This is a genomic window from Methanoregula boonei 6A8 (genome assembly GCF_000017625.1).
Classification (GTDB): domain Archaea; phylum Halobacteriota; class Methanomicrobia; order Methanomicrobiales; family Methanospirillaceae; genus Methanoregula; species Methanoregula boonei.
The window spans coordinates 167,942-277,562 of record NC_009712.1 but is presented as its reverse complement, the minus strand read 5'-3'; the positions used below and the strand labels follow the sequence as shown (position 1 = coordinate 277,562).

At 56.7% G+C, this 109,621-nt stretch carries 124 protein-coding genes and 2 tRNA genes (2 of these 126 cut by a window edge); 84 read left to right on the top strand and 42 right to left on the bottom strand.

Translation table 11 applies throughout. The features are described from left to right. A protein-coding gene (locus MBOO_RS01465) for a DUF5667 domain-containing protein (protein ID WP_011991300.1) crosses the window boundary here: on the bottom strand, positions 1-409 show its 5' end (the start). The gene continues 575 nt to the left of window position 1, outside the view; 409 of the gene's 984 nt are visible here — the first part of the coding sequence; it begins with the start codon at positions 407-409; its stop codon lies off the left edge, out of view. Positions 410-800: 391 nt separating this feature from the next. On the opposite strand from MBOO_RS01465, the gene MBOO_RS01460 reads away from it, so the two are divergent. The 9 genes from MBOO_RS01460 to MBOO_RS01425 all read left to right on the top strand — a co-directional run bounded on the left by MBOO_RS01460 (position 801) and on the right by MBOO_RS01425 (position 10,444). Next, positions 801-1,868 carry a GumC domain-containing protein gene (locus tag MBOO_RS01460; protein WP_011991299.1) on the top strand — a complete coding sequence of 356 codons (1,068 nt, stop codon included), beginning with the start codon at positions 801-803 and terminating at the stop codon, positions 1,866-1,868. A gap of 19 nt (positions 1,869-1,887) precedes the next feature. Next, complete coding sequence (locus tag MBOO_RS01455) at positions 1,888-2,202, top strand: hypothetical protein (protein WP_011991298.1); 315 nt, start codon at positions 1,888-1,890, stop codon at positions 2,200-2,202. Between the two features lie 577 nt (positions 2,203-2,779). Next, positions 2,780-4,678: an AlbA family DNA-binding domain-containing protein gene (locus tag MBOO_RS01450; RefSeq protein ID WP_011991297.1), complete on the top strand. Its 1,899-nt coding sequence runs from the start codon at positions 2,780-2,782 to the stop codon at positions 4,676-4,678. A gap of 159 nt (positions 4,679-4,837) precedes the next feature. Next, a complete protein-coding gene (locus MBOO_RS13720; RefSeq protein WP_157677554.1) occupies positions 4,838-5,074 on the top strand; it encodes a hypothetical protein in 237 nt (78 codons plus the stop codon). A gap of 187 nt (positions 5,075-5,261) precedes the next feature. Next, positions 5,262-5,771 (top strand): hypothetical protein, encoded by a 510-nt coding sequence (locus MBOO_RS01440; RefSeq protein ID WP_011991296.1) that lies wholly within the window; start codon positions 5,262-5,264, stop codon positions 5,769-5,771. 192 nt (positions 5,772-5,963) lie between these two features. Further along, positions 5,964-6,467 (top strand): hypothetical protein, encoded by a 504-nt coding sequence (locus tag MBOO_RS01435; RefSeq protein WP_011991295.1) that lies wholly within the window; start codon positions 5,964-5,966, stop codon positions 6,465-6,467. Positions 6,468-6,478: 11 nt separating this feature from the next. Then, positions 6,479-6,610 (top strand): hypothetical protein, encoded by a 132-nt coding sequence (locus tag MBOO_RS14185; RefSeq protein ID WP_269677925.1) that lies wholly within the window; start codon positions 6,479-6,481, stop codon positions 6,608-6,610. 229 nt (positions 6,611-6,839) lie between these two features. Further along, positions 6,840-9,488, top strand: a complete 2,649-nt coding sequence (locus MBOO_RS01430) for a PGF-pre-PGF domain-containing protein (protein WP_011991294.1) — start codon at positions 6,840-6,842, stop codon at positions 9,486-9,488. A gap of 77 nt (positions 9,489-9,565) precedes the next feature. Next, positions 9,566-10,444 carry a DNA-methyltransferase gene (locus tag MBOO_RS01425; protein ID WP_011991293.1) on the top strand — a complete coding sequence of 293 codons (879 nt, stop codon included), beginning with the start codon at positions 9,566-9,568 and terminating at the stop codon, positions 10,442-10,444. A gap of 27 nt (positions 10,445-10,471) precedes the next feature. Here the strand turns inward: MBOO_RS01425 and MBOO_RS01420 are convergent, their stop codons facing one another. Genes MBOO_RS01420 through MBOO_RS01410 form a run of 3 tightly spaced genes read right to left on the bottom strand, consistent with a single transcriptional unit; the run spans position 10,472 to position 13,027 of the window. Beyond that, the gene (locus MBOO_RS01420) at positions 10,472-11,578 is read right to left on the bottom strand and encodes a hypothetical protein (protein WP_011991292.1); all 1,107 of its coding nucleotides are present in this window, start codon (positions 11,576-11,578) and stop codon (positions 10,472-10,474) included. A gap of 7 nt (positions 11,579-11,585) precedes the next feature. After that, on the bottom strand, positions 11,586-12,362 hold the full coding sequence (locus MBOO_RS01415) for a TIGR01458 family HAD-type hydrolase (protein WP_011991291.1): 777 nt from the start codon (positions 12,360-12,362) through the stop codon (positions 11,586-11,588). An 8-nt stretch (positions 12,363-12,370) separates the two neighbouring features. Continuing rightward, positions 12,371-13,027, bottom strand: a complete 657-nt coding sequence (locus MBOO_RS01410; RefSeq protein WP_011991290.1) for a type 1 glutamine amidotransferase — start codon at positions 13,025-13,027, stop codon at positions 12,371-12,373. A 100-nt stretch (positions 13,028-13,127) separates the two neighbouring features. Between MBOO_RS01410 and MBOO_RS01405 the strand changes: the two genes are divergently transcribed. Together MBOO_RS01405 and MBOO_RS01400 are read left to right on the top strand one after the other, a co-directional pair. Continuing rightward, positions 13,128-14,213, top strand: a complete 1,086-nt coding sequence (locus MBOO_RS01405; RefSeq protein WP_011991289.1) for a ribonuclease H-like domain-containing protein — start codon at positions 13,128-13,130, stop codon at positions 14,211-14,213. Beyond that, a complete protein-coding gene (locus MBOO_RS01400; protein WP_011991288.1) occupies positions 14,200-16,521 on the top strand; it encodes a DEAD/DEAH box helicase in 2,322 nt (773 codons plus the stop codon). Before MBOO_RS01405 ends, MBOO_RS01400 begins: the two co-directional genes overlap by 14 nt. Before the next feature lie 10 nt (positions 16,522-16,531). Here the strand turns inward: MBOO_RS01400 and MBOO_RS01395 are convergent, their stop codons facing one another. Next, on the bottom strand, positions 16,532-16,765 hold the full coding sequence (locus MBOO_RS01395; RefSeq protein WP_011991287.1) for a helix-turn-helix transcriptional regulator: 234 nt from the start codon (positions 16,763-16,765) through the stop codon (positions 16,532-16,534). Positions 16,766-16,788: 23 nt separating this feature from the next. After that, a complete protein-coding gene (locus tag MBOO_RS01390) occupies positions 16,789-17,175 on the bottom strand; it encodes a hypothetical protein (protein WP_011991286.1) in 387 nt (128 codons plus the stop codon). Positions 17,176-17,329: 154 nt separating this feature from the next. Here MBOO_RS01390 and MBOO_RS01385 point away from each other — a divergent pair, with 154 nt between their 5' ends. Both MBOO_RS01385 and MBOO_RS01380 read left to right on the top strand, forming a co-directional pair. Beyond that, positions 17,330-18,295 carry a phosphoribulokinase gene (locus tag MBOO_RS01385; RefSeq protein WP_011991285.1) on the top strand — a complete coding sequence of 322 codons (966 nt, stop codon included), beginning with the start codon at positions 17,330-17,332 and terminating at the stop codon, positions 18,293-18,295. A gap of 116 nt (positions 18,296-18,411) precedes the next feature. Next, on the top strand, positions 18,412-19,830 hold the full coding sequence (locus MBOO_RS01380; protein WP_011991284.1) for a sensor histidine kinase: 1,419 nt from the start codon (positions 18,412-18,414) through the stop codon (positions 19,828-19,830). A 40-nt stretch (positions 19,831-19,870) separates the two neighbouring features. Here the strand turns inward: MBOO_RS01380 and sepS are convergent, their stop codons facing one another. The 8 genes from sepS to MBOO_RS01340 all read right to left on the bottom strand — a co-directional run bounded on the left by sepS (position 19,871) and on the right by MBOO_RS01340 (position 27,917). Beyond that, complete coding sequence (gene sepS / locus MBOO_RS01375; RefSeq protein WP_011991283.1) at positions 19,871-21,523, bottom strand: O-phosphoserine--tRNA ligase; 1,653 nt, start codon at positions 21,521-21,523, stop codon at positions 19,871-19,873. Next, positions 21,520-22,431 carry a 4-demethylwyosine synthase TYW1 gene (twy1, locus tag MBOO_RS01370; RefSeq protein ID WP_011991282.1) on the bottom strand — a complete coding sequence of 304 codons (912 nt, stop codon included), beginning with the start codon at positions 22,429-22,431 and terminating at the stop codon, positions 21,520-21,522. Before twy1 ends, sepS begins: the two co-directional genes overlap by 4 nt. Then, a complete protein-coding gene (gene argS, locus MBOO_RS01365) occupies positions 22,412-24,088 on the bottom strand; it encodes an arginine--tRNA ligase (protein ID WP_011991281.1) in 1,677 nt (558 codons plus the stop codon). Before argS ends, twy1 begins: the two co-directional genes overlap by 20 nt. Continuing rightward, positions 24,088-25,359: a peptide chain release factor aRF-1 gene (gene prf1, locus MBOO_RS01360; RefSeq protein WP_011991280.1), complete on the bottom strand. Its 1,272-nt coding sequence runs from the start codon at positions 25,357-25,359 to the stop codon at positions 24,088-24,090. The genes argS and prf1 overlap by 1 nt, the downstream gene beginning before the upstream one ends. A 39-nt stretch (positions 25,360-25,398) precedes the next feature. Then, positions 25,399-26,295 (bottom strand): alpha/beta hydrolase, encoded by an 897-nt coding sequence (locus tag MBOO_RS01355; RefSeq protein ID WP_011991279.1) that lies wholly within the window; start codon positions 26,293-26,295, stop codon positions 25,399-25,401. Positions 26,296-26,298: 3 nt separating this feature from the next. Next, positions 26,299-26,796 carry an NUDIX hydrolase gene (locus MBOO_RS01350; RefSeq protein WP_011991278.1) on the bottom strand — a complete coding sequence of 166 codons (498 nt, stop codon included), beginning with the start codon at positions 26,794-26,796 and terminating at the stop codon, positions 26,299-26,301. 97 nt (positions 26,797-26,893) lie between these two features. After that, positions 26,894-27,502, bottom strand: coding sequence for a 7-carboxy-7-deazaguanine synthase QueE (locus MBOO_RS01345; protein ID WP_011991277.1), 609 nt, complete (start codon positions 27,500-27,502; stop codon positions 26,894-26,896). 1 nt (position 27,503) lies between these two features. Beyond that, positions 27,504-27,917, bottom strand: coding sequence for a 6-carboxytetrahydropterin synthase (locus MBOO_RS01340; RefSeq protein WP_011991276.1), 414 nt, complete (start codon positions 27,915-27,917; stop codon positions 27,504-27,506). Positions 27,918-28,071: 154 nt separating this feature from the next. On the opposite strand from MBOO_RS01340, the gene MBOO_RS01335 reads away from it, so the two are divergent. From MBOO_RS01335 to MBOO_RS13315, 28 genes are all read left to right on the top strand, one after another. Beyond that, complete coding sequence (locus tag MBOO_RS01335) at positions 28,072-28,500, top strand: 30S ribosomal protein S12 (RefSeq protein WP_011991275.1); 429 nt, start codon at positions 28,072-28,074, stop codon at positions 28,498-28,500. Between the two features lie 5 nt (positions 28,501-28,505). Further along, complete coding sequence (locus tag MBOO_RS01330; protein WP_011991274.1) at positions 28,506-29,120, top strand: 30S ribosomal protein S7; 615 nt, start codon at positions 28,506-28,508, stop codon at positions 29,118-29,120. 24 nt (positions 29,121-29,144) lie between these two features. Continuing rightward, positions 29,145-31,340 (top strand): elongation factor EF-2, encoded by a 2,196-nt coding sequence (locus tag MBOO_RS01325; RefSeq protein WP_011991273.1) that lies wholly within the window; start codon positions 29,145-29,147, stop codon positions 31,338-31,340. A gap of 202 nt (positions 31,341-31,542) precedes the next feature. Continuing rightward, complete coding sequence (locus MBOO_RS01320) at positions 31,543-32,334, top strand: ion transporter (protein WP_011991272.1); 792 nt, start codon at positions 31,543-31,545, stop codon at positions 32,332-32,334. A gap of 51 nt (positions 32,335-32,385) precedes the next feature. Beyond that, positions 32,386-33,789 carry a M20/M25/M40 family metallo-hydrolase gene (locus MBOO_RS01315; protein WP_011991271.1) on the top strand — a complete coding sequence of 468 codons (1,404 nt, stop codon included), beginning with the start codon at positions 32,386-32,388 and terminating at the stop codon, positions 33,787-33,789. A 438-nt stretch (positions 33,790-34,227) separates the two neighbouring features. After that, a complete protein-coding gene (locus MBOO_RS01310) occupies positions 34,228-34,959 on the top strand; it encodes an ABC transporter ATP-binding protein (protein WP_048068521.1) in 732 nt (243 codons plus the stop codon). Next, on the top strand, positions 34,944-36,059 hold the full coding sequence (locus MBOO_RS01305) for a SufD family Fe-S cluster assembly protein (protein ID WP_011991269.1): 1,116 nt from the start codon (positions 34,944-34,946) through the stop codon (positions 36,057-36,059). Before MBOO_RS01310 ends, MBOO_RS01305 begins: the two co-directional genes overlap by 16 nt. Positions 36,060-36,073: 14 nt before the next feature. Continuing rightward, the gene (locus MBOO_RS01300; RefSeq protein ID WP_011991268.1) at positions 36,074-36,727 is read left to right on the top strand and encodes a protein-L-isoaspartate(D-aspartate) O-methyltransferase; all 654 of its coding nucleotides are present in this window, start codon (positions 36,074-36,076) and stop codon (positions 36,725-36,727) included. A 3-nt stretch (positions 36,728-36,730) separates the two neighbouring features. Beyond that, on the top strand, positions 36,731-37,342 hold the full coding sequence (locus MBOO_RS01295; protein WP_011991267.1) for a cyclase family protein: 612 nt from the start codon (positions 36,731-36,733) through the stop codon (positions 37,340-37,342). Then, positions 37,342-37,989, top strand: coding sequence for a hypothetical protein (locus MBOO_RS01290; RefSeq protein WP_011991266.1), 648 nt, complete (start codon positions 37,342-37,344; stop codon positions 37,987-37,989). The genes MBOO_RS01295 and MBOO_RS01290 overlap by 1 nt, the downstream gene beginning before the upstream one ends. A 33-nt stretch (positions 37,990-38,022) precedes the next feature. Beyond that, the gene (locus tag MBOO_RS01285) at positions 38,023-39,273 is read left to right on the top strand and encodes a phosphopentomutase/phosphoglucosamine mutase (RefSeq protein WP_011991265.1); all 1,251 of its coding nucleotides are present in this window, start codon (positions 38,023-38,025) and stop codon (positions 39,271-39,273) included. Positions 39,274-39,297: 24 nt separating this feature from the next. After that, positions 39,298-40,497, top strand: a complete 1,200-nt coding sequence (gene glmU / locus MBOO_RS01280) for a bifunctional sugar-1-phosphate nucleotidylyltransferase/acetyltransferase (protein ID WP_011991264.1) — start codon at positions 39,298-39,300, stop codon at positions 40,495-40,497. An 8-nt stretch (positions 40,498-40,505) separates the two neighbouring features. Continuing rightward, positions 40,506-41,660, top strand: a complete 1,155-nt coding sequence (gene glmU, locus MBOO_RS01275; protein ID WP_011991263.1) for a bifunctional sugar-1-phosphate nucleotidylyltransferase/acetyltransferase — start codon at positions 40,506-40,508, stop codon at positions 41,658-41,660. Position 41,661: 1 nt separating this feature from the next. Then, entirely contained in the window at positions 41,662-43,404 is a 1,743-nt protein-coding gene (glmS, locus tag MBOO_RS01270) for a glutamine--fructose-6-phosphate transaminase (isomerizing) (protein ID WP_011991262.1), read from the top strand. Next, entirely contained in the window at positions 43,401-44,009 is a 609-nt protein-coding gene (locus MBOO_RS01265; RefSeq protein WP_011991261.1) for an acyltransferase, read from the top strand. Before glmS ends, MBOO_RS01265 begins: the two co-directional genes overlap by 4 nt. A gap of 48 nt (positions 44,010-44,057) precedes the next feature. Then, complete coding sequence (locus MBOO_RS01260; protein WP_011991260.1) at positions 44,058-45,194, top strand: glycosyltransferase; 1,137 nt, start codon at positions 44,058-44,060, stop codon at positions 45,192-45,194. 57 nt (positions 45,195-45,251) lie between these two features. After that, positions 45,252-47,843, top strand: coding sequence for an oligosaccharyl transferase, archaeosortase A system-associated (locus MBOO_RS01255; RefSeq protein WP_011991259.1), 2,592 nt, complete (start codon positions 45,252-45,254; stop codon positions 47,841-47,843). Positions 47,844-47,920: 77 nt separating this feature from the next. Then, positions 47,921-48,214 (top strand): DUF2098 domain-containing protein, encoded by a 294-nt coding sequence (locus MBOO_RS01250; protein WP_048068190.1) that lies wholly within the window; start codon positions 47,921-47,923, stop codon positions 48,212-48,214. 119 nt (positions 48,215-48,333) lie between these two features. Continuing rightward, positions 48,334-49,569, top strand: coding sequence for a translation initiation factor IF-2 subunit gamma (locus tag MBOO_RS01245; RefSeq protein ID WP_048068189.1), 1,236 nt, complete (start codon positions 48,334-48,336; stop codon positions 49,567-49,569). Further along, on the top strand, positions 49,482-49,946 hold the full coding sequence (locus MBOO_RS01240; protein WP_332306253.1) for a PIN domain-containing protein: 465 nt from the start codon (positions 49,482-49,484) through the stop codon (positions 49,944-49,946). Before MBOO_RS01245 ends, MBOO_RS01240 begins: the two co-directional genes overlap by 88 nt. A 14-nt stretch (positions 49,947-49,960) precedes the next feature. After that, complete coding sequence (locus tag MBOO_RS01235; RefSeq protein WP_011991255.1) at positions 49,961-50,602, top strand: DNA-directed RNA polymerase; 642 nt, start codon at positions 49,961-49,963, stop codon at positions 50,600-50,602. Then, the gene (gene spt4 / locus MBOO_RS01230; protein ID WP_011991254.1) at positions 50,586-50,792 is read left to right on the top strand and encodes a transcription elongation factor subunit Spt4; all 207 of its coding nucleotides are present in this window, start codon (positions 50,586-50,588) and stop codon (positions 50,790-50,792) included. Before MBOO_RS01235 ends, spt4 begins: the two co-directional genes overlap by 17 nt. A 1-nt stretch (position 50,793) precedes the next feature. After that, positions 50,794-51,300 (top strand): GTP-dependent dephospho-CoA kinase family protein, encoded by a 507-nt coding sequence (locus MBOO_RS01225; protein WP_011991253.1) that lies wholly within the window; start codon positions 50,794-50,796, stop codon positions 51,298-51,300. Between the two features lie 89 nt (positions 51,301-51,389). Then, positions 51,390-51,689, top strand: a complete 300-nt coding sequence (locus tag MBOO_RS01220) for a 30S ribosomal protein S24e (RefSeq protein WP_011991252.1) — start codon at positions 51,390-51,392, stop codon at positions 51,687-51,689. A 2-nt stretch (positions 51,690-51,691) separates the two neighbouring features. Continuing rightward, positions 51,692-51,877, top strand: a complete 186-nt coding sequence (locus MBOO_RS01215; protein WP_011991251.1) for a 30S ribosomal protein S27ae — start codon at positions 51,692-51,694, stop codon at positions 51,875-51,877. 6 nt (positions 51,878-51,883) lie between these two features. Next, positions 51,884-53,467 carry a bifunctional N(6)-L-threonylcarbamoyladenine synthase/serine/threonine protein kinase gene (locus MBOO_RS01210; protein WP_011991250.1) on the top strand — a complete coding sequence of 528 codons (1,584 nt, stop codon included), beginning with the start codon at positions 51,884-51,886 and terminating at the stop codon, positions 53,465-53,467. Next, positions 53,464-54,042 (top strand): RdgB/HAM1 family non-canonical purine NTP pyrophosphatase, encoded by a 579-nt coding sequence (gene rdgB, locus MBOO_RS01205; RefSeq protein ID WP_011991249.1) that lies wholly within the window; start codon positions 53,464-53,466, stop codon positions 54,040-54,042. The genes MBOO_RS01210 and rdgB overlap by 4 nt, the downstream gene beginning before the upstream one ends. A 48-nt stretch (positions 54,043-54,090) precedes the next feature. Continuing rightward, positions 54,091-54,237: a 50S ribosomal protein L40e gene (locus tag MBOO_RS13315; RefSeq protein WP_011991248.1), complete on the top strand. Its 147-nt coding sequence runs from the start codon at positions 54,091-54,093 to the stop codon at positions 54,235-54,237. A gap of 63 nt (positions 54,238-54,300) precedes the next feature. On the opposite strand, the gene MBOO_RS01200 is transcribed toward MBOO_RS13315, so the two are convergent. Next, on the bottom strand, positions 54,301-54,951 hold the full coding sequence (locus MBOO_RS01200; protein ID WP_011991247.1) for a putative phosphothreonine lyase domain-containing protein: 651 nt from the start codon (positions 54,949-54,951) through the stop codon (positions 54,301-54,303). A gap of 195 nt (positions 54,952-55,146) precedes the next feature. Here MBOO_RS01200 and htpX point away from each other — a divergent pair, with 195 nt between their 5' ends. From htpX to MBOO_RS01185, 3 genes are all read left to right on the top strand, one after another. After that, on the top strand, positions 55,147-56,037 hold the full coding sequence (gene htpX, locus MBOO_RS01195; protein ID WP_011991246.1) for a zinc metalloprotease HtpX: 891 nt from the start codon (positions 55,147-55,149) through the stop codon (positions 56,035-56,037). Positions 56,038-56,163: 126 nt separating this feature from the next. After that, positions 56,164-56,234 (top strand) — tRNA-Gly (locus MBOO_RS01190). 3 nt (positions 56,235-56,237) lie between these two features. Continuing rightward, positions 56,238-56,311: transfer RNA gene (locus tag MBOO_RS01185), tRNA-Val, on the top strand. 449 nt (positions 56,312-56,760) lie between these two features. On the opposite strand, the gene MBOO_RS01180 is transcribed toward MBOO_RS01185, so the two are convergent. Then, positions 56,761-56,976, bottom strand: a complete 216-nt coding sequence (locus MBOO_RS01180; RefSeq protein WP_011991245.1) for a hypothetical protein — start codon at positions 56,974-56,976, stop codon at positions 56,761-56,763. A 303-nt stretch (positions 56,977-57,279) separates the two neighbouring features. Continuing rightward, on the bottom strand, positions 57,280-57,903 hold the full coding sequence (locus MBOO_RS01175; RefSeq protein ID WP_011991244.1) for a hypothetical protein: 624 nt from the start codon (positions 57,901-57,903) through the stop codon (positions 57,280-57,282). Positions 57,904-58,027: 124 nt separating this feature from the next. On the opposite strand from MBOO_RS01175, the gene MBOO_RS01170 reads away from it, so the two are divergent. The 3 genes from MBOO_RS01170 (at position 58,028) to MBOO_RS01165 (ending at position 59,765) form a co-directional block, all read left to right on the top strand. Further along, complete coding sequence (locus MBOO_RS01170) at positions 58,028-59,170, top strand: TIGR04084 family radical SAM/SPASM domain-containing protein (RefSeq protein ID WP_011991243.1); 1,143 nt, start codon at positions 58,028-58,030, stop codon at positions 59,168-59,170. Between the two features lie 103 nt (positions 59,171-59,273). Then, positions 59,274-59,441: a CxxC-x17-CxxC domain-containing protein gene (locus tag MBOO_RS13310; protein ID WP_198324438.1), complete on the top strand. Its 168-nt coding sequence runs from the start codon at positions 59,274-59,276 to the stop codon at positions 59,439-59,441. Positions 59,442-59,531: 90 nt separating this feature from the next. Then, positions 59,532-59,765 (top strand): hypothetical protein, encoded by a 234-nt coding sequence (locus MBOO_RS01165; protein WP_157677553.1) that lies wholly within the window; start codon positions 59,532-59,534, stop codon positions 59,763-59,765. Between the two features lie 60 nt (positions 59,766-59,825). Here the strand turns inward: MBOO_RS01165 and MBOO_RS01160 are convergent, their stop codons facing one another. Then, entirely contained in the window at positions 59,826-60,419 is a 594-nt protein-coding gene (locus MBOO_RS01160; RefSeq protein WP_011991240.1) for a hypothetical protein, read from the bottom strand. Between the two features lie 113 nt (positions 60,420-60,532). On the opposite strand from MBOO_RS01160, the gene MBOO_RS01155 reads away from it, so the two are divergent. The 12 genes from MBOO_RS01155 to MBOO_RS01095 all read left to right on the top strand — a co-directional run bounded on the left by MBOO_RS01155 (position 60,533) and on the right by MBOO_RS01095 (position 70,411). Then, positions 60,533-60,904: a hypothetical protein gene (locus MBOO_RS01155; RefSeq protein ID WP_011991239.1), complete on the top strand. Its 372-nt coding sequence runs from the start codon at positions 60,533-60,535 to the stop codon at positions 60,902-60,904. Between the two features lie 193 nt (positions 60,905-61,097). Continuing rightward, a complete protein-coding gene (gene trpE / locus MBOO_RS01150; protein WP_011991238.1) occupies positions 61,098-62,645 on the top strand; it encodes an anthranilate synthase component I in 1,548 nt (515 codons plus the stop codon). Next, positions 62,642-63,235: an anthranilate synthase component II gene (locus MBOO_RS01145; protein ID WP_011991237.1), complete on the top strand. Its 594-nt coding sequence runs from the start codon at positions 62,642-62,644 to the stop codon at positions 63,233-63,235. The genes trpE and MBOO_RS01145 overlap by 4 nt, the downstream gene beginning before the upstream one ends. Further along, a complete protein-coding gene (gene trpD, locus MBOO_RS01140; protein WP_011991236.1) occupies positions 63,232-64,251 on the top strand; it encodes an anthranilate phosphoribosyltransferase in 1,020 nt (339 codons plus the stop codon). The genes MBOO_RS01145 and trpD overlap by 4 nt, the downstream gene beginning before the upstream one ends. After that, the gene (locus MBOO_RS01135; RefSeq protein WP_011991235.1) at positions 64,248-65,003 is read left to right on the top strand and encodes an indole-3-glycerol phosphate synthase TrpC; all 756 of its coding nucleotides are present in this window, start codon (positions 64,248-64,250) and stop codon (positions 65,001-65,003) included. Before trpD ends, MBOO_RS01135 begins: the two co-directional genes overlap by 4 nt. Further along, entirely contained in the window at positions 64,994-65,581 is a 588-nt protein-coding gene (locus MBOO_RS01130) for a phosphoribosylanthranilate isomerase (RefSeq protein ID WP_011991234.1), read from the top strand. The genes MBOO_RS01135 and MBOO_RS01130 overlap by 10 nt, the downstream gene beginning before the upstream one ends. Next, the gene (trpB, locus tag MBOO_RS01125) at positions 65,571-66,737 is read left to right on the top strand and encodes a tryptophan synthase subunit beta (RefSeq protein WP_011991233.1); all 1,167 of its coding nucleotides are present in this window, start codon (positions 65,571-65,573) and stop codon (positions 66,735-66,737) included. The genes MBOO_RS01130 and trpB overlap by 11 nt, the downstream gene beginning before the upstream one ends. Continuing rightward, entirely contained in the window at positions 66,734-67,531 is a 798-nt protein-coding gene (gene trpA, locus MBOO_RS01120) for a tryptophan synthase subunit alpha (protein ID WP_011991232.1), read from the top strand. Before trpB ends, trpA begins: the two co-directional genes overlap by 4 nt. Positions 67,532-67,612: 81 nt before the next feature. Continuing rightward, complete coding sequence (locus MBOO_RS13640) at positions 67,613-68,170, top strand: putative hemolysin (protein WP_052291880.1); 558 nt, start codon at positions 67,613-67,615, stop codon at positions 68,168-68,170. A gap of 101 nt (positions 68,171-68,271) precedes the next feature. Continuing rightward, the gene (locus tag MBOO_RS01105; RefSeq protein ID WP_011991230.1) at positions 68,272-69,615 is read left to right on the top strand and encodes a cobyrinate a,c-diamide synthase; all 1,344 of its coding nucleotides are present in this window, start codon (positions 68,272-68,274) and stop codon (positions 69,613-69,615) included. A 7-nt stretch (positions 69,616-69,622) separates the two neighbouring features. Further along, entirely contained in the window at positions 69,623-69,895 is a 273-nt protein-coding gene (locus MBOO_RS01100; protein ID WP_048068188.1) for a hypothetical protein, read from the top strand. A gap of 84 nt (positions 69,896-69,979) precedes the next feature. Continuing rightward, a complete protein-coding gene (locus MBOO_RS01095) occupies positions 69,980-70,411 on the top strand; it encodes an arsenate reductase ArsC (protein WP_011991228.1) in 432 nt (143 codons plus the stop codon). 12 nt (positions 70,412-70,423) lie between these two features. On the opposite strand, the gene truA is transcribed toward MBOO_RS01095, so the two are convergent. Then, complete coding sequence (gene truA, locus MBOO_RS01090; RefSeq protein ID WP_011991227.1) at positions 70,424-71,254, bottom strand: tRNA pseudouridine(38-40) synthase TruA; 831 nt, start codon at positions 71,252-71,254, stop codon at positions 70,424-70,426. After that, the gene (locus tag MBOO_RS01085) at positions 71,209-71,886 is read right to left on the bottom strand and encodes a CehA/McbA family metallohydrolase (protein ID WP_011991226.1); all 678 of its coding nucleotides are present in this window, start codon (positions 71,884-71,886) and stop codon (positions 71,209-71,211) included. The genes truA and MBOO_RS01085 overlap by 46 nt, the downstream gene beginning before the upstream one ends. Positions 71,887-71,928: 42 nt before the next feature. Between MBOO_RS01085 and MBOO_RS01080 the strand changes: the two genes are divergently transcribed. The 6 genes from MBOO_RS01080 (at position 71,929) to MBOO_RS01055 (ending at position 77,886) form a co-directional block, all read left to right on the top strand. After that, entirely contained in the window at positions 71,929-73,341 is a 1,413-nt protein-coding gene (locus tag MBOO_RS01080) for a dihydropteroate synthase-like protein (protein ID WP_011991225.1), read from the top strand. Positions 73,342-74,514: 1,173 nt separating this feature from the next. Next, complete coding sequence (locus tag MBOO_RS01075) at positions 74,515-74,796, top strand: peptidylprolyl isomerase (protein ID WP_011991223.1); 282 nt, start codon at positions 74,515-74,517, stop codon at positions 74,794-74,796. 25 nt (positions 74,797-74,821) lie between these two features. Then, the gene (budA, locus tag MBOO_RS01070) at positions 74,822-75,637 is read left to right on the top strand and encodes an acetolactate decarboxylase (RefSeq protein ID WP_011991222.1); all 816 of its coding nucleotides are present in this window, start codon (positions 74,822-74,824) and stop codon (positions 75,635-75,637) included. A gap of 522 nt (positions 75,638-76,159) precedes the next feature. Then, entirely contained in the window at positions 76,160-76,924 is a 765-nt protein-coding gene (locus tag MBOO_RS01065) for a hypothetical protein (protein ID WP_011991221.1), read from the top strand. A gap of 147 nt (positions 76,925-77,071) precedes the next feature. Continuing rightward, on the top strand, positions 77,072-77,443 hold the full coding sequence (locus tag MBOO_RS01060; protein ID WP_011991220.1) for a Mov34/MPN/PAD-1 family protein: 372 nt from the start codon (positions 77,072-77,074) through the stop codon (positions 77,441-77,443). Continuing rightward, positions 77,440-77,886 (top strand): adenylyltransferase/cytidyltransferase family protein, encoded by a 447-nt coding sequence (locus tag MBOO_RS01055; protein WP_011991219.1) that lies wholly within the window; start codon positions 77,440-77,442, stop codon positions 77,884-77,886. The genes MBOO_RS01060 and MBOO_RS01055 overlap by 4 nt, the downstream gene beginning before the upstream one ends. Before the next feature lie 103 nt (positions 77,887-77,989). Here MBOO_RS01055 and MBOO_RS13715 read toward each other — a convergent pair whose 3' ends face one another. The 3 genes from MBOO_RS13715 to MBOO_RS01045 form a co-directional block, all read right to left on the bottom strand. Next, on the bottom strand, positions 77,990-78,130 hold the full coding sequence (locus MBOO_RS13715) for a DUF5714 domain-containing protein (RefSeq protein WP_157677552.1): 141 nt from the start codon (positions 78,128-78,130) through the stop codon (positions 77,990-77,992). Between the two features lie 73 nt (positions 78,131-78,203). Beyond that, a complete protein-coding gene (locus MBOO_RS01050; RefSeq protein WP_011991218.1) occupies positions 78,204-79,364 on the bottom strand; it encodes a cation:proton antiporter in 1,161 nt (386 codons plus the stop codon). After that, positions 79,364-79,849: a cation:proton antiporter regulatory subunit gene (locus MBOO_RS01045; RefSeq protein ID WP_048068187.1), complete on the bottom strand. Its 486-nt coding sequence runs from the start codon at positions 79,847-79,849 to the stop codon at positions 79,364-79,366. Before MBOO_RS01045 ends, MBOO_RS01050 begins: the two co-directional genes overlap by 1 nt. Positions 79,850-80,326: 477 nt before the next feature. Between MBOO_RS01045 and MBOO_RS01040 the strand changes: the two genes are divergently transcribed. From MBOO_RS01040 to MBOO_RS01025, 4 genes are read left to right on the top strand one after another with little or no spacing between them, the layout of a single operon-like run. Continuing rightward, complete coding sequence (locus MBOO_RS01040; RefSeq protein ID WP_048068514.1) at positions 80,327-81,205, top strand: thiamine pyrophosphate-dependent enzyme; 879 nt, start codon at positions 80,327-80,329, stop codon at positions 81,203-81,205. Further along, positions 81,202-82,314 carry a transketolase C-terminal domain-containing protein gene (locus MBOO_RS01035; protein ID WP_011991215.1) on the top strand — a complete coding sequence of 371 codons (1,113 nt, stop codon included), beginning with the start codon at positions 81,202-81,204 and terminating at the stop codon, positions 82,312-82,314. Before MBOO_RS01040 ends, MBOO_RS01035 begins: the two co-directional genes overlap by 4 nt. Then, entirely contained in the window at positions 82,307-82,834 is a 528-nt protein-coding gene (locus tag MBOO_RS01030) for a 2-oxoacid:acceptor oxidoreductase family protein (RefSeq protein ID WP_011991214.1), read from the top strand. Before MBOO_RS01035 ends, MBOO_RS01030 begins: the two co-directional genes overlap by 8 nt. Beyond that, positions 82,831-83,091: a 4Fe-4S binding protein gene (locus MBOO_RS01025; RefSeq protein WP_011991213.1), complete on the top strand. Its 261-nt coding sequence runs from the start codon at positions 82,831-82,833 to the stop codon at positions 83,089-83,091. The genes MBOO_RS01030 and MBOO_RS01025 overlap by 4 nt, the downstream gene beginning before the upstream one ends. Before the next feature lie 94 nt (positions 83,092-83,185). Here the strand turns inward: MBOO_RS01025 and MBOO_RS01020 are convergent, their stop codons facing one another. Further along, positions 83,186-83,608 (bottom strand): hypothetical protein, encoded by a 423-nt coding sequence (locus MBOO_RS01020; protein WP_232385614.1) that lies wholly within the window; start codon positions 83,606-83,608, stop codon positions 83,186-83,188. 175 nt (positions 83,609-83,783) lie between these two features. Here MBOO_RS01020 and MBOO_RS12875 point away from each other — a divergent pair, with 175 nt between their 5' ends. Next, positions 83,784-84,365, top strand: a complete 582-nt coding sequence (locus MBOO_RS12875; protein ID WP_157677551.1) for a cupredoxin domain-containing protein — start codon at positions 83,784-83,786, stop codon at positions 84,363-84,365. A 306-nt stretch (positions 84,366-84,671) separates the two neighbouring features. On the opposite strand, the gene thsA is transcribed toward MBOO_RS12875, so the two are convergent. Further along, complete coding sequence (gene thsA / locus MBOO_RS01010; RefSeq protein WP_011991210.1) at positions 84,672-86,330, bottom strand: thermosome subunit alpha; 1,659 nt, start codon at positions 86,328-86,330, stop codon at positions 84,672-84,674. Between the two features lie 174 nt (positions 86,331-86,504). Between thsA and MBOO_RS13710 the strand changes: the two genes are divergently transcribed. From MBOO_RS13710 to MBOO_RS01000, 4 genes are all read left to right on the top strand, one after another. Further along, positions 86,505-86,762, top strand: coding sequence for a hypothetical protein (locus MBOO_RS13710; protein ID WP_157677550.1), 258 nt, complete (start codon positions 86,505-86,507; stop codon positions 86,760-86,762). Between the two features lie 15 nt (positions 86,763-86,777). After that, positions 86,778-86,954 carry a hypothetical protein gene (locus MBOO_RS13705; RefSeq protein WP_157677549.1) on the top strand — a complete coding sequence of 59 codons (177 nt, stop codon included), beginning with the start codon at positions 86,778-86,780 and terminating at the stop codon, positions 86,952-86,954. An 85-nt stretch (positions 86,955-87,039) separates the two neighbouring features. Further along, positions 87,040-87,588, top strand: a complete 549-nt coding sequence (locus MBOO_RS01005) for a YqhA family protein (RefSeq protein WP_011991208.1) — start codon at positions 87,040-87,042, stop codon at positions 87,586-87,588. A gap of 33 nt (positions 87,589-87,621) precedes the next feature. Next, positions 87,622-89,373, top strand: a complete 1,752-nt coding sequence (locus tag MBOO_RS01000; RefSeq protein ID WP_011991207.1) for a DUF2070 family protein — start codon at positions 87,622-87,624, stop codon at positions 89,371-89,373. A 55-nt stretch (positions 89,374-89,428) separates the two neighbouring features. Here MBOO_RS01000 and MBOO_RS00995 read toward each other — a convergent pair whose 3' ends face one another. After that, positions 89,429-90,382 (bottom strand): transcriptional regulator, encoded by a 954-nt coding sequence (locus MBOO_RS00995; protein WP_011991206.1) that lies wholly within the window; start codon positions 90,380-90,382, stop codon positions 89,429-89,431. Positions 90,383-90,425: 43 nt separating this feature from the next. Between MBOO_RS00995 and MBOO_RS00990 the strand changes: the two genes are divergently transcribed. Next, positions 90,426-91,649, top strand: a complete 1,224-nt coding sequence (locus MBOO_RS00990; protein WP_011991205.1) for a tRNA(Ile)(2)-agmatinylcytidine synthase — start codon at positions 90,426-90,428, stop codon at positions 91,647-91,649. 265 nt (positions 91,650-91,914) lie between these two features. Here MBOO_RS00990 and MBOO_RS00985 read toward each other — a convergent pair whose 3' ends face one another. After that, positions 91,915-93,969: an Eco57I restriction-modification methylase domain-containing protein gene (locus MBOO_RS00985; protein WP_011991204.1), complete on the bottom strand. Its 2,055-nt coding sequence runs from the start codon at positions 93,967-93,969 to the stop codon at positions 91,915-91,917. Between the two features lie 134 nt (positions 93,970-94,103). Between MBOO_RS00985 and MBOO_RS00980 the strand changes: the two genes are divergently transcribed. Beyond that, on the top strand, positions 94,104-94,655 hold the full coding sequence (locus tag MBOO_RS00980) for a hypothetical protein (protein ID WP_011991203.1): 552 nt from the start codon (positions 94,104-94,106) through the stop codon (positions 94,653-94,655). Positions 94,656-94,667: 12 nt separating this feature from the next. On the opposite strand, the gene MBOO_RS00975 is transcribed toward MBOO_RS00980, so the two are convergent. From MBOO_RS00975 to MBOO_RS00945, 7 genes are all read right to left on the bottom strand, one after another. Beyond that, on the bottom strand, positions 94,668-95,330 hold the full coding sequence (locus MBOO_RS00975) for a VTT domain-containing protein (protein WP_011991202.1): 663 nt from the start codon (positions 95,328-95,330) through the stop codon (positions 94,668-94,670). Between the two features lie 85 nt (positions 95,331-95,415). Further along, positions 95,416-95,721 (bottom strand): hypothetical protein, encoded by a 306-nt coding sequence (locus MBOO_RS00970; RefSeq protein WP_048068185.1) that lies wholly within the window; start codon positions 95,719-95,721, stop codon positions 95,416-95,418. Next, positions 95,672-96,028 carry a hypothetical protein gene (locus MBOO_RS00965; RefSeq protein ID WP_011991200.1) on the bottom strand — a complete coding sequence of 119 codons (357 nt, stop codon included), beginning with the start codon at positions 96,026-96,028 and terminating at the stop codon, positions 95,672-95,674. Before MBOO_RS00965 ends, MBOO_RS00970 begins: the two co-directional genes overlap by 50 nt. A gap of 1 nt (position 96,029) precedes the next feature. Continuing rightward, entirely contained in the window at positions 96,030-96,251 is a 222-nt protein-coding gene (locus MBOO_RS00960) for a hypothetical protein (RefSeq protein WP_011991199.1), read from the bottom strand. After that, a complete protein-coding gene (locus MBOO_RS00955) occupies positions 96,248-96,562 on the bottom strand; it encodes a hypothetical protein (protein ID WP_011991198.1) in 315 nt (104 codons plus the stop codon). Before MBOO_RS00955 ends, MBOO_RS00960 begins: the two co-directional genes overlap by 4 nt. Positions 96,563-96,564: 2 nt before the next feature. Continuing rightward, positions 96,565-96,972 (bottom strand): hypothetical protein, encoded by a 408-nt coding sequence (locus MBOO_RS00950; protein WP_011991197.1) that lies wholly within the window; start codon positions 96,970-96,972, stop codon positions 96,565-96,567. 58 nt (positions 96,973-97,030) lie between these two features. After that, complete coding sequence (locus MBOO_RS00945; RefSeq protein WP_011991196.1) at positions 97,031-97,540, bottom strand: hypothetical protein; 510 nt, start codon at positions 97,538-97,540, stop codon at positions 97,031-97,033. 124 nt (positions 97,541-97,664) lie between these two features. Between MBOO_RS00945 and MBOO_RS00940 the strand changes: the two genes are divergently transcribed. From MBOO_RS00940 to MBOO_RS00925, 4 genes are all read left to right on the top strand, one after another. After that, a complete protein-coding gene (locus MBOO_RS00940) occupies positions 97,665-98,603 on the top strand; it encodes a deoxyhypusine synthase (RefSeq protein ID WP_011991195.1) in 939 nt (312 codons plus the stop codon). Then, complete coding sequence (pyrF, locus tag MBOO_RS00935; RefSeq protein ID WP_011991194.1) at positions 98,596-99,243, top strand: orotidine-5'-phosphate decarboxylase; 648 nt, start codon at positions 98,596-98,598, stop codon at positions 99,241-99,243. The genes MBOO_RS00940 and pyrF overlap by 8 nt, the downstream gene beginning before the upstream one ends. Before the next feature lie 115 nt (positions 99,244-99,358). Further along, entirely contained in the window at positions 99,359-99,721 is a 363-nt protein-coding gene (gene nrdD / locus MBOO_RS00930; protein WP_011991193.1) for an anaerobic ribonucleoside-triphosphate reductase, read from the top strand. Continuing rightward, the gene (locus MBOO_RS00925) at positions 99,718-100,608 is read left to right on the top strand and encodes an adenosylcobinamide amidohydrolase (RefSeq protein WP_011991192.1); all 891 of its coding nucleotides are present in this window, start codon (positions 99,718-99,720) and stop codon (positions 100,606-100,608) included. Before nrdD ends, MBOO_RS00925 begins: the two co-directional genes overlap by 4 nt. Here the strand turns inward: MBOO_RS00925 and MBOO_RS00920 are convergent. Then, positions 100,598-100,792 (bottom strand): DUF1858 domain-containing protein, encoded by a 195-nt coding sequence (locus MBOO_RS00920; RefSeq protein WP_011991191.1) that lies wholly within the window; start codon positions 100,790-100,792, stop codon positions 100,598-100,600. The two genes, MBOO_RS00925 and MBOO_RS00920, sit on opposite strands and share 11 nt — an antisense overlap. A 149-nt stretch (positions 100,793-100,941) precedes the next feature. Here MBOO_RS00920 and MBOO_RS00915 point away from each other — a divergent pair, with 149 nt between their 5' ends. The 4 genes from MBOO_RS00915 to MBOO_RS00900 all read left to right on the top strand — a co-directional run bounded on the left by MBOO_RS00915 (position 100,942) and on the right by MBOO_RS00900 (position 105,099). Next, positions 100,942-102,192 carry a nucleotide-binding protein gene (locus MBOO_RS00915; protein ID WP_011991190.1) on the top strand — a complete coding sequence of 417 codons (1,251 nt, stop codon included), beginning with the start codon at positions 100,942-100,944 and terminating at the stop codon, positions 102,190-102,192. Beyond that, positions 102,189-102,791 (top strand): RPA family protein, encoded by a 603-nt coding sequence (locus MBOO_RS00910; RefSeq protein WP_011991189.1) that lies wholly within the window; start codon positions 102,189-102,191, stop codon positions 102,789-102,791. Before MBOO_RS00915 ends, MBOO_RS00910 begins: the two co-directional genes overlap by 4 nt. 9 nt (positions 102,792-102,800) lie before the next feature. Further along, a complete protein-coding gene (locus MBOO_RS00905) occupies positions 102,801-103,703 on the top strand; it encodes a hypothetical protein (RefSeq protein ID WP_011991188.1) in 903 nt (300 codons plus the stop codon). 556 nt (positions 103,704-104,259) lie between these two features. Continuing rightward, on the top strand, positions 104,260-105,099 hold the full coding sequence (locus MBOO_RS00900; protein WP_011991187.1) for a class I SAM-dependent methyltransferase: 840 nt from the start codon (positions 104,260-104,262) through the stop codon (positions 105,097-105,099). 58 nt (positions 105,100-105,157) lie between these two features. Here the strand turns inward: MBOO_RS00900 and MBOO_RS00895 are convergent, their stop codons facing one another. The 7 genes from MBOO_RS00895 to MBOO_RS00865 all read right to left on the bottom strand — a co-directional run. Continuing rightward, complete coding sequence (locus tag MBOO_RS00895; protein ID WP_011991186.1) at positions 105,158-105,670, bottom strand: DUF2116 family Zn-ribbon domain-containing protein; 513 nt, start codon at positions 105,668-105,670, stop codon at positions 105,158-105,160. A gap of 178 nt (positions 105,671-105,848) precedes the next feature. Then, a complete protein-coding gene (locus MBOO_RS00890) occupies positions 105,849-106,559 on the bottom strand; it encodes a sugar phosphate isomerase/epimerase family protein (RefSeq protein WP_011991185.1) in 711 nt (236 codons plus the stop codon). 66 nt (positions 106,560-106,625) lie between these two features. Beyond that, on the bottom strand, positions 106,626-106,883 hold the full coding sequence (locus MBOO_RS00885) for a 4Fe-4S binding protein (protein ID WP_011991184.1): 258 nt from the start codon (positions 106,881-106,883) through the stop codon (positions 106,626-106,628). Then, on the bottom strand, positions 106,880-107,407 hold the full coding sequence (locus MBOO_RS00880) for a 2-oxoacid:acceptor oxidoreductase family protein (RefSeq protein ID WP_011991183.1): 528 nt from the start codon (positions 107,405-107,407) through the stop codon (positions 106,880-106,882). Before MBOO_RS00880 ends, MBOO_RS00885 begins: the two co-directional genes overlap by 4 nt. Then, positions 107,400-108,512 carry a transketolase C-terminal domain-containing protein gene (locus tag MBOO_RS00875; protein WP_011991182.1) on the bottom strand — a complete coding sequence of 371 codons (1,113 nt, stop codon included), beginning with the start codon at positions 108,510-108,512 and terminating at the stop codon, positions 107,400-107,402. Before MBOO_RS00875 ends, MBOO_RS00880 begins: the two co-directional genes overlap by 8 nt. Further along, positions 108,509-109,396 carry a thiamine pyrophosphate-dependent enzyme gene (locus MBOO_RS00870; protein WP_011991181.1) on the bottom strand — a complete coding sequence of 296 codons (888 nt, stop codon included), beginning with the start codon at positions 109,394-109,396 and terminating at the stop codon, positions 108,509-108,511. Before MBOO_RS00870 ends, MBOO_RS00875 begins: the two co-directional genes overlap by 4 nt. 139 nt (positions 109,397-109,535) lie before the next feature. Continuing rightward, on the bottom strand, positions 109,536-109,621 hold the 3' portion of the coding sequence (locus MBOO_RS00865; protein ID WP_011991180.1) for a phenylacetate--CoA ligase family protein. It continues 1,216 nt past the right edge of the window; 86 of the gene's 1,302 nt are visible here — the last part of the coding sequence; its start codon lies beyond the right edge, outside the window; the stop codon is at positions 109,536-109,538.

The following is a 109,621-nucleotide window of genomic DNA, read 5'->3' as shown; positions in this document are numbered from 1 at the left end:
CCAAATCCGTCCCGTTAAACGCGTACTGGGAGTCGGTAGTATTGTACCACGATATTGTCCTCTGGGTCCGGTTCAGGTCAAGCCTGTACTGGTCCATTGCCCGGTTGGCAGCATCGCTCTGGTTTGCCGCAAGGGCGGCTTCCAGTTCGGCAATACGGATATTATCATACTGGATCTCCTTTTCCAGTTTTTCGGTCTGGTTAAAGGTAAAGGACTCATCAAGGTTCTCAAATGCGGTCTGGAGACCGTAGAGCGAACTGTTCGGTCCGATGGACCGGGCATAAGACTGATTGTAACCCGAGGACGGCATTCCCCATACTGTACTATTGTTGTCCGCCATGGCAGGTCCGATGGCGCAGCATAGCCCCAGTGCAAGAAGCACAAGGAGCACGACAGTTCTTGGTTTCATCGCATTTCCTCCAAATCCGGCTTGAGCCGTCTGATCAGTCTGTTTTTTCGCAGCTTACATAAGTGTCGTCACAGTCCCGTCCAAGTCCGGTTGTCCCTGCCTACAGGCTATGACAAGAGACCGTTCCGGATTGTCCAAAAGAAAAGAAAGGGCACAATCTGGCCTGTAAAAAATCCGGGCATTTTTTGAGCCAGGACCGGATTGCAGGTAATACCGGAGGGGCTTGAGCGCGGGAAAACAGGGAAAATTGTGGGCACACTACCCGGAGGGGCCGCACGTGATGTGGACACCTATACCCGCGGATCATCCCGGAAAAGTAAAGTAAATTTGACAAGTTTTAAATTGATGCCTGCCAAGCATATTTTCCAAAATTTTCCTGAGGTGATCACAGTTGGTCAAGCATGCCAAGATAATTCTCTGCCTGCTCGTGCTGGCAGTTCTGATGGTTCCCGCCGTAAGTGCATGGAGTCCCGGCCAGCCCTGGACAGACAATTCCGAGCACATCGCCGCAATGCAGGCGTACACGGCCTATGCCGGTGAACTCTTTAAGGCAAAGATGGATGGGGCGATACAGTATATCGGAACGCTCAACCAGTCAACCAGTACGTTGCAGAATGACGAACAGCAGTTTCTAGCAACCGTTTCTTCGGTCCAGTCCATGAGCTCCAATGATACTATAACGCAGGCCTGGGGGACCATGACCCAGCAGGTCACGCAGTTCCGGACGGATCTCAAAACTGCCATTTCCGCGGGCAACGGATCAGGGTCGGCCCTGCAGGCTGCCGTCAATAGTTCGGTGACTGCAGATCAGGCAAACATCCAGAATCTGGATACCACCTACTGGACCGACCGGGAAAAATCCCGTCTGGATGAGTTCAGTTACAATGACGGCCGCAGGACAGACCTCCTGACGAACCTGACGGCAAAGGGGATCGATGTCTCATCGGCCCAGGCTATCGAGTCACAGATACAGGCCCTCCAGCCGCAGCTCAAGGCTGCACTTGATGCAAAAGATGAGGCTCAGATCCGCCAGGTAAACAGCCAGATTGATTCCCTGTGCCAGCAACTTTCCCAGGCCGTGGTCAATCTGTCCTGGCAGGCACGGGAGTCAGCCCGGCTCGCGCAATTTACCAACACAACAACCCGGATGCAGGACAGGTTGACCAATCTTACCGCACGGGGACTGGATGTTTCTGATGCCCAGACCATTCTCTCCCAGATAACAGCGCTCCAGTCCCAGCTCCAGACTGCACTGCAGAACCACGACCAGTCAACGCTCAGCAGCGTGAATTCGCAGCTGGAATCACTTGATCAGCAATATGCCCAGGCTCTCCAGCAGATTACTGCGCAGGCACGGTCACAGCTGGCAAACCAGACTGCACAGAACCGGGAGAACCGGACCGCAGGAGAGCGCAGGACAAACCAGAGCGTCGGGGGTTTTGCCCCGAAATTCGGGTGACAAAAGAGGTGAATGAGTGATGAAGAAAACAATCACGGTATCGGGAATTTTAGCCCTGTGCCTGGTCCTGTTCCTGATCGGTGCCGGATGCACGTCACAGAGCCAAGGCACGGGTGCAGGACAGGCAGGCGGGCAGCAGACCGTCACCACGCCCCAGACCACAGCGCAGAGTACCCCCGTAGTCACGGCAACCGCGGCAGCGACCGCCCCGGCAGTCTCCGACCAGGGACTGGTATCTGACGATGGCAGCGATGCCGTGGCGCAGGCAGAGGCGCTCAATTCGACCCAGGCTTCCGCCCCGGACACCGCCGACTTTGGCGATATTATGCCATGACGGGATCTCCCGTATTATTTTCTCTTTTTTTTCGGGTTTTGAGAATACTGGGGAATCACACTTTTGCGGTTTTGAGTCCAGAGGGACACCCCACCTATCCACCAGGGGCGCGATCACCCTGACCGATTTTGAAATAGATCGATCCGATCATTTTTTTTGCGGAGCGGCAAACTGGGGGAGGGGGGCTACCTCCGATCCTGCTGTACGATCGGTCACCCCGACCAATTCCGGAATTGATCGGTCCGGCCAATTTCAGAAACGATCGGACCGATCACCCCGCTTCGCCTAAACCTCCAGTGGAAGCACATGTGGAGATACTGGAAGAAAAGAGGTCACCCCGACCGATTTTGAAATCGATCGGTCCGACCAATTTTTTTGCGGAGCGCCAAGTGGGGGGAGGGAGGCGATCGATTTTTTTGGAGGGGGGGGTGGGCCGCCCTTCTTTTGGAACGGGGGAGATGAAGATCACTCATACCAATTGAGGAGCGGGGTCTTGAAATCGTAAATCTTCGGAAAAGAAGAGAGGGTCAAGATCTTATAAAAAGATTTTTTTGTTCTCTAAACTTTTAGTAATCTAATGGATATTGACGATATTCTCGCAGCCTTCCAAATATTCGATCATGTTTCAGATATTGACAAATTTCAAAGTTGGATAAGAACTTATCACAAAATCGAGGATTTTGAGCCTCTATTTTTAGGTTATCGCTATTTTTTGGAAATTTGCGGAATTAGAATAGTCGATGAGATATCTGAAGATTTTTCTCTTAATTTAGAAATGGACGATTATTTCTCGTTCGCTTGTAATGCCGATTTGCCTTTAGATGAAATCCCAAACTCCTGTGAAAAAGTTATTGTTATAAAAAATATATGGCGATATTTTGAACCAATTAAAAATGCCAAGGATTGGGCGGAATTAAAAACGATCATCCATCAAACCGAGGAAATCTCAAAAATTTTTAGAGAGATTTTTAAAAACGCAAATGTGACTGAAAATTTTCCCGAAAAAGAGATCTCGCGTTTTGCCGCACTACATTATACACACATATTTTTTAATGATACATCACGGTTGAAACCCGCTGGAGCTGTTGTTGGATTAATTAAATTAGATATTGATTCCATAGGATCTGACTTTTTTAAAGGATATGCATATACATTAGAATATCTTTGGTATCAATTACTTGAAAAAAATGAATTTCAGCATAGTTTAGCAAAAAATATTCACAATCCTGCAACGGGATTAAGTTCTGAAGATCTTCAAAGAATAACTGAAATTTATTCACACAACGATTATGAAGACCCTGCATTTCAGGAAAATGCTGTTATGTGGGCCACATTGGATCAATTATTCCAACCGCTTTTTGAAAAATGCCTAGCTCCAAAATTTAGAGAATATCATACCTCTTCAAGATCACATTTTATCGTTAGAGATAATATTAGTAAGTCTTTAATTTTTCCTTTATTAGATCGAACCTATATCAATGAGCCTTATTATTTTTCTGATAATTCCAACGATGAAGCACGATTTAAAAAAATTGATTATCATTTTAAATGGTTGCCCGTGACATACATTGACTCTGGCAAGGTGCATGATGCTTTTGGAACATACGCTTTTATTCCATTTTTATTAGGATTAACTTCGAGTGAAAATGTATCATCTAATAATAAAATTGAAATCCTGCGAATAAAGCATCCTGAGGACGGAGTTTCAGGTTATTTCTATAGTTATGGGATCTTGAATAAATCACAATATTTTGATGAGCAAGGGATGGGTTGGATTATTTTCCTCACATGTGGAACAGATTTTTCAGGGCATGGTGGATCTATGCACACCAGTGCAGAAAAGTGTATTCGAGAAATCCAGAAAAGAGGAATTCTTGATGCAAAAGAAATCACGATTGATGAGAACGCTTTCAGGAGGTATTTAAAAGAACGAACTGAAACCTCGGTTTCTGATAGTACTACTCCTGTAGAGACATTAATTGAATTTGGGGAATCACAATTGGTTGAATTTAAATCATCTCTTTTGTGGAGTTATGAAAAAAATCAGATTAGCAATTCTACAGAATATGAAGTAGTAAGGACAATAGCTGCTTTTTTAAATTCATCAGGTGGAACCCTGTTAATTGGTGTAGATAAAAATAAAAATATCGTGGGATTAGATAAAGACTATGCCCAATTGAAACAAGCGCGCCGTGTTCAAAACAGAGATGGTTTTGAAATTCGTTTAAACGAGGTTCTGAATAAATTTTTTGGGCGGGGGATCAGATTAGATATTGATGTGATTTTTGAAAGATTAAGTGAGAAAGAGATTTGTCGTGTAATTGTAAAACCCACAATTGAACCCATATTCTTAGTTAATTCAAATAATTCTAATCATAGTGAATTTATTGTCAGATCCGGGAATCAATCTCAATTATTGATGGGTAAAGAAATCACTAGTTATATCACAAAACACTGGAACTATAAAAAACGATAATTACTCATTATCATCTCCTCCCGCGCTCCCCCATTCAGCTAACCTCCGGGTTACACCCATCCGGCCCCATTTAAGCCCCCGATTCCCCCAATAACTACCAAATTTTCCGAATCTACCGCAGCCCATATAACATCCCTTATCATTTTTAGAATAATCAGTATGAGCCTGGATTTCTGCACCAAGGTAACGAGGAAGCTCGCGAAGATCGGGTATCCAAAGAAGGTCGCCCGCCGTTTCGCGAAGACCTGCTTTGTCCTCATGACCCTGACCTGCGGCCTCTTCGGGCTCTTTGAGATGGAAAAAGCACCAGCTTACCTGATTGCCGGAGCCGGGGTACGTTCTGCGGGTACCCGGGCCGGGATCTTTTCGCCCGCAATCTCTTTTCTGCGTCGTTGACCGCCGGTCCGGTTGTCATGGGTTTGTGATCGCTTTGCAGCATATGCCATAGCGATCGTACGTGGTTCTCTCTACCGGGCCGGCGTTTGTTTCGCGTACGGGCAGGTCCGATTGCGCCTGCCTTCCTGCCGCACATAAGAATACCCGGGCCCCGGGTCACGGGCCGTTGCAAAAAAAGAGGAGTATCATGATCGAAACAACAACCGCACAGGACGTGATTGCCCCGGGTGCAATGGCATCCGGTGCCTCGTACAGCAACCGGATTAACCCCTGCGAAGCAGTCGCAGGTGAGACAACGGTAATCCTGCACACTGCCCCGGGAGGGAATGAGGCAGGTACCGCTCAGCGGTATAGCAGGAACAGCGCCCATGTCCATGAAGCACTGCGGATCCTTGCTGCAAACGGGCACGTCCCGGTCCGGCTCGCCGAATCACCCCTGCCGGTCAACATCATTGCCTTCAAAAAAGATGACCCGCTGCTCGTGCTTGTTATCGGCGCGAGAAAGCCGGTCCCGAGCGCGGCCCGGCTCCACGCCGATTACAAAGAGGCCGTGGAATATCTCTGCCTGATGGCCGGCCGGCTCCGCTGCCGGATTATGATCTGGGTACATTCGCCATCCTGCGGCTGGAGATATTACCGGGTCTTCCCCGGCGGTCTTGCATACGACCACAAATTCCCGTCCTTGCTGGAGGACTAACCCTTCTTTTCTTTTATCGTTCGATTGCAGCGTCCGTTCAACTCTGCTCCACACCGGATTGCCCAAATACCGGATTCCGTCATATTCCCGCCCCGGATTCCTCCGCTTTTTCAGGACTTTATCCCTACAAATACTATGATTGTATGTCAAAGGGCGCCCTGCGACAGAACAAAAACAAAGGAAGTGAGAAAAATGGCAGACTTCGCACCAAAGAGTGCAGTAAAGAGTGCGGTCCGCACGCTTGCGGCACCGTTCGAGGACGTGGACACGCTCAACGCAGTGGTCCAGTCCGTCATCCTGAACAACCCGTTCGGGTGTGTATCGTATATGAGCACGGGCGCCAACCACCCGCCCGTAGAGAAGTCCCGGGAGAACTACACGGCCCGGTTCGTGTACCAGGACAATGAGGCAAAAATCGTCGGTCGTACCGCGGAGAATTACGCCACGGTGGCCGGCTACAAGGCCGGTGTTGCCGCAGTCCTTGCAAACACGGCAAACATCGCGGCCCACGGCGGAGTCCCCGCACACGAAATCGAGAGCGACACGTTCTCCGTGACCCTCAAGTGCCACGCGGCAAACGGGGAAATTTTCCTCCTGACGTTTGCCCGGCAGCAGGTTTCGCTCTCGTCCTACGAGGACGACTCCATCCAGACCGTGGTCGAGACCTGGGCGGACGGCGTTCCATCCCTTGCCTAAAGATGGCCCGCATGGACAACGAGATTATCCTTGTCGGGGCCTTCCTCGGCACCGGTCTCCTGGCCTACGTGGTAATCCCCGGTCTCCTTGTCATGTGGGACCGGGTACTCGACCACATGGAGCACAGTGAAGAAAAGAAATAAGAACACGGGCCTGAGCGGGGGAGGATCCCCCGCCATGACCGGTTTCCTGATCTTCCCTGTCAGGGTTTAAACCTGTATTTTTATAAAGAATACAATTAACAATATTTATTTGGTCTTCTCCTCAATGATAAAATACGGACTTCCGAGATCCACGCCTCTGAACGTTGAGCCGGGAATCCTGTCAGGCCGGCAATCGCCCTGATCCCTGAATTCCCAATGAGGCTGCTCCATGAACAAACCCACACTCCTGCCAGCACGTACCGTATTCACCCTTCTTCTCCTGTCCCTCCTGATCGGGATCGGTGCTGCCGCGTCAGCTCCCTCGGTTACCGACATTACCCCGGATACAAGAGAAAATACGACCCGTACTTTTACCGCAAACATCTCCGGTTCGGGTTTTGCGGCCGGGGCGCAGGTACTTCTGGTGCCAGTGGGCGCCCGCCCCATCCATGCAGGCAGCATCACCGACGGGGGAGGCACGGCCCCGTTCCTGAACGGCCCCCTGGCGGTTTTTCTTTCTGGCTCCCATGCATACGTGGCCAGCCAGGGGAGTAATGCGCTCGAAATTATCGATGTCGCGGATCCGGCCCATCCGGTCCACAAAGGCAGCCTCCTCAACGGGACCGGGGGTGCTCTCCTGAAGGCTCCCACCGGTGTAGCCGTATCAGGGAACTATGCGTATGTAACAAGTTCCGGGAACAACGCCCTGGAAATCGTCGATATCTCAAACCCGGCACACCCGGTTCATGCAGGGAGCATCACCAACGGAACCGGCGGGGCGCTCCTTTACAACCCCCAGTCAGTCGCTGTTTCCGGCAGGTATGCATATGTGGCAGGCTCCGGGAGTAATTCCCTGGAGATCGTGGAAATATCCGATCCTGCCGCCCCGGTTCATGCAGGCACCATGAAAGATGATATCCTCTTCAAAAATCCGACCGGCGTATTTGTCTCAGGTAATTATGCATATGTAACCAGTTCCGGAAACAACACCCTTGAGATCATAGATGTCTCAAACCCGGCCAATCCCGTTCACAAGGGCACCATCAATGATGGAAAGGGAAAATCTCCATTCCTGAAAAACCCCAAAAATGTGTTCGTCATCAGGAATTTCGCCTACGTTGCAAGCTTCGGGGACAACACCCTTGAGATCGTGGATGTCGCAAACCCCGCAAACCCGATCCATAAGGGAGCCCTGGTAAGTGGTACGGGTGAGGCCATGCTGGGTGCTCCCACGGGCGTGTATGTGTCCGACCATTACGCGTATGTGGCAAGTTACGGGAGCAACGCGCTTGAAATTGTAGATGTTTCGAATCCCGCCGTCCCGATTCATCTCGGTACTATTTCGAACATGCCCGGAGGTGCGCTGCTGGATGTCCCCTCCGGTGTGTCCGTGTCCGGCCCGTACGCGTATGTGACCGGTAAGACCGGCAATTCGCTGGAGATCGTTGATATCGGGAGTGTGATCTCGATTCCGGCAGGCAGCGTTACGTGGCGCTCTGCGACAATGATTGCCAGCACATTCAACCTGACTGGTGCCGCAGCCGGGAAATATAATGTCGTTGTCGCTAACCCCGGGAGTCCTCCGGGAACACTGGCGGGAGGTTTTACCGTCACTGCTCCGCAGCCGTGCCCTACGGTCACCGGCATCACCCCCTCCAGCGGTACCAATGCGACCCTTATCCAGATTACGGATCTCACGGGGAGCAACTTCAACACAACCATTGCCCCTACAGTGAAACTGAATCGTACCGGATTTACCGACATCCTGGCCACCAATGTAACGGCCCTCCGGTCAACGCAACTTACCTGTACGTTCGATCTGACCGGCCGGGAAGCCGGCAGCTGGAACGTTGTGGTGACTAACCCCGACGAGCGGGGAGGTCTTCTCCAGAACGGATTCTCGGTAATATACCAGGTACCAACAACCCCCCCAACCACAGTACCGACAACTCTTCCAACGGAAGTACCTACAACTTTCCCGACCGATGTGCCAACCCTCACCCGGACTACGGTTCCGACAAACACTCAACCGGTTCCTCCACCGGAACCAACACCCCTGCCAGCGATAACAGGTTCTGGGGGCAGCGTGTCGGAGAGCGGAATATCCGGTCGGGGCATATCATCTGTAGCCACATCTCCCGGCGCACCCGCGGGAGGGATTATGTCATTTGCCCTCGATAATGCGGGAAGCAGGGGATTTGCGGAGTACCCCTATACTGTCACTGCGGCTACCCTCGTCCCGTCCCAGCCTCTTGGCCCTACCGATCTCATCGTCGCATATGGCATGACAGTACGGCCCCCGGGTAACGATCACGTCACCGCGGGAATCGTTTCCCTTGAGCCGGTTGCCACAAATCCATCTGCCATCAGCTCCGGGACTATCACCTTTGCCGTGGCAGATACCTGGCTCCGGGCAAACCGTCTCACACCGGCCCATGTCACTCTCATGCGCCTGGAGGAGGACATCTGGTCTGAACTGCCAACCACATACCTGAACCGTTCCGGGGATGCCCATTACTTTACGGCAACCACCCCGGGCTTCTCGTATCTTGCTGTTTCCACGCGGAGCTCCATGGGAGGGGTGAATTCCATAGGGACCATGGATACAGCCGCACTTTCCCCTGCCGTAAGTATGCCTGTGGTGTCTGTGGCCCCCGCCCCGCCAGTCGCTCCGGATACCCCTGCATCCGTAGACAGAACTCCTGAGGTACCCCGGACCCCCCCTGTTCCGGCAAATAACGGCGTCCCGCAGGCATCCGGTACCGGGACGGCTGCCGCAGTTATCGGCACTGCTGGTGCCGCACCTGCGTGCGGGCTGTATCTCCGGCGCTGGTGGATCCGGCGGCAGAACCCGAAACTGTTCCGGAAGTACGATTGAAACAGATCGCTGTTCCGATAAGAAGATGCGTTCTTTACCTTCCCCGCTCCACCAGTACTCCACAGGCAGGGTGATCCTTGAAGCAGGAAAAAGTAAAGGACAAGGCCGGGAAGGCAAAGGTCCGTAAAGGTTCAAAGGATGCCAAGGCACCCCTCCCTTCCCGGGAAAACCCGGAGATCGAACCTTTTGTCAACCGGATCTTCTGCGGGGATGCGCTTTCTGTCCTTTCCGGGATGCCCTCTGAAAGCGTGGATCTTGTCATCACCTCGCCACCCTACAATTTCGGCCACGCATATGCCCAGGATCCCCATGATGACACCCGGGAGTGGAACGATTATTTTGCCACGCTCAATGCAGTCTGGACAGAATGTGTCCGGGTGCTTCGGCCCGGAGGCAGGATGGCAGTCAATGTCCAGCCGCTCTTCTCGGACTATGTCCCCACCCACCATATCATCTCAAACCAGCTCCTGGGGCTGGGCCTTCTCTGGAAAGCGGAATTCCTCTGGGAGAAGAACAACTACAACGCCAAGTACACCGCATGGGGGAGCTGGAAATCCCCCTCCATGCCCTACATCAAGTACACCTGGGAGTTTGTCGAGATCTTTGACAAGGGGACCCACAAGAAGACCGGACGGCGCGAGGATATTGATATTACCTCCGATGAATTCAAGGAATGGGTGATCGGCCGCTGGAAGATCCCGCCCGAGCACCGGATGAAAGAGTTCGACCACCCGGCAATGTTTCCCGAGGAACTGCCCCGACGGGTCATGAAACTTTTCTCGTACAAAAACGATATCGTGATCGACCCCTTCAACGGGGCCGGGACAACCACGCTTGCTGCCGCAAAATGCGGCCGCCGGTTTATCGGGATTGATGTCTCGCACCAGTACTGCGACACAGCGGTACGGCGCCTCCGGGAAGCAACGGATCAGCGCCTTCCCGAACCTGAACCGTGAATTTTTGCGGTCCGTCCGGGTCCGGCACTACGGCATATTTGCCTTCACCCAGGAGTAGGTGCCTTTCCGGTCGTACACGTGGGTGATTACGTAATTGTAGACCTCGGCATAGGCATTGCCCTGTGCCACTTCCCTCTGGTAGGTGGAGAGTTCTGCGTTATAGGCCGATACCTGCGCGTTTTGGGATGAGACCAGCGCATTGTATCCCCCGATATTTCCCGAGCTCCGCAGTGATTCCATCCGGGATTCGAGTTGGGAGATCTGGTTCTGTTTTGCCGTAAGATCGGAAGCGATCGGTGCCAGCTGTGCGTTTATGGCAGTCACTTTCTGTTCGGAGAGGGTTTCCTCATTGTAAATGTAGGCAGTCTCCGCACCACGGGTATACAGCGTGGTCCCGTTTCCAACCGGGATAACCATCGGCTCGGATGTGAGCCGGATACCTCCCTCCAGCTCATCAGGAGGGACGCCCACGTAGGAGAGGTTGGTCGATTCGAGATAGGCATAGCCGGTGTCCTTGTACAGCGAATCGGTGGAGCCGACCCCGACTGCCATATGCGCTTCAGGTGTAAAGAGCAGGAGCGATACCTTGTACCCCTCGCGGGAGAGGAGACCGGCAAGAAGCACGCTCTTGTCACCACAGTTTCCATTCCCTTCAACTACAGTTTCAACCGGGTACTTTGTTGGTGTCTCCGGGTTGTTCTCGTACGTGAGGGACTGGGTGTAGGTGGCCATCAGTTCAAGATACTCGTCGCTGGTGAGCCCCTTCTCGTCCCGGATTTTGCGGAACTGCGCAATGAGATTGGTGAACATTTGATCCTGGGTGGGATCGTTGATCAGTTCCTGGTAACTATCCGTTACCCAGACGTTCTCAGTCACGTTACCATAAACAGAGACCGTTTTATCTGTCGATTTTGCCGCATCGTAGACTGCTGCATCGACAGGAACCGTAATGGTGATCTGGTTATTTTCAAAAGGGAAGGTATGGGTGGTCGTTATTGGCGGGGAATCATCGGTGCCAACAACAATATGGGAAACAACCACCTGCGGGCGGGTTGCATAAAAGTACCCCGCAGCCATGGCAATAACCATCAGCGTGGCAACAACAACAATAAGGAATCGATCGGTGCGGGTCATGATAGTGTTACAGGAGCGTTCCGATATCGCGGATAGAGTTTATAATTGCCACTGGAATTATAGTACTTTTTTCGCATACATCCTTTCTGAACTTACCTGTCCTGACAAGGACACCCCGTATACCGGCAGCCTGTGCCCCGCCGATATCGGTGAAGATATCGTCGCCGATCATGGCGACCTCTCCGGCCGCAAGCCCCATGTCCCGGAGTGCAAGGCCGAAAAATTCCTTTGATGGCTTCCCGACCACGGTTGCAGTCGTGCCAGAGGCCATTTCAAGGGCCGCAACTACCGGCCCGGCCGAGAGCGAAAGCCCGTCCCGGTCCATCCAGTACCGGTCTTTTTCGAGTGCGATAAGTCCCGCCCCCTCCATCAGGCAGCGGAAGGCGTGGTTGAGATTTGCATAGGTTACATTATCCCCCGCATCGCCGACCACCACATAGTCCATGTGCCCCGAACCGTCATCTGTGCAGGCGCCGGAAAAGTCCCGGTCAACATCGCCGGTCACAAGCAGGAAGGCCTTGTCTTTTCCTGCCGCCTCCATGTACCGGACCGCGGCAAGGGGTGGAGTGAAGATCGAGTGTTCCGGAATATCAAAACCCATTTTTTCCAGCCGGGCCGCGATCGTTGCCCGACATTTCCGGGTAGAGTTGGAGAGGCACCGGAAGGGGTAGCCGTTTTCTGTCAGGAATTCAATTGCCTCAACAGCTCCGGGGACCGGGGTGTCCCCGGTATAGAGCACGCCGTCGAGATCGATTAAAAAACCCCTGATCTTCCGGTCCGGCATAACTCCCCTCACCATTTCCAGCCGGCAAGGAACACGCTGACGATCGCGTCGCACAGGATCCTGTTCTCGATAAGTTTTTCTTCGGAGTCTTTCAGGATCAGATCCCGCTCGTCCGCGCCAAGATCCTTTGCCCAGAAGGTAATGATCTCCTTTGTTACCTCCGTGTGAAACTGGACACCGAGCGCGTTATTGAGCATGAACGCCTGGTTCTTCACCGCAGTCCCGGTTGCAAGGAGGCGGGCTCCTTCCGGGAGATCGAATGTCTCCTTATGCCAGTGGAACACGTTGAACTGTCCTGGGAAGAAGCGATGGCCGGGGGAGTTACAGCCGGTGAGCGTCCGCCAGCCGAGTTCCTTCTCTCCGGCATACACGGTTTTCCCGCAGGCCGCTGCAATCATCTGGGCGCCAAGGCAGATCCCAAACACCGTGGAACCGCGGGCCACGGCCTTTTTTACGAGCGATTTTTCATCGACAAGGAATGGGAATTCCCGCTCATCGTTCACGCTCATCTGGCCGCCAAGGACGATAAGCCGTTCCGGCGGGTCGGCCGGAACGGGATCGCTTTCGTACAGCCTGATGACCGTGAAAGGCTCGTTTTTCGCATTCAGGGTATCTTCGATAGTACCCGCGGGTTCGTGTTCCCCGTGCCGGAGGATCGTGATCATTGCCGGAATGGTGTACCGGGCATGCTGATGAGGTTTCTTATCACTTTCACTCCCCGCGGCGGGAGTTTAAACAGGAGATTTTGGGATCAGGTACATACGGATGGCCGGCATGCAGGCTGAAAGCAGGATAGGGGAGATCTGGCAGCAGAGGATGGCTGCATTGCGGGAGTACAGCGTGGTCCGCGACGGGAACGTCTTTGGAGCGGGACTTGCCGGTTCCTGCCTGTTCTCTTCCGAATACGACCGGGCCCGGGCCCTTTTGGGGAGACTGGTATCACAGTACGACAATGTCTCGTTTGAATCCCTGTTTCCCGGTAGCGAGATCGAAACAGAAAACGGGACCTGCCTTGCCCTCGAACACCGCGAGGCATTTGCTGCCCCTCCCCTTGACGGGGAGCGTCTTAGTGCGGAGATGCTTGCCGACCTCACGCTGGTCCGGGGGATCGGGGAGCGCTCTGCAGCCCGGCTCAGGGCCCGGGGCTGGAAAACGATAGCCGACCTCGCAAACCACCCCCGGTTCCGGTACGCGGCACGTGAGGTGCTCGAACGCCTTAGCCGTGCCGATCCCCGTGAGATCATGGACCTTGCCGGCAACCGGCATGCAAAGTCCCACCCGTTCGTGCTCGGGGCGGCCGGTGCGTTTTCACCTCAAGATTTCGTATTCCTCGATATCGAGACGCTCGGCCTCTTCTCCCGGCCCATCATCCTCTTTGGGGTCGGGACCGTTGAAGAAAGGAACTTCGTTGTCCGCCAGTACCTGCTCCGCGACATCGGCGAGGAGGCAGCCGCACTCACGGCACTGGCAGGCCATTTTGCCAGACAGAAAAAAGCGCTTGTCACCTTCAACGGCAAAGCGTTCGACCTCCCGTACGTGCAGGACCGGCTTGCATACTATGGCATCCCCCCGGTTTCCCGGGTCCCGCACTTCGATGTCCTGCACTTTGCCCGGCGCCGGTGGAAGGGGCAGTATCCCTCCTGCCGTCTCGGGGAACTCGAATCCGCAATTCTCGGTGTCGGGCGGGAAAACGATGTGCCGGGCCAGATGGTCCCCGAGTTCTACGAGACTTACCTGCGGACAAATAACTGCGGCCCGCTCGTCCCCATCGTCCACCACAACCGGCAGGACGTGATATCAACGGCGCACCTCTTCTTTTACCTGCTGGGGGAGACCTGTGGCCGTTGCTGATGTGGTGCACTTCATCAGCACCAATCCCGTGTACCGCAGCCGGGTCGCCTGCCACAACGTTACGGACCCGGAACCGGCAGCGTACGGGAAGCTCGACCGGCCTCTTCCCGATGCGCTTGATGCATACCTGGCCCATGCCGGTATCCGGCTCTTCACCCACCAGTGCGAGGCAGTCAACCTCCTCCGCGAACACAGGAACGTGATCATCACAACCCCGACGGCGAGTGGGAAGACCCTTGCATTCAACCTCCCGGTCTTTGAGCGTATGTCAGCAGACCCGGATGCCCGGGCGCTCTACCTCTACCCCACAAAAGCGCTTGCAAACGACCAGCTCGCAACGCTCCTTGCAATGGAAAAGTTCACCGGTATCCCGGTAAAATCCGCGATCTACGATGGGGATACCCCGCAGTCGAAAAGGTCCGCGATCCGGGAGCACGCCCGGATCGTGATCTCGAACCCGTACGAACTCCACCAGGTCCTCTCCTGGCACAGTAAATGGAGCCCGTTTTTCTCAAACCTCCAGTACGTTGTGCTGGACGAAGCCCACCGGTACCGGGGGATCTTCGGCTCGCAAATCGCGCTTCTCGTTCGAAGACTCCGCCGGCTTGCCCGGTATTATGGCACCGATCCACAGTTCGTGCTTTCGAGTGCAACGCTCGCAAACCCGGAGGAATTTGCAAAAAGACTTGCTGGCCTGCCCTTCGTGCAGGTGGAAAGCGATGGTTCCCCGCGGGGCAGACGACACTTTGTCCTCTATAACCCATTTTTCGATGGCGTTGGCGAGCGCTCCGCCCATCAGGAATCAAAGGATCTTCTCGTTTCCTGTGTCAAAGGCGACCTCCAGGCGCTCTGCTTTGCCGGTTCCCGAAAGATCGCGGAGCTCGTTGCGCTCTGGGCAAAAGAGGACCTCCGGCGCAATTCCCCCCGGCTCGCAGAAAGTGTCCTTGCCTACCGGGCCGGCTACCTCCCCGAAGAGCGCCGCTGGATCGAGAGCCGGCTCAAAGGCCGGGAGATCAGGGGAGTTGTCTCGACAAACGCGCTCGAACTCGGGATTGATATCGGGTCGCTCGATGCGGTGATTATCGACGGTTACCCGGGCACGATGATGTCCACCCGGCAGCAGGCCGGCCGGGCGGGGAGAAAGGCCGGTGAGTCGCTTGCGGTGCTCGTTGCGCAGGCAAACCCGCTCGACCAGTACTTCATGCACCACCCGGAAGAGTTTTTCTCCCGGCCCCACGAGCATGCGATCATCGATACGCAAAACCCGTACATCGTCTCCGGTCACCTCCTGTGCGCAGCAGCGGAACTTCCCCTCCATGAAGAAAAGGACCGGGAATTTTTCGGTGACCGGTTCTCCCCGGTGCTTTCAGATCTTGCCGGGAGCGGGCTTCTCTCCCGCACCTCCCGGGGCTTTGTGTATGCCGGGAGAGGCCGGGCCGCGGAGGCGGTCACACTTGACGGGATGGCCGCGGAGAGCTTCCGGATCCTCTGCGAGGGCCGGGTGCTTGAAACCATGGACCGGGCGCAGGCATACCGCGAGGCGCACAAGGGGGCGATCATGCTCCACCAGGGCATCACGTACGTGGTAAATGAGATGGACCTTGAGAACCACACTGTCCGGGTGAGTGAAACGGATGTCGATTACTATACGCAGCCGCTCAAGGACACAAGCCTGAAGGTTCTCGAAACGCTTGAAACCCGGGAGATACACGGTGTCACCTGTGCATTCGGCAACGTGGAAGTGACCGAGCGGTACACCGCGTACAAGATTAAGAAGGGCGATACGGTCCTTGGCGTCGAACCGCTCGATCTACCGCCGATCACGTTCCGGACCAAAGCCTTCTGGCTGGTTGTCCCCGAGACTCTTGCCACACCGGTCTGTGCCAGCGGCCTCGACCTTGCGGGCGGGCTGCACGGGGCCGAGCATGCACTCATCGCGCTCATGCCCTTCTTTGTTCTCTGCGACCGCTGGGATATCGGCGGCCTCTCGTGTCCTGTATTTGGGGAGAGCGGCGAGCCGATGATCTTTATCTACGATGGGTACGAGGGCGGCATCGGCCTTGCAGAGAAGGCATACACGCTGCTTCCGGAGCTTTTCACCCGCACGCACGAGATGGTGCGCGACTGTACGTGCAAGAAAGGCTGCCCGTCCTGCATCTACTCCCCCAAGTGCGGGAACGATAATATCCCGCTCGACAAGGAGGCAACGGTCATGATCCTTGCCGGGCTTGCAGCGGCCGGGGCCGGAAATATTACCATGCCCGGACAGGCCGGCATCATCCCGGGCGCCGGGCCGGTGGCACAATAAGAAAAAAAGATTAGTCCACAAGCACGACCCTGCTCTCGGGCCCGGGCTCATCGTCGTCGAAGATAAAGAGCTCGTCGATGGTCGTATGCAGGGTTTTTGCCACATCGTGCGCAAGTTTGAGCGACGGGTTGTACTTCCCCTGTTCGAGAAAGACGATCGTTTCGCGCCGCACGCCCACCTTTTTGGCGAGTTCATCCTGAGTGAGGGAGTACCGGGCCCGGCATTCCTTTATTTTCGTCTGCATGAATGCAATCCTGCCATTCAGTCTCACTCTACATCCCCTTTGCGGAAAAGGTAGGCCTGGAAGACAACCGCCGGGATTACCAGCAGGAGCACGGACAGCTCCAGTGCCTCCGTCCCTCCAAGGTGTCCGATTCCGGCGTACTCTCCCCAGAAGAGCAGGGTTATCCCCACAGCACCGGTCATCCATGCATACGAAAGCCCGTACGCCCCGATCTTTTTTGAGCGCTCGTCCGATTCCGGGTCATCGCCATAGCGGTTGTGCCGGATAAGGCCGGTAGTAAGAAATGCGGCACCGGCTGCAAGGAGGATCACCGGGAGGACGATGTTCCCTGATGAGGACAGGCCGGCAACTGCCCCGGTCAGAATAAACAGGAGCCCGATAACAATCCGGTAAATGTTTCTCGGTTTCATGAGATTTACCCCACTTTTTGTTACATTATTCTAACATATGATGAATGATAAAGTTATCTTTTTCTAACATACGCTGACACGTCAACCATTATAATCAGGGGCCGGCAACTCCTGTACGCTTATCTGGGATAACGTTTCAGGTACCGGGTACACCATGCCCCGTACTCCCCCGTTCAAGGAGATCATCGCCCGCTCTCCACTTGTCTTTGTCATCGGCGTTGCAGGTGACAGCGGATCGGGAAAAACCACATTCACCAACGCCATCCGCGAGATCTTCGGCCCTGACCTTGTTGCCACCATCACGCTGGATGACTATCACACGTATGACCGGGAGGAGCGCCACCACCTCGATATTACCCCGCTCCATCCCGATGCAAATAATCTCTCAGGGCTTGAAGCAGACGTGGCACACCTTAAACAAGGCTACGCGATTGAAAAACCGGTATACAATCATGCAACAGGCACATTCGATCCACCCATCCCGTTTCCTTCAAAAAAGATCCTGATCCTTGAAGGCCTCCACACCCTCTTTACGCCGGCTCTCCGGGATCTTGTGGATTTCTCCGTCTTTGTCGATCCGGACCGGGAGGTCAAGTATGCATGGAAACGGCAGCGCGATACCGGGCAGCGGGGGTATTCCCCGGACGAGGTCAACGGGGAGATTGCCCGGCGCGAAGCAGATTATGCGACATATATCGAACCTCAGCGCTGCAATGCCGATGCAATTATTCGGATCGGGTACTCGAAGTACGGGAAGGATCTCGGGCCTGCAAAAAATGTATACTCCATCTCCCTGCTCCAGAACCCGATGGACCAGGCAGTCCGCAATACATCCCTCTCTATCGATCTCACCTCCCTGCTTGCCTTCCATGAAAGTGAGTTCTCTATTGAATTTTCAACGCAGAGGATCGAATGTTCTTTTTTGCGCTCACTCACCTTTGACGGGGAGATGAATTACGATACGGTCCGTAATCTGGAACTCTCAATCGAGCACCAGACCGGAATCCACCCTATAGAGATGTTTGCCGGGCGAAAGGTTGTGACCCCGACCAATATTGTCCAGCTGCTCCTCTCGTGGCGGATCATCAACCGGCGGATTTTCCTGCAGGACCACAGATAATTTTTTGTTTTTGTAAAATATTCTGCCATTGTGCGGCAAATGGAATTTTTTTTGGGAAAAAATTCGCCAAACCCAACATGTAAGTGATAGTACCACCATCTTATTGCAGCAAAAGTATGATTTCCGTTCTGTACGTTGAGCCGGATGCCCGTATGCAGGAAGAGGTCCGCGGGTTCCTTGAGTCTGACCCCGGGATCCGGGTAGTGACGCTCGGATCTGCGTACGAAGCCCTGGATCTTATCCGGGAACGCCGGTTCGATGTCATTGTGTCCGAGTCCTGCCTGCCGGTGACGGATGGGCAGGCTTTCCTTGAGGTCTTACGGTTGGGGCGTAAGGAATCAACCCCCTTTATTATTTTTGCAAAAAAATCCAGCCATAATGACGCCATCCGGGCGCTCAACACCGGTGCAACCTATTACCTTCTCAAAGGGACGGATCCGGAAAAAGTGTTTCCGGTACTCAGGCATTATGTCACGCAGGCCGTAAATCAGCACCGGATCAAGGAGGAACTTGAAAAAAGCGAGAAGCGGTATCGGAGCGTTGTGGAGGACCAGTCTGAATTTATTGTCCGGTTCCGGCCTGACGGCAGACTGGTCTTTGCAAACGGGGCTTATTGCCGTTACGTCTCCCTGAATGAGAAAGAATTAATCTTTGGGAAAACGGTCGATCTGCCGCCATTCGGCCAGAAGGACCTCTTTTTACAGGACCTCCGCGCACTTTCCCCGGATGCCCCGACCAGTACCCTGGAACTGCCGTGGATCCTTCCCGATGGCAGGGTGGCATGGCAGAACTGGGAAAACCGGGCGATCTTTGATGCCGAAGGAAAGATCATCGAATACCAGTCCGTAGGAAGGGACATCACAGAGCGGAAGACTGCGGAATTTGCACTCCGTGAAGCCCTCAGGAACCTTGGGATAATGAACTCGATCACCCGCCATGACATCCTCAACCAGCTCACCGGGATGTTCGGGTACCTGGAGTCCTGCCTCAATGCCAGTACAGATCCCCGGGTCCGCGAATCCCTGGGTAAGGCGATCTCGACCGCAGAGACTATGAAGACCCAGATCCTCTTTACCCGGGACTACCAGGAGATCGGGAACGCTGCGCCCCGTTGGCAGAATGCGGAGGAGATCTTCTCCCGGGCTGCAGGCAGCCTCGCCCTTTCCCGTATGACGCTCGAAATTCACCTCGATAATCTCTGGGTCTATGCGGATCCCTTAATAGAGAAGGTCTTTTTCAACCTCCTGGAAAACTCCTTGCGTCATGGGGAAAGGGTCTCCGTTATCCGGGTATTCTCACGTGAGGATGACCACGGCCTTATGGTTGTGTACGAGGATAACGGCATAGGTGTCCCGGCCGGTGCAAAAGAGAAGATCTTCCGGCGAGAGTACTTCCAGAATACCGGTCTTGGCCTGTACCTGAGCCGGGAGATCCTGGCGATTACCAAGATGGAGATCCAGGAGACCGGCATCCCGGGTGAGGGTGCCCGGTTTGAGATCTTTGTCCCGAAAGGATCATACGGGACTCGGGTCTAGGAAATACCGTCCGATTCCCCTTATTGGTACCGGGGGAAAATTATTCCGCGATCTCTGATCGGACTGCCAGAAAGACCGGGCCGCGGACATCGACTTTCTTTTTGGTATCCGTGATCGTCCTCATCGCGTACTCTTCGATCTTAAGGTTAATATCACCGGGATGCTTTGCCATCTTGACCTGGACCTGGGTGCCGGTACCGCACCGGGCCGCATGTTCAATGTTTGCCGCAGCCAGAGCGGAGACCGCACTCAGGTAGGAGATTCCGGTCGGGATACCTTTTATGCGCACGTCCTTCCATTTCTCGTTGTCAGGGACGCCAAGGATATTTCCCTCGTGGACAAAGATCTCGTTTGCACATGCAGGACCGCAGAGTTTTGCATTGGCTTCGGTCTCCTCAATGATCACGTTCACGTTCCTGCCATAGAGGGTACCTTCCCATACGGTAAAGGAGCAGGGGCCTTGTTCCGTGGCATGTGCCGCGGCCACCCGGGCAATTGCGAGCGCAAGTGCTTTCCCCTCGACGGTAACAGGCTCCTCCCTGAGGTGCACGGCGCATGCGATCTCCCGGTCCCCCGCAAGGCGCGGGAAGAACTGGGGATACGAGAGCTGCCGGACATCGTTTGCATTGTACGCGATCATCGCGAGCCGCTCGACCCCAAGGCCGAGGTTCATGACCGGGACACCGATCCCGTACTCCCCCAGGGCCGACGGAGAGTACATGCCAAAGGTTGCTACCTCGACCCAGCCGTGCACCGGATGTTTTGCGTACACTTCAGTCTGAGAATCCGGCATATAGTACTTGGAGCGTTTGTCATCGGGCTGGAACCGGAAGTCCTCGTACCCGAATGCAGAGAGGAGCGCTTCGCTTACCGCTTTGCCATCTTCGATGGTGACATCTTCTCTTGCCACAACACAGGACGCGGAGTGGTAAGTCATGAGCCGGGTCGGACCTTCTGCCTGTTCGCGCCGGAAGCAGCGGTCTACCGAGAAGAGTTTTATGGGGAGTGGCGTGCGCTCCCAGAGGGAGCCAAGGGTCATGAACCAGCCGCTGGTCATGTGGCTGCGCAGCGTGCTGCGCGAGGACTCGGGCACGAGCGACCTGAATTCTGGGAAGACTGAATCGAGGATATGTACGACAATTCCGTCATCGACCCCAAGGACTTTTGCCAGCTCATGGGTGAGTTCGTCCCCGTCGATCTCTGATTTTTTGTACGCATGGAGGGTTTCGCGGAGTTGCTCTTCGGTTTCCCTGCTCATCGGACGGAACGGTTCTTTATTCCCGCTATCGCCTGCCGGGATCTCATGTCCATGGACAAGCGGGCTCCGGTGACTCTGGAGGATATCGTTGATCTCGTCCAGCTGTTTTCTGGAGATCCCGACGTTCGGGCGCGGGAGTCCGCCAATGTAGAAGACCCGGTCCAGCACCGCCATTGCCTCGGGACCGAACTGTCGGTAGATGTCGCTCTCCTCCACAATCACCGGGTTCTCACATTCGTCAAATCCCATTGAGAGGTAGATCTCGCGCAGCCGGTTGATGGTTGCAAAGATCGGGTGCGGCTGTGCACGCGTGTACCGGAGGCGGGGATATTTTTTGTCTTCCCCCGGCGGCGTAATTACCGACGGGCCATCGTGCCATGCGCCTTCGAAATTCGTATGGGATTTCTCTTTCCAGTCCTGTGGGTTGAATCTCATTGTTCCTCGCGCTCCATGCAGACGACCCTGCTTAAGGGGTTTTCATCCCGGATGGTATAATCGCACGATGCGGAGACCCTCTCTGCAAAGTCCCGCACCTGTGCATGTTCCGGCATGTTATTCCGTTGCAAACGGTTTCTACTGTATCCCAGATACATGTATCCTTTTACCTCGACATAGGTGGCCCCTGAGTCCTGTATGATCCGGGCATATCCTTCCGGGTCCGTATCGTTGACGCCGGCAACAAGCGTTATCCGTACCGCAGATCTTTTTGCCCGGAGCTTGCCAAGGCTCTCCCGGATCCGATCCCAGAACGCTTCGGCATTACCCATGGGCCGGCAGGCCCTCTCGTAGGTTTCACAGTCCGGCGCATCGAGCGAAATATACTGTTGAAACGGCCGGCACCGAGCAATCATATCCGGGTTTGTGCCGTTGCTGACCACAAACGTCGTGTACCCGTTCGCGTTGAAGAGGTCGACCAGTTCCGGGAGCCGGCTGTAGAGCGTGGGCTCGCCCGAAAGGGAGATCGCAACATGCCGGGGTTTGAGCGCCTCCTGCCAGCGCTCATCCGTCACGGTGTTGCCGAGTACAGAATTGTAGCCGGCGAGAGCCTTTTTCTGGAGCTTGGGCACTCCTGCGAGGATCGTTTCCGGAGGGCACTCTTCCTCCTCTTCCACTTCGTGCTCAAACGAACGCCAGCAGAAGAGGCAGCGCTGGTTGCAGCGGAGGGTGGGCGTCATCTGGACGCAGCGGTGGCTGTCAATTCCGTAGAACTGGTGCTTGTAGCACATATCCCCGCCGGTAAGCGCCCGCTTGCACCAGAGGCAGGGCTTGAGTGCAGCGGACGACTTTGGTGAAAAAAAAAGATACCCTTGCCGTATCCGGGCGTCACATGGTGTGGATGGCATCGATCCCAAGCGTCTCAAGGGACTCTTGTAGGGTGTTCTGCACGGCTTTTACGAGAGTAAGGCGACGGTCCCTCACTTCGCCCTCACTTTTTAAGACCGGCTCGTAGTGGTAGAATGTGTTGAAGGTGTCTGCCAGTTCGTGGGCATAGGTGGCAAGCAGGTGCGGGCGGAGCTCGGTAACCACTTTCTCGATCACGCTCGGGAACTTTGCGATCTTCTTTGCGAGGATGATCTCCTGTTCGGTCGCGAGATCATAGCATTCCTCAAAAGCACCGGCTTTTTCAAGGATGCTGCACGCACGGGCGTGGGCGTACTGGATATAGGGCCCGCTCTGGCGCTCGAAGTCCAGCGCCTGCTTCCAGTCAAAGACCGTGCTCTTCTCGGGCGAGATCTTCACGATATCGTACCGGATACCGGCCCGGGCAACGGAGTCTGCGATATTCCTGCGGGTAGCCTCATCCAGCTCCGGCCTCCGTGTGGTGACCTCGTCAAAGGCACGTTTGGTCACTTCATCGATCAATTCATCGGCCGAGACGAACTTCCCGGCCCGGGTGCTCATCGAGCCTTCAGGAAGCGAGACAAATTCGAAGTGCACGATCTCCGGGGCCTTCTCGCCGAGCAGCTGCATAGTGCACTGGAGTTGCGCCCCGATCAGCTTGTGGTCGGCGCCCAGCACATCGATCGCACGGTCGAAGTTTTGGTTCTTCCACGTATGGAAGGCAAGGTCGCGGGCCGCGTACACCGAGGTACCATCGCTCCGCCGCATCACGTACTTGTTGGTAAATCCGAATTCTGCAAGGTCAAGAGCAAGGAGCGTACCTTCATGGGTTGCCTGCGGGAGATTTTCGATCTTTGCGATGACAGCCTTTGTGTCGCCGTTTTTCACAAAGTCACTCTCCCAGACGAAGCGGTCGTGCTTCACGTTGAGATTTTTTAAGGTAACCGCAAAACCGTCAAGACAGCGGGAGACCTCGCGCCGGAATTTCTTCACGGTCTCAGGATCGCCGCTCTCGACAAGTTCCATAAGCTTGTCGACCTGCTTTGTGATCCCGGGATCCTTTTCGATCTCCCGGTTGGCCGCAATGTAGACCCGCGCAATGTGGGCATCCTCTTTCTCGCTCTCGTGCTGCCCATGTTCGAGGTGGTCAAAGCCCCACGTGACAATTGCTATCTGCCGGCCCATGTCGTTGACATAATATTCAACTTCGAGCGGGTAGCCGGCCTTCCTGAACGCCCGGGCAAGCGAATCACCGATGATCGAGTTCCGGATGTGGCCCACATGGAGCGGACCGTTGGGGTTTGCGCTTGTATGTTCAAGTACTATCCGGGGAGATTCCTTTGCCGGGAAGGAGCCGTACCCCGGCTGCACTGCAGCCTTCAGTGCCGCAGTCACGTAGGCGCTCCCGAAGACGAAATTGATATACGGGCCTTTTGCCTCGACCGTCACGCCAAGGTCAGAGAGTTCCCGGTTGTTTTTGAGCGCCGCGACAACGTCCTGCGCGATCTTCACCGGTGCCTGTTTTTTTGTCTTTGCAAGAGCGAACGCGACGGTCGTTGCAAGGTCTGCATGTTCGCCACCGTCAACAAGCGGGATCTCCGCGAGTCCCGTGCATTCGGAAAGTGCCCTCTTTATTGCCGCTGTCGTGTCCACAACCATCAGTATCCCGTCCTGTACCGGAGAAGAGCAGCTATCCCGCCGAATGCCGAGTAGAGGATCGAACCCTCTTCGAAATCGTCCGAGATCAGCTCCACTTTTGCGCTGGAGAGGTCAGCGAGTTTGGCAAGTTCGTCAATAATATCGATCTCCTCTTCAAGCACGAGAGGTGCCGTACACTTCGGGCAGGATCCGAGTTCGATGTCCCGGATGGTCTTTCCCAGCGGCATGTTCACGGTCCGCTCTTCGGTATGGTCGCAGTTCTGGCATTTTATCTTAAGCCGGGACTTTCGCAGGTTTGAGGAGAGGAGGAGTCTGTCCACCGCACCGACCTCGAGATTCTTCCGGATGCTCTCCTCACCGTACGCAGCAAGGCCGTTATCCTTGACCAGTTCTTTTAAGAACCGGTCCATGAATGCCTTCTCCTTGACAACTGCCATTCCCGAGAGGACGTCCTTTGCCGCATCGACAAGTTCGGGCAGGCCGTCCTCGTTTGTATAGGCAACGTCAAAGAGGCCGAGGATCCGTTTCTGTACCTCGTGGTGGAGGAAGTTTCCCGCCTCGAACTCTTCCTTTGTCGGGCTCGGGCCACCTATAAGAAGCCCCTTGAACCGGGTAAAGTAGTCCTTTTCGGCCAGAAAGATCGCACTCGATCGTTCCCCAACTTTGGTGTAGAACTCGTTAATCGCGATCTCACGGAGCCGGCCGAAACGGGCTGCAGACTGGCCGCCTTTGCGCATCTTGCCGGGAACCGTGGAGGTCGAGCCACCAATCGGCTCGATCCGGTTGCCGCGCAAAAATCCCCAGTATGCTTCGCGCCGGTCGAGCACGAGAAGGCCGTACACGAACTTTTCCTCAAGCATCTGCTTGAGGGGCTCGAGCTCGAAGTTCGAGCTGCAGCGGTACATGTAGAGATTGAGCGGTTCGGGAGGTTCGATAACCGTGCACTGGAGATCGGTACGGTCCCCGTAGAGTTTGACCGTGCCGCAGAAGACCGCCATGCCTTTCTCGGGAGGGCGCTTGTAGTACTTGAGCCGGGAGAGGATCGAGGAGATAGCGCTCTGGACGTTCGTTCTCGTCTGCTTGCTCTTGATGTTTGCGCACTGGCCAAACTCATCCTTGAGCTGGCCTGTCACATCATAGATCTGTTTATCCGGGGGGATGTAGAGTGTGATAAGCTCCGTCCCGTCCCCTTCCTGAGCCTCCAGTTTTTCGAGCGTCTTTTTGAACTCGTAGCGCCTGCGCGCCTCGTCCATCTCTACGGGTTCTGTCATGAGCGGATTTCAGCCTCTGAAAGTAAAGCTAATACATATTCACGCTTGCGTGCCATAAATTTGCGCCAAGAGGGCCATAAGCCGGTTGTCTACATCCGGGTTGATCCCATGGTCCCCGTTAAATTCGGTGAAGTTCTTGGGCTTGTTTGCGGTTGCGTACAGAGCCTGCCCATCTGCGAACGGGATAATCGGGTCGGTTGCATTGTGGTACATCCAGACCGGGCGCGGCGAGATTGTGGGGAGGTACGTACTGGGCTCCAGCGATTCGGCAAACCGGAGGATATCTCCCGACCCTCCCTGTGAGAGTACCTGATCCTTCAATCCCCAGTCTGCGGTGGAAATACCGATATACCCGGCAAAGTTCTTATCAACCCCTGCTGCTACCGCTGCATACCGGCCGCCGTTACTGCCCCCCATTGCATAGACCGGGACATTGAACCGGGATGAGAGCAGGGCCTGGGCCGATGAGATGTCGCAGATGGTCTGGTAGTACTCGGGCCATTCCTTGTTCTCAAAGAGCGCGTAATCCGTGTTGGGGTTGAAGGGGTACCCGGTTGTTTCCCCGCCACGGCCGCGGTAATCGAGGAACATGAAGGCATAACCGTCCGCTGCGTACTGGACCATCCGCCCTGCGTGACCGGAAATCTTCTCCCCTGCTCCCGGTAGATACAGCAGAACTGCCTTGGGATCTTCGGGGTAGCTCAGGTAGGTGGTCACATCGCCGGTCTGAGTGTGGAGAATGATCTTTGATTCGGTGTAGGTCTCGTTTGAAAAAAGGACGGTCTCGTTGGTGGTGACCGGTGCGCAGGTGACTGAGAGGACGCCATTGTTATCCACAGTGTATGTGGGTTGAGGGGTTGTTGAGCTCATGCACCCGGCACAGGCTGCAAGCACGACAAGGCAGGCAAGGCCCGCTGCGATCAGGAGTGTGCGCACGGGCTATCCCTCCCCGCACTGGTGGAGCAGGCAGATCGTCTTTGCATCGCAGATGGTGCCATCGGTAACCATCGCGTCTGTGTTATCCCTGGTGACATCCATAACTTCAATCACTTCGTCCGCGTCTTTCTGGAATTCATCAGACGGGGTAAGATCCCGGGCCTCAAAGAGCCAGATCTTTTCATCTGTGAATCCGGGCGTGGTGTAAATGAAACCGCGGGGAATGAGATTTCCTGCTGCCACTCCCGCCTCCTCGATAAGCTCGCGCCGGGCGGTCTCTATCGGGTCCTCGCCATCCTCCATTGTCCCGGCGGGCGCCTCCCAAATATACTGCCCGACCGCATACCGGTACTGGCGCAAGAGCAGGTACCCGGTCTCTGTCACCGGCAGGATCGCAACTGCACCCTTCGGGTGCACGATCACCGCGTCCTTTTCCACACCGTTTGGTAACTGAATTTTCTTCTTCTCTATCCAGAGTTTTCCGCCCCGAAAGATCTCCATTAGTCCACCCCATACGGGATTGGATCTGGTATACCGGGCGCAGCAAACGCCTCGCACCGGAAGTGGCACGATCCGCAGGTGCCGCAGGCCGCCATCATCATTTCACTCCGAGGATCTTGTGGAGCTGGAGCTGGAACCGGACCGGCAGGTTGTTGTCCAGGATGAACCGGACAATTGTGTCGCAGTCAGTACCGTAGACCGGTGAGAGGAAGCACTCCCCCGCGATCGCATGGCGTGCGAGGACTTCCTGTGCATACCGGCAGTCAGCGAGATCCCCCACCACGAATTTTACGCTGTCGGTCGGGCGGATCCTGGCAAGCAGGGAAAGGTCGCTTCTCTCACCGGATGATGGGCATTTCACATCCATGCAGACCGCGGCGAACGGCTGAACGGGAGAAAAATCGATCGTGCCGTTTGTCTCGATGTCGATCGTAATCCCGCGCTTGTGGAGCGAGGCAAGAAGGGGGAGGAGTACATCAGTCTGGAGGAGAGGCTCACCGCCCGTAATGCAGACCGAGCGCGGGTTTTCCTTCCAGATTTCTTCGAGGATCTTGTCGCAGGAAGTCTCGGTCCCCCCGGACCGCGCATACTGCGTGTCACACCAGCGGCAGGCAAGGTTGCAGCCGGCGAGCCGGATAAAGATGCAGGGCGTCCCCTGCCGCACGCCTTCTCCCTGGAGACTTTTAAAAATCTCGGCAATCTTCATGTTATGAAATCTCGGCACAGGATGTCGGGGATTCCCATACCCGGATCTTTGTTACTTTCGCGCGGAGCCCCATATCGCGGCAGGCGCTATCGAGATCGTCCCGGATAATGGACGCGATCAGTTCGCTTGTCGGATCGCCGGGTGTCGTAATGACCGGGTGGAACTCTGCAATCCGGGGGACCATCGGATCGTCCTTATTGAGAATGATCTGGTGGTCGTACTTCTCCACTATCTTCTTTATGACGCTGTAATCGATCACGATCTGTGTTGCCGGATCCGGTTCACCTTCCATCCAGACCTCGATCTTCCACCGGTGCCCGTGGAGGTTCGCGCACTTCCCGTTATAATGGAGAAGACGGTGGCTGGTGTCGATCTGCACCTCTTTATAGATCCCGACTTTCATTGGGGTGATCATTGGCCGGGCAGGGATATAATATTATTACAGGTGAGGGATAATAGTGTTAGACAGGCAGGTGGATGCCACAATTTATAAATCGGTTCCCCGCTCTAGTATATATCTCAGCGTGGGTTATCGATAACCACAAAAAAAACTGAAATGAGGCTCTTTAATGGGACAGGGTAAATTTGCAGCCAGAAAACTGGTTCGGGACTCAAAAAAATTCCGGTGGAGTGACAAGAATTACGCCCGCCGTGAACTCAACCTCGATGTTAAGTCGGATCCGCTGGAAGGCGCTCCGCAGGCGAGGGGTATCGTGCTCGAGAAAGTCGGTGTCGAGGCCAAACAGCCCAACTCCGCGATCCGGAAATGCGTGCGCGTCCAGCTGATTAAGAACGGCCGGCAGGTCACCGCATTTGCGGTCGGTGACGGTGCTATTAACTTTATCGACGAGCACGACGAAGTCGAGATCGAAGGCATTGGCGGCCGTCTGGGTCGGTCCATGGGAGATATCCCGGGTGTCCGGTACGTCGTGACCAGTGTCAACAACGTCTGCCTCCACGAGATGGTCATCGGCAGGAAGGAGAAACCGCGCAGGTGATCATGATGGCAGAAGCAGAAGTAAAGGCCCAGCCTGAAGGCGATGCAGCCCCCCAGAGCAAGGCATTGCTCTTTAACAAGTGGGATGTATCCGAGGTCAAGGTGACCGATCCGAGCCTCGTCCGGTATGTAAATCTCACCCCCCAGATCATCCCCCACTCCTGCGGCAAGTTCTCACGGCAGGAGTTCAATAAGGCCAATATGATGATTGTCGAACGGCTGATCAACCGCCTGATGCAGACCGAGAATAATACCGGCAAGAAACAGCTGGCAATAGGGATCGTGCGGGATGCATTCGAGCTCATCAACAAGAAGACCAAGAGGAACCCCATCGAGGTGCTTGTCGAGGCAATCGGCAACACCGGTCCCCGGGAAGAGACCGTCCGTCTGAAGTACGGCGGTATCAACGTCCCAAAATCGGTCGATACCGCACCCCTGCGGCGTGTTGATTCGGCTATCGGCTTCATTGCAGAGGCAGTCTGGAAATCCTCGCGCAAGAGCAAGAAGCCGGCAAGCGCGATCCTTGCCGATGAACTCATCGCCGCCTCAAAGGGCGACGCAAAGTGTTACTCGGTCGGGAAAAAGGAAGAAAAGGAGCGGATCGCAAAATCCGCCCGGTAAATTATCTTTTTTGAGGTTGTTTTCATGTCACGCGGCAAAAAAACGGTAGAGCGCGTAGTCGAGCTCATGAAGGACCCCAAGCACATCAGAAATATCGGGATCGTGGCACACATCGACCACGGCAAAACCACCCTGTCCGATAACCTGCTTGCGGGCGCCGGTATTATCTCTGAGGAACTTGCGGGTAAACAGCTCTTTATGGATTCGGATGCAGAAGAGCAGGCCCGGGGTATTACTATCGATGCAAGTAACGTATCGATGGTCCACGAGGTCGAGGGCCAGGATTATCTCATCAACATGATTGATACGCCGGGCCACGTTGACTTCGGTGGCGATGTTACGCGTGCAATGCGTGCAGTCGACGGCGCAGTTGTCCTTGTCGATGCGGTCGAAGGCACGATGCCCCAGACCGAGACCGTGCTCCGGCAGGCATTAAAGGAGCAGGTCCGCCCGGTCCTCTTCATAAATAAGGTCGACCGGCTGGTTAACGAGCTCAAGGTCGATGAGACCGAGATGCAGATCCGGCTTGGGAAAGTGATTGACAAGGTCAACAAGCTCATCAAGGGCATGAACGAAGACCTGTACAACAACGGCTGGAAACTCGATGCCTCGAAAGGAACGGTCGCCTTTGGGTCCGCGCTTTATAACTGGGCAGTCTCTGTGCCCTACATGAAAAAGGGCGGAGTCTCCTTTAAAGATGTCTTCGAGAAGTGCCGGGCCGGCGATATGAAGTACCTCGCCAAGAACAGCCCTCTCTACGAGGTCGTGCTTGACATGGTCGTGCACCACCTGCCAAACCCGCTCGAGGCCCAGCCCCGGCGTGTGAACGTCATCTGGCATGGAGACCACTCCACCAAGGAAGGCAAGGCCATGCTCGCCTGCGACCCGAACGGGCCGGCAACGATGATGGTTACCGATATCTCCTTTGACCCGCATGCGGGCGAAGTGGCAACCGGCCGTCTCTTCTCCGGTACGCTCCGGCGCGGTGACGGGCTCTATGTGATGGGTTCCGCAAAAAAGGAGAACCGTCTCCAGCAGGTCGGTATCTTCATGGGCCCGAAGCGTGTCGAAGTCGAGGAGATTGTCGCAGGAAACATTGCGGCAGTCACGGGCCTGAAAGACGCGATTGTCGGTTCGACCGTCACCTCCCTCATGGAGATGTCGCCGTTTGAGTCGCTCAAGCACTACAGTGAACCGGTCATGACCGTTGCCGTCGAGGCAAAGAACATGAAGGATCTGCCAAAGCTCGTTGAAGTGCTCAGGCAGGTTGCAAAAGAAGATCCGACGCTCGGTATTGCCATCAACGAAGAGACCGGCGAGCACCTGATCTCCGGTATGGGCGAACTGCACCTTGAGATCGTTACCGGCCGTATCAAGCGCGACAAGGGTGTCGAGATCGTCACCTCCGAACCGATCGTGGTGTACCGTGAAACCGTTACCGGTAAGGTAGAAGATGTCGAAGGCAAGTCCCCGAACCGGCACAACCGGTTCTACTTCACCCTCGAGCCCCTGCCCGAAGAGATCGTGAACCTGATTAAAGCCGGCGAAATCACGATGAACCAGCAGGCCATCGAACGCCGTGACGTGCTCTTAAAGGCAGGTATGGACAAGGACGAGGCCAAAAACGTCAAGCATATCAAGGGCACGAACATGCTCATCGATATGACCAAGGGTATCCAGTACCTCAACGAAACGATGGAACTCATCATCGAAGGTATCAATGAGGCCCTTGCCGGTGGCCCGCTCGCTGACGAGCCGGTCCAGAACCTCAAGATGACCTTGACCGATGTCAAGCTCCACGAGGATGCCATCCACCGTGGCCCGGCGCAGGTCATCCCCGCAGTCCGTGGCGCAATCAAGGGCGGCATGCTGATCGCCGGCGACTCGCTCCTCGAGCCGGTCCAGAAGATCCAGATCTCGGTCCCGATGGACCAGATGGGTGCTGCTACCTCCCAGATTCAGGGACGGCGCGGTCAGGTCTTTGATATGCAGAGTGAAGGCGACACGATCACGGTAGTCGGGAAAGCCCCGGTTGCCGAGCTCTTCGGGTTTGCAGGTGACATCCGGTCCGCCACCGAAGGCCGTGCCATGTGGAACACCGAGTTTGCCGGCTTTGAACTCGTGCCAAACAACCTCGTTAAAGACGTAGTTGTGGCAATCCGCAAGAGAAAAGGCCTCAAGGAACAGATGCCGACTCCGTCGGACTACCTGTCCGTATAATCTCTCTTTTTCCCGGTATCATTTTTCGTCCCCGCTGCCCCAATCCACACCTCACGAGTGGGCAGGGCACGCGAACCGCCCTCTCCGGGTCTGTATCGGGCATTCGATGCAAATGGGAGCGGTAGAACCTGCTCCTCCGGAACAGATCCCCTCCACTTTTATATCCCGGACACCGAATAACGATTACCAGGACGGTGTACCCATGGGGGAAGTTCCGGTATCAGAGCTCATTGATCTCAAAGATCCCGGATACGAGATCTTCATCATCTTTGTCTCGGTGCTCTCGGTTATCAACCTCTTTGTCACCCTGATCCCCGGCCTGAACCCCCAGGCCGTTGGCGTTGTCCAGATCACCAACTTCTTCCTGACCATCATCTTCCTTGCAGACTTCGTGTTCCGCCTCCTGTCTGCCGGGTCAAAAAAACATTATTTCTTCTTTGACTGGGGATGGGCCGACCTTCTTGCAAGTGTCCCCTTCCTGCGGATCCTGCGCCTGTTTCGGATCGTCAAGGCGTATCATCTGCTCAAAAAATACGGGGTAAAAAACATCTCTGCCCAGATTGCCCGGCACCGGGCCGAAAGCGTACTTTACATCGTCATCTTCTGTGTAATCCTTGTGATAGAATGCGGTGGAATCCTTATCCTGATTGCCGAGAGCCCGGCGCCAAACGCAAACATAAAGACAGCTTCAGATGCGATGTGGTGGGTGTACGTCACCATCACCACCGTGGGGTATGGTGACCGGTACCCGGTAACCTCTGCAGGAAGGCTGGTTGGTGTCCTGGTCATGACCACGGGAGTGGGGCTTTTTGGCACTCTCGCTGGTTTCATCGCTCACAAGCTCGTAGCGCCGGCAGTGAATGCGGCACCGGAGGAGACAAAGGCGCCGGATCCCACAAATCAGGATGCCCAAAAGGAACAGGCCCGGCAGAATGCGGAGATCCTGGACCGCCTAGACCGGATCGAGCAGGAACTCAAAAAACAGTCACGATAGGATCCCCGGTGTCTGTCGGGTTCGCAAGCCCTAAATGCCATAACAACGAGAGTGGAACAGGCAGAGTACCCGCAATTACCCGGGGTGAATTCCATATTTGACCAGTTCTCATCCAACGATATTCCGGCAAAGACCCGGGCTCTGATGCCCGGCATTGTAACCGATCTCGAAAAACTCATCCGGTATCCCTCTGTTGCCTTTCCGGGCTATCCGGAAGAGCCGGTCCGTGCAATGGCGGATGCAACCGCAGCCATACTCAGGGAGTACAGGCTGGATAATGCCCAGCTCATCGATGTCCCGGGGGGTTATCCTGCCGTGTACGGCGAGATCCCGGCCCCGCACGGGATGCCAACGGTCCTGATGTACGCCCACTACGATGTCCAGCCGGCAAAAAAGGAAGACGGGTGGACAACCGATCCCTGGAACCCGCAGGAGATAAACGGGCGCCTTTTCGGGCGCGGCTCAGCGGACGACAAATCAGGTATCATGCTCATTGCAGCATCCCTGCGAGTCTTTGATGGCAAACCCCCGGTGGGGGTAAAGGTCTTAATCGAGGGTGAGGAGGAAACCTCCAGCCATATCGAGGCGCTCATTGCCTCCCGCCCGGACCTCTTTTCGTGCGACGCGTTTATTATCGAGGACAACGGCAACCTCACTGCGGGCGAACCGGCGCTTACCACCTCCCTGCGGGGAGAGGTCTCCTGCATCATCGAAGTCTCGACCCTCGATCACCCGGTGCACTCGGGCATGTTTGGCGGAGCCGCGCCCGATGCACTGGTGGCGCTGATCCGGATCCTTGCTACACTGCACGATGCCCGGGGCGATGTTGCGGTGCCGGGGCTCCGGCCGGACCCACCCGGGAACGGTGATTACCCGGAGGCAGATTACCGGGATAGTGCGGGAGTGCTCAACGGAGTGGATCTGATCGGCACCGGCACGATCGGCGACCGGCTCTGGACCCGGCCGTCCCTGACCGTGATCGGGATCGATGCACCTTCGATAAAAGCGTCTGCAAATATCCTGATTCCCCGGGCTTCCGCAAAGATCAGCTTGCGCATTGCCCCGGGTGCAGATGCGGGGCACGAACTATCCGCTCTGATGGAGCATCTCCGTTCGGTTGCGCCATGGAATGCCCGGGTAACTGTGCAGGAAGTAAGCCGATCCCCGGGATTTGCCTGTCCGACCGATGGCCCCGGGTATGCCGCAGCCCGGGCTGCGCTCGCAGAGGCCTTTAACCGGCCGGTCCTTGAGAAAGGGACCGGGGGATCAATTCCCCTGCTCCGCACACTCCAAGTGGCCGTCCCCCGGGCAGAATTTATCCTCTGGGGCCCCGAGGATGCGGCCGGTTCACGGATCCACGGAACCAACGAGAGCGTGGATCTCCACGATCTGGAACTGACGATCGTGGCGCAGGCCCTGTTCCTTACGCTGTTGGGAAAAAGCCGGGCCGGTTAACACCGGCCCGGGGATTTCTGGGGAAAAAAGGTGGGAGGACCCCCCACCTTTAAAAAATTCGGTCACCCTCCTCCTCCCACTCTGCGCTCCGCAAAAAAAATGATCGGTCCGACCGATTTCAAAATCGGTCGGGGTGACCTCTTTTTTCCAGTATCTCCCCATGTGCTTCTACTGGAGGTTCAGGTAAAGCGGGGTGATCGGTCCGATCGTTTCTGAAATGAGCCGGACCGATCAATTCCGGAATCGGTCGGGGCAACCGATCGTACAGCGGGATCGGAGGTAGCCCCCCACCCCCCGCTTGCTGCTCCGCAAAAAAATGATCGGACCGATCGATTGCAGGACCGGTCGGGTCGGTCGCGTTCCCGGGAATGCGACCCTCCCCCTTAGTACAGTAAAAACCGTTTAATGCAGCCATCCACATACACTATGCGATTTGGTATGCTGGACATCAGGGATCTGCATGTGAATGTCGGTGAAAAGGAGGTGCTGCATGGCATCAACCTCCACATCGATGCCGGGGAGACTCACGTGCTCATGGGCCCCAACGGCTCCGGGAAGACCACGCTTTTAATGACGCTGATGGGATTTTCCGGCTATAAAATAACGAAAGGAGAGATCACCCTCAACGGCGAGGATGTGACCGCGATGCACGCGGACGAGCGGGCAAAACGCGGGATCGGCATGCTCTTCCAGCGCCCGCCCACGATCTCGGGGCTCAAGCTGGGGAAGCTCCTCACCGCAATCTCGCACGACAAGACGGTCGATCTTCCGGCTCTTGCAGATTCCGTGCATATGGGAGGGTTCCTGGAACGGGACATCAACAAGGGATTCTCAGGGGGGGAGATCAAGAGAAGCGAGGTGCTCCAGCTCATGATCCAGAACCCGGGTTTTGTCATGCTCGATGAGCCCGAAAGCGGAGTAGACCTCGAAAATATCTCACTCATCGGGAAGGCCATCGGCGACCTGCTCGAAAAAGACAAGCGCATGGCAAAACGAGAGAAAAGCGGCCTTGTGATTACCCACACGGGGTTCATCCTCGACTATGTTGACGCGGACAAGGGGCACGTGATGTGCGACGGCATGATAACCTGCCATGGGAATCCCCGGGAGATCTTAAAGGACATCAAACAGAGAGGATATACGGAGTGTCGGGAATGTCGGCGCAGCTGAACGCACCGGGAATCGCAAAGGACGACCAGGAACGGATCGTCCAGTCGGGGATCGATTTTGACCTTGAGAACCGGTGCGGCAGCTACCTCCAGGTGGATCAGAACATCGTAGAGTCCGAGTGCCGGCAGGAGGGGATTGAAGTCCTCTCGTTTAAAAAAGCGATGGAAAAGCACGCCTGGCTTAAGGATTTCCTCTGGAAGGCGGTCTCAAAGGACAAGGACGAGATCACACAGTATGTGGCGGAACAGCCTGACCCCAAGGGCTACGTGATTATCGCCCACAAAGGGTCAAAGAACATCCTCCCGATCCAGGCCTGCCTGTACCTCGGCCGCGAGACCATCCAGCATGTGCATAACATCATTATCGCCGAAGAGGGCGCCGAACTCCATATGATTTCGGGCTGTGCAAGCAGCGGCAACATCGGGGAAGGGGCAAAACATTACGGGGTGTCCGAGTTCTACATCAAAAAAGATGCGAAGATTAGTTTTACCATGATCCACACTTGGAACGAGAACGTGGAGGTCTTCCCGCGCAGCGCGTCCATCGTGGAGGAGAACGGTGTCTTCCTTTCAAACTATGTCTGCATGCAGCCGGTCAAAAAAGTCCAGATGTACCCCACCGCAACCCTGAAAGGCGAAAACTCGGTGGCCCGGTTCTCCACGATCACGGTCGCCTCTCCCCTATCGTACATCGATGTCGGTTCGCGGGCGATTCTCGAAGGAAAGGGTGCAAGTGCGGAGCTGATCACCCGTGCAATCACCAAAGGCGGGACCATTATATCACGGGGCCAGATCATCGGAAAGACCGCAGGCACCCGGGGACACCTTGAATGCAAGGGGCTGATCCTTAAGAACGGCACCATCTACGCAATCCCCGAGATCGATGGGCGCGTGGTCGGCACCGAACTCTCGCACGAGGCAGCGGTAGGGAAGCTTGCGCAGGATGAGATCGAGTACCTGATGTCACGGGGGCTTTCCGAGGACGAGGCGACGGCAACAATCATCCGGGGGTTCCTTGACGTTAAGATCGCCGGTCTTCCCGAGACGCTCCAGAAGCAGATCGATGCCACGATCGATGTGGCGGAAAAAGCAGGATTTTAGACTGTGCAGGCGCCATGACAACCCCATACCCCCGATCGGATGAACGCCGCAGGATGGTGGATCTCCAGATCGCAGGCCGGGGGATCCGGGACCCCCGTGTGCTTGCAGCAATGGCAGAGGTGCCCCGCCATCTCTTTATCCCGCCGCCATACGATCGCGACGCGTACGCAGATACCCCCCTACCCATAGGAAACGACCAGACGATATCCCAGCCCTATATCGTGGCGCTCATGACCGAACTGCTCCACCCGTGTCCGGAGGACCGGGTGCTGGAGATCGGGGCGGGGAGCGGGTACCAGGCAGCTATCCTCGCACGGCTCGCGGCAAAGGTCGTCACCATCGAGCGCCTCGGTGCGGTGGCAGCACAGGCCCGTGCCAACCTTGCGGCAGTCGGTGCAGAGAACGTGGAGGTTATAGAAGGGGACGGGACGTTCGGTTACCCGCTATCGGCCCCGTACGACGGGATCCTGGTAACGGCCGCAAGTCCGGAGATCCCGCAGCCGCTCACCGAGCAGCTCGCGGATAAAGGACGGCTGGTTGTCCCGGTGGGTGGCAGAGCGATGCAGGATATCGTAGTTCTCGAACGCGACGGCAGCCGGTACCGGGAAGAGCGGATTGAAGGCGTCCGGTTCGTGCCGCTCATCGGGAAGTACGGCTGGGAGAATTAAGGTATGAAGATCATTGATGTCACGCGCCCGCTCTCGGGCACAACTGTCTCGTTTCCGGGGGATCCTGCCCTGCAGTTCTCCCAGCGGGATGCAGGGCTCTACCTGATAAGCGAACTGCATATGAACAGCCATTCGGGCACCCACATCGACGCCCCGGTCCATTATCTTAAGAAGGGAGATACCATTGACCGGATCCCGCTCGATCACCTGATCGGCCCCTGCCGGGTGCTCGATCTTTCAGGCGCCGGCCCGGAGATCACCGCCGCTGACCTTGGAGGGCGGCTCTGCGGGGCCAAAAGAATTCTGCTCAAAACCGTGTTCTCAGGTGAGACTCAGTTCCGGGAAGATTTTCCCCATATCTCCACAGATGCAGCAGAGCTGCTCACCAGAGAGGGGGTGCTCTGCGTGGGGATCGACTCGTTCTCCATCGAGGCCCTGGTCTGCGATGGGTCGGTGCACCGCGAGATCCTCGGCCACGGATGTATCATCGTAGAACTCCTCGATCTTTCCAGCGTCAGCGAGGGCAATTACGAGATGGCGGCCCTGCCCCTGCGGCTTGTCGGCCTTGACGGGGCACCGGCCCGGGTCGTGCTTATGAAACAAGAGGACGAATAATGGATATCATTACCGAATCCGTAAAAAGGCTTGAAGAGTTCATGGTCAACAGCGGGTGCGAGGAGACCGGGATCCGCCTGGATGTAGATCCCGATGCCTGTAACTGCCAGTTCGAGCGGGGGGCCTGCATGACGGCAACGTTCGGAGGGAGAACTGCAGAGTTTGTCACGGACAGCCCGATCCGGGCAATGACCAAAATCTCGTTCATGTTCGGGGCGCCTCTCGATAATCCGCCCACCCGCGGGGCCGCCTGCGCCATTATCAACGTGGCGACGGCGTTCTTTTGCCTCTCACGGGTGCGCCGGGCCTGCCCGATGGTGTCCCACGGCACCTGCATGAAAGAGCTTGCTGAAGAACTTGCCGGCCGGCGGGTCTTCTGTATCGGCCCGGCCCCGGCACTGGCACGGGCGCCCGGAGTGTACCAGGCCGAAGATATCGGGAGCGCGGATATTATTCTGGTCAACAACGAGGGGATCATTGCACCGGATCTCGGGGACCTTCTTGCACGCACGGGTGCAGAAAAACGTGTCATCTTTCTTGGGCCCTCCACGGCCGGGACAAGCCGGCTCATGCATGAAGGGCACTGGTGCCCTTACGGGCTGCCGATGCTGGATGCTGCCCCTGATCCCTCGCAACCCACGGGCTAAAACTCTTTTTATCCCAAGCGCCCACCCTCATGCATGTTGTTTGGATCTTCGGGGATCCGCCAGCTGTTCAGTGGCCCGCTTGTCGAAACCGCACTTGCGGTCGGGGCGATCCTTGGGGAGCGCTTTCCCGACTGCATCGTGGGGACCGACTCCCGGACCACAAGCCCCCTGCTTGCCCGGGCCGTCATATCAGGCATCACCGCGGCCGGGGGCCGGGCACGTTTCACCGGTATTGCTCCCACCCCCTCGGTGGCGTACAGCGCCCGCACCGCAAAGGCCGGGTGCATGATCACCGCATCTCATAATCCCGAGGAATACAACGGGATCAAGCTCTTCAACCCGGACGGTTCCTCGTTTGTGCAGGCCCAGCAGAGGGAAACAGAAGAGTTGCTCAAAGAACCCCGCTGGGCTGACTGGCAGCACCAGGGCACGGAAGTATCCTTTGATGCGCTGACACCCCACAAGGTAGAGGTTCTGGATAAGGTTTCCCTCGATCCCGGACTCTCCGTGGTAATAGACTGCGGCAACGGGGCCGGTTCCGTCATGACCCCGGACATTCTTGCCAAAGCCGGGGTAAAAACCACCTGCATCTCCTGCAATCCATCCGGGTTCTTTAGCAGGCCATCGGAACCGCTCGCGGAGCATCTCGGGTACGTGGGCGAGATGGTGAAAAAGACCGGGGCTGACTGTGCAGTTGTCCATGACGGGGATGCGGACCGGATGATGGCATTTGATAACCGGGGCAGGTACATCGACGGCGATCATCTTCTCCTCCTCTTTGCCGAGCACCTGGATGCACACCGGGTGGTCACCACCAGCGATGCGTCCATGATCATCGAGGAAGTGGCAGAGGTACACCGTACCCCCGTCGGGGATGCATTTGTCTCCGAGGAACTGCTCTCGTGGGGATCCTTCGGCGGTGAACCGAGCGGCGCCTGGATCTTCCCGCAGATCTCGTATTGCCCGGACGGCCCCTTTGCCGCAGCCCTCTTCTGCGAGATCGCCTCGGGCTGCGATGTGGCAGAACGGCTGGACGAGATGCCGGCCTACCCTATCCTTCGGGAATCGATCCCTCACGAGAGAGCACGAGAGGTAGTTACCGCTCTTGGGGCAGAGAACCCGACCGATGGTATCCGGGTGTCAGGTGAAAGCGGGTGGTATCTTGTCCGGGCAAGCGGTACCGAACCCAAGATCCGGATCACGGCCGAGGGTACCACGCTTTCGGCTGCAAAGGCGATGCTTGCGCTGGCAAAAGAGCGCATCCGGCAGGGGAAAACTGCTTAACTATTGCAGGAGAGAGTTTTACCCATGCAATGCGTTGTGCTGGCAGCGGGGGAGGGAAAACGCATGCGTCCCCTTACTGCCCGGCGACCGAAAGTGATGCTCCCGGTGGCAAACCGCCCGATGATGGAGCATCTTGTACTTGCGGCCCGGGATGCCGGCATCACCGAATTTGTCTTTGTGGTCGGGTATGGGGAGCGTGAGGTCCGGAACCATTTCGGAAACGGGGAACGCTTCGGGATCCAGGTGGCATATGCACCGCAGCGGCAACAGTCGGGAACCGCAGATGCCCTCCGCTCGGCACAGGACCTTGTCACAGGCCCGTTCCTTGCAATGAACGGGGACATGATCCTCTCCTCTGCCGACATAGCCCGGATGATCGATGCACCGGCGCCTGCCATGGGAACGAGCACCACCGACCATCCCGGGGACTTCGGAGTCGTACTCGTGGAAGACGGCCGGGTCCTCTCATTAGAGGAGAAATCGAAACACCCGAAATCCAACATCATCAATGCCGGGGCGTATTCCTTTACCCCGGAGATCTTTGAGCTGCTCGCCGGGATCAGGCTCTCGGAGCGGGGCGAACTCGAGCTCACTGATGCTCTTGGCATCCTTATCGCACGGCATGATCTGGGAGCAGTCCCCCTCTCAACATGGAGGGATATAGGATATCCCTGGGACCTGCTCGATGCAAATGCTGCCCTCCTTTTGGGGCTCAATTCTCAGAACGAGGGCATCGTTGAGGAGGGTGTCCATCTCTTGGGCCCTGTGGCAGTCGGTGAAGGCACTGTGATAAAATCGGGCACATACATCGAGGGGCCCTGCATCATAGGAAAGAACTGCCGGATCGGGCCGCATGCCTATATCAGGGGAGCCACGAGCATCGGCGACGAAAGCCACATCGGGCACTGCACCGAGATCAAGAACACGGTTGTCATGGCAAGGACCAAGATTCCCCACTTCAACTATATCGGTGATTCGGTGATCGGCAGCGGGTGTAATTTCGGTGCAGGGACCAAGATTGCAAATCTCAGGCACGATCATGGCCCGGTAAAGGCCGGTGGGAAGGATACCCGGCACACCAAATTTGGCGCGGTTGTCGGGGACAACGTGCACTTTGGGATCAACTGTTCGGTCAATGTCGGATCGGTGATCGGCAGCAATGCACAGTTCGCGCCCAACTCGGTTATCGAAGGGAGTTTTGGCGAGGACGCGGCGATCCGGTAGGTGAAGGTATGCAGGCAGTCATTCTTGCAGCAGGCGAGGGTAAAAGGGTCCGGCCGCTCACGTGGAGCAGGCCTAAGGCGATGATCCCGGTGGCAAACCGTCCCATCATCGCGTACACGATCGATGCACTGGAAGCAAACGGCATCCGCGATATCATCGTCGTGGTCGGGTACCGCAGGGAGCAGGTGACCCGGTTTTTGAACCAGCTCGATCTTCCCATAGAAGTGGTTGTCCAGGACCGGCAGCTCGGGACAGCACACGCCCTCAGGCAGGCAGAGAAGCAGATTTCCGGGGATTTCCTCCTCCTGCCCGGGGACAATTATATCGACGCACAATCGATCGCAAAGATCAAAGATGCCAGGAACGCAGTCCTCATCAAGGAACACCCCAGTCCTTCCAATTTCGGCGTGGTTACCGTCAGGGAGGGGCAAGTAGACAGTATTGAGGAAAAACCGGAGCATGCACTGAGTTTCCTAGTGAGCACCGGCATATACGCACTCACCACGGACTTCTTCAGGTACATCCGGGGCAATGACATCACAGAAGCGGTCGCAGCAATGATTGCAGAGGGAGGGTCCCTTCAGGCAATTACTGCCGATGACTGGCAGGATGCCATCTACCCTTGGGATCTCATCCGCCTCAACCAGCGCCTGCTCAAACACCTCCCCGCTGCACGGGAAGGGAGCGCAAGCCGGCATGCAACGATCCACGGGCCGGTCCGGATCGGGAAATGCACTACTATCGGGCCGAACACCGTGATCACGGGCCCGGTGATCATCGGGGACAACTGCACGATCGGACCGAACTGCTGCATCCTCCCCAACACCAGTATCGGCTCCCGGGTCACCATCGAACCGCTCTGCGTGCTGGGGAATTCCATCATCATGGACGATACCGCAATCGCCTCCCACTCCCGGGTTGTTGACGCTGTTATCGGGGAACGATGCGGCCTGGCCGATCATACCTCGGTGGGAACCGCAAACGGCATCCTGGAGATCGAGGGAGCACCGGTCCGCTCGCGATTCGGCGCCATCCTGGGGGACAATGTTGCCTGCGGCCCGTTCTCGCAGCTCCGCAACTGCATAATAGGGAACAATGCCACTCTCGAAGGGGACCGGAACGTGAGCTCCTGCGTCATCCCGGATGGCACCCTGGTGATATGACGTGTGCGGCATTGTCGGGTATATCGGGAGGAGGAAGGCAGCTCCCCTGATCCTCGAAGGCCTCAAAAAACTCGAGTACCGGGGGTACGACTCCTTTGGTGTTGCCACACTCGGAGACCAGCTCGAACTGGAGAAACACAAAGGGCGGATCTCGGAGCACGCCGCCGCCATCCGGCTGCATGGGACCATCGGCATCGGCCACACCCGTTGGGCAACGCACGGCATTCCAAACGATGTAAACGCACACCCGCACACCGACTGCACCGGCCGTATTGCACTTGTCCATAACGGGATCATTGAAAATTATGCGGAACTCAGGAAAGGGCTTGAAAAGCGGGGACACGCGTTCCGGTCGGAAACGGATACCGAGGTGATCGTACACCTTGTCGAAGAGCAGTACGCAAAAACCGCTGACCTGCTCTCCGCAGTCAGGGACACACTCCCCCTTCTGGAAGGATCCTATGCAATCCTGGTCATCGCCGCCGGTTCGGACTGCATTGTCGCGGCCCGGAACGCAAGCCCGCTCGTGCTCGGGATGGGTGACAACGAGTACTTCGCTGCATCGGACATGACACCTGTCCTTGAATATACCGAACGGGCAGTCTTTCTCGAAGACGGAGACATCGCCCGCCTGACGCGGACCGGCATTGAGCTCTGGCAGGGCACCCATCCGGTGAAAAGGCCGGTGGAGCTCATCGACTGGTCCCCCGAAGAAGTCAGGAAGGGCGGGTTTGACCACTACATGCAAAAGGAGATCTACGAGCAGCCACAGGCGTTCTTTTCAACCCTGCGGGCAACCGACAGGCGTACCCTCCCGTCATTTGTCTGCAAAGCCCCCTCAATCTCCCTTGTCGCATGCGGTTCCTCGTACCATGCCGGGCTGATCTTCAAGTATCTCCTCGAAGAGTCCTGCGAAATCCCCGCACGGGTGGATTTTGCCTCGGAGTTCAAGTACTTCCCCCCACCGGTGGAGGGTCTTGTGATTGGGATCACTCAGTCAGGGGAGACCGCAGATACCCTTGCAGCCATGAAACAGGCTAGGGCCCATAATTGCCGGACCCTTGCCATCACCAACATCCTGGGAAGTTCAGCTAGCAGGATCGCGGATACCACCCTGTTCATGCGGGCCGGGCCGGAGATCAGCGTTGCGGCCACCAAGTCGTTCGTTGCCCAGCTTGCGGTGCTCATGCAGATCATCAATGCACGTGCCGAGGGCAGGTACAGCGAAATCCTCTTGCATGCACACCAGGCAATCGAGAACGTACTTCTCATGGATCCCGAGGCGGCTGTCGATCTCTGCAGGGACGCAAAAAGCATCTTCTATATCGGGCGCGGACCGTTCTACCCGGTGGCGCTGGAGGGAGCCCTCAAGATGAAGGAGATCTCCTATATCCATGCCGAAGGATATGCAGCCGGGGAGCTCAAGCACGGGCCCTTTGCCCTCCTCTCTCCGGAGACCCCGGTGATTGCCATCTGCATACCGGGAGAAACCTACGGCGTCATGGTCTCCAATATCAAGGAATGCAAGGCCCGCGGGGCACCGGTAATTGCCTTAGGCAGCGAAGGGGACCCGGATCTGCCCGATATTGCGGATGTTTTTATCCCGCTCCCAAAGGCGCACCTCTTTGTTCATGTGCTAACAAGTCTTGTGGTACTCCAGATACTGGCGTACCGGACTGCCGTGGCGCTGGGACGGGATATCGACAAACCAAGGAACCTTGCAAAGAGCGTGACGGTGGAATGATCGAGTACGGGAAGAACAGGATCGGCGCCGGTTCGCAGGTTTTCGAGCCGGTAACGCTGGGATTTCCCTCGCGGGAATTCATGGGAAAGAGCGGATTTGACGGGACAACAATCGGAAAGGATGCGGTGCTCCGGTCCGGAACCATCATCTACTGTGAGGTCGTTATTGGGGACCGGTTCCAGACCGGGCACAATGTCATGATCCGGGAGAAGACCCGGATCGGGAATCACGTCTCTATCGGAACGGGAGCTATCATCGAGGGGAATACCCGGATCGGGGATGATGTCAATCTCCAGAGCATGGTATATATCCCCACCAGCACAGAGATCGGGGACCGGGTGTTCATCGGGCCCAATGCGGTGCTCACAAACGACCGGTACCCCCCTTCAGGGATAGGGGGACTTGTCGGGCCCGTAGTCGAATGCGATGCTGCCATCGGGGCCAATGCAACCATCCTCCCGGGTGTCCACATCGGTGAGGGGGCACTTGTTGCGGCAGCAGCGGTAGTAACCCGTGACGTACCGGCGCACATGCTTGCCGTGGGTGCACCAGCAAAGATCCGGGACCTGCCGACGCAGATTGCCCCAATTCAGCGAAAACGCTGATCATAGTTCACCACTTCCCCGGAAAACCAGGCAGATTCGAGGTACCTCATGAAAATCCTCCTTGTCTCCACGCAGGATTACATCCACCACCCCGTCCCGTCGCGGCACCACTATATCTTCGAGGAACTTGCCAAACGCCATGAGGTACACGTGGCGCATTTCCATGTTAGCCGAGGGGCTCCCCGCCCCACCCGGCTTATCGTGGAGGAGGCAACGCAGTTCCCGGTAAAGAGTCCGCTTCTCCACTATACGATCAATGCGCCCTATCACTACTATATCTTCAACAGGATTATCCGGGAAAAAAAGATCGATGTTGTTGTTGCCGCACACGTCCTTGCCGGGGCAGCGGTCATCTCTGCGGCAAAGAAAAACCATGTGCCGGCGGTCTTCGATCTCAAGGACTGGTTCCCCGATTCTGCCGCAGCATATTTCAAAAACCGGTTCCTGGCAGATACCGTCCGGAGAGGAGTCTGGGAGATCACGAGAAGGAACCTCACCCGCAGCAACCGGATCACTACGGTCTCCCCATCACTGGTGGATAAACTCAAACACCTGGGATTCTCCGCCGAGCTCATCACAAACGGTGTGGATACCGATATCTTCGTGCCGCAGGACGGATCCCGGACCCGGCAGGAACTGGGTATCGGGCCTGGTGAATTTGTTATTGGTTTTTCCGGGAGCATCGAGCGCTGGTATGCAATCGACGAGATGATCCGGGCGCTTCCGGAGCTAATCCGGTACCGTAAGGCCACGCGTCTCCTTATTATCGGGGGATCGCTCTTTACCGATTATGAAAAAGAGCTCCGGGCGCTTGCACAATCCCTCGGCGTTGCCAACCGGGTGATCTTTACCGGGACAAAACCCTACGCGGAGCTTCCCCGGTTCAATGCCTGCATGGATGTCTGCACGATTCCTCTCTCACCGCCCCAATGGGTAGACATTGCCCTGCCCAACAAGTTTTTTGAGTACTCTGCCTGTGGAAAACCGATCGTCATGCGCCCGATCCCGGATGTAACCCGCATCGGGGGCCCAAACCTCTTTGTGTACCGGACACGGGAGGAGTTTGTCGACCGGATCAAATATCAGATGGATCACCCGGCCACCTTCCGGATTAATCTCGAAAACTACAGCTGGAGGGAGAAGGCCCGCCAGTTCGAGAATATCCTTTCAGAATTATGCACTTAAGCGACAAGCCAAATGATTATGCACAAAAAACAACCTTGTATTCTGTAAGGTTGATCTATGGTACAATTCGATCTCTATAACCGCCGGAACTGGCTGATCGGGGGGCTCCTGGCCTTTTTTGTGATCTTTGCGGTCTGGCTCCGGCTGCTGCCCATGCTCTCCATGGGCCATACTGATGTCCTCTCCATGGTGGGCAGTGACGACCCACTCTATAACCTCCGCCAGGTCGAGCAGCTGCTCGCCAATCATTTCACTTATACCTGGTTTGACCCGATGACCCAGTACCCGGTAGGGAGTAATGTCTACTGGGGGCCGCTGTTCATCTATATCTCCGGGTTGGCCTGCTGGATCGCCGGGGCAACAACACGCCCGGAGATCATCGGCATCTGCCTGCTTGTCCCGGTGGCAATGGCGGCGGTGACCGTTGTACTGATGTACTTTGTCGGGAAGATCTGCGGGGACTGGAAGACCGGACTCCTTGCTGCAGGGTTCACCGCAATTGTTTCAGGACAGTTTTTCTACCGGTCCCTGTACGGGTACTTCGATCACCATATCGGCGAAGTGCTCTTCTCGACCCTGTTCTGCTTAGTGTACCTCTATATCCTTGTCTCGGAAAAGGATGCAAAGATAGATCTGAAAAATTTCACCACATGGAAAAAAACGGCGCTGTTGTCGGTGCTCGCGGGTATCGCTTACCTGCTGGGCCTCTTCCTGATGCCAACGATGATCGTCTTTGCCCTCATGGTCGTGATCTTCACAGTCATCCAGTTTATCATCTGCATATACCGGGAGAGACCTACAGAATATCTGCTCGTGGCAAATACCACTATTTTCGCGGTGGCAATCATCGGCCTTGTGCTCTTTGGGTTCAAGAGCCCCGGCCTCGATCTCGCTAACTATTCTGTGGGACATGTCTTTGCCTACCTTGCCATCATTTTAGGCACGGCTGTACTCTACATCCTTCACCGGTACCTCAAAAACCAGCCGAAATACTATTACCCGGTGTCTCTTGTCGGCATTGCGGTTATAGGCGCTGCAGTCCTGTATGTGGCAGGACCCCAGTTCTTCAACCAGCTTGTCAGTGCAGCGGTCCAGTTCTTCGGGCAGGCACCAGTGACGGATACTGTCCAAGAAGCGCGGGGGTGGTCGGTGGCAGCCGCATGGACCACCTTCAATTACGGGCTCATCCTCATGGCAGGGGGGATCCTGGCAGCGCTGTACAGTATCTGGCGCGAGGACCGGCCCCATGAGGTCTTCACGCTGGTCTGGTCGGCGATCATCTTTTACTCGACCTGCCAACACATCCGGTACGAATACTACCTTGCCGTTAATGTCGCGCTGCTCTCGGCCATCTGCGTAAGTTTCGCCTTCGCATGGGGCAGGGATGATATCACCCGGTTCATTTCAGCAATCAACGGTAGCACCGGAAAGGATGCTGCTGCAGATAAAAGTGATCCGGCAGAGAAACGGAAAAAATCAAAAAAATCCCAGAAACAGGAATCCACGCAGGCTGCACCTCGATTTGCGATCATTGCTCTCGTGGTGGTTGCAGCGGGACTGGGCCTGCTTTTTGCCTACACATCCGCTGCGTACAGCTATGTCAATGCCTCCGGTAACCCGCTCATGATGAACCAGGACTGGAAGGACTCACTTGTCTGGATGGCAAACAACACACCGGCTACCGGGGTCGATTATTACACTATCTACGACAAGAACACCTTTACCTATCCCAATACATCCTACGGCGTCATGTCCTGGTGGGACTATGGCCACATGATTACCTATATCGCATACCGGATCCCCAACGCGAATCCCTTCCAGGCAGGGGTCAGCGGCCCTGATGGATCTGCGGCGTATTTCATGGCCACCAACGAGTCGACTGCAAATACCATTCTCGATCATGACGGGACACGGTACGTGATAACGGATATCGAGATGGATACCGGCAAATTCTGGGCCATGGCAACCTGGTTCAACGCCACAGAGGCAGCAGCCCCGTACCAGATGACCGTGCTCATCCCAGGCCAGACACCTTCGAGCGGCTACCAGACTGCAATGCTCAATGAGGCGCCGTACTATGAGACCATGGTTTCACGGCTCCACAATTTCGACGGGTCCATGGCGACACCCTCTGACGCCTACTATGTGGAGTATGCCGATGCGAATGTTACGCACATCTCCTACCCGGTCGTGACCAATGCCGAGGCGATGAACGTATCAGCTGCAACGGCCAGGGCTGCGCAGTACAACCAGAATCCACAAGCTGGTTACCATGCAACGGTCCTGAGTGCCTCCCTTGTTCAGCCGCTCACCGATATCCCAGCGCTGCAGAACTACCGCCTGGTGCACGAATCGCCCACAAGCGAGCTCGCTACGAACACGAGTGATGTGAAGTACGTAAAGATCTTTGAGTACGTCAAAGGTGCCCATATCAAAGGATCCGGTATCATCGATATTCCGCTGGTCACCAACCAGGGCAGGAATTTCACTTACCGGCAGCAGAGTGTCAACGGGGAATTTATTGTTCCCTATTCCACGACGGGCAATCCCTATGATGTAAAGGCTACCGGGAAATACCAGATCGAGGGAACCAGCCAGACCTTTGACGTGCCCGAATCAGCGGTCATGCAGGGCCTGACCATCAACTGATCTTTTTTTGGACTGCACTTTTTCCGTCACGGCCGGGACAAAAATATTTCTATAGTGCCGCGGACTCATGTTCTACTATGCCTGCAGATGAAATTGCACTGGGAATGAGGGTGAGGTATCCCCGTACCGGGACCACCGGGGCTGTTGTCCGCATCGAGCAGGTGGGGGCAGACCTGTTTGCCGAGCTCGACAGCACACACCTCCTCTACCGCACGGATCTCCTGATCCCCGCTGAGCAGGCAAAAGCGGCAGCAAAGTCCCAAAAGGAGGATATAAAAGAAATTATCCAGCGTGAACGGGAATTTGCTGCCGGGAGCGAATTCCAGGATGCGCTCAAAAATATCGACCAGAGCTGCGAAGGCGGGGGATAAACCCCGGCAAAACATTCTTTTTTAATAGAGAGGGTATGATCCGGCAGTCCCGGCCCAGAGATTTCCGGGTTATGTATAAGTAGGCCCATTAGATATACGATAAGGAGGTTCGATTTCATTTGCATGATGTGACAATCCCCAGTGTGAATATAGGGGTGGTGGGCCATGTGGATCACGGGAAAACCACGCTCGTGAATGCGCTCACCGGCACGTGGACCGACCGGCACAGCGAGGAAGTGCGGCGGGGTATTTCTATCCGGCTGGGGTATGCAGATGCAACGTTCTACAAGTGCGATCACTGCGAAGGAACCGAGGCCTACTCCACAAAGCCGGTCTGCCCGGCCTGTGGCAGCGAGGGCAAGCCGTTCCGTTCCATTTCCTTTGTTGATGCACCAGGTCATGAAACCCTGATGGCTACGATGCTGTCAGGTTCAGCGCTGATGGACGGGGCGATGCTCGTCATCTCCACCACGGAGAAATGCCCGCAGCCCCAGACAAAAGAGCATCTCATGGCTCTGGGGCTTGTTGGAATCAAGAAGATCGTAATCGTCCAGAACAAGATCGATGTGGTCTCCCAGAAGGAGGCAATCGAGAACTACCAGCAGATCAAGGATTTTGTGAAAGGGACCGTTGCCGAGAACGCACCCATCATCCCGGTCTCGGCCCAAAAGGGGATCAACATCGGGGCGCTTGTGCAGGCTCTGGACCAGACTATTCCCGAACCGGTCCGGGATCCCGATGCAGAACCGGTGATGCTTGTGGCAAGATCTTTTGATATCAACAAGCCCGGCTGTAACTGGAAGGAAGTAAAGGGCGGTGTCGTTGGAGGGTCTCTTATCCGGGGCATCCTCCACGATGGCGACCCGATAGAGATCCGGCCGGGCCGGCAGACACAAGTCGAGAACAGGATCAAGTGGATCCCGATCATCACCGAAATTACCTCCATTAATGCCGGTACAAAGACGGTAGAAGAAGCAACCCCGGGCGGCCTTTTGGGGATTGGAACCAAACTGGACCCGGCGCTCACGAAAAGCGATGCCCTTGCCGGCCAGGTGGTCGGCCACGTAGGGAAACTACCCCCGGTCTGGGATAAGATCCGGTGTCAGGTAACCCTGATGGAGCGGGTCGTGGGTGCGACAAGTGAACTGGTGATCGAACCCCTCAAATTCAACGAGCCGCTTATGCTCTCCGTGGGTACGGCGGTTACTGTGGGAGTTGTCACGAGTACCAAGAAAGAGGCAGTTGAAGTGCAGCTGAAGCGACCGGTCTGCGCAGAACCAGGGGCCCGGATCGCCATCAGCCGGCAGGTGGGAGCACGCTGGCGGTTAATCGGGATGGGTGTCCTCAGCGAGTAAAAGTTCTCCTGGACGCAAACGCGCTCATGATGCCGGCGCAGTTCAGGATAGATCTCTTTAACGAGATCCGGGAGCTGCTGGGCAATTTCGAGCCGGTGGTGCTGCAGGGCGTGCTTCAGGAACTGGGCGGATTGTCCCGGGCAAAAGGCAATGAAGGGGCCGCAGCACGCTTCGGCCTGACGCTCGCCAGGCAGTGCACGGTTGCAGAAGGCAGCAGTTCACCCCAACCCGTTGACGACCAGGTGATTGCCTGGGCACGGGAAAACCGCGGCATGGTTGTGACCAACGACCGCCGGGTGAGGGATGCGCTGCTCGCAGATGGGCTCGGGGTAATATCCATGAGAAAGCAGAAGAAACTCGAAATAGTGCGAAAGTAGGAGAGACGGCTAGTATGTATTACAAGATGACACTGGAAGACAAAGTCAGGGTGCCCCCCAACCGGCTGGGTGAAAAACTGGACAAGGTCATCCTTGAAGTCCTTCAGGAACAGCTGGAGGGAAGTATTGACAAGGAACTGGGCGTCTTTATCGCCGTGACCAAAGTCGAGCACGTCGGGGAGGGAGAGATAGTACCCGGTGACGGCGGCGTCTATTATGATGTAAAGTTCGAAGGGCTTGTCCTGCGACTCGCCCTGCAGGAAGTTATCGAGGGTATCGTGGTGGAGACCACGAGCTTTGGGGCATTTATCAGCCTCGGACCGATCGATGCAATGCTGCATGTCAGCCAGATCTCTGATGAATACATCAACTTTGATGAGAAAAATGCCCGCCTCATCTGCCAGGACTCCAAGAGATATATCGGTGTTGGCGATACGGTCCGGGTCAGGGTCGTAACACTCTCCTTAAACGAGCGCGAGCCCCGGGACAGCAAGATCGGGCTTACCATGCGGCAGGCCGGCCTTGGTACCACGCTCTGGCTCGAAGAGGAGATTGAGAAAGAAAAGGAGAGGGCTGCAGGCGGAGCGGCGGCGGCCCCAAAGGAGAGAGCCGAAAAGGCCAAAGGCAAGAGGAAAGAACATGCCGCCGATGAATAAGAAGAAACAGGGAAAGGTCTGTCGGGACTGCCACCGGGTGGTCGAAGGCGAGAACTGCGTAATCTGCGGGACAACGAACCTGAGCGATGACTGGTCCGGCTACCTTGTTATTATCGACCCGGAAAATTCCGATGTGGCAAAACGGATGAACATCAAGCTGCCCGGACGCTACGCGCTGAAGGTCCGCTAGAATGTTTGTGCTCCCCGACGAGTCGCGCCAGCTCTTTAAGGACCCCTTCGGGACACTCCACCGGGACATAGGCACTGTGCTCCCGGAACTCGCCGGCCGGACGATCTATTCGGTAGGTGACGTGGTGACCCATTCCCTCCAGCAGAATGGGATCACTCCTGCTATTGCGGTCGTGGACGGGCAGACCATGCGCTCTCCCTGCATAAAGATGCCCGAGATCGCAGGACCATGCATCCACGTAAAGAATCCTCCCGGCACAATCACTGATGAGCTGGTCAGTGCGCTTACACACGCGGTGGATCATACCCCGGTTACAATTCTCGTGGACGGTGAGGAGGATCTGGCGGTCATCCCGCTCGTCATCGCTGCGCCCCTGTCATCAATCGTGATCTACGGGCAGCCCAATGAAGGGGTCGTGCTTCGCATAGTCGATGACCAGGCAAAAACCGCAGCACGCAGGCTCCTCACCCAGTTCACTAAGACAGAAAGCCCGATTCCCCACAACTGATCCTCTTTTTTTAGTCCGACGGATATTCCTGTTTTCCAGTCCGGAGTCATGTTTTAAATAACACGGTTTCCAATAATTACAGGATATCGATGGACTTCAAGATCGAGAGCGATAAAAGGAATGAACTTTTATCCCGGAGAGAGATCGCATTTACTCTCACATATGACGGTGCTACGCCTTCCCGCCTGCAGATTATCGGTAAACTCTGCGCCCTGCTCAACACAAAAGACCCCTTGGTTGTCCTTGACAGCCTCAAGAGCAACTTCGGCAAGATGGTGATCGTTGGCAAAGCGCGCATATACGATTCCGAGGACGCAAAGAAGAAGACCGAGCACCCGTACCTCTCGGCCCGCGGCGTGCCCAAGCCCAAAGAGGAAGGAGCGGCATAAGCATGGCTGCTGCAGCAAAGAAGGCCGTGGCAAAGGGACCGTCGCGGAGCGCATTTTTTAAGGTTGAGGGGGACAAGGTCACCACCACCAAGAAATACTGCCCCCGCTGTGGTCCCGGCGTCATTATGGCCGACCACAAGGACCGGGTTGCCTGCGGAAAATGCGGATACACCGAATTCAAAAAATAACTACTGATGCCTGAGTTTGGGCAGATACTGGGCATTGAGGGAACAGCATGGAACCTCAGTGCTGCTCTTTTTGATCGTGATCTTCTGGCCCTGTGTTCCCGTCCCTACTCACCCGAACATGGTGGCATCCACCCGAGGGAGGCAGCCCAGCACCATGCTTCTGCCATGAGGGAGGTGATTGCCACTGTCACAAAAGAACCGGAGAAGATCACCGGCATTGCATTTTCCCAGGGGCCCGGCCTTGGCCCCTGCCTGAGAACGGTTGCAACGGCCGCTCGTTCGCTTGCCCTTGCTCTCGAAGTTCCGCTGATCGGGGTCAACCATTGCGTAGCCCACGTGGAGATCGGAAGTTGGGCAACTGGGTGCAGGGATCCCATTGTCCTGTACGCGAGCGGAGCGAATACTCAGGTGATCGGGTACCTCAACGGGCGGTACCGGATCTTTGGGGAGACGCTCGATATCGGGATCGGAAACGCCCTCGACAAGTTTGCGCGGGCAAAAGACCTGCCCCACCCGGGGGGGCCGCTGATCGAGGCACAGGCAAAATCCGGGACCTATTTTGAACTCCCCTATACCGTCAAAGGCATGGATCTCGCATTCTCCGGTCTGGTCTCGGCCGCAAAGGATTCCAGAAAATTGCTCTCCGATGTCTGCTGCAGCCTGCAGGAAACTGCGTTTGCCATGTGCGTGGAAGTGACCGAACGGGCGCTCTCGCTGACCGGGAAAGACGAGGTGCTGCTCGTGGGCGGCGTGGGTGCCAATGCACGCCTGCAGGAGATGCTTCGGATCATGTGCGAAGAGAGGGGTGCACACTTCTTTGTCCCCGAACGAAAATATCTCGGGGACAATGGCGCGATGATCGCATACACCGGCAAGCTGATGCTTGAAAGCGGCCAGACGCTTGCCATCGAAAACTCGCAGGTCAACCCCTCCTTCCGTTCAGACGATGTTGAAGTGACCTGGAAGCATGAAGCCACACCTGTACCAGGACAGGAGAATCGCGGCAGGACTGACCAGAAACGCGGTGCAGAAGCGGTTGTCCTGTTCAGGAACGGGAGTGCGATCAAACAAAGGCTCTCCAAAACGTACCGCGTACCTGCACTGGACCGGAAACTGATCACGGAGCGCACACGGGCCGAGGCCCGTATCATCCATATGGCCCGGAAAGGAGGCGTTCCCACACCTATCATGAGCGACATCACGGGAGATTCCATTGTCATGGAAGAGATCACCGGCACGCTCCTGACCCATGCACTCTCAGAAGCAAACTGCGAAAAAGCCGGAGAGATGACAGGACAGTTGCACACGGCCGGAATCATGCACGGGGATCTCACCACAAGCAACATGATCCTCCGGGACACAGATGGCAAATGCGTGCTCATCGATTTCGGCCTTTCTCAGGTCACGTCCGAGATTGAGCAGAGAGGCGTGGATATCCATGTGATGTTTCAGACCCTCACCAGTACCCATCCAAAAGATGCCGGCCGGTTGCAGGCTGCATTTGCCAAAGGGTACTTGGCAACGTTTGCCAGTGCACGTGAGGTTCTGGAACGCGAAAAGGAGATCGAACAGCGGGGGAGATACCTGTGAGCCAGACCCTGACCATGGTCACAAGCAATGCCAATAAGGCCCGGGAAGTTGCTGCATTTTTTGGAGGGGCAATCGAGGTCAGCCACGTTGCACTCGAGATCCCGGAGCTCCGTTCCGAGGATGTACGGGTGATTGCCCGGGAGAAAGCGCGGTATGCCTATGATCACATCCACCGCCCGCTGATCGTGGACGACACGGCCTTTTCCATTAATGCGCTCAAAGGGTTTCCCGGGCCATACGCGGCCTATGTCCTTTCCACGATCGGCAATACCGGCGTTCTTCGGCTCATGGATGGGGTGCAGGACCGCACGGCCCGGTTCACCACCGCGATTGCGTTTTCAGATGAATCCGGCATCGAGGTTTTTTCCGGGACCATCGAAGGCAGGATCATCCACGGGACACGGGGGACGGGCGGGTTCGGGTACGACCCGATCTTTGAGGTCGGGGAAAAGACCCTTGCCGAGATCCCGCTTGAGGAGAAGAGCGCCATCTCCCACCGGGCAAAGGCCCTTTCTGCCTTCAGTACCTGGTTTATGAACCGGCAAGATCCGGGCCTGAGGGATACAAACCGTTAAAAGATCCAAGAGCATTGTTATAAGGGCAGACAATAGGTGTGTTTATCCATGGCAAAGTTCCCTGAAGCCGAAGCCCGGTTACTCAATGTGAAAATTTGTATGCATTGCAATGCACGCAATGCCATTCGTGCTACAACGTGCCGCAAGTGCGGGTACAAGAACCTGCGGCCAAAGAACAAGGAGCGGAAAGCGTAACTGATTTTTTTCTGCAATACCATTGTTCTTTTTTTTGTAGTTTTATTAAAAAAGTAAAAATGGCTACGCCGAGTAATACGTAACCCGCTTGCCCTTTTTTGCGTATTCGCCGGCAAAGGTCTCAAGGTTGCGTTTGTACCCAATCCGGTCGGTAAACCCGAGCCCGCGCAGGTTTTCGCGTACCCGCATCACGTCTGGTTCGTCGGCCCAGTCCTTGGTATAAATGTAAATAACCCGACGGCTGTCGCGTGAATCAGGATTGGGTTTTGCGGTACTGACCTTGGCAGAGATTCCAAGATCCAGTGCCACAGTTGCATCCCGCACTTTTTTCCATGCCGCATCAGCCGCATCCGGCTCCTGGAAGATCAGCCACTTGCCGGCATGCTCGTCCTCAATTGCCTCGGGAAGGCTCCCGGGAGCATCCTGCACGATCCAGTACATCTGCGTGGTCTTTGAGGGAACGACTCCCTCACCAAGAGAGAGCATCCGGTAGATTGTATCCGCGCTCCCGAACCGTGCCAGAAGCGCCTCGGCAAGCTGCGGGTATTCATCGGAGAACCTGACTACCGTTTCAGTCACATCCTCCGAGAAGTCGATACCGCCTTCGACAAGTGCAAAGAGGTATTTTCCCTGCGCCTGGAGTCTCCGGGAGAGGAGGTGATCGAAGATACCGTATGCCACATCGGCCAGAGCTTCGGAGTCGACTTCATCCATGGTGTACCCATCGGACGTTCTGCTGAAAAATAGTTTCCGCTTTTGGTGCACAGGGAGGCTTGCCCTTCACCAGGTACTGGTGCTTGTAAAACATCCGGTGACAAAATACCTGAGAGTTCGATCATCACGGGACCTGTATCCTCCGTGTCCTGTTCGAATACTTTATGAGAGCGGGAAGCAGAGATTGTACCACTTATGGAATGGAAAAGGGACTGGGGTCTGACGGCGAGGGTGCTGCTGACAGGGTTTTTGCTCTTCATCCTCTACCTCGTGTTTATGACCGTGCTGGTGATATTTTTCCCCGGCGTAAGCATCTGGCTGATTGTAGGTCTGGCAGTAGTAATGGGTGGAATCCAGTATTTCTTCTCGGATAAGCTGGTACTATGGAGCACTCATGCACGCATTATATCGGAGGATGAATACCCGGACCTCCACCAGACCGTTGCAAAACTGGTCCACGAGGCGGATCTGCCCATGCCAAAGATCGCCATCATGCAGAGCCCAGTACCAAACGCATTTGCAACAGGGCGCAGCCCGAAACATGCGGTGGTTTGCTGCACCGATTCGATAATGCGCCTGCTCTCCAGGGACGAACTGGAAGCCGTGCTTGCCCACGAGCTTTCGCATGTGAAGAACCGGGATATCCTGACTATGGCGCTTGCCAGTTTTGTGGCCATGATCGCTTCAATGATCATGCAGAGCGTCTTTTTCTCGGCACTCTTCGGGGGCAACAGCCGGGACAACGGCGCCGGCTGGATCATAGTCTGGGTTGTCTCGATTCTCGTGTACGCCTTAAGCACGCTCCTGATGCTTGCGCTCTCGCGGTACCGGGAATTTGCAGCAGACCGGGGAAGCGCACTTATAACCCGTAATCCACGGGCCCTGATCTCTGCGCTGAATAAGATCAGCGGCAGGATGGAGGTTGTTCCCCCGGACGCAAAGGCAAAGGTAGAGGGGGCAAACGCGTTCTTCATCATCCCGGCGCTATCAGGAAATACGCTCATGGAGCTCTTCTCCACCCACCCGCCTATTGAAAAGCGGATCGCGGCCCTGGAAAAGATTGCCGCCGAGCTCCGCATCAACTGAAATCTCTTTTTTTCTTTCCGTGTCACCGCAATGCGAAAGCCGGCTTTTGATACAATATAATTGTGGGATCCCTGCAAACAGAAGCAAGCCTTATTACACCCTCCCGCCAAAATTGTAGAGCGCAGTGCATCGATGGTCTAGAGGTATGACTTAGGCCTTCCAAGCCTATAGCCCGGGTTCGATTCCCGGTCGATGCATGCGGGCTCGTGGTCTAGTTGGCTATGACGTCGCCTTCACACGGCGAAGATCTCGTGTTCGAATCACGACGGGCCCATAAGACCAAGAACTGATGATGGTTGCAGGCACATTCTCTTATTCCGGCAGCCGGATCAAGTACAAAGTGTACTGTAATCCTCCAGTCCATTACAGTTTAGGTTTTCTGTTTTTCACAAAGGAAAATATGAGCAAAACCGTTAATCCCGAATAAAATATGCTCTATTTTCTGTCTTTCCAGTGGAAACAAAGGGGTATACATATTGCAACAAAATTCCTCAATAGTTTGCACATGCATTGCACACGCCTTCCAACGGATCGTAAGAATCTGATAAAGAGAATAAAGCAGTAATTCACCAATAGTATCGTTGCTTCGCCAATGTGTGATGCCGGAGTCTCGAAGCCAACAGTAAAGAGAAACAATGCAGTCTTTACAGGAATACTATGGGGAGCCGGACGGGACGGATTTCTCCGGCCTGCCCGGCTGCTAACAAACAAAAGGGGGGATGATTATGCGTTCTTCATCTTGGCTTTTGCGACGAATCCGTCTTTGCCAATGTAATACATGAAGCCCTTTTCCTTGGCAATCTTTTCAGTACCGACTTTCTTCTTCTTGCCGGTCTTGTTGTGCTTCATCGGGGCTGCCCAGACGTACCCGTCCTTACCAATGAAGTACAGGAATCCCTTTTCGCGCTGGATCTTTTCCTTTCCAATTTTCTGTCCCATTTAAACACCTCAAAACCACATTCGGGTTTTGATAATGAAAGGTGCCGCCTGATAATATAAAAGGTTTCCGTCGAAAGCACGTCGAAACTTCCGGTTTTGCCATTTTTTTGGGGGTATTTTCGGCATTGTGGCGCACAATTAATCCCGATTTTTTCTGCGATAATATAGCCCCGTTCACCGAAATGTCCAATTAAATCGGTCAAAACAACCTTTTTTCATCGGTAATTCGGGCGCACGAAAAAAGGATGAGCGCATACCCCCCTGCCGCAGTCCCCCCAAAGATACGGTGGGTCCGGCCAAGGATCACATAAGTTGCATGACTGGTTGTACCATCGGAGGAGCTGAAGTACTGACAAGGGGGGGGATGACATTTCCCTCAGGGGCGATCACCAGCGAAAACTGCTGGTACGCTGTGGTAGTGTTCTTCGGGCAGGCAAAGATCTCAAACTGTTCGCCTGGATCGAGAATGTTGTTACTATTCGCATTCTTTAACGGGATCGTATTATATTTGGCAACAATCGTCCAGCCAGGGCAGGTAAGCGGACGTTCGGCGTTCTGGGGGAGCGTCTCGGCAATACCGTTGCTGATCCAGACAACGTGGACTTTGTTAAAGTCCACACCCCCCATACTCCCGATAAACAGGGCAACATTCAGTTCAACAGATCCCATACGCCCGGGGTCCGGCTCCGGGTACCGGGCATTAACGTCATGAGGTGTTCCGTTCACTGCCGAAAATACGGTCACCGGGCCAACAGTACGAAGAATATTCCCGGTATCGCCCATGAATGCATGCAGAACCCCACCGCCCGTTTCGGTACCAGGTGGGCGGGACATCAGGGCAATATACAATACAACGATGACTCCAAGGATAAGCACAATGATTCCAAAACCGGTCAGCGCCTCTTCCTTTGTGCAGCGTTTATTCATTGGATCAGATCCTGAGTGCACTATCGCAGATCCCGGATATATAATAGCACGTTTGGAGGGTTCCAGGAAATAGTTTTTATTTCTCACGGGAGAGTTCGCGCAAATTTATGCTTCTCCGATTCCAATGATAAACGGAATCCTTCCCATGTATTTCCATCTCATCCTTACCGATGACTGCAACCTCTGCTGCCGGTACTGCCGGGCAAAGGCTTTCGAAGAGGAGGAAGAGCCGGAAGGCGGCAGGATCGAGATCGATGAGGATCTCCCTCCGGATCTCGATTTCGATCTCACGCTGCTTTACCGGTTCCTTGCACGCGATCCCGCGGCCACCCTCACTTTTTACGGGGGTGAGCCACTCCTTAGGTCGGATCTTATCGAACGGATCGTCCGTGAGGCACCTGTGCAGCGGTTCATGATACAGACAAACGGCCTCCTGCTCGACCGGCTGGCTCCGGAGATAGTCAACCGGTTCTCCACGATCCTTGTCTCGCTGGATGGCCGCGAGGCCCTGACCGACGGGAACCGGGGGGACCGGGTTTTTTTGCGGGTGATGGGAAACGTACAAAAGATCCTGCAGAACGGGTACCGCGGGGAACTGATCGCGCGGATGACGGTTACCGAGCGCACCAATATTTTCGATCAGGTCCGGTACCTCGCGGATAACCCGTACCACAGTTTCTCATCCATTCACTGGCAGATGGATGCAAACTTTACCGGGGATTTCGGGCACCGGGCATTTGCACAATGGGCGGACACGAATTACAACCCTGGAATCCGGGCGCTCGTTACTGCCTGGGCTGACGAGATGGAGAAGAGCGGCAGGGTCATGCGCTGGTATCCCCTCATCGATCCGATGGAAGATCTCCTGTACGGGAAAGAGAGCCTCCTGCGGTGCGGGGCCGGCCATGCCAACTATACCATCCTGACCGACGGCCATATCTCCCCCTGCCCGATCATGATCGGGATGAAACAGTACTATGTCGGCCATATCCGGGATGCAGACCCCAAAAATCTCCCAAAGGTCCCGGTCGGGGGAGAATGCCAGACCTGCCGGATAAGGACATTCTGTGGCGGACGGTGCCTCTACTCTGCTATCGTTCAACCCTGGAAACCTGCCGGCCGGGAGCTGGTGTGCGGGACTGTACAAAACCTGTACGATGCCCTTGCCGGGGCACTGCCGCGTGTGCAGGATCTGATACGATCCGGCCGGATCAGCCCCGGTGAATTCTCCCACGAGAAGTTCAACGGGTGCGAGATCATTCCCTAAGCGCATATGCACCGGCCACAACGGACGGTGCGATCCGATGCAGATGTATTTATACTGAACGGTACGATGAATATATGCAGATATAAACTGCATGAGTAATACAATGGAAAGAAAAGGATTTGGCGGCCCGAGAAATTTCGGTCCCAGAGAAATGACAAAGACAGTCTGCTCAGACTGTGGAAAAGAGTGCGAAGTCCCCTTCAAGCCCACTGAGGGAAGGCCGGTTTACTGCAGGGACTGCCTGCCCAAGCACCGGAAACCCCGGTTCTAAGTACACAAAAGTTTATTCTTTTTTTTGTTTTCCTGTACGGCATGTGCTCACGTACGCCGGTATATTAACTTCCCTGTCCCATGTGCACCTATGGCCGCATCGTGGCAGGAAGCGCTGGAGACAGCCCGGAAACAGAACATCCCGCAGGTTTACCATGACTGTGATACGGATACGTATGGCGCCTGCCGCACCGGTGAGCACCAGGGCAGATTCAAGGGCGGCGTCTTTATCGAGCACCGCTGCATCTGCATGCCGGCACACTTGTCCGCGGAGGAACTGGCGGAAAAAGAGCGGAAGTTCCGGGCTGATAACCCGGACTGGTAATACAGGAAACGGATGAAAATTCTACAAAAAACGGGACTTTTTTAATTTATCAGGGCTGTATTAACGTCTCCGGATCTCCTCGCGGAACCGGTGGAACAGATCATACAGCATCATCCTCAGCTCGGCACCGACATCTTCCCAGGATTTGGCCGAAGGCGATGACGGCGGAAGATCGGACGCGGAGGCGTGAACCACCAAATCGGATTCGTCCCGGATCTTTGCCTTTGCCCAGAGGTCGCAGAGGATCTCATAGTAGCCGGCAAGAAGTACAATGATAAAGACCACCGGCACGATCACAAAGGAAAGCAGCCAGAAGTAATGGTAGATATCGTTGCCGGTTGTGGAGTCAACCCACTGGAAGACCCGCAGCACGAACGCGATAATAAATACGCTGCCGATTGCCTTGATGATCGGGGCGGGCAGGTTAAGCGGGAAGGGTAGTGCCCCGAAGATATCAGCAATAAATATGATAATGCCGATGAGGATGAGAAGCCAGAAGTTCAGGTTGAGGAAATCAACACCCGCATGGTACAGGGGATTTGCGATATAAAAGGTCAGGATATTGGCGAGCACGACAACAATTAAAAAACAGATGATCCCGATCATCCGTGAAACAAAAACCCACCCGAGCGTGTGCTGCTTGTTCGGCCACATGAATGCGCTCCCAAAATCGTATTCCTAGTATTTGCCGGCGGGGTATATAGTTCTCGTGCAGTAACAAAGCGGGGGCGCAATTCCTATATCGCGCCGGGCAAAAACACAATCCTATGCAGATCAATTTCAAACGATATGCACTCTACCTGCTCCGCTGGCAGGCAAGCACCCCGATCCTTGCCGGTGTCGGCATCCTCCTTGCCGGTATGGGATATATTGTGGCCGCGATCATTGCAAACCTGATCGGAGGCCTGATCTTCTTCTGGGTAGACCAGTTTATCTTCACTTCCCAGTCCCTTGCCACGCAGTGGGAAGTACGGGAGAATATTACCTGTGTGGACTGCGGGAAGATCGCCCGGGGCTACCGGCTGGTCCGGGCAGGGGATTATGACAAGAGCAATGATCCCGTCCCCGAGTTCCGGTGCGAGGAGTGCTCGAAAAAGAAATCGGAAACGCTCCGGAACAAGGGGATAAAAATCGAGTAACCGTGAACTGTTTTGCCGCCGGCCGGGGTTCCCCGGAAAAAGCGTTCTTTTTCAACGATTTTGGTGACCCCCTCAAAAAATGTGCATAAAATAACAATAATGTATAAATATGTACAATAACAATCAAAACTAAGCATTTGAGCCGGCGATTGGACAAAGCCCAAAACCACCGGCTGGCGGTGACAATACCGGTATGGCAACCGATACCCTTCACATACCACTGACCTTAAATCTCGGATCCGAGGAATACCTCACCGCGGTAGCCGACCAGCCAAAACCGCTGGTGATCCCGCTCTGTGCCGAGCTAACACTCCCTCAGTGTTCGCCGCTGGAGGTATTCCTTGCTACCCGGGCCGGGCCCGGGTTCCTCTTAGAATCCATGGAAGGCAGCGAGAAGATCGCCCGTTATTCGTACATGGGGATCAATCCTGCATGTGTGATCACACTTGGCCGGGAGGTATCCGTGGAAGGCAGCGACGCGTTTGTCGCCATTGCCCACGAGCCGGAGGGGAAAAACCCGGTGGACAGGATCCGCTCCATCCTCTCGCGGTTCCATTACATCAACCTCAGGGCCCCGCGGTTCTTTGGCGGGATGGTCGGCTACTTCTCGTACGATATTGTGCATGATCTCTTCGAACAGGTGCCCGACCACCGGACAAAGCGGGGCCGGGAATGCCCGGATGCCCGGTTCATGCTCACAAAGGACTGCATCGTTTTTGACCACCGGGACCGGAGGCTGTTTGTCTTTTCCAGCCCGTTTCTGACCTACGATACCGACCCGGCGGCAGAATACCGGAGGTGCGCCGCTCACATCGCAGAACTCACCGACCGGATCGCATCGGTTGCGGGGACTCCCAAAAAACCCGATGATGTGATGCAAACCGTGACAGGAAAGGTTGGAAAAAAACCGGAGATTACGGATAATACCGGGCGCGAAGCCTTCATGCACGCAGTCAGCGGGATTAAAGAGCACATTGTTGCGGGAGATATCTTCCAGGCCGTGCTCTCGCGGAGGATGGAATGCCCGGTTGTACCGGATCCATTCCCCATTTACGCAGCGCTGCGGTCAATCAACCCGAGCCCGTACATGTATTACCTGGATTTCGGGGATGAGCAGGTAATCGGCGCAAGCCCTGAGATGCTTGTGCGGGTAGAGAAACGGCGCGTGACAACGGTGCCCATTGCCGGCACCCGGCCCCGGGGCGCAGACAAGAGCGAGGACAAGAAGCTCGCGCAGGAGCTGCTGCTTGACAAAAAGGAGCGGGCCGAGCATACGATGCTCGTGGATCTCGCCAGAAACGACCTCGGCAGAGTCTGCAAGTTCGGATCGGTGGAAGTCAGCGAGTTCATGGGCATTGAAAAGTTCTCGCATGTCCAGCACATGGTCTCAACCGTCCAGGGCACGCTCATGGACCACCTTGACGGCTGCGATGCGCTCAAGTCCTGCTTCCCGGCCGGGACCGTGTCCGGCGCTCCAAAGATCCGGGCCATGCAGATCATCGGCGAAAGCGAGCCGGACGCACGCGGGATTTACGCGGGCGCCGTGGGCTATATCGGGTTTGACCGGAACCTTGAATTTGCCATCGCGATCCGTACTGTGACGGTGAAAGATGGTCGGGCCTCTGTCCAGGCCGGCGCCGGGATCGTTGCAGACTCGGTACCGGAGAACGAGTGGACCGAGACCGAGAACAAGGCCGCGGCAATGATGAAGGCAATCGAGCAGGCAGGTGTCGTGCCATGAGTGCCCCGACCGTTCTTATCGTTGACTGTTACGACAGTTTCACGTTCAACCTGTACCAGCAGGTGGGAAAACTCGGGGGCCGGCCCATGGTATTCACCTGCGATACGCCGCTTGAAAAACTAAAAGAAATCCGGTGCGACCGGATCATCCTCTCGCCCGGGCCCGGGACGCCGAAAGAGTCCGGGGTCTGTCTTGAAGTGATCGATACGATGAGCAAAACGATCCCGACCCTTGGCGTCTGCCTCGGCCACCAGGCCATCTGTACTGCCTTTGGCGGAAAGGTGGTCCGGTCCGGGCACCTGATGCACGGGAAAACCTCGGAGATCACAAGCGATGGCCGGGGAGTGTATACCGGTCTCCCGACCCCGTTTACCGCCACGCGCTACCACTCGCTCGTAGCCCAGAGGGACTCGCTCCCGCAGGAACTCCTGGTCACAGCCGAGAGCCTTGACGATCATTTTGTAATGGGTCTGCGGCACAGGAAATTCCCCATCGAGGGCGTACAGTTCCATCCCGAGAGTATTCTCTCGCATGACGGTGATGCGCTTATGAGAAATTTCCTGTTTGGCCCCCGGGTGAAAAACGCATGACCATGAAAGAGGCGATTGCCACCGTAGTGGAGGGACGGGATCTTGCTCCCGCCCAGGCCGCGGCAGTCATGAACATGATGATGGATGGGCAGGCAACTCCGGCCCAGATCGGGGGATTTTTGACCGCACTACGCGCCAAGGGTGAGACCCCGGAAGAGATCGCGGCGTTTGCCCGGGTCATGAGGGAGCATACGGTCCACGTAAAGCCACGGGTGTCCGGAACATTGGTCGATACGTGCGGCACCGGGGGAGACGGGGCGCAGACATTTAACATCAGCACGGCTGCCGCCTTTGTTGCCGCGGGAGCCGGCATCACCGTGGTCAAGCACGGCAACCGGAGCGTGAGCAGCCGGTGCGGATCGGCAGATGTTCTTACGGCTCTCGGTGTGGATATCAGCGTGGACCCGGGCCGGCAGGCAGGGATCGTACAGGAGACCGGGATCATCTTTCTCTTTGCACCCAGCCACCACCCGGCCATGAAGCATGTGATGGCTACACGACAGGATCTTGGCTGCCGGACGGTCTTTAACCTGCTCGGGCCGCTGGCAAATCCTGCGGGAGCGGCAGCCCAGGTGCTTGGGGTCTACGATCAAAAACTCACCGGTCCTATGGCAGAAGTCCTGAGTCTGCTAGGAGTGTCCCGGGCGATGGTCGTCTTTGGCTCAGGCCTAGACGAGATCACAGTCACGGGCGAGACAAGCGTGACCGAACTTGCCAATAGCAGGATCACGAACTATATAGTTACACCGGAACAGTTCGGATTTACCCGGGCTGCACCGGGCGATCTTCTTGGCGGTGACCCGGAGAAGAACGCACGCATCATCCGCGCCATTCTTGACGGGGCGCCGGGCCCGGCCCGCGATATCGTGCTCATGAACGCGGGCGCTGCCATTTACGTGGGAGGCCGGGCTGCAACCCTTGCAGAGGGAATCCGGCACGCAGCGGAGTCCATTGACTCAGGGAAAGCGGCGGGCAAACTCGCCGCCCTCGTTACAGCAACCCGGGGTGCATCATGATCCTTGACGAGATTGTCAGCCGGACAAAAAAGCGGGTGGAGAAACTGCCCGCCACATTCCCTGAGCCGGAAGGGTTCCGGCATACAAGCCTTGAGAATGCGATCCTATCGGCGCACACAAAGAACCCGGTGATTGCCGAGATTAAGTGCGCATCGCCCTCAAAAGGAATTATCCGCCGGAACGTGGACATGGGAATGATGGCCGGCGTTCTTGCTGATAGCGGCTGCGTAGGGATTTCGGTCCTGACCGAGCCGTATTTCTTTGCGGGCTCGGTTGCCGATATCGCCCGGGTCAAAAAGGCCGTCCGGGTCCCGGTACTCCGGAAGGATTTTATCGTGGACCTGCGGCAGGTTGCAGAGACCCGGGCGCTCGGGGCCGATGCCGTGCTTCTCATCGCGGCAGTCCTCAAAAAGCAGCTCCCAGCCTTTGTGGACGCCGTGTATGATATCGGCCTTGAACCGCTCGTGGAAGTGCACAATGCAGACGAGATCGCTCTTGCGCTCGAAACAAAAGCGAAGCTGATCGGGATCAACAACCGGGACCTTGCAACGATGACCATCGACCGGTCCACAACCCGGAAGCTTTCGGGGCTCGTGCGGGCAAAAGACCGGCTCGTTGTTTCCGAAAGCGGAATGCGGTCGGTGGACGATATCCGGGAACTCCGGCCGTACTGCGATGCCTTTTTGATCGGATCGTCGATCATGGCAGATAAAAGGCCCGATAAAAAACTGGAGGAATTCGTGTGCGCATAAAGATCTGCGGGATCACCCGGGTTGAGGACGTACTCTTCGCGGAAAAGGCCGGGGCGGATGCAATCGGGGTCGTGATGTACTCGCCAACCTCGCGCCGCTCGGTACCGGATGCAAAAGCCCGGGAGATCTTTTCAGCACTCGGGCCGTTTGTGACCCGGGTCGTTGTCACGCACACGGAATCTGAATCCGATCTCGAAAAAATTCTCGCGATCCGGCCGGACGCGATCCAGATCTCGCATCCGTTTGTTTTTGAAAAATATCCGGGCGTACGGGTGCTCCGGGTGATCGGGCGTGGGGATGCTGTGCCCACGGACTGCGACGCGGTGATCGTGGATGAGAGCATGGGCGCAGGAAAAGCATTCGACCAGGAATTTGCAAAAGTCGTGGCAAAAACATCCAGAGTGCCGGTCATCCTGGCCGGCGGGCTTACACCAGAGAACGTGGGGCTCGCGATCCGGGAGATCCGGCCCCATGCGGTTGATGTTGCAAGCGGCGTCGAGACAGAACCAGGAATAAAAGATCATACAAAAATCGCGGCGTTTATTCGTGCTGCACGGGAGGCAGACCATGGGACGTAAAGGACGATTCGGAAAATACGGCGGGCAGTACGTGCCGGAAACCCTGATGAACGCACTTATCGAGCTTGAATGCGCATACCGGGACGCGACGCACGATCCGGCATTTGCACAGGAACTTGCAGCATACCAGTCAGAATACGCCGGGCGCCCCACACCGCTTACGTTCTGTGGGAACATCTCCCGGGACCTCGGCTTTAAGGTGTATCTCAAACGGGAGGATCTGGTCCATGGCGGTTCTCACAAGCTCAACAACACGCTGGGCCAAGCGCTTCTTGCCAAACGGATGAGAAAGAAACGGCTGATTGCGGAAACCGGCGCCGGCCAGCACGGGGTCGCAACCGCAATTGCCGGGGCCGCGCTCGGCTTTAAGGTCGAGGTCTTCATGGGCGAGGTGGATACAAAACGCCAGGCCCTCAACGTCTTCCGGATGGAATTGATGGGAGCAACGGTCCACCCGGTAACCTGCGGGACAAAGACGCTCAAGGACGCGACAAACGAAGCGCTCCGTGACTGGGTCGCAAACGTAAACGACACGCATTATCTGATCGGATCGGTGGTCGGACCGCACCCGTTCCCGACAATTGTCCGCGACTTCCAGTCCGTGATCGGGCGCGAGGCCCGCCAACAGGTCATGCGAAAGGAGGGAAAGATGCCGGACGCGATTGTTGCCTGCGTGGGTGGCGGCTCAAATGCGATCGGCATCTTCCACCCCTTCCTTGCCGATGATGTAGAGCTCATCGGCATCGAAGCGGCCGGCAAAGGCCTCGATACCCCGGAACACTCCGCAACGCTCTGTGCGGGAGATCCCGGCGTGCTCCACGGCACGCTCTCGTACCTGCTTCAGGACAACAACGGCCAGGTGCTTCCTACGCACAGCGTGGCGGCAGGTCTCGATTACCCGGGTGTCGGCCCCGAGCACGCGATGCTCAAAGATTCGCACCGGGTTGCATACTACGCGGTAAAAGACCACGAAGTGCTTGACGCCTTCCGGTACCTTTCGCGGACCGAAGGGATCATCCCGGCGCTCGAATCCTCACACGCGGTGGCGTACGTGCTGCAGAACTGTGACCGGTTCGATAAGGGCGATGTGGTGATCATCAATCTTTCAGGCCGGGGCGACAAGGATGTCGCAGGCATTGTACCGGAGGCGGCATGATGGGACGTATTGAATCCGTCTTTGCCAAAAAAGGGAAGTCCGCGTTCATCGGCTTTACCGTTGCCGGCGACCCGGACAAAGAGACATCAATCAGAATCGCAAAGGCGCTGATCGATGGCGGCACAGATATCCTCGAATTCGGCGTGCCGTTTTCGGATCCGGTGGCAGACGGGCCGACAATCCAGCGGGCAGACGACCGGGCGCTTGCATCCTGCACCACACCCGATACGATCTTTGCAATCGTCCGGGAAGTCCGGGCGTACTCCGAAGTCCCGATCGTCTTTCTGACATACTACAACACGATCTATCGCAGGGGCATCGACCGGTTCTACCTCGAAGCGCACGAGGCAGGCGTAGACGGGATCCTTGTTGCTGACATGCCGGTGGAGGAATCGGATGAGGTCGCTGCAACCGCGGAGAAGTACGGGATCGACCCTATCTTCCTTGTCACCCAGACCACCTCCAATGAACGCATGGACACCATCGTACGCCATGCCCGCGGGTATCTGTACCTCGTCTCGGTGCTCGGTGTCACAGGTGCACGTAAGACCGTAGCTCCGGAAGCTCTCGCTCTCTTGAACCGGGTCCGCTCGCACACCGATCTTCCACTCGCCATCGGATTTGGGATCTCCACGCCCGAACATGTAACCACCTGCAACCTGGCCGGGGCCGATGGCGTGATTGTCGGGAGCGCGATTGTGGATATCGTGGAAAAAAACCTAGGCAATCCGGACGCGATGGAACAAGATCTTCGTCGCTACGTCTCCGTGATGAAAAAAGCAGCAGAGCAGTGAAACCCGGGCCGGCCAAGAGGGGGAATATCACTCTGAATCATTTTTTAACCGATGCCGGCAAAGAACTCTCTGATTAGTATTATGGCTCAGAAATCTTTTGTTATTCTTATCCTGTGTCTCTGCATCGGTGCCGGTCTTGTTATTGCCGGTTGTACCCAGCAAGCCGCCTCATCTGTATCGTCAACTACCGCAACACCTGCCGCCCCGGCAACATCGCCGGCTGCGCCCGCAGGAACGGGCAGTGCCCCTGCAAACCAGACGGGAATGGCAAACCCGGCCTCGGTCAACTGCGTGAATGTCGGTGGCCAGTCCGTGATCATGACCAATCCTGACGGGAGCCAGTACGGCATGTGCAATTTCACCAACGGGACCAGCTGCGAGGAGTGGGCACTCTTCCGCGGTGAGGGTTGCCAGGCCGCTGTGACTGCGAACCAGACGGCTAACGCAACTGCGCCATCAGGCCAGTCCGGCATGGCAAATCCTGCATCAGTTAACTGCGTCAACGTGGGCGGGACCGTGCAGATTAAGGACAGCGCGGCCGGACAGTATGGCATGTGCGCCTTCCCCAACGGGACCACGTGTGAAGAGTGGGCGCTCTTCCGTGGCGAGGGCTGCCAGGCGGCAAATGTCACCGCATAACCGGTGAACAACCTTTTTTTGTTTTTTTCGTGAGTCGTGCGCGGGACAGATCCCTGCCCGCACGATAAATTATACCCATCGGGCCGGCAAACACCATCATCATGAAGGCAGAGATCCCCCGGGTCATCGTCGCGGGCACGCATAGCGGCTGCGGTAAGACCACGATTGCCACCGGCCTGATGGCGGCCCTTTTTGACCGGGGCCTTGAAGTCCAGCCCTTCAAGACCGGGCCGGACTTCATCGATCCCTCCCACCACACACTTATCTGCGGCCGGGCTTCGCGGAACCTGGACATCTGCATGATGGGAGAGGCCGGAGTGACGCGGGCCTTTGCGAACGCAACAGCGGGGGCAGATATCTCCGTGATCGAAGGGGCCATGGGCCTCTTCGACGGCAGGGAGGGATCCGATAAAGCCAGCGCCGCACATGTCGCCCGTATTCTTGGCGCCCCTGTGATCCTTGTAGTGGACGCTCACGCGGTCTCGCGCAGTATCCATGCAACCATAAAGGGGTTCAGGGACTTTGACCCGAAGGTGAAGATCGCAGGCATCATCTACAACCGGATCGGGAGCGACCGGCACCGGCAGATGATCGCTGAAGAGGAATACGTCCCGGCGCTCGGTTGGGTGCCCCGGCAGAAAGACTGCGAGATCCAGAGCCGGCACCTCGGCCTGGTGATGGCACACGAGTCGCCGGCCTTAAAACAGTTCGGGCGCATTATAGCAGAGTCCTGCGATCTCGATGGGATCCTCGCGGTTGCGGCAAATGCCCGGCCGCTTGCGGTTCCCGCGGGCACGGCAAAAAAATCGCATACCTCCCATCGTCGGGCTGTGATTGGTGTGGCCCGCGACCCGGCATTCTGCTTCTATTACCAGGATAACCTCGACAGACTCACCCGGGCCGGGGCGGAGATCCGGGAGTTTTCCCCGGTGGCAGGTGAGGTGCCGGAGGCAGATGCCATCTATATCGGCGGGGGATACCCCGAGCTCCATGCGGCGGCGCTTGAAAAATCAAGGAGCACAAAAACCATCCGCACCCTTGCACAGGACGGCATGCCGGTATACGGCGAGTGCGGCGGGCTCATGTACCTCTGCGGCTCGCTTGAAACAGAAGGAAAAGAGCACAGGATGGCCGGCGTCCTGCCCGGCCGTGCCGTCATGACCAAACGTCTTGCGGCACTCGGGTATGTCAAAGGCGCATTCTCCGGCCCGGCCGGCCTCTGGCCGGGAACCGTTGGAATCCGGGGCCACGAGTTCCATTATTCCCGTGTCGAATTTGACCGCGATGCCCGGTGGGCAATCCGGCTTTCTGCAGGTAAAGGGATCGATAGCGGGAACGACGGCCTTGTTGAACACGCGACCATCGGGGCGTACACCCACGCGTATTTCACCGACGCCTTTGCCCGGTGCTTCGTGGATGCTGCGGCAGCATGGGCACGGAGGTAGGTACGGCATGGACAAGTACAGCCGGCTCTCCTCCTGCGCTGCATCGGCCCTTTTTGGCACCAGACAGATCACTATTGCAGGAAATCAGGTTGGGATCACCGGGCTTGAGGCAGCGTTTGCGGCCGTGGATGCCCGGGGGCTAACCAGCGATACAGAGATCACCGCAGAGCTCATGCGCCAGGTGCAGCAGGACAATTACGTTCCCCCGGCACTTGCAGCAGAGTACGGGGCAGCGGTGCTGGCCGAGTACCGTAAATCTATCGGGAAATCACGAACATAACCTGAACCGGGACAAACGGAAGGCGTGACCCGACAAGAAAAGAGGTATACGATCAGCATCGTACATCCCGGCAGGAGAAATGATATGGCACAACAATCCCGCGTCCTCTTTATCTGCACTGCAAACGCGGCCCGCTCCCAGATGGCCGAAGGCTACCTCCGGGCAAAGTACGGCGACCGGTTCGACGTCTTCTCGGCCGGGGTCCACCCGGCCGGGCAGGTAAGCCCCCGGGCGGTCCAGGCAATGAAGGAGATCGGCATTGATATCTCAGGCCACCGGCCAAAGTCGGTTGACACGTTTACCGGGGTCCCGCTCGATCTCGCAGTCACGCTCTGCGACAATGCCGGTGCGGTCTGCCCGGTAATCCCATCAGCAAAAAGGACGATCCACCACGCCTTTCCCGATCCCCACCTGACGGCGGGGACGGACGAAGATATCCTTGACGGGTACCGAAGGGTGAGAGATGCAATCTGCACGTGGATCGATGCCACCTTCGTGCATGGCCTGCCCATGTGATGGGTAAAAAAATTATTCCGGACCAAGCACCCGGCAGACCTGCTCCATGAGCGCATGATGGCGCCGGAGCTCGGTACAATACGTGCAGCTCCTCGGGCTCTTTCCCACCGGATCCCAGGTAAGCCCGCAGTCCGTGTCCCAGAGTACAAGGCCTTCGGCCGGTGCCGGCTGGATAGGCCGGCTTGCTGCCTCGTTGAGCAGCAACCGGATCCCGTCCGCATCCTGTTCGCCCATGCCGGCCGAGAGGGCCGCTGCCGCCATGCACCGTACCTGGTGCCAGAGGAAACTCTGGGCCTTCACCTCAAGGTACGTGAAACTCCCTTCCGTTCCGATCCGTATCTCTAGGATCTTCCGCCACGGGTTCTTGTCCCCGACCCGGGCAAAATTGGTGAAATTGTGATCGCCTGAAAATTCCCGGGCTGCCGTTTCCATGGCTACCGGGTCCCGGGGGGGTTCACCAAAATAATACCGGTACGTGCGTGAGCGGGCATCGTACCGGGGATGGAAATGGTCAGGAACAACTGCGGTTGCCGTGCACCAGATATCAGGCGGCAGCTGGCTGTTGAGCGCCTGCCGGGCCCGGTCCGGGGTTTGTGTGGAGAACGCGATCACCTGACCGCAGGCATGCACCCCGCGATCGGTCCTGCCTGCTGACGCAAATCCCGCAGTCCGCCAGTCAGAAAAGAGAGCCAGGCGCCGGCACGCTTCGATGAATTCGCCTTCAACCGTGCGGCTGGACTCCTGCTGCTGCGAACCGTAGAACCGGGTGCCCAGGTACGAGACCCGGCATGCGAGCCTTACCGGAAGCGGAGCCGCCGGGTCAGTCTCTTTAACTTTCTCCATGTGTTGTTGAGCGACTGGCGGGTATAGGTACGCAGGGGCGTCTTTCTCCCGCCGCAGGAAACCTGCCCCCTGCGGATAGCCTCAAAGATGGCCGGAATCTCCGGCTCAGCTTCGACAAACGTTCTCCCGTAGCCCACGAACCGGGCATTATGGGCATCGCTTCCCCCCACACAGGGCTTCTCCAGCCGGTCTGCAATCCGGCCGGCCTTGCGGTTGGCCGAACCCACGATGTACCGGCTGTTGAAGGCCTCGACCGCGTCAACAATGTTCATCGCGGCCCGGACCCTCCGGGCAACCCCGTGCCGCCATACGTGGTACGGGTGGGGGAGGATCACAATGGCTCCCATACGCCGGGCGATCTGCACTGTCTCGCGGACATCGAGCCCCGCCGGTATGAGCTCGGTTGTGCCCAGCACCAGCAGGTGCCCCTGCTTGGTCGAGACCTCGATCCCCGGTATAACGAGAACTGAGGTTTTGAACGCGAGCGCTTTTTTCGCCCCGTCCACGCAATCATGGTCAGTGATGGCAATCACATCGAGCCCGACTGCCTCTGCCTGGCGAAGGATCTCCTCGACACTGCTCTCGCCGTCCTTGGAAAAATTCGTGTGCACGTGGAGATCACAGGTCAGCATCTGATCACTAGTGTTTTATCTCTCTGGTATTAAGAAAAACGTATGCGAATCATCCTCCCCACCGGGGCCGTGACGGCAGATACCGTGCGAAAAGCGGCGGCCGGCTTTGATGCCGAGGTGGTGGTGACCGGGAAGATCGCCTCGTTCCTGACCCCCCGTGCGCTCCGCGCCCTGATACAAAAGGGAACGTACGATGCGGTTGTGGTCCCGGGAATGTGCACGGCCTCATTTGAAGCCGTGGAGCGCGAGACTGGTGTCCCAATCTACCGCGGCCCCCGCCATGCGGCGGACCTTGCCTGGGTGCTCCCGCTTGTGGGAAAGGTTCCCCTTTCGGGCACAGTGCCTGCCGAGGATTTCCTCTTAGAGAAAAATGCAGCGGATGCGATGAGCCGGGTGGCAGAAGCAGAGGAGAGGGCGGAACCGGAGTTTGTGATCCGGGGTACGAAGATCGGCGGGAACTCCCGGATGAAGGTCCTTGCCGAGATCATGGACGCACACCGGGCAGAGGACATCCGGGACCGGGTGGAGCGGTACTTTTCTCTTGGGGCAGATATTGTAGATCTCGGTTTCGGGTTCGATGCAACGCCGGCCGATGTGGAACGGGTGTTCTTATCGCTTGCAGATATCGAAGGCCCGCTCGCGGTGGACACCCAGGACCCGGACCTGATCCGGGCGGCTCTCTCCCGCGCCGATCTCGTGCTCTCGCTTCAGGAAAAAAATCTCCCGCACGTGGGAAAAGAGGTGGCCCGGGCCGGGGCGGCGGCAGTTGTGGTGCCGGGCGAAAAGACGCTTCCGGCAAATATCGCAAAGGCCCGGCGGGCCGGCATCAGCTGTATCATTGCTGACCCGCTACTCCAGCCGGCAGGTTCAGGGCTTGTCGCTTCGCTGGCACGGTTCCGCGACTACAGCTGCCCGCTCTTCTTTGGCGCGGGGAACGTGGCCGAGCTCCTAGATGCAGACTCGATCGGCATCAATGCGCTCCTTGCCGGGATGGCAATGGAGGCCGGTGCTGCGATCATCTTCACGAGCGAGCACTCGGACAAGACCCGGGGATCAATCGCAGAGATGCGGAGGGCAACAGAGATGATGGTACTTGCCCGGGACCGGCCATATGCAAAGGATCTTGGGATCGATCTTTTGGTGCTTAAGGAGAAACGGCGCCGGAGAGAGCCGCCGCTTGAATATGAAAATGTGGTGGCTGCAAAGAGGATGCCGGACGAAATCACGTACGACCCGAAAGGCAATTTCCGGATCGGGATCGAAGGCGACCAGATCGTGGCGGAAGTCCGCGAGAAAGCCGTGAAGGGGACACGCTGGCAGGATGTGCTGTACACGCTGATCGAAGAGGGGCACGTCTCGCTTCTCGATCATGCGGGATATCTTGGCCGGGAACTCTACAAGGCGGAGCTCGCGATCCGATACGGGCGGAGCTTCGAACAGGACGGGGAATTTTAAAAGAGACTGCATATCCCTCGCGGGTAAGGCGGGACTGGTGATCGGCCGGGCAACCTGCATGAGACCCCTTTGCACTGTACGAACGTTCGCGTCCAAAAAATTCCGTAAGATCGACACGAAATCCGGAAAAATCTACTCAGCCAGAGGAGATTACAACGGATGGGTACAATCTCTCCGAAACATTTTCCGGCCGATCGCGTCATGCCCGTACGGTCTGAAATTTTTTCCGGGCAACGGGTTTTTGCCTGAAAGTTCGTACGGCCGGATTTTTTTTTGATTTGAAATTTGGAAAGCCGGAAAATTTTCCGGTCGAACGTTGAAAAATCCAAAAATAGTTGGCGCGAAAAGTGGAAAATGGGTGTGAGTTCGGCAACAAACTCACTTCCCCGTCGTAAATCATGCTCTAGGGCATGGGCCTTGGGATCAAAAAACCTGCCCTTTTTTGGCCGCGAGATTTTCCAGGCCGGGAAATTTTTGGGATTGAACACCGGAATGCCAAAAATTTCCGGGACGCTAAAAAAATTCCCGCATGAACCGATCCGAGAAAATCATGCAATCCCCTTTACGCCATCCCTGAACCGTGAAGGACCCTGATACAGGGAGGGTTCGTTACCTGAAATATCATAAAGATCTCCCAAAAATGCGCCCGTAAAACGCCCTTTTTCGGTTCGCGGGGAAAATGCGGGTATTAATCACCCCGTTCGCAAAAATACGCTCAATTTGAGCCGCATATAATGCCCATAATCGGCCAATAACGGCCCACCGGCAGCCTCTTTTTCCGGGATCATCCAATTACCCTTCCGGCCCTGAGATCGGCCCAAAAAACGCGTTTAGGGGAACTTTTTATTTTGTCCGTTTGCCAAAATACGGCCCATTTGGGCTTATTTTTAAACGGAGCCCAAAACAGGCTCCGGCTATACCCGGAAGGTGCTCATCCGGGCTCAATAAGGGCCCGGATTAATGAGATTGGAGCCGCCTCCATGTGAGAAACCTGAGGGGGTAGTACCCCACACAGGACGTGAGGGTATGAGATGCCTAGGATTGCCGGCCCGGTTTTTCCGGATTTTCCAGCGCAAGAACCGGGAATTTTCCGGAAATGTCCGGCCGGATTATTTCCCGTTTGAGCCCCGACCCATCAACCCTTTTATCTAGAAAACCTCCACATCACTATATATGACCACGCAGGTACGCGCATCCCACATCCTTGTCACAAGCGAGGACGATGCAAACAAGATCCTAAAAAGGATAAAAGACGGCGAGGACTTTGCCGCAGTGGCAAAGCGCTTCTCCTCCTGCCCATCGAAAAAGAGCGGCGGGGATCTCGGCTGGTTCGGTAAGAACCAGATGGTCCCTGAGTTTGAGGCGGCCGCGTTTGCCGCAGACCAGGGTACCGTTGTCGGGCCGGTCAAGTCCCAGTTCGGGTACCACGTTATCAAAGTGACCGGGAAGAAGTAAAGTTCCGGCCGGAACAGCAGCGGGAATGAACAAAAACTTTTTTTTGGGCATCGGCCTCGCGGTGGCAATCGTCTTTGCCGGGGCTGCTGTTTATTTGGGCCTTGCAAAGCAGGCCCCGGTAAATTCTGCGGATCGCGATACCCTATACCAGGTCTCAACCATCAGCGCACTGATGCAGGGAGTGTACAATGGCACGACCCCGGTAGGCGATCTCAAAAAACACGGCGACTTTGGGATCGGAACCTTTGACCGGCTTGACGGGGAGATGATCGTGCTTGACGGGAAGGTCTGGCAGGCAAAGGCAGACGGGACTGTTTCTCCCGCCACAGACGATCAGACAACGCCGTTTGCCACAGTAACGTATTTTTCCCCCGATTTCCGGCAGGCCACCCCGGATCAAGCAGTGAACTTCTCTCGGTTTTCCGCGGAAATGGCGGCACGGCTCCCTACACAGAACATGATCTACGCAGTGGAGATCCACGGGACATTCCCGTCAATGACGGTACGGGCGATCCCGGCACAGGAAATGCCCTATCCCAATCTTACGGTTGCATCCGCCGGGGAGCACGAATACACCTTCAACAATATCACCGGCACGGTTGTCGGGTTCTACACCCCCGTATTCCTAAAAGACCTCAATACGCAGGGCTACCACCTTCATTTCCTGTCCGACGACCATACCCGGGGCGGGCACATTCTTGATATGACCGTACCGGCCGCAAGCAGCGTTGAGTACGATATCACCCCGTACTATACCGTGGTACTCCCCACCACCGGTGCCTTTGCCGGGACCAACCTGACCGCCGATATGAGCGGCGCGGTGGCAGCGGTCGAGCGGTGACGAGGTTCCCCCGGCAATTCTGTCGTACGGGGAAAACCGGTTCCAGAAAACCTGTCCTTTTTTGAAACTGACATTTTGTGTCAGCGCCGGCTTTTTCATGCGGCGCTCGTAAACAGGATCCCCGTTTCGGACACCAGTTCATGCGCGCCCGCTTCAAGGGCAGTCCGGGACCCGGGGGCTGCGGGTACACAGGCTCCGGATCACGTTGGGTTAATGTGGGGAGAACCGGCCCGGGAGAACGTCCGTAATCGTTCGGATTCCTGAAAAGAAATGGTTCCGGCATTGTCCCGGGCCGGAACCGACCGTTCACTTGAGGTCCCGCGAAAAGGTACGGGACCCGGATTTTTAGCCGCAGTAATAAAGGAAACCGCATGAGGGATTGTGTTGACCGCCCGGTATCACCCTTGGCCGGTAACGGGGAATATTTGACCGCCCGAGTAATGCGAATTTATAACGGGCCCAAAAAAAGGCCGCATACGGACAACTGCAAAAGAGCAGGTGCCCAAGGGAGATCGAAAAACCATGACAACAGTACGGAAAATAGTACTTGCCTCCGCGGTCCTCATCTGTGCCGCGCTGGTAATGGTACCACTGGTCTCTGCTGCCGGACCCGGCCAGGGATTTTCACCGGGGGGCCAGCAAAACCAGGGACAGGGTAATCAGATAGCTCCAGGTAATGGAGGCAACGGGAATAACCCGGGATCCGGTAACGATCAGAACAGCGGTAACGGGGCGATGGCCAGTGGCGGACCGGGTAACGGACAAAACAGACAGACCCCGGGAGCGGGTATACAGCCTTTTGCAGGGAACATGACTGCACCGCAGGGCCAGCCGGACCAGAACTTCGGTAACGCGAGCTGGAACGCAACACCGCCGGGTCCCGGAGGTGCGCTCAACCTGACTGCAGTGGGTAATGCACTCTTTGGCCAGCTCCCTCCGGACGCCAATGCAACCGGGAGCAATAACTGGACGAACAACTGGACTATGCAGCTCAACGCAACAGGACTCAAACCCGATGGACAGAATGTACCTCTTCCGGCCGGCAACCTGACAGGGCACAATCCCGCCGACGGGAATGTGACGCCGCCATCACAGCCGGCGCTCTCTGGCAACGGGAACACAAATAATGCCGGAAACCAGAACAATGCCGGTACTGCAACACAGGGCTACTCGTCAGGCCCGCAGGCAGGCAGCACAAGCCAGTCCGCAAGCCAGGACCAGAAAGACAGCAACCTTATCGAGGCCTTCCTCACATGGCTCCGGGGTGGGGGAAGCTCCACCACATAATCTCTTTTTTACCGGCCTTTCATTTTCGCCCATCGCATATCCGCCCGGTACCTGGGCTCTTCTGCGCAAAGCAGCGAGCCTTTTTTCTCATCCCGGAACGAATGGATCGGTACGAAGTGCAAAGAAACGCTCTTTTCGTGTGCCATCATGACTATCCGCGGGATCAAAAGAGACCTCCTGAATCTGCTGCTTGAACTGGGAAAAGACAGCCATCCCAACGAGTTTGCAGCGCTCCTTACTGAAGAATGCGGGGTGATTTCCGAACTCAACCTCCTTCCCGGCACCGTCACTGGCAGCTCGTCAGCTTCGGTCTTCTTTGACATGATGCCGCTTGGCACCCACCATGCAGGAAGCGCCCACTCCCACCCAAACGGTGTGCTCCGGCCTTCCGGTGCTGACCTGAATTTCTTTCCCCGTGCGGGGAGATACAACCTCATCATCGGCGCCCCGTACCGGGAGGGTGACTGGAGATGTTTTACTGCGGATGGCGAGCCTTGCGAGCTTGCGGTGATCCCATGACCGCCCGGCGCGTGGTTGCCACCGGCACCTTTGATATCCTCCACCCGGGGCATGTCTACTACCTGACCGAATCGCGGAAGCTGGGCGACGAGCTCTGGGTGATCGTGGCCCGGGACGAGAACGTGAAGCACAAGCCCCGCCCGATCCTCCCTGAGGCCCAGCGCCTTGCCATGGTTTCTGCGCTCAGGCCTGTGGACCACGCAATCCTCGGGGACCATACCGACATGTTTTGCCCCATCGATGATATCCGCCCGGCGGTCATCACCATCGGGTTTAACCAGTATTTCGATGAGGAAAAACTCAAAGGCCAGCTTGCCGAACGCAATCTTCCCGCAGAAGTTGTCCGGATCGGGAAATATGAGGACGGTGACCTCGCAAGCTCGCGCATGATCGTCCAGCGGATCGTGGAGGCACGGGGGAGTGGGGATCAGCGGATCGGATAGAACGGGCAGTCCGTGGTCCTGCACTCCCGGTTCATCGCGTAATAAAGGCGGGTGACGTTCCGGCCAGATGGGATCGTCACTCCCGGATGCTCTTTTATAAACGCTACAGCGTATTTATCGCAAGGAAAGTATTGCGTTTGCAGCAGCGCGGGTCGCCATGAAGAGCAATTGTCTCAGGGCTCTTTGCCACTGCGAAGTTTGCCTGCTGCCATTCCCGGTGCGAGAGTGGCGTTGCACCGCTCAAACATGAGGGGGCCGTGCAGGAAAAACGTTACTTATCCTTAATGAATCTCACCGTGGATGTTATCCGGCCGGCGCTAGTGGCCGGCCCGCACCCGGCGGGGAGGCCCGCGGTGACGGTTCCCACCCCCAAAACCATGGGTAAAAACACCGGAGTACTTTGCGGCAAACGATCCCACAAGGGAGGTCACGATCACCATCACGGCAATGGTGACGGCAACCGGGGGCGAACCGTACAGTGCAGCTAGGGCAATCGAGAACTCGCCCCGGGCAATGGTGTTTGTCCAGATTTCGATGCCTGAAGCGGCGGAGCCATAAAGAGCGATACCGGTCAGTACACCGGAAATAAGCTTGCTTGCAACGGCAAGGAGGCAGATGATCGCCATCACACCCATGCTGACGTTGCCGGACAGGTTGATCGTAACCCCGAAAAAGACAAAGAAGATCACCAGAAACACGTCCTTGAACGGCCGGGCATGCTGTTCAAAGGCATCAGGATCGGTGGTGGCAATGGCCGCCCCGAGGGCAATCACCATCAGCGTGTCGGGGATCCCAAGAAACAGGGCAGCGCCAGCAGTGGCGAGCACGGAAACGAACGTAAAGAGAATTGGCAGTTCGTCATCACGTTCCAGGAGCGAGACCAGAAACTCCTTGCCATAATGGGCAAGCACGTACATGATCCCAAGGCCGGCAAGGATCTCCACGGCAAAGAGGAGCAGGTTCTCGTTTCCGGCCGAGAGAAGGGCAAGGATGACAATCAGCACGAGATCCTCAAACACCATCAGCCAGATGATTGTCCCGGCCTCCCGCATCATGAGCTTCCGGTTCTCGATAAGCGAGGTGACCGCAAGCGCGGTGCTGGAGCTGTAGAAGGCTGCGGCCACAATAAGGGCCTCAATGAGCGAGAAGCCTAAGAGGTACGCGGCCACAAAACCGATGAGCATGTTGACGTTGAGATCGATGATCCCGCTTGCAAGCACCTCTCTCTGGTTCTCCGATATCTTGTCGACCTTGAGGCCCAGGCCAACAAAGAAGAGCAAAAAGATCAGCCCCAGTTCAGAGAAGAAACTGCTGATGGGGTCGGAGGCGACAAGCCCGAGGCCGGCTTTTCCCAGTACTACTCCTGCGATGATGTAGAAGGGGATCGCGGGGATTGACAGGTACTTGGTGACCAGCGCGAGCACGAGGCAGACAAAAAGGGCGATAATAAGGCCCTGTGCGGCAAGGATCCCGTCCATCAATCCACCATGATCTCGCGCTCAAACAACCGGAGCTGGTCTGATTCGCCGATCACAAGGACTGCGTCCCCGGTCTCGAACACGAACGATGGCGGGGGATTGATGATATTTTTGTCGTTCCGGGAGACTGCAATAACGGTCGTTCCGGTCTTTGCCCGGATCCCAAGGTCTTCGATTGTTTTCCCGGCAATGGCTCTGGGGATGATGTACGAATGGATGGTAACCCGGAGATCGGCGAGCGCCGAGAACGCGATCTCCACGCTCTCCTGGTCAGCCTCAATTATGGCCCCGGTCAGGATGTTTCCCAGCCTCCGTGCTTCCACGGGGGTCATTTCGGCTGCGCTTGGGGTATGGCAACCCTTCTGGAGGGTGTACATCTGGATGGTACCGGCCTTGGTAAAAAAGATCGCCACGGTATCACCTTTGTCCGTCTCGAATTCGTACTTTGTTCCAACACCGGGAAGGTTGAGAGATCGGAGAGCCATAGGAGACATTAGAGAAATGTTCCTAAAATATATTGCTTTTTCCAAGAAGCGGCCGGTTTATTAGACCGCAGGGCACGATCACCCAGGGGATGTCAGGAAATCTGGCAAAAGAGAAAGAGCCCGGGGCACAAAGCAGGTGAGAGGGTCCCGCTCCTGTAACCCTTGTGGGGTCTCATTCAAGGTATGCATGGGTTTTTTTCTAGAGGCCGGGAGGATGGCGAACCCACAACCGGCGTTCCCGCCGGGAGGGCTTCGCACCTTCACAGGGGTTTTTCCTCCCCATACCTCATGTTTTCCGGACCGGCCTTTAAACCCCCGACCGGGCGGGGCGAAAGTGATCGGGAGGGTAAATACAAAGGGAGAAAACCCGGGTATAAACAGCACCTTTTTTTGCATACCCATGACAAATAATGATAAATCCGGGTGCGGGTTCCCGTGCCCGCCCGTTTATCCTGTCTTTAAGAGGAGTTGGTGATCATCGCAGAAATTCCCAAGGAAGAATACATGAAAAAATGCACGTCCGCGTGTGCCGGGTGCAGTTCATCCCTGACGCTGCGCTACGTGCTCAAGGCATCCGGCCCGGACACGGTGCTTGTAATCCCCGCGTGCTGTACGAGCGTTATCCAGGGTATCTACCCCAACACCGCCATGAACGTGCCCGTTTACAACGTTGCGTTTGCTGCGGCTGCCGCGTGCGCATCGGGCATGTCCGAGGCGTTCCGGGAGGCAGGTAAGAAGACGAACGTGATCGTGTACGCCGGTGACGGCGGCACGCTGGATATCGGCATCCAGTCCATGTCAGGCGCGTTCGAACGGGGCACGGACTTTTTGTATATCTGCTATGACAACGAGGCCTACGGGAATACCGGCATGCAGCGCTCGGGCGCAACGCCGCTTGGCGCAAAGACCACCACCACACCTACGGGAAAGACCGTGGAGAAGAAAGACATCGACGCAATCGCTGCCGCCCACCACCTCGAGTACATGGCCACCGCGTGCAGCGCGTACCCTCTGGACATCTACAAGAAGGTGGCAAAGGCGCTCACCTTCCGGGGTCCGACCTTTATCCATATTCTTGCCCCCTGCCCGCCCGGCTGGCGTTATCCGACCGAAAAGACCATTGACATGGGAAAACTGGCAGTAAAATCCGGCATGTGGATGCTGTACGAGCGCGAGCACGGGAAACTTACGATCAGTGCCCCCTCGAAAACTGCGATGAAAAAACCCATCCCGCTCGAGGATTATCTTGCCCCGCAGGGCCGCTTCAAAGGCATTGATGCAAAGTCGCTAGAGATCCTCAAACAACGCCTTGCCGAAAACCTCAAAAAACTGGCCGCAGAGGAGGCGAAGTCATGAAGAAGATCGCAACGGGAAACAAGGCGATCGCCGAGGCGGTCAAACAGGCGCTGCCCGGCGTTGTGGCTGCATACCCGATCACCCCCCAGACCGAGATCGTGGAGACGATTGCGGACTTTGTCACAAGCGGCCAGATGAAAAGCCGGTACATTCCGGTGGAGAGCGAGCACTCCGCGATGGCAGCCTGCATCGGCGCAAGTATTACGGGTACCCGGACATTCACCGCGACAAGTGCCCACGGACTCCTGTACATGCACGAGATGACCAACTGGGCAGCAGGCGCACGCCTGCCGATTGTGATGGCAAACGTGAACCGCTCGCTTGGGCCCGGCTGGAACATCTGGGCCGAGCACACCGATGCGATGCAGGAGCGCGATACCGGCTGGCTCCAGGTGTACGTCTCGACCGTACAGGAAGCGTACGACACCACCCTGATGGCATTCCGGATCGCCGAGCACAACGACGTACTGCTGCCAGTGATGGTCAATCTGGATGGTTTTTCCCTCTCCCACATCATGCAGCCGCTGGATACCGTGGAGCCCGGGGATTTCATCCCTCCACTCCACCTGCCCCATGCAATCGACACGAAGAACCCGACCGGCTATGGCGGATTGACCGGGCCCGATCAGCACTTCCGGTTCCGGTGGGACATAGAACGCTCGATACGTGACTCGGTAAACGTGATCGAGGAGACGGAACTGGATTTTGCCGCCCGGTTCGGGCGCAGGTACGGCCCGGTCGAGGAGTACCGGTGCGAGGATGCGGATGTTGTCCTCCTTGCCATGGGCACCCTTGGGAAAGAAGCCGAAGTTGCCATTGACATCCTGCGAAAGGAGGGCATAAAAGCCGGCTCGCTGCGCCTGCGCTGGTTCCGGCCGTTCCCGAAGCTCGACCTTGCCGGAAAAGAGGTCGTGGTGATCGACCGCGACTACTCGTTTGGTTACGGCGGCATCGTTGCCAACGAGATCCTGGCAAAGAACAAGTGTGATGTATACAACGTTATCGCCGGCCTTGGCGGCCAGGAAGTGACCTACGATGACATGGCAGGGTTTGTCCGCGAGCGTCGCATAGGTGAGGAGTCCTGGTTTGGGGTGAATTCCCATGTTTGAGGTCAGGATCCATTCAAGGGGCGGGCAGGGCGGCGTGACCGCGGCCCGGCTCCTTGCGACTGCAGCACTTCATGACGGGAAGTATGCTACTGCCTGCCCGTTCTACGGTGCCGAGCGCCGGGGAGCACCAGTCGTTTCCTTTGTCCGTATCGATGATCATCCGATCAAAGTCTACAGCCAGATTCGGCAGCCGGACCTCGTGGTAGTGCTAGACGCAAGCGTGATGGAGACCGTCGATGTGCTCCACGGACTTAAAAAAGGCGGACGGGTGCTCATCAACAGCTCCCATAAGCCGGAGTTTGCCGGGCACACAACATTTAATGTGGACCTGACCGGCATTGCACTCAAAGAGAACCTTGTAGTCGCGGGGAGCCCGATCCTCAACACTCCGGTGCTTGGGGCGCTGGCAAAGATGGGAATTGTCTCGCGCGAATCCGCAAAGGAGGCGATCCGGGGCATGTTCTCCGATGAACGTAACGTGAAAGCAGCCGAGGCGGCCTATAAGGAGATGAGCGCATGAGCGACAAGGCTCAGCGTGAACGGCTGGCGGTAAGCCGGCCAACAGAGGGTGCAGCCGGGCAGACCGGGGCGTGGCGGGTCTTTAAACCCGTGGTAAACAAGGAAAAATGCAACGGGTGCGGGCTCTGCTCGATGTACTGCCCCGACAACGCGATTGATGAGGAACTCATCGTAGACCTACGGTTCTGCAAGGGCTGCGGTATCTGCGCCGAAGAATGCCCCAAGAAAGCCATCACGATGGTACGGGAAGAAAAATAATTACTCCCGTCTTTTTTTTGTAAAATTCCCGCGATCGGCACCCTGTCCACGGGGAACAATACCCGGCCCTGAAATAGCCGGTTATGGTGTATCATTACGGGCAGGTCGCATGACCATCAACAATGCCGGACGTCTGCTCATCCGGTTTATCCGGGGCCATGTACTCAAGGCTGAACCGGAACAGATGGGTAAACCGGCAGTTCCGGCACCTGACCGTTATATGACGGCAGCTGACCACGAGATCGTGAAGCCCGTCAACGCCACAGTTCCGGCACACGGCCGGCACCGCAAGGGACCAGGCCGGCCACGGCCCGGGCCGTGTAAACATCCCGGTCTCGTCCACGTCCTCGATGAGAGGGACAAACACCCGGGTGGCTTTGCAGTTCTCGCAGGTGACATCTGCCCGGTTGGGCGTTGCCTGGATCTGCTGATCTGCCAGCGCCCGGCAGTGGTAACAGTCGGTACGGTACTTCGTGCTGATGAACCGGTCACTCATGGAGGAGTGGTGTGCACCCATGGTATCATTAACCTGTCGCAGGTGGCGATTTACAGTCGGCCGGGAGGCAAAAAGACGATTATGCGGTTGGTGCGCTGCGTGAACCATGATTCTGGTTTAATTTTGGGATCTGACCGGTTTTTTGCCATAAAAAAGGTAAATTTATTTAATTATGGAAAATTCATGTGTACAGCGTATGAAACTGCTCATGGGATTTATTATCCTTCTTGTTGCACTGGTGACAGTCACCGGGTGCACACAGACCGCATCGACTTCTACACCAGCAACAACGGCAACAACCGCTCCGGCAACCATGCAAGCCACTACCGTTGCGACCACCGTGCCCACAATGGTTGCAACAACCATCCCTGTTGTCAACACGACAACCATCATGGCAAATGTGACGGCTCCTGCCGCGAATGCAACCACAGTACCGGTAACAACCATGGCAAACGTCACGGTTGCAGCCACACCTACCCCGGCATCCATGGTTACAACCGTCGTTCTCACCAGCTCCGGGTTTGCCCCTCAAACCGATGTCATCCTGCCTGGTACAGGGATTTCCTTTGTGAATAATGACAATGTCACCCATACCATCAAGAGCACGGGCAACAGCACCGGCGTGTTCAACTCAGGTGCCCTTATCCCGGGTGCAGCATTCCAGTATACGTTTAACTCAAACGCAGGTACCGTTACGTACGCTCTCGCAGACAATTCCTCCGTGACAGGAACCGTCATTATCCAGTCACTGAGCGCAGGCCACACTTCGGTAGCCTAAAACCAGCATATCCTTTTTTAATCATTTTTGCACATGCAGTGGATCCGTATTCGAGATAGAACGGAAAGTCCCTGTATACCCACCCTGTACGACATGAAAAACAACAGGAATAGAATACCTCTCTGCAGATATGTCCAAAGGGAGATCGGTGTGATTGTCCGGTCCTGATCACATGAACCGATGATTGTACTCCGATCGTAACGCGAGAACGTACAATCCTCAATGGAAGGGGAAAGAGCAAATGCCATTATTCAAAGCCGCGGCAGGAGGCGATGTAAGAATAAAAAAAATAGGGGAGGGAGAGATTTAGAAGTCGCCCATACCGGGCATTCCGCCCATGCCACCCATACCGCCCGGGGGCATTCCACCGGCGCCGCCTGCGGGTTCGGGGGACCTGGATGATGCGATAACATCGTCGATCCTGAGGATCATGATCGCGGCTTCTGCGGCTGACGAGATCGCCTGGGTCTTGACCCGGAGCGGCTCGACAACACCGGCTGCCTTCATGTCGACAGCTTTTCCTTCGAAAACATTCAGGCCGTAGGTCTTCTTGCCCTTCTCGTGGGTTGCCCGGATCTCGACAAGCATGTCGATCGGGTCAAGGCCTGCGTTCTCTGCAAGGGTGCGGGGAATGATCTCAAGAGCCTGTGCAAACGCCTCGATGGCGAGCTGCTCTTTGCCGCCGACCGTTGCTGCATACTCGTGGAGACGGAGCGAGAGCTCGGTCTCGGGTGCGCCGCCACCGGCTACAACTTTCTTGTCCTCGACAACAACACCGACAACGCGGAGTGCATCGTGGATGGCACGCTCAAGCTCGTCGACAACATGTTCAGTGCCGCCCTTGACAATGATGGAGACTGCTTTCGGGTTCTTGCACTGTTCGACAAAGGTCATCTCTTCGCCGGAGACCTTGCGCTCCTCGACAATACCTGCCTTGCCAAGCTCTTCCTTGCTGATCGCGTCGATGGAGGAGACTAGGCTGCCACCGGTTGCCCGGGCAAGCTTCTCCATGTCGCTCTTCTTGACACGGCGGACGGCAAAGATGCCGGCCTTTGCAAGGTAGTGCTGGGCGATGTCGTCGATACCCTTCTGGCAGAAGAGGACGTTTGCGCCGCTCTTCTGGATCTTATCGACGATCCCCTTGACCATGCGCTCCTCTTCGTCGAGGAATGCCTGGAGCTGGTCGGGGTGGGTGATGTTGATCTCGGCGTCGACTTCGGTCTTCTTGAACTCGACGGCTGCGTTTAAGAGAAGGATCTTCGCATTGGTGACCTTCTTTGGCATTGCAGGGTGGACACGTTCCTTGTCCACAAGGACGCCCTCAACGATCTCGGAGTCCTCGATGCTGCCGCCGGTCTTCTTCTCAACCTTGATGTTCTCGATGTCCACGGTGCCGTCTTCTTCGGCTACCATGATGACTGCCTTGACCACGAGGTCACAGAGCTTTTCCTTGCTTGCCTCTGCACTCTTGCCGGTCATGGCGGTTCCCGCGATGTTCTTTAAGAGCGCCTTGTCGTTTGCCTTGACATCGAACGCGATATCCTTTAAGAACTCCTGGGCCTTCTCGGCTGCCATGCGGTAACCGTGAGTGATCACGGTCGGGTGGACGTCCTGTTCAAGGAGGTCCTCGGCCTTCTTGAGGAGCTCGCCGCCGATGACTACAGCGGTGGTGGTCCCGTCGCCGACCTCGTCGTCCTGGGTCTTTGCGACCTCGACCATCATCTTTGCGGCCGGGTGCTCGATGTCCATTTCCTTAAGGATCGTGACACCATCGTTGGTGATAACAACATCACCGATGGTGTCGACAAGCATCTTGTCCATGCCCTTGGGGCCGAGCGTAGTCCTGACTGCAGCTGCCACGGCTTTTGCGGCAGTGATGTTCATACCCTGGGCATCGCGACCGCGGGTGCGGTTGGTGCCTTCCTTGAGAATAAAAATCGGTTGTCCTCCAAGTTGCTGTGACATGAAATTATCACCACTTTTAGCTCAGATTTAGCACTAAAATTGGTTTGTGGTTCTATATAAAATTAGCTGGAATGGGTTCTGATAGGTTGACGTGACGGGTTCCATTCCCCGGTTCGCTATTCCATCGCGGGACATTTAAAAAAGGCAAAGATGCCACACTCCTCCTGAGCACATATGAGAGCCAGACCTTTCGTTCGCTTATGGACTCTCGCTTTCCTGATCCTTTTGGTCTTTTCTACCGGTTGCGCCCAGACCTCAACCGGGAGCACAGCCTGGCCGGGATCTCCTGCAGTTACCCTGGCTCAGCCAGGTTACGTGCCGGAAGGGACGACTGCCGGACCGGCATTTACCGTTGCTGCAACAGTGTCGAGATCCACTGACAGGACCATTGAGATCACGTACCAGGGGGGAAATGATGCAGAGTACCTCTAGTACATTTCCGTTACGGTGAACGGAGCCGATAAGGGAGGTGTAGGGCCAGTCCGGGCTGCGGCATACCTGCCTGTAGGGACGTCCGAACTGTTTGCAGCCCATGACCGGGGGCAGGACCATGTTGTCGGGACCGGTCATTTCACCAAAAACGGCGTGGCCACCGATCAGGTTGTTATTGATACAACAATCTGATGGTTCCTGCCGGCAGTGCTGCCTGCCGGATCCTTCATCTCGCAACCGCTAAATACTGACATGCAAATAGGTTTCCTTACTTCACATGAATGAGCCTGCCCCCACCATCACCGGAACCGATCAGGGTTCAAAGAAGCGTTGGATCGCGAACATGTTCACTATCACCCGGCTCCTGGTCATCTTAGCGATCACCGGGCTGTTTATTGCAGCAGTGATCGTGATCACCTACGGCTTTGTAGAGCTCTTCCGGATCGTGGTGCACGTGAGCGGGATAGGCTTCATGAACGAAGGGGCGGGAAAATATCTCTCGGTGAACATGACCGAGATGATCGACCTCAACCTGATCGGCATTGTGCTTGTGATCATGGCCATCGGCCTCTTCCAGCTCTTCATTAAGCCCGATATCCGCCTGCCTAAATGGCTGGATACCCCGTCGCTCGATGCCCTCAAGGAACGCCTGCTGGTGGTGATCGTGGTGCTCCTCCCGATCATCTTCCTGGGCTTTGCCGCCACGTGGTCGGGGGGAATCGATATCGCCGCCATCGGGTTTGCCATCGCACTCGTGATGATTGCCACCGGGTATATCCTGAGCATTGTCGGGCGGTTTAAGAACGAGACCAAAGGGCCGGATTAACTGCCTGCACGGTAAAAGAGGCTGGTGCACAACGTGGCAGGGGAAAACGATCTTAAACTGGAAGCCCTTTCGAAGTATATTGTCACAACCCCCTCGTGGGCGAAATCCACCGCCCTTATCCTGCTCCTGTGCGGGTGCGTGGAGATCATGGCGATGCTGGGGAGCCACCATTCCCTTACGCACCCCAGCCTCTTTCCGGTTTTTGCCTACCTTCTGCCGGCGCTCGCAGCACTTGCCCTTACCCCGGCGCTTGCCGGGCTCTTTGGCGGGAAGCTGACCTATGGCTGGTCGGGGCTCACTGCAGCAATAGGCCTTGTGATCTCGCTCTTTGTCTCACTCTCCCCTGTACTCTTTTTTACCTCGTCGTTTCCCGTCTTCTTTGCTGCATCGCTCGCGTTTGTCTTTGCGTTCCGGATGCTCCTTTTGGCCGCCGTGGTCGATTTCCATCTCCGAAGGGTCGTGGTCCCGGCGCTCATCCATTCCGGCATTGCAGTCATCGGGGCAGCCCCCTTTCTTGGCCTCCCGTTTGTGCAGCTGTCTGTCCTCCTCCACATCAGCTTTGCTGCAGGAGTGCTCGTCTTTATCATCGTGGTCGAGCGCCCGATGAAGGCCAACTTCCGGGTAGGCCCGCTTGAACTGGCAAACGCGTTTCTTGCCCATCTCTCGGAAGGGAGCCACAAGCTTGACGAATTCTTCCGTAGCATCGGAGAGAGCGTGGTGGTACCTCAGGTCTCACTTGCCCTGCAGCGCGAGGGAAAGGAAGAGATCCTGGTGACCGTCCCCAATGTCCATCCCGGGCCGCTCGGTGAGATCGGCGGGAGCAACCTCCCGAAGATCCTCCACGGCATACTCGGCAGCGGCTCGATGGTCTTTCATGGGGCAGCCTCGCACGATTTCAACCCGGTTGATGAGGAAGAGGTGAAAAAACTGGGTGCGGAGGTCCTTGCCACCCTTCCCCGAACCTGTACCAATAACGGCTGCACGGTCCCAGTACGGCACCGGTTCGGGTCGGTGGACGTGCTTGTGCAGGCATTCGGCGACACCGTAATCGCGGCCGCCACCCGATCACCCGAGGTTACTGAGGATCTCGAATTTGCAGTTGGCTTTGCCATCATAAAATCGGGAGAGAAATACTTCCACAACGTTGGGTTTATCGATGCGCACAACTGCATGGACGCCCTGTCCGATGGCGTGTACCCGGGAACAGAGCTTGCGATGGAGTACATGAATGCAGCAGAAACTGCGTTTGCGGCCGCTTCACGGGAACCGCAGGCCGCATTCTCTGCCGGCTACGCGGCCCGGACCTTCCCCTTCACACGTCAGGATGGCTTTGGCGATCTCGGGGTACAGGTGCTGGTTATCGAAACCCGGGGCCGGAGCACCGCGTATGTCCTCGTAGACGGGAACAATATGCAGACCGGGGGCCGCGACGAGATCCGGAAACGGCTGCACTCCCTTGTAGATGAGTGCGAGGTCATGACCACCGATACCCACGTAGTCAACACGGTTTCAGGAAGGAACCAGGTCGGGCTTAAAGTTCCGGTCGATTCCTTCTACCCGGTCATCGAAGAAGCGGTCCGTGCGGCCCGGGACGATGTGGCACCGGCCCGCTCGGCCGGGGTTACGCACTATTGTCATGGGATCGTGGTCTTTGGATCGCAGCGGATCTCCCAGCTTGCCTCCACGGTGAACGGGATGATGGGTTTTCTGCTCCCCATCGCGATCATCGTCATTCTCGGGGCATTCCTGACAACCGCGATGGCGTACTACCTGCTCGTATACTGATACGGGCAATCGTGATGGTAAAAAGTCCCTGAATATGCACGGCACCCGGCGCCGCTTACGAGTCCCGGGGCGAGGGATCGGCACCGATATCCCCGAGCAGATCAAGGAGCTCAAAGCCATCCTCGATTGAGTGGAGCCGCTCCTCTCCTATGACGAGTGTCCTCCCGATCTTTTTCTCGTGATGGTAATCGGTGATAACGCACATCGCATGCTTTTTTGCGATCCGGGAGAGGTTGCTGATCAGGGCGGCACGCTTGACCACTTTCTGCGCCGGGCCATAGCCGGTCAGGATCGTGTGCCGGTCAAACGTGAGGAGCGCCTGGAACGGTGCGCCCCGGAGCGTGTGGAGCTGCATTCCGAGCTCTTCAAGGAACCCGAACGGGACACCCGGGCCCTGCGGTTTTTTTGATGTCGGGGAATCGGATTTTGCCGGCTCGCGCTTTGCGATATCGATGGACTCAACCACGCCCGTGTTGAAATATTCCTCGATCCGGATCGCGACTTCGAGCGTGGTACCCATCCCACTCTCGTACTTGCTGATCGTGCGCCGGGAAACACCGAGCACCTGCCCGAGATCGCCAAGCGACATACTGCGCCGCTCCCGCAGCTCCCGCAGGGCATCCCCGTTGATATTCACGTACAGCCCGCCGGGGGAGGCATATACGAGCGGTGGGATCTTCTCCACGAAATAATCATACATGGTTGAAACGCTGATCGCATAGATGCCGTACCGGACGTACACCGCTCCGCGTTCCAGTTCTGCCTCGCGGGCGCGTTCGCCCACGATCAGGGGCACGCCGCCCAAGTGCGCTGCGATCACGTCCAGGTCAAAGGCCGCCTCCTCGCTCACCGAGTCGATGTGCGTGACGACCTTGATGACCACAAGCGTCCCGTTGTTGCGGGCAATAAGGTCGAAGCTTCGTGGGCGGAGGGTAAACTTCTCCGATACCTCAAAGCCGGCCGATATCATCACGCTTGTAACCAGCTGGAGCTGGCGATCCTGGGACATGCAGTTACAAATGGATGGAGCGTGCCCATATATTAATATAGACATGCTGATCGGCATTGATGACACGGACTCTCCCACGGGAATGTGTACCACCTACCTCGGCGCAGTGCTTGCCCGGCGGCTGATCCGCGAGCACATGAAGGTCCGGGAGGCCCGTCTGGTCCGACTTAATCCGAACGTGACCTTCAAGACCCGGGGAAACGCAGCAATCGCTCTCGATGTGGATGGCGATCCGGCACGGGGATTTGAGCTCGCGTGCGGGATCGTAGAAGAACTTGCCGACTTTTCCTGCGACAAGACCAACCCCGGAGTGGTTGTGGCGGGGGAGCGGCTCGATCCGGCATTCTACCGGAAAGCGGTTACGGACTTCTGCGAGATCGAAGAGGCCACAGAGCTGCTGGAGCGGTCAGGGGCCCGGTACCGGGGCTGGAAGAACCGGCGAGGTCTAGTGGGTGCAACTGCTGCCGTTGCAAGCGTTCTTCCTGACAAAACCTACGAGATCCTTGCGTACCGTGAGCCGGCCCACTGGGGTACCCCACGGGAAGTAGATCGCGAGAGCCTCTTTGTCGCAGAGGAAGCAACCTTCCCACACACATGGGATACCGTGGATCTCGCAAACCGGGTCGTGGTCTGCGTGCCGCACACACCGGACCCGGTCCTTTTTGGGATCCGGGGCGAGAGCCCGGCCTGGGTAATGACGGGCCGCTCGCTCATCGAATCCGAGAAGCCGGCGCTCGAACAGATCTGGGTGACCAACCAGGGGACCGATTCCCATCTCGTTCCCGGGACCTGCGGCTCATTGCGCGAGGGGCTCTCGTACCGGGTGCGGGGGGTGGTCACTGGCCGGCCCGTGACCGGAGAAGGAGGGCACGTCTCGTTTGCAATCCGGGACAATGAAGCGGAGATCCGGTGCATGGCATATGAGCCCACGAAAAATTTCCGGGAAATAATCCGGGCTCTCGTGCCGGGCGATGAGATCATCGCGGCAGGCAGTTACAAAAAGGGGAGCATCAACCTGGAAAAGATCTGCGTCCTCTCTCTTGCACGGGATCTGCGCCATAAGGCACCGTTCTGTACCGTGTGCAAAAAGAGAATGACAAGCGACGGGAAAGGCAAGGGATACAAATGCCGCAGGTGCGGTGCACACGAACTGGAGCCGGAGGAACAGGAAATCCCCCGGACAATCAGGACCGGGTGGTACGAGGTGCCTCCGACTGCACGAAGACACCTGGCAAAACCGCTCTGCCGGGGTATGCCGGATAGGTGACAATGGATCCCGACCAGGGACTTGGGGAAGATCGACCCTCAGAAAACCCCGTAAAATGCTCCATTTCCCAAACAGGCGATCGCTATTTCCAGCTGGAACGGAAATGGTGTCCACGCCGATGAAAAATATTGATTATTTCTCTTGTTTTTCAAAAACAGGGATTTTAAGCCATGTTTAAACCTGCAATACCGGGGCGTTTTTTTGGCCCTGTTTTTTCCGGCTGTGCAATTGGCGGTTTACCGGTACAAACGCTGTCCAAAGGCCACTATGACCGTTTTCCGGAAGACAAGGGTTTCTCCGACGGTAATGATGATTCCACAAAGGAGATCTCGTCCATGGAAAGGCCGTAAATCCCGTACACCAGCGACTCGATCTGTTTTTCGGTTGATACCATCTCTGCATTGATGGCCTGGAGTTCCCGGGGCGACCGGGCAAGCGTACGGTGCCGGGCAAGAGCGAGCCTCTCTGTCACGAGCGATTCCAACCGCCCGTGCCGGGCCGCCTGGACCGGGTCATCGAAATCCGGGGTCGCAACCGGAAAAAGGGCAACAACGTCACCCGGATCTCCTGTCTCTTCCCAAATGCTGTGGAACAGGAATTCTGCAAGCCGGCTATTGAGCAGCCCGAGCAGGTACCGGCTCCCGGACATGATGATCCCGGTCCCCGGGCCGGGGGCGGCACGGTTCCCGGCAAGCTCAAAGCGCGGAGGAACCGCAGAGGCGGAGAAGATAATCCGGTCCCGACCGCCATGTGATGAGGGCACCGGCCGGGTACCGGCACCATACCGGATCTCCCCGAGCACGTACTCCCCAAGCGGTGTCGTATCACGGGAGATCTTTTCCACCAGCCGTTTCCCGCGGGTATCGCGGAACACCCAGCCCCCGGCCGCAAGATCCCGCGGATCGACCGGGAAGCCCGGGATCTCCCGGATTGCATCTGCACCGGCCGGGGCCGGTCCCGCATTCCGGACAATGAAGGGCCGGAAGGTACGGGCATTTGCCATGAGAAGAAAACAGGAGTCTTTCCCGGCCGTCAAGATCTCCTCCGGTTGCCGCCCAAGGAGAAACGTGCGCAGCGGGGCACCGGACCGGGCGCGGAGCCAGCGGTCGCTGCCAACAATACCGGCAACACCATACGGCCGCAGTATGGCAAGGCTTTTTTCAACCACGTACGCGGAGAGCCCGGCACCGGGATCGTAAACGGTATAGTGGCGCTGGAAGTACTGCCGTAGCCATTCCCGGGCCGGCACCGGGTATTCGGGCGGGCAGCAGAGCACCGCATCGAATCCGCCGGGTAGCAGTACTTCCGGAAAATACTCCTGCCACGCGAAGGGCCGGAGCTCATGGCGCTCCCGGACCGGACAGAATGCCCATGACTCATCATCTGCGATCGTCGGACCGACAAGTGCGTTCCCGCACTGGATCGTGGCCGACAGGATCGCCAGATATTCCCGGAATGCCGGGATAAACTCTGGAGAATTCGCGGATCCGTCTCTGTCACTACAGGCCGCAAGGGCGAGCATCATCCTTGCCGCCGCAACCGCATGAGGGTCAGGATCGATGCCGTGGAGCGTGTGCCGCAAAAGATCGGACGGCTCATCATTGCCAGGGAGAGAACGAAGGTACCGGTACGCAGCAAGGAGCATCCGACCGGCCCCGCAGGCAGGATCAATTACCCGGAGCGGGAGAGGATCGTCAGGGGACCGGCCGGCACAGACTGCGGCAAGCGTACGCCCGGCCGCATAGTCCGCAAGCGCCGGGGTGATCTCCACCTGCCATGCCCCGGTCTCCGGCCGGTCGATCACAATTGCCTGGTGGGCGGCAGATCGCCGGACCGTACGGGTGAGGTACCGGTCGAGGATCGCGGCAACGGATGCAAGCGGGATCTGCGAAAGATCGTAGGGCCGGTCCGCACCCGTAAGCCGGCCAGCGATCTCCCTGATCAGGGCATCATCAATTACGGGAATTCCTTCCGGATTCCGGCCGGTCCCCGCAGTGCCATCTGTGCCGGCCCACAGATCTCCGAAGGTTGAAAGAATCTCCGGTAAACATGATTCCCCGTCACCAGTCTCCGCGATTGTCCATACTGTCCCGGGATCGACAAGGTGCCGGTCCTCCGCAATGGCAAGGGCAAGAAGCGAGAAGAGCACCTGATTTGCAGCCTGCCCAATCCTGCTGCTCCGCATCCCGATATGAGTACGGGCAATGCTCCGGGCAAGCTGCTCCCGCCATGTGCAGAGGTCATTGTACAGCGCTGCCTCCGGCCCGGCCAAAACCGGCACCGCGGTCTCGCCAAACTCACCGGTGCCGGGAGGTCTCATGATGGTAGTATTCGGTGCAGCATGCGCAAGAATGTTTCCGGGGGAGATCGCTACCGGAAAAAAGATCCGGTAACCGGGATATTTTATGCTGGCCGTGCACCAACAGAGAACCCGGAAATACCGGGATCTTTTGTATGGCACACGACACCACAACGCTACGGACCGGCACGGTCACTTTCAAGTCCGTTGCCCAGATCTACGACAGCGACGACCCGTCGCCGGGAGCACACCGGGATCTCTCCGAAAAGGCGGAAGACCGGATCTTCCGCACGGTCCTTTCTGCTTCACGGGGATGGCGTACCCGGCTCTGCGGGCAGATTGAAATCCGGGTGCCGGATCCGGCACCGGGACAGGGCGAGGCAATCGTCTCTGCCATAAGGGAGCACTTCCTGCGCCGGGCAGACGAGATGGCAGAGAGTACCGCTCTTACGGTCCGGGTGGGCCTGCGGGAGTGCCGGCTTACGGCTGCGGTCTGTGCTCCCTCCTTTATCGGGATCGCGATCTGCTCCCAGTTCAAAGGCAACCCGTTTGTCGAAGTGGCCGAGAATGTTCTCGTGATCATGTGCTGGGTGGTGATCTGGCAGCCGTTCCAGTCGCTTGTGTTCGACCGCTGGACCCAGAAAGAGACCGCCGCGATCTACAAAAAGATTGCGCGGATGCCGATCCGTGTTGTCACCGGGGAATGAGACCCAATCGCCTTATGCCTTCCCGCTCCCTTTTTCCTTTTTCATCGTCAGGTAAATCTTTGCAAAAACTGAAACGAGCGCTACAAGCGAGATCGCAATGATTGCGTACGTGATGAGCCCAAAGTTTGCCTGGACTATCGGGAGATTCCCCACGAAATAGCCGGTAAGCAGGAACAGGGAAGCCCAGAGCACCCCGCCAAGGATATTGTACCCGACAAACCACGAGTACCGCATCTTCCCGACACCGGCAAGAAACGGGGCAAAGGTCCGGATAAAGGGCATGAACCGGGCAATGACGATAGTAAAACCGCCGTACTTCTCGAAATACCGGTGGGTCTCTTCGAGGTGCTCCTTTTTGACCAGCGAGTATCTCCATTCCAGCACCTTCATCTCGAAAGTATACCCGATCCAGTAGTTGACTGTGTCCCCGAGTACACACGCGATAACCAAGGTGGCAAGCAGGATGCGGATGTCCAAAAGGCCGGTGCCGGCAAGCGCCCCTGCAACAAAAAGCATGGAATCGCCCGGCAGGAAAGGAGCGATTACGATACCGGTCTCTAAAAAGAGGATCAGGAACAGAACCACGTAGGTCCACAGGCCGTACTGCTGGAGGATAACCGGGAGGTACTTGTCAAAATGGAGTACCACATCGATAATATTGAACGGGAGGAGCATAAGTACCGGATCTGTTGAGCCGGGTCCGATAAATGGCTTGGGGCAGGCCGGCACCCGTTACCGGCAATCCGGCTAAAAAATGGGTTTACTCCCCTTTGAGCTGGTGGATTTTGATGAGGCCGGCGCAGGACCGGCAGGTATAGTACTCGTCCTTCCAGCACGCGTTACAGGCCCATCTCCCGCAGAGCACGCACTGCCTGAGCTCGGCTATCGGATGGGCGGTGTTGCAGAGATCGCAGGTGAACTGCGCAAAGCTGTGGGGGTCCTTTACCGGGGGCTCCCCCTGCTTGCGCATCACCGTGATCTCTTTTTTGAGCTCGCGGAGACGCTCCGCAGCTCCCTTATTTTTTGGCGTTTCCTTTGCCGGCCAGTTCTTTTTCCAGAACGTCAAGGCGCGCCTCCAGCGAGGTAAGCGTTGTCTGCATCCCTGTTTCGTAGCTCTTCAGCTCGGCGATGCGTGCCTCGTTCTGCTCGATCTCCGGGACACGCCGGTCCTGGAACTGCCCGAGGCGGGAACGGGTAACAAGCTGCCACTCTTCTACCATGCTCTGGAACCGGCGGTCAAGGTACTCGTCCACCCGGCTCTCTACCGGGCGGGTGAGGGAGATGTTGCCTTTTGCCCCCCGGAAATAATAAAACACGAGGAAGAGAACGGCACAGAGGACAAGGACAAGGAGGATGAAGGTAAAGAGGTCCATCTTATGCACCTCCTTTGAGTTTTGCCGCCCTCTTTTCGAGTTCGGCAAGCTTATCCGAGGAGGTCTTCTCAAAAGCTTTGAGCCGGGGGATCTCCTGTTCGAGCGCCGCAAGCCTTCCGGTAAATTCCCCGAGATCCTCCCGGGTGGAAAGGTCCCACTCGTCCACGATCAGTTTCATCCTTCGGTCCACGTAGGCATTCAGGTATGAATCCATGCCAATCATTTCGATCGCTCCAGTGAGGTGATCAGGTTATCAAGCCGCTGTACCCGGGATTCAAGTGCTGCTCTGCCCGCATACAGGCTGCTGATCTCATCGGTCACCCGGGCGAGCCGGGCTTCGAGACCCTGAAGGTCTCCCTCGGTGACAAGCCCCCATTCCTCGATGATGGCCGCAAAGTGCTGGTCGAAATAGGCGTCAAGCGATCTGTCGAACGTCGGGATCCGGGATTCGATCGCTCCGGGGATCTCGGCGAACCGGTCCAAAAAAGAGCTCCCGGTCGGGTTTATTTCGGCATCCTGGCTGATAAACGACATGTTTATTTCACCTTCTTCTCCTGCTCGCCCACGTTATGGAGCAGGTTGTCGAGTTTCTTTGATTTCGCGATATTTTCAAGCCGGCTCAACCGTTTTTCGAGGAGGTTTTCCTTTGCATAGTTGTCGTTCCCAAGAGCCTGGGTCTCATCTTCCACCTGCCGGATCGCGGCCGTCTGCTCGGGGGAGAAGCGGGTGAACGGGAAGCTCTTTTGGGCCTCGTGCTGCTGGAGGAGCTTGAGCTTGTCACGTTCGAGTTCGAGCTCGATAGAGCGGTTGGTGGTCCGCATGATCCGGATCTCACGGATGATAAGGTACACCACGAGAAGCCCAAGGATAATGAAGATCCCGACATACACCATGTCCGGGACACCGCTCACCGCAGCGGCTGCAGCATCGGTGACATCAGCCACGGTCTACGCCCCCTGTCCCGGCCGCGGCCCTTGTTTACTACGCGCGGGGGAGATCATATCAGAGGTCATTCTCCTTCCCGGTGGCCTTTTTTACCGCTTTTTTTACGTCTTTTGTGGTTTTCGAGACCGCCTTGCCTATGCTCTTTGTAGCCTTATCGGTCTCTTTTTTTATGGTTTTTGCCGCTGATGCCGCCCCGGCCGAAACATCGCCGGCGGTTTTCTTTGCGGCCGCATCGATCTTTTTTGCCTCCTTTTCAAGCGAGGCATTTGCCTCGGCAGCAGCCTTGGAGAGCTTCTCCTTAAGGGCAACCGATTTCCGGACGAGGACCTCGCTTCCCTCGGAAAGGCCGATCTTTTTGAGATCCTCTTCGCTTACCCGGATCTGCCCGGCCGGGACCATCGAGTCGGCGATAACGGTGACGCTTACCGATTTTTTGGCGGCTTCGTTAATCAGATCCACATGCTCCCCTTCCGCGACACCAAGGTCCGGGAGGATTGCGGCGTTGAGGCGCACCCGGCCGTGGCTGGGGAATGCGCGCTTCTTGATCGTTAAACGCACGTCCTGCATAGATAAAAGGCCACCCTCTTTGGGTAAATATCTTGCTAGAGAAAAGGAGATTCTGCCATTCCAAACAGTGTTATGAGCCGGCAGCGCCAATACTGCTGACAGCAAACGGGGATGAAAAAATATAATGAAACACCAGTGCGATGAACCGGTCTCCCAGATGCATATCCGGCCCGGTATGACGGTCGGGGAGCTTGTCAATGCAATGGGCAAGGCCGGCGCATATAACGGCGGCTCGCTCTGCCACGCGGCAGGGATCTACGAGCAGATGCTCAAAGACAAGGAGACGACAAAATTCTTCGGGCTTGCCGGCGCTATGGTCCCGGCCGGCATGGGAGGGATCGTTTCCGATCTCATCAGGGACGGCCACATCGATATCCTGGTTTCGACCGGCGCAAATCTCACCCACGACATCATCGAGGCAATCGGTTGCCACCACTTCCACGGAACCGCGTTCTGCAGCGATATCGAGCTCCGGCACGACGAGATTAACCGGATCTACGATGTCTATCTCCCCAACGAGGCCTTTGAGCACTTCGAGGAGTTCATGCAAGGGGTGTACGGCAAACTCGAACCCAGGAGTACCGTTTCCATCTCCGGCCTGCTGCACCATATCGGCTTGCACCTGAAAACCGGCATCCTTGCCACAGCGGCAAAGAAGGGTATCCCGGTATACTGCCCGGCCGTGCAGGACTCGATGGTCGGACTCCAGTACTGGCTCTTTTCGCAGACAAACAAGGTGACCGTGGATGCTTTTGCCGATATGCCGGCGCTCCTGGACACCTGCTTTACCGCAAAAAAGGCCGGGGCTTTTATTGTTGGCGGCGGCGTGCCCAAAAACTTCATCCTCCAGAGCATGCTCATGACCCCGAATGGCTTTTCTTACGCGGTCCAGCTGACCGGCGACCGGCCGGATCTCGGCGGTCTCTCGGGCGCAACGCTTGATGAGGCCAAGTCGTGGGGCAAGATCACCGAAGAGGCGCAGGCCGTGACGGTGTACGGCGATGCCACGATCACCCTGCCGGTCCTTGTGGCGGCGGTCATGGAGCGGTTATCCCATGCCTGATCTGATCCTTGCGCTGGACGTAACAGAAAAGAAAAAGGCGCTCGCAATTGCCGAAGCCTGTGCCCCGCACATCGATGCGATCAAGGTCGGCTATCCGCTTGCGCTCGCGGCCGGCCTCTCCATTGCAGGTGACTTGAAAAAGACCGGCCTTCCGCTGATCGCCGATTTCAAGGTGGCCGACATCCCCAACACAAACCAGCTCATCTGCGACCAGGTCTTTCTCGCCGGTTTCTCGGCAATTATCTGCCAGGGTTTTTGCGGCATGGACTCGGTCAAGGCCTGTGTTGCCTCGGCCCGGACTCACCACGGCGAATGCTACGTGGTAGCCGAGATGAGCCACCCCGGGGGAAAAGAGTTTTTCTCGGGCGGGATCGCGGAACAGATTGCCGCAAATGCCGTGATCGCAGGTGCAGACGGGATCATTGCGCCGGCCACCCGGCCGGACCGGGTAGCGGTCCTGCGGGGATTTGTGGGCGACAAGAAGATCCTCTCCCCGGGGGTTGGGACGCAGGGCGGGAGCGTGGACTCCATCGCTGAACTCGTAGACGGCATCATCGTGGGCCGGTCCATCTACGATGCCCCGGATCCGGCCGCTGCCGCGCAGTCCTATGCAGCTGCCCGCAGGCGACAGAAACGATAAAATACCGCTTTTTTGCGACCCGATCCCTTCCTGCGCCCCGACCTGCTATTTAAATGCGATAATACCTTCAGTGCACGGCCTGAAAGTTTATTAAGCAATTCTGCAATGTAGTAGTATGGATTGGAGCACGGAGCAAAGGACAACCGCGGAAAAATACAAAAAGCTCGAAGATATCCCCGAATCCGAGCGAAAATACAAGTGCCACACCTGCCACCTCATCGTGGACCAGAACCCCTGCCCGAATTGCGGCGAGACAAAGTTAGAGATCATGTGCCCGCTGGACAACTGCCACTGCTCCCACGAGATGATCTCCGGGATCGAGTACTGCCCGCTCTGCGGCAAGCCCGTCTGTCCCGAGTGCGGATCCCATGACGTTGTCCAGATCAGCCGCGTGACCGGGTACCTGCAGGACGTTTCCGGCTGGAACTCCGGCAAACAGCAGGAACTCAAGGACCGGATGCGCTACTCCGTGGCATGAGATATTATACCAAGAACTCAACCCTTTTTGTCCGCGGTGCATTCCGCGCCGCGAGTACCGGTATTGATGGAGGGATCCGGGATGTCACCACCCTGTTCAACCACACGGTGCCTGCCGACTGGAGCCACGACAGCCCCAAAAAAGAGATCGAACTGGTCGCTGCTGCGGCCGGTATCGGCCCTTGTGTTTTCGGCCTCCTTACTGCCGTTCCCCTCCGGCACCTCTGCGTGCTCCAGTACGATTTTGTCACGGTCTTTGTGACCGCCGGCATCCGGGAGCATCCCCCGCAGGAGGCCGGGACCATCAATATCATCGTATACAGCAGCGAGGGGATGGAGGATTCAGCGCTGCTCGAAATGATTCTGGTTGCCACCGAGGCAAAGGCCGAGGCCCTGATCGCGGCCGGCCGGGATTCGGGAACTCCCACCGATGCCGTGATCGCCGCGTGCGAAGGGGAAAAACTGCACCGGTACGCCGGGCGGATCACGGAACCCGGCCAGAGACTGCGGGAAGCCGTGCTCAAAGGTGTGCCCGAGGCCCTGCGCCGGTACGAACGTGGGGCGGAAAACGAGGAACCGGCCTTTTTTATTTACAGCCGGTTAGAGGGGGGGCACTGGGTGGAGTGGTCGCCGGTCAACTGCCCCTATTACCCCTGCCATTTTCCCGGGCAGCGCTGCGACTTCTGCTACTGCCCGTTCTACCCGTGCAAAAACGAGGCGCTCGGCGACTGGTCTGTGAGTTCCTCCGGAGGGAAGGTCTGGAGCTGCTCGCGCTGCACCCTTATCCATGAGCCGGCGGTCGCGGACTACCTCAAACGCTATCCCGATGCCCCGCTCGACGAGCTGGTGCAGTACCAAAAACAACAGAAAAAGAAGATTATTCCTTGATCCCAAGCGCGTTTAAGAGCTCAGCAAGAGGAATGCCGTGAGCCTCTGCAGCCTCGCGGATGGTCTCGCCGCGGGCGATTGCACAGCCCACGCAGCCCATGCCGAACTTGAAGAGGGCTTCGGTCGCTTCGGGTTTTGCCTGGAGAAGATCGTAGATCGTAGAGTCTGCGGTTAAATCAGCCATAGTATACTAAAGTCCCCGCACCGGCTCATAAACCTCACCATCGCGGCGAGATAATTAGTAACATTTCGGTAAGCCTCTTTACTTTCACAGCGCACGCTACCAGATATATAGTACAGATGAATTCCGATCTACCCTTGGAGATGTAAGAAATGGATTATTCCGAAGCAACCGAGAGAATCTCCCGAAAGTATGCAAAAACCGGCCACGAGATTGACCGCCAGAAGATCGAAGGCAAGCTGCGCAGGCTTGTCGAGGAGTTCGGTGTCCAGCCGGCCGAAGCAGAGCGCAGCGTGACAAACGAACTGAATAAGGAGTTCAACATCACCCCTGCGGGAGTGCCAGGAACTCCCGGCCCGGCTGGCGGGGCGACAAGCGAGAAGAAGATCGCCGATGCCCGGCCCGGGGACTGGGTGACCATCGAAGGCAAAGTGGTCTCCCTTTCCGCGCCCGCATCGCCGGCAATAGCCCAGAGTGGGATCCTCGCCGACGAATCGGGCGCAATCCGATTTGTGGTCTGGGCCAAGTCCAATGCGCCAAAGATGGACGAAGGCGCGTGGTACCGCCTCGACTCGGCCGTGGTAGACGAGTACAAGAATATCCCCAATCTCAAGGTGCATTCGGGGACCACGATCACCGCAATTGACCGGACCGACCCGCTCATCCCCGCACCCTGTGCCATAAAAGACCTGCACCCCGGCATCGGGAGCGTCCGCGCGAAAGTGGTCCAGGAATGGGACACAACCCACGACCGGATGCTCCAGTCCGGCCTTATAGGTGACGAGACCGGCACGGTGAAGTTCATCATCTGGAAGGAGCAGGGAAAGGAGAAACTTGCCGTGGGCGCGGTATACTCGATCTTCTATGCGCAGGCCGACGAGTTCAACGAACGGCTCTCGCTCAACATCACGGGCGCGGCCATCATGCAGGAGGAAGGCGATATTGCCACCGTCACCGGTGGCGACACCGAGGTCCGCGGGGCACTTGTCCACATTGCGCCCGGCTCGGGGATCATTAAGCGCTGCCCGGTCCCGGGCTGCAACCGTGCCCTCTCCCGGCAAAACTACTGTCCGATCCACGAGATCCAGCCCCGGTTCGAGTACGACCTCCGGATCAAGGGATGGCTGGATGATGGCGAAAAGACGCACAACATCCTCCTCAAGCGTGACGTGGTGGAACCACTGACCGGCATGACACTCGACCAGGCAAAGGAGATCGCAGAGAACAACCCGCTCGGGATGGACGAGGTCTTTTTGCAGATGCGCGACCGCGTGCTGGGACGGTACGTGGTGTGCAAGGGCCGGGAGATCGAGAACCGGCTGCTCGTAAACACCTGTGAGAAGATGCACTTTGAGAGCGGGGAGCATGCAAAGCTCCTCAACCGCGCCGGGGGTGCCTCATGAGTTCGACTGCTCCGGAGATGGGAGGGCGCCGCGATGCCAGCTTCGAGCGCGAGCCGGCCCGCCGGGTCTTTGCAAGCGAGCTGCGCGAGTGCCGGTACCAGTTCAAGGATGGCGAGGACGAGAAGAGCCCGACCTTTGTCCTTCTCCCCACGGGTGAGCGCTCCAACCGGATCTTTATCTCCGGGACGCTGACCGAGAAAAGCCGGCAGGGCGAGCAGAACGTCTTTTACCGCGGCCGGGTTATCGACCCGACCGGCACGTTCTTTGTGATGGCGGGGAGCTACCAGCCCGAGGCAATGCAGCAGCTCGCAAAGATCGAGACACCGGCCTTTGTCTCGGTTACGGGAAAGCCCAACCTGTACCAGAAGCCGGACGGGTCGTACCTTGTCTCAGTCCGGGTAGAATCAATCACGGTCGTGGAAAAGGAGACCCGCGACCTCTGGGTGCTGGACACCGCGGCCCGGACGCTCGACCGGCTCGACGCGCTTGCCACCGGCACCAGCCCGGACATTACAAAGGCAAAGGAGCAGTACCCCATGCTCGACCCGGCAGTGTACCGGAAGAATGTGTTTGATGCGCTGGCTCAGATTAAGATGTAAAATTTTTTTATGGATTCCTCTAAAAAGCACTCATTGGATGAAATCCAAGATCCAATTGTGACAGTAATCAATGAGGCATTAAAGAAATATCCCCATTTGGAAAAAATAATTCCACAATGTACACCCAGATCGAAATTACATTTTGATCAATTCAAAGGAGAGATCCCTAAATCAAGAAAACATGAAATTTCCGAATCGAAAATCTATGAAGTTCTTCTGGGTTCTGGAGAATCCAAACAATTCTCGTGTCAATTATCTTTTTTAGAAAGCTTGTTGACGAAATATCCTGAATATTGCACAAAATCCTTTGGACAACAATTGGTCGGCGCATTTTTTTCACATTATCTTGAAATTGAAATTTATGATAATCTTAGAGAGTGTGGGTACGATCCCCTGATCGATCCAGATATAATCCCAAATTTGAAGAATTCGACAAAGGCGGATTTTAAAATAAATCAAAGTGGCCATGATATTTTTATTGAAGTAGTATCTCCCCGTCTTCCATTAGACGAAGAGTTAATGTTTGAAGAAAAACCAAAAATGAGATTCTTTGAAGACAGTGAAAGAAATGACACCTTTAATAAGATATACAAGGAATACAGTCATCACTTCAAGCCGTTTGAACCACGATACAATTCTCCGACATTAATTATTCTCGATAAGACTTACTCAATGGGACTTTCAGAAGTCCTCGGTTCACTCGATTTGAGCAGGATATACTCAGAATACGAATTCCCCGATTATTTCATTGGAATACTAGACAGAACTCGCTATAATAGAGATTTGATTTATAAAGTACTGAAAAGACCAAGACCCACTCGATTCTATCTCAATCCAGAATATGTGGATTATCACACATTAATTCCGGAATTGTTTCGCCGTTTCATACATTTCACGGCAATTTCAGGATAATCCGTATAGTGGAATTGAAGGGCTCATTGTTGCTCTCTCGCCAAGCGAGGCCCCGACAAGGCGGCCGAGCAAACCCCACAGGGGGGGCACCCTCGCATATCTATTTCCCAAAAAATACCTACCTTTTTTCGTCCCAATCCGGGCCCAATTCAGACCCCGATTCCCCTCTTCCGGATTCCGGATCGTATCTCCACAGGAAATGCTGTCCACGCCCATAGAAAATCCCGATATAATCGCGTATTTTCAAAAAATACCCGAATTAAAGGCCGTTTAAACCTGCAATATAGCGGGCTTTCTTTGGCCGCGAAAAATGACACACTGGATTGGTCGTCCGGTGCCCGGATCGGCTGCCGGAAGGGCATTGCGGGCCGTTTCCCGGAAAACCCCTATTCGGGGTTTTCAAGCAGATCGGGGATTGTATAATGGCGAAATCACGAATTCCCCGGTTCCCCCGGGGGGAGGCCGGGCGGGACTGGCAGGTGCGGCTACGGGCACATCCCCCGGTCAGCGTAAAACCTACATTTTCTCCCGCCCAACAACCTGTTGAGCCATTCGTATGACCGCACCTCCCCCGCCTCCGCAGCAGTACCTCGCCACCGGTTTTCGCGACGTGGACGGATCGACAGATACCCCGGCCTGCACCCGCTGCCTCGATCTGATTGCCGGTATCCCATTCTTCAGGCGCGTAAAAGACGAGAGTTTCCGGATCCTTGCCGGTACCCGCCCCGGCCTTGTCCTTGACGCCGGCTGCGGTGCAGGAAACGATCTATTGGCCCTTGCCGGGCTCCTCTCCCCGGATTCGAGGCTCATTGGCCTTGACGCGAGCGCCCGGCTCCTTGCAACCGCCGCAGAACGGATCGCTGATCACCGGGCCCGGTGCTGCCTTGTCCGGGGCGACCTCCTGTCCGTCCCGTTCCGGAAGAGTACGTTTGCTGCATGCCGGATCGATCGTGTCCTCCAGCACCTCCATAACCCGGGCCGGGTGGTACAGGAGCTCGTGCGGGTCCTTGAGCCGGGCGGGACGCTCGTTGCCTTTGACAATGACTGGGACACGCTCACTCTCTCCCTGGACAACCGGCACGCTGCAGCCGCACTTACCCGGTTCTGGAGCGACAGTTTTGCATCGGGCCGGGTGGGAAAGGATCTCGCCACTCTCTTTTCTGATGCCGGGCTCACGGATGTCGTCGCTGAGCCGCGAGCCCTTGCGCTCACCGACCCTGAGATCGCGGAGAAGGTCTTTGACATCCCTGCGCTGCTTGACCGGATGAATGCAGCGGGACTCCTGAACGCTGGCGAAGTGCACGAAATAAAAGAGGATCTCGCCCGGAACGCCCGGCGCGGAACGTTTGCCTCCGGCTACACCGGTTACCTGGTCCGGGGCAGGAAACCTGTTTAACCGTAAAAAAATCCGGACCCGGCCGGGGTCCGCATGGAGACCAAAGAGTGCAGAAGTGTCAGAGTGCCGGGTTCTGGTACACAACAGACTCCGCACCGTTTGCAAATTTCGCCGTCACCACAATGCTGCTCGAAGAGGGCGCGGCAAACGTGGCACTGGCGCCCGGGCTGGTACCGAGTGTCCCTTTGTTGACCCCGTTGATCGAGACCTGAAGCGCTGTGATATCACCTGAGCCACAGGTGGTACTTATTACCTGGAGCTGAATTGCGGATGACGACGCTCTGCTGGGCGTGATATCAACGAAACATGTTGGTTGTGGCGGGATGGATGATGCATCTGCACTTGTCGGCTGTACGGTGACTGACGGTACAATTGACGTCCCCGGACCCGGCCCCTGTACCGGGTTTATGAGCAGGACCGCAACAATTACAACAATCACAACGATCAGTACGCCGACGACGATATACGGCGTCATGGGACTCTTTGCCGCAAGGACTTTCCGGCAATTCGGACAGGCACTCCGGTTCGGGTCAACAGGTGCACCGCAGTAAGGACAGGTCTTCTGTGCCATTTACCTAAGTTCTCTCCTGAAGGAAATATATAGCCGCCCCCCATAAAAATCCGGATTTATCCGCACTTCCTCCGGATCAACCACCGACACACAACCCCACGACCCGGCGTTCTTCCTGCAAACACCGACCCCTGCAGGAGGACCTCTTTTTTTTGCAACCCCTGTTGCACGGATCTTCTCACATCGTTTCGAGCAGTTTCAAGCTCGCGATCGCTCCCGGGTAACTCTTCACTTCGACTATTGCGGTCGCTTTCTTCTGGCGCATCGCGGCAATCACCGCAGGAAAAGCGATCGTCCCTTCTCCCACCGGGCTGTGGGTGTCCCGCCGCCCGTCATTGTCGTGGAGGTGCAGGTGCGAGAAGTGTGTATCAAGGAACCCGGGCAGGCAACCGTTGAGGTTTGCGTGCCCGACGTCAAGCGTAAAGCCGCAGTCCCCGATGAGCGCAAGGTCTGCCGGCGTCCGCAGGTTAAAGAAGTCCATGTTCCCCATGTTCTCAAACGAGAAGGAGACCGAATATTCGCATGCTGCTGCACAGAGTTCGGCAAGGGATTTGGCAAACTGCGCTGCAGCCTGCTCCCGTTCCTGCGCCCAGGCAAAATACCCCGGGTGGAGGACAACGGCGGCATCGATCTCTGCTGCCTGGGCAAAGCAGGCGGTCATCACGTCCACGCTTGCCCGGCGCACACTCTCAAAAAGGCAGGCAATGTTCATGCCGTGGTACGGGGCGTGGAGGATAAAGTCCGCGGTATAGCTCTCGAAGGGCTCCGTGCTGTCCACGAAATGGGGACCCTCGTCCATCACCTCGATGAGATCGGTCAGGGCAGTCAGCCGGTCCAGCGCTACAGAAAGCGGCTCCTCGATGAGGCAGTAGGTCGAGATGCCGATCATGAGGAGCGATGGCGCACGGGCAGATAAATAAGGCGCGGTTATGAGCCAAGCCTCCCGGCCAAAAAATTACTTCTCTTCCCGGACCATCGCGATCGCTTTTTTTGGGCACTCGTTTGCACAGATCCCGCAGCCCTTGCAGAACGCAAGATCGATGACGAGATCCTCCCCGATAACGGCATCCGGGCAATAGAGCGCACAGATCCCGCATCCGTTGCAGTTCTCCCTATTGACAACCGGCTTGAAGACCCGCCATGCCCCGGTATGGCCGGCAGACCCGGCCACCGGCCTGCTGATGGCAACATGTTCATTCCGGTACGGGCTCATGCGCTCATCTCCCGGTACGCGGCCTCGGCCGCACGCACATTCCTTTCATCGGAAAACATCTCCCGTATCGCCGCTGTGGCCGAGCCCGGCGACACGATACCGGCTTTTGCAAGTGCCCCAATCACCGGGGTGTTGAGGATCGGGCTCCCCGCGACTACAAGGCTCTCTTTGAGTGCAATACCGGTGAGATCGGCATGGGCCGCACGGTAACCGGCAAATTCCCGTGGGTGGGCGCTGTTGACAAAGACCCTGCCACCGGTCTTTAACCCGTGCAGGACATCGACCGTCTCCATCACGCTCGCATCGAGGACAACAACAAGGTCCGGCTCCCGGATCTGGCTGTAAATTTTGATCGGACGGTCGTCGATCCGGACAAACGAGACCACCGGTGCTCCCCGGCGCTCGGCGCCATAGAACGGGCAGGCGGTTGCGTACTTCCCGTCATGAAGCGCGGCACCGGCCAACAGTTTTGCCGCGGTCACTCCTCCCTGCCCGCCCCGTGAATGGATCCGGACCTCAAACATGATCGCTCACCCCAAACCAGAACTCTTCCCCGATCCGGCGCTTCCGGACAAACTCCGCGATATCATCGTACGTGACCTCCTGTCCGCCGAGGCCGGCGATCACGGAAAAGACTTTGGTGAGGTATTTGGACCGGATCTCATGAGCCAGCACCCCGCCAAACCCAAACGAATAATCGCGGTCAATGACCACAAGCTCCTTTCCGGCAAGGTCGAGATCCGGGAACGGTCGGAACCAGCGGGGCCGTACGGACCCAGCTTTTATCCCCTCGTCCCGCAGAATATCGACTGCCACCTCCGCCTCCTTCCCGAGTGTGCCAAGGGCCACAACAACCACATCCGCATCGCCGGCCCGGTACTCCTCGGCTGCACTATACGTCCGGCCAAAACGCCGGGCAAAGTCCTGCTCCGTCTCTGCGATCACAGCCTTTGCATCCTGCATTGCCTGCTCCATTTTGTACCGGAACCGGAACTGGTCGGCCGGGCCGGCGATTGTGCCGTACCCTGCCGGATGCGCCGGATCTACCGGGTCGGGCAGGTGGATGGGCGGGATAAAATCCCCGGGCTCGACCGTGTCGAGCGGCTGCATGATATGCGAGAGGGTAAATCCGTCAAGGTTTATCATCACCGGCAGGAGGACATCGTTGTGCTCGGCGATCCGGAATGCCATAAGCGTGGTGTCATAGGCCTCCTGCACCGTTGAGACCCAGATCTGGAGCCAGCCGGTATCGCGCTCCTGGATCGCATCGGAGTGTTCGACCCAGATGTTCCAGCCGGGGGCAAGCGATCGGTTGACGTTTGCCATCACCACCGGGAGCCGGGCCCCGGCCGCCCAGTTGGTCATCTCGTGCATATAGGTGAGGCCGTGCGAGCTTGTCGCGGTAAACGTCCTCGCCCCTGCAATGCCTGCCCCAATGCAGGCAGCCATCGAAGAATGCTCGCTTTCAACCGGGATATATTTCGTGTCGAGTTTCCCGGCAGCAACAAACTCCGCGATCGTCTCGACAATATCTGACTGGGGCGTGATCGGGTAGGCAGCCACGACATCGGGCCGGGCAAGGGCCACTGCCTCGGCAACGGCCTTGTTCCCCGTGGAGATCTTTCTCACGATCCCGCCTCCTCAGCGGCGAGCCGCCGGAAGTTTTCTGCAATCCGGCCTTTGAGCAGCGCCACCGTGGCCGAATCGATCCCCTTAAAGCGCCCCTGGGGCGCGAGATACTCTTCGAGCGGGACCGGCTTTTTCATCGCGGCCTTTGTGGGGGCACTGATCACAAGTTTCCCGTTCTCGCGTTCGTAGAGCGCCCAAATACCGGATTTTACCGCAAGTTTTCCCAGCTCCACGGTCTTTTCCGCAGAGTACCGCCAGCCGGGCGGGCAGGGGGTAAGGATGTGGACAAACGTCGGGCCTTCAAAGGTGAGGGCTTTTTGTACTTTCCTGAACAGGTCCTGCGGGTATGCGGCACAGGCAGTTGCCTGGTACGGCGGCTCGTGGGCAGCGATGATCGTATCGATGTCCTTTTTTATCTCAGGCTTTCCCGCAGGTGTCGTCGTAGTCTTTGCCCCAATGGGCGTTGCCCCCGAGCGCTGCATGCCGGTATTCCCGTAGGCCTCGTTGTCGTAGCAGACATACAAAAAATCGGTCCGGCGCTCGAACGCGCCCGAGACTGCCGAGAGCCCGATATCAAGCGTTGCACCATCCCCGGCATAGACCACGACTTTTGTCTTCTTTCCTTTCGCCCGCAAAAACGTTGAGAGGCCCGATGCGGATGCGGCGGCGGCCGCAAAGGCGATGTTTACCACCGGGAGAGCATACGCGGTCTTCGGGTACACACCCTGGAACGCGGCCGTGCAGCCGGCCGGCATCACAAGGATCGTGTCCGGACCTGCCGCCTTGAGCACGTACCGCAGGGCGAGCGAGTCACCGCACCCGGCGCAGGCCGAGGTGCAGTTGAGGACATATTCGGTGCTGGGAATTTCTGCGATCACAACCACATCCGTTCTGGAAGAATGATACCGGCGCCCGGGGTGTCTTTGTCAGGTCCGCGCTCCTGCGGATCCTAAAAAAAAAGACCGGGATTTTTCTCCCCGGGCCGGCACCGGCAGTTCTCCCGGCCCGGGAGAAGCATGGGGATTATCCCCAGACCTTGGTTCTCTTGTCGATAATCCTCTTTGCCTTGTGGGTCTCGCGGGGGAGCGTGCCGGGCTTGTGGACGATGA

What these genes read in the sequence shown, in the direction of transcription:
- MBOO_RS00990 (WP_011991205.1), top strand. Translation starts at nt 90,426, where the DNA reads ATGCTGATCGGCATTGATGACACGGACTCTCCCACGGGAATGTGTACC.
- prf1 (WP_011991280.1), bottom strand. Translation starts at nt 25,359, where the DNA reads ATGACAGAACCCGTAGAGATGGACGAGGCGCGCAGGCGCTACGAGTTC.
- MBOO_RS01340 (WP_011991276.1), bottom strand. Translation starts at nt 27,917, where the DNA reads ATGATCACCCCAATGAAAGTCGGGATCTATAAAGAGGTGCAGATCGAC.
- MBOO_RS00885 (WP_011991184.1), bottom strand. Translation starts at nt 106,883, where the DNA reads ATGAGCCCGTACCGGAATGAACATGTTGCCATCAGCAGGCCGGTGGCC.
- MBOO_RS01080 (WP_011991225.1), top strand. Translation starts at nt 71,929, where the DNA reads ATGCGAATCATCCTCCCCACCGGGGCCGTGACGGCAGATACCGTGCGA.
- MBOO_RS01250 (WP_048068190.1), top strand. Translation starts at nt 47,921, where the DNA reads ATGCCTGCAGATGAAATTGCACTGGGAATGAGGGTGAGGTATCCCCGT.
- MBOO_RS13710 (WP_157677550.1), top strand. Translation starts at nt 86,505, where the DNA reads ATGAGAGCCAGACCTTTCGTTCGCTTATGGACTCTCGCTTTCCTGATC.
- MBOO_RS00895 (WP_011991186.1), bottom strand. Translation starts at nt 105,670, where the DNA reads ATGGCACAGAAGACCTGTCCTTACTGCGGTGCACCTGTTGACCCGAAC.
- MBOO_RS01145 (WP_011991237.1), top strand. Translation starts at nt 62,642, where the DNA reads ATGAGTGCCCCGACCGTTCTTATCGTTGACTGTTACGACAGTTTCACG.
- MBOO_RS00940 (WP_011991195.1), top strand. Translation starts at nt 97,665, where the DNA reads ATGAAACACCAGTGCGATGAACCGGTCTCCCAGATGCATATCCGGCCC.
- MBOO_RS01335 (WP_011991275.1), top strand. Translation starts at nt 28,072, where the DNA reads ATGGGACAGGGTAAATTTGCAGCCAGAAAACTGGTTCGGGACTCAAAA.
- MBOO_RS00955 (WP_011991198.1), bottom strand. Translation starts at nt 96,562, where the DNA reads ATGTCGTTTATCAGCCAGGATGCCGAAATAAACCCGACCGGGAGCTCT.
- MBOO_RS01035 (WP_011991215.1), top strand. Translation starts at nt 81,202, where the DNA reads ATGAAGAAGATCGCAACGGGAAACAAGGCGATCGCCGAGGCGGTCAAA.
- MBOO_RS01295 (WP_011991267.1), top strand. Translation starts at nt 36,731, where the DNA reads ATGAAGATCATTGATGTCACGCGCCCGCTCTCGGGCACAACTGTCTCG.
- MBOO_RS01325 (WP_011991273.1), top strand. Translation starts at nt 29,145, where the DNA reads ATGTCACGCGGCAAAAAAACGGTAGAGCGCGTAGTCGAGCTCATGAAG.
- MBOO_RS01350 (WP_011991278.1), bottom strand. Translation starts at nt 26,796, where the DNA reads ATGGAGATCTTTCGGGGCGGAAAACTCTGGATAGAGAAGAAGAAAATT.
- MBOO_RS13315 (WP_011991248.1), top strand. Translation starts at nt 54,091, where the DNA reads ATGGCAAAGTTCCCTGAAGCCGAAGCCCGGTTACTCAATGTGAAAATT.
- budA (WP_011991222.1), top strand. Translation starts at nt 74,822, where the DNA reads ATGAACAAAAACTTTTTTTTGGGCATCGGCCTCGCGGTGGCAATCGTC.
- trpE (WP_011991238.1), top strand. Translation starts at nt 61,098, where the DNA reads ATGGCAACCGATACCCTTCACATACCACTGACCTTAAATCTCGGATCC.
- MBOO_RS00995 (WP_011991206.1), bottom strand. Translation starts at nt 90,382, where the DNA reads ATGTCCCAGGATCGCCAGCTCCAGCTGGTTACAAGCGTGATGATATCG.
- MBOO_RS01135 (WP_011991235.1), top strand. Translation starts at nt 64,248, where the DNA reads ATGATCCTTGACGAGATTGTCAGCCGGACAAAAAAGCGGGTGGAGAAA.
- MBOO_RS01215 (WP_011991251.1), top strand. Translation starts at nt 51,692, where the DNA reads ATGGCTGCTGCAGCAAAGAAGGCCGTGGCAAAGGGACCGTCGCGGAGC.
- MBOO_RS00880 (WP_011991183.1), bottom strand. Translation starts at nt 107,407, where the DNA reads ATGTTTGAGGTCCGGATCCATTCACGGGGCGGGCAGGGAGGAGTGACC.
- MBOO_RS01105 (WP_011991230.1), top strand. Translation starts at nt 68,272, where the DNA reads ATGAAGGCAGAGATCCCCCGGGTCATCGTCGCGGGCACGCATAGCGGC.
- MBOO_RS13310 (WP_198324438.1), top strand. Translation starts at nt 59,274, where the DNA reads ATGGAAAGAAAAGGATTTGGCGGCCCGAGAAATTTCGGTCCCAGAGAA.
- thsA (WP_011991210.1), bottom strand. Translation starts at nt 86,330, where the DNA reads ATGTCACAGCAACTTGGAGGACAACCGATTTTTATTCTCAAGGAAGGC.
- MBOO_RS01430 (WP_011991294.1), top strand. Translation starts at nt 6,840, where the DNA reads ATGAACAAACCCACACTCCTGCCAGCACGTACCGTATTCACCCTTCTT.
- MBOO_RS01305 (WP_011991269.1), top strand. Translation starts at nt 34,944, where the DNA reads ATGTCGGCGCAGCTGAACGCACCGGGAATCGCAAAGGACGACCAGGAA.
- MBOO_RS01180 (WP_011991245.1), bottom strand. Translation starts at nt 56,976, where the DNA reads ATGGGACAGAAAATTGGAAAGGAAAAGATCCAGCGCGAAAAGGGATTC.
- MBOO_RS01415 (WP_011991291.1), bottom strand. Translation starts at nt 12,362, where the DNA reads ATGCCGGACCGGAAGATCAGGGGTTTTTTAATCGATCTCGACGGCGTG.
- MBOO_RS00905 (WP_011991188.1), top strand. Translation starts at nt 102,801, where the DNA reads ATGGATTCCTCTAAAAAGCACTCATTGGATGAAATCCAAGATCCAATT.
- MBOO_RS01420 (WP_011991292.1), bottom strand. Translation starts at nt 11,578, where the DNA reads ATGACCCGCACCGATCGATTCCTTATTGTTGTTGTTGCCACGCTGATG.
- MBOO_RS00945 (WP_011991196.1), bottom strand. Translation starts at nt 97,540, where the DNA reads ATGCAGGACGTGCGTTTAACGATCAAGAAGCGCGCATTCCCCAGCCAC.
- htpX (WP_011991246.1), top strand. Translation starts at nt 55,147, where the DNA reads ATGGAATGGAAAAGGGACTGGGGTCTGACGGCGAGGGTGCTGCTGACA.
- MBOO_RS01165 (WP_157677553.1), top strand. Translation starts at nt 59,532, where the DNA reads ATGGCCGCATCGTGGCAGGAAGCGCTGGAGACAGCCCGGAAACAGAAC.
- MBOO_RS01075 (WP_011991223.1), top strand. Translation starts at nt 74,515, where the DNA reads ATGACCACGCAGGTACGCGCATCCCACATCCTTGTCACAAGCGAGGAC.
- MBOO_RS01235 (WP_011991255.1), top strand. Translation starts at nt 49,961, where the DNA reads ATGTATTACAAGATGACACTGGAAGACAAAGTCAGGGTGCCCCCCAAC.
- sepS (WP_011991283.1), bottom strand. Translation starts at nt 21,523, where the DNA reads ATGAGATTCAACCCACAGGACTGGAAAGAGAAATCCCATACGAATTTC.
- glmU (WP_011991263.1), top strand. Translation starts at nt 40,506, where the DNA reads ATGCAGGCAGTCATTCTTGCAGCAGGCGAGGGTAAAAGGGTCCGGCCG.
- MBOO_RS00900 (WP_011991187.1), top strand. Translation starts at nt 104,260, where the DNA reads ATGACCGCACCTCCCCCGCCTCCGCAGCAGTACCTCGCCACCGGTTTT.
- MBOO_RS14185 (WP_269677925.1), top strand. Translation starts at nt 6,479, where the DNA reads ATGGACAACGAGATTATCCTTGTCGGGGCCTTCCTCGGCACCGGTCTC.
- MBOO_RS00915 (WP_011991190.1), top strand. Translation starts at nt 100,942, where the DNA reads ATGGATTATTCCGAAGCAACCGAGAGAATCTCCCGAAAGTATGCAAAA.
- MBOO_RS01410 (WP_011991290.1), bottom strand. Translation starts at nt 13,027, where the DNA reads ATGATCACGATCCTCCGGCACGGGGAACACGAACCCGCGGGTACTATC.
- nrdD (WP_011991193.1), top strand. Translation starts at nt 99,359, where the DNA reads ATGGATTGGAGCACGGAGCAAAGGACAACCGCGGAAAAATACAAAAAG.
- truA (WP_011991227.1), bottom strand. Translation starts at nt 71,254, where the DNA reads ATGGAGAAAGTTAAAGAGACTGACCCGGCGGCTCCGCTTCCGGTAAGG.
- MBOO_RS01175 (WP_011991244.1), bottom strand. Translation starts at nt 57,903, where the DNA reads ATGAATAAACGCTGCACAAAGGAAGAGGCGCTGACCGGTTTTGGAATC.
- MBOO_RS01455 (WP_011991298.1), top strand. Translation starts at nt 1,888, where the DNA reads ATGAAGAAAACAATCACGGTATCGGGAATTTTAGCCCTGTGCCTGGTC.
- MBOO_RS00890 (WP_011991185.1), bottom strand. Translation starts at nt 106,559, where the DNA reads ATGATCGGCATCTCGACCTACTGCCTCATCGAGGAGCCGCTTTCTGTA.
- MBOO_RS13720 (WP_157677554.1), top strand. Translation starts at nt 4,838, where the DNA reads ATGAGCCTGGATTTCTGCACCAAGGTAACGAGGAAGCTCGCGAAGATC.
- MBOO_RS00925 (WP_011991192.1), top strand. Translation starts at nt 99,718, where the DNA reads ATGAGATATTATACCAAGAACTCAACCCTTTTTGTCCGCGGTGCATTC.
- MBOO_RS01065 (WP_011991221.1), top strand. Translation starts at nt 76,160, where the DNA reads ATGACAACAGTACGGAAAATAGTACTTGCCTCCGCGGTCCTCATCTGT.
- MBOO_RS01095 (WP_011991228.1), top strand. Translation starts at nt 69,980, where the DNA reads ATGGCACAACAATCCCGCGTCCTCTTTATCTGCACTGCAAACGCGGCC.
- pyrF (WP_011991194.1), top strand. Translation starts at nt 98,596, where the DNA reads ATGCCTGATCTGATCCTTGCGCTGGACGTAACAGAAAAGAAAAAGGCG.
- MBOO_RS01025 (WP_011991213.1), top strand. Translation starts at nt 82,831, where the DNA reads ATGAGCGACAAGGCTCAGCGTGAACGGCTGGCGGTAAGCCGGCCAACA.
- twy1 (WP_011991282.1), bottom strand. Translation starts at nt 22,431, where the DNA reads ATGCCATCCACACCATGTGACGCCCGGATACGGCAAGGGTATCTTTTT.
- MBOO_RS01255 (WP_011991259.1), top strand. Translation starts at nt 45,252, where the DNA reads ATGGTACAATTCGATCTCTATAACCGCCGGAACTGGCTGATCGGGGGG.
- MBOO_RS01020 (WP_232385614.1), bottom strand. Translation starts at nt 83,608, where the DNA reads ATGGGTGCACACCACTCCTCCATGAGTGACCGGTTCATCAGCACGAAG.
- MBOO_RS12875 (WP_157677551.1), top strand. Translation starts at nt 83,784, where the DNA reads ATGAAACTGCTCATGGGATTTATTATCCTTCTTGTTGCACTGGTGACA.
- trpB (WP_011991233.1), top strand. Translation starts at nt 65,571, where the DNA reads ATGGGACGTAAAGGACGATTCGGAAAATACGGCGGGCAGTACGTGCCG.
- MBOO_RS01085 (WP_011991226.1), bottom strand. Translation starts at nt 71,886, where the DNA reads ATGCTGACCTGTGATCTCCACGTGCACACGAATTTTTCCAAGGACGGC.
- MBOO_RS01170 (WP_011991243.1), top strand. Translation starts at nt 58,028, where the DNA reads ATGATAAACGGAATCCTTCCCATGTATTTCCATCTCATCCTTACCGAT.
- MBOO_RS01050 (WP_011991218.1), bottom strand. Translation starts at nt 79,364, where the DNA reads ATGGACGGGATCCTTGCCGCACAGGGCCTTATTATCGCCCTTTTTGTC.
- MBOO_RS13640 (WP_052291880.1), top strand. Translation starts at nt 67,613, where the DNA reads ATGGCTCAGAAATCTTTTGTTATTCTTATCCTGTGTCTCTGCATCGGT.
- MBOO_RS00985 (WP_011991204.1), bottom strand. Translation starts at nt 93,969, where the DNA reads ATGAGACCTCCCGGCACCGGTGAGTTTGGCGAGACCGCGGTGCCGGTT.
- MBOO_RS01155 (WP_011991239.1), top strand. Translation starts at nt 60,533, where the DNA reads ATGCAGATCAATTTCAAACGATATGCACTCTACCTGCTCCGCTGGCAG.
- MBOO_RS01435 (WP_011991295.1), top strand. Translation starts at nt 5,964, where the DNA reads ATGGCAGACTTCGCACCAAAGAGTGCAGTAAAGAGTGCGGTCCGCACG.
- argS (WP_011991281.1), bottom strand. Translation starts at nt 24,088, where the DNA reads ATGGTTGTGGACACGACAGCGGCAATAAAGAGGGCACTTTCCGAATGC.
- MBOO_RS01210 (WP_011991250.1), top strand. Translation starts at nt 51,884, where the DNA reads ATGCCTGAGTTTGGGCAGATACTGGGCATTGAGGGAACAGCATGGAAC.
- MBOO_RS01300 (WP_011991268.1), top strand. Translation starts at nt 36,074, where the DNA reads ATGACAACCCCATACCCCCGATCGGATGAACGCCGCAGGATGGTGGAT.
- MBOO_RS01200 (WP_011991247.1), bottom strand. Translation starts at nt 54,951, where the DNA reads ATGGATGAAGTCGACTCCGAAGCTCTGGCCGATGTGGCATACGGTATC.
- MBOO_RS01390 (WP_011991286.1), bottom strand. Translation starts at nt 17,175, where the DNA reads ATGAAACCGAGAAACATTTACCGGATTGTTATCGGGCTCCTGTTTATT.
- MBOO_RS01060 (WP_011991220.1), top strand. Translation starts at nt 77,072, where the DNA reads ATGACTATCCGCGGGATCAAAAGAGACCTCCTGAATCTGCTGCTTGAA.
- MBOO_RS01330 (WP_011991274.1), top strand. Translation starts at nt 28,506, where the DNA reads ATGGCAGAAGCAGAAGTAAAGGCCCAGCCTGAAGGCGATGCAGCCCCC.
- MBOO_RS00965 (WP_011991200.1), bottom strand. Translation starts at nt 96,028, where the DNA reads ATGGACCTCTTTACCTTCATCCTCCTTGTCCTTGTCCTCTGTGCCGTT.
- MBOO_RS00980 (WP_011991203.1), top strand. Translation starts at nt 94,104, where the DNA reads ATGGCACACGACACCACAACGCTACGGACCGGCACGGTCACTTTCAAG.
- MBOO_RS01220 (WP_011991252.1), top strand. Translation starts at nt 51,390, where the DNA reads ATGGACTTCAAGATCGAGAGCGATAAAAGGAATGAACTTTTATCCCGG.
- MBOO_RS01440 (WP_011991296.1), top strand. Translation starts at nt 5,262, where the DNA reads ATGATCGAAACAACAACCGCACAGGACGTGATTGCCCCGGGTGCAATG.
- MBOO_RS01290 (WP_011991266.1), top strand. Translation starts at nt 37,342, where the DNA reads ATGGATATCATTACCGAATCCGTAAAAAGGCTTGAAGAGTTCATGGTC.
- MBOO_RS01005 (WP_011991208.1), top strand. Translation starts at nt 87,040, where the DNA reads ATGAATGAGCCTGCCCCCACCATCACCGGAACCGATCAGGGTTCAAAG.
- spt4 (WP_011991254.1), top strand. Translation starts at nt 50,586, where the DNA reads ATGCCGCCGATGAATAAGAAGAAACAGGGAAAGGTCTGTCGGGACTGC.
- MBOO_RS01450 (WP_011991297.1), top strand. Translation starts at nt 2,780, where the DNA reads ATGGATATTGACGATATTCTCGCAGCCTTCCAAATATTCGATCATGTT.
- MBOO_RS01380 (WP_011991284.1), top strand. Translation starts at nt 18,412, where the DNA reads ATGATTTCCGTTCTGTACGTTGAGCCGGATGCCCGTATGCAGGAAGAG.
- trpA (WP_011991232.1), top strand. Translation starts at nt 66,734, where the DNA reads ATGATGGGACGTATTGAATCCGTCTTTGCCAAAAAAGGGAAGTCCGCG.
- MBOO_RS01225 (WP_011991253.1), top strand. Translation starts at nt 50,794, where the DNA reads ATGTTTGTGCTCCCCGACGAGTCGCGCCAGCTCTTTAAGGACCCCTTC.
- MBOO_RS01045 (WP_048068187.1), bottom strand. Translation starts at nt 79,849, where the DNA reads ATGGCTCTCCGATCTCTCAACCTTCCCGGTGTTGGAACAAAGTACGAA.
- MBOO_RS00910 (WP_011991189.1), top strand. Translation starts at nt 102,189, where the DNA reads ATGAGTTCGACTGCTCCGGAGATGGGAGGGCGCCGCGATGCCAGCTTC.
- MBOO_RS01285 (WP_011991265.1), top strand. Translation starts at nt 38,023, where the DNA reads ATGTTGTTTGGATCTTCGGGGATCCGCCAGCTGTTCAGTGGCCCGCTT.
- MBOO_RS01310 (WP_048068521.1), top strand. Translation starts at nt 34,228, where the DNA reads ATGCTGGACATCAGGGATCTGCATGTGAATGTCGGTGAAAAGGAGGTG.
- MBOO_RS01160 (WP_011991240.1), bottom strand. Translation starts at nt 60,419, where the DNA reads ATGTGGCCGAACAAGCAGCACACGCTCGGGTGGGTTTTTGTTTCACGG.
- MBOO_RS01395 (WP_011991287.1), bottom strand. Translation starts at nt 16,765, where the DNA reads ATGCAGACGAAAATAAAGGAATGCCGGGCCCGGTACTCCCTCACTCAG.
- MBOO_RS01260 (WP_011991260.1), top strand. Translation starts at nt 44,058, where the DNA reads ATGAAAATCCTCCTTGTCTCCACGCAGGATTACATCCACCACCCCGTC.
- trpD (WP_011991236.1), top strand. Translation starts at nt 63,232, where the DNA reads ATGACCATGAAAGAGGCGATTGCCACCGTAGTGGAGGGACGGGATCTT.
- MBOO_RS01320 (WP_011991272.1), top strand. Translation starts at nt 31,543, where the DNA reads ATGGGGGAAGTTCCGGTATCAGAGCTCATTGATCTCAAAGATCCCGGA.
- MBOO_RS00920 (WP_011991191.1), bottom strand. Translation starts at nt 100,792, where the DNA reads ATGGCTGATTTAACCGCAGACTCTACGATCTACGATCTTCTCCAGGCA.
- MBOO_RS01055 (WP_011991219.1), top strand. Translation starts at nt 77,440, where the DNA reads ATGACCGCCCGGCGCGTGGTTGCCACCGGCACCTTTGATATCCTCCAC.
- MBOO_RS01100 (WP_048068188.1), top strand. Translation starts at nt 69,623, where the DNA reads ATGGACAAGTACAGCCGGCTCTCCTCCTGCGCTGCATCGGCCCTTTTT.
- MBOO_RS01030 (WP_011991214.1), top strand. Translation starts at nt 82,307, where the DNA reads ATGTTTGAGGTCAGGATCCATTCAAGGGGCGGGCAGGGCGGCGTGACC.
- glmU (WP_011991264.1), top strand. Translation starts at nt 39,298, where the DNA reads ATGCAATGCGTTGTGCTGGCAGCGGGGGAGGGAAAACGCATGCGTCCC.
- MBOO_RS01385 (WP_011991285.1), top strand. Translation starts at nt 17,330, where the DNA reads ATGCCCCGTACTCCCCCGTTCAAGGAGATCATCGCCCGCTCTCCACTT.
- MBOO_RS01265 (WP_011991261.1), top strand. Translation starts at nt 43,401, where the DNA reads ATGATCGAGTACGGGAAGAACAGGATCGGCGCCGGTTCGCAGGTTTTC.
- MBOO_RS01345 (WP_011991277.1), bottom strand. Translation starts at nt 27,502, where the DNA reads ATGAAGATTGCCGAGATTTTTAAAAGTCTCCAGGGAGAAGGCGTGCGG.
- MBOO_RS00960 (WP_011991199.1), bottom strand. Translation starts at nt 96,251, where the DNA reads ATGATTGGCATGGATTCATACCTGAATGCCTACGTGGACCGAAGGATG.
- MBOO_RS01405 (WP_011991289.1), top strand. Translation starts at nt 13,128, where the DNA reads ATGGCCGGCATGCAGGCTGAAAGCAGGATAGGGGAGATCTGGCAGCAG.
- MBOO_RS00975 (WP_011991202.1), bottom strand. Translation starts at nt 95,330, where the DNA reads ATGCTCCTCCCGTTCAATATTATCGATGTGGTACTCCATTTTGACAAG.